We start from the raw sequence: 115,343 nt of genomic DNA on the forward strand, positions 1-115,343 counted from the left end.
ATATATGGGCTGATTCGGCCTTGAAGTTGATCGCTCTCAAACCGAATAAACGGCTCTATTTTCAACGGGGTTTTCTCGCTCTGTCCCTTATGGAACATGCTTTATAGCTACGCTGTCACCCTTTAAGGGCAAGTTCAGTCGAATCCCCAAACGTTGGTCCAAAATTAGAAACACTATAAACTCGATAGGGAGATGCCTGATCATACAGAACTTTGTTAAAGAGTTTAGTAATGTCTTCAGGTGTAACTCTGTAAGAGTCATTAGGTCCTTCAGGATTTCCTCCGTAGGAATTTCGTTGATAGTAAGTACGATCATTTACTTTTGCTGATAAAATCGCATCGTAATACAAAGAGTCGTCATTAGCTAAAGGTCGATAGCGATCACCATGTTCGCTTGACTCTGCTAATCTCCTATAAGCTTCTAAAATCACTCTAGACTCTTCGTTGACTTCCAACTGGACCTCAAAGTTGTCAATAGGCGTATCAACTACATCATTTTTCAGTAGCATTTCTGCAACAGCATTATGTATGGCTAGGAGGTAATCTTCTGGCTGTTTAGAATAACTGCGCAGGTCAATGAGTAATGCTCTGTTGTAATAGTTGAGAAATTGGATGGGATGAGCAATTTCCTCCTGTCTCAGTGCTTCTGTCAGCTTTGTATGATTTTCTTCAGAGAGAATCTCTGCAGCATTAAAGTTTTCAAGTTCGGGAGCTAGTATCTCAGCTGAGAGCTGTTCGTCTAGACTCATCCAGCTTGCCGCCTGTTGATGCAGGGCAAGTTCCGAAGCAATTTCTTCGGAATCAATCTGTGAGTGTAGCTGACGGTAAACTCTCTCGGTAAGTAAATCAGCTGTATTCAGCTGGTTTAACAAGTGGTATAGCCGCTCCTCTAAATCATTTACATGAGAGTTCTGCCTAGCAGTCAACTGTTCAAAGAAACTCTGTAATTGCTGCAAATCATCTTCACTAGGCCCCTCTGTAGCATTTAACCGATCCATTAAATGGCGTAGCTGCTCCACCTCATCCACTGACATCAGGATATCTGCATAACCAGACTCCACTCCTAGATCGAGTCTATATCCGCCTAAACTGCGTTGACTCAAGTCGTCAGCCATACGCTGTAAAATAGCAGCGCGTGATTTATCGTAGCCTTGTGCTAAAGCTGCTCTTAGCTCTTGATAGGTGGCTTCGTTCAAAAGACCCATCTGATTTAGAGTTTGGATACTATCTTGTGTCATTTGGAGCTTTCCCGATGGTAATGCTTCCACCACAAAAACTAGAGTCATCAACAGCATCGCGGCCCCTAGCAAGACCCTGAGCTTCATATCCTGACACCTCCAATAGAGCCTTACCTTATATTAATATATAGTACATTTGAATTGATTGAATTGCTGCTAATTCACATCCACAGTCCAATCAGATTATCTAAAATTGCAATTCACACCTAAACTGCAATCGCTTTTGCGTAACCGGATGAATAAACTGTAGCGATGTAGCATGCAAGTGCAAGCGCTTTGTCTGGTTTACCTCACCATATAACGAATCTCCTAAAATGGGCGAATTCAGGCCTTGAGGAGAGGCTGCATGAACCCGTAGCTGATGTGTTCGACCTGTTTGAGGCATAAACTTCACCCTGGGGTGGTTGCCTGTTTGCAACACTTCAAAGTGGGTCACGCTAGGTTTTCCGTATTCTATATTCACAGATTGTTTAGGTCGCTCATCAGGGTTACCCCAAAGCGGTAAATCAATCACACCAGCCGTCTTACCAATTGGACAACTGAGAATAGCCTCATAGGTTTTATGTACCTGATGTTTAGCAAACTGTCGGCCTAATTCTTTATGGGCACTGGGAGATTTTGCTAGGACTAAAATACCAGATGTGGCCTGATCCAGACGATGAACAACTTGCAAAAAGTCATAATCAGGCAACTGATAACGAAAACGACTCAGCACGCTGTCCTGGAGATCATGTCTGCGCCCCGGAACCGACAGCAAACCCGCAGGTTTGTCGACCACAATTATCGCATCATCTTGATAGAGAATAGGAAGAGGCACAGCCTCCGCTACTAATATCGGTTTCACCGGCATCCGCGCAATGCGCATCAGGATTTGGCAATCTTTAGGGGAAGCCCCATAAAATTGTCCTGTATAGAAATCTTCTTTTGGCTCTCCCCACCAAAACTCTGCCATGGCAAGAGGCTGTAAAGCATGGGTAACTGCGTAATGTAAAAGTTTGGCAGCAGCCCGTTGGCAGACTTGCTCCAGAGAAGAACTAAAAATACCGCTATCTATAGCTCTTTCCAACAAGACTTCGCCTTCTCCCAATCTTTCAGTTGCATAAGCAACTTGCATTTGGACCTGCCATTGCCGAGAAAGTGTACTGTACTGCTGTTTGAGTTTCTGTATTTGTTGATCGACTTGGGTAATTTCCTCAATAAGAGATGCGAGTGCCCGATCACGCTCCTGCTTCAAGCGACGGCGTTCAAGGCTATCTTGTTGACTCTCTCGCTTGAGTTCATTGAGGGCATTGGTAAGGGTATCTCCTTGTAAGGTGCTGTAATAGTGGGTGCGTTTGCGATCGCGCCCCAGTTTTCTCTTACGATGCCTTACTTTTAGCTGCTTTACTTGGACCTCATAGCCCTGTAACACTTGCTGATAAGTCATGCGTATGGGCAACTGGTCAAGGATAATCAGCTCACGTTTTAGCTGGTCAAGCGTCGCCAAAGTTTGATCTTCAATGAGCGCTATTCGAGCCTGATTAGATAATGGAGGCACCCAACCCGACACTTGACCTCGACCATCCATCACTCCGGAGAACCCCTTAAGCACCCCCTTATCACCGGTTGCTGTCTGTACCAGGAGCACACCGTATAAGTTACCTTCTGACAGATACTCAGGTGCGGTGACAAGACATTGCATTAGCCCCCTAGCGATTGACTCAATTTCACCCGTGCGAGGTACCTGCCAGACAACATCTGTTTCGGAACACTGAGCCGTGTATGTATAACGAGGTATAGAAGTCGCGGAATCACCTACCGTCAACTCTGATGGGGCATGCAGAAATAGTCCCATAGCTCAGTTAGGGCAATGCTAGCAAGCATAACATCCATCCAGTGCTGGCTAATAGCAACACAGGCACCAACCAAGTCCCCCACTGTACATATAGTGTCTGTGTATTACGTCGATAAATAGTTTCCACTTGGGTGTCAAAGGTCATCGGCTCTGACATCCATTGCGCTCGTCCATGGGGATCTACCACAGATGATAACCCCGTATTCGTACTCCGCGCTACCCAACGATCTGTCGAAATCGCTTGAATAACATCCTGCCCATGGTGTTGTGCCATCATGCGAGGCGGATAGGGATCGTTATTGGATACGGTGAGAATAAACTGGCCTCCCTGACGCACCTGATGACGAAAGATCCAACCATAGGCAGAGTCATAGCAAATGCCCACTGCCGCCTGCCCCAGGGATGTTTCAAATTGTTGGTCCAGCTGGCCTGGGAGCAAATTGGTGCCAATGGCCGAAAGCTGACGTACTAAATTGCCCAAAACAGATGCCAGCGGAATATATTCTCCCAGAGGAACTAATTTGATTTTGTTGTACTGAGTAGTTCCTCTAGGAGAAATTGCCAGCAGACTTTGGTGAAGATAGGTGGGTTTATCGGGTGCTTTGGTAAACGTGCCCAACCATAGGGGAATGCCTGTTTGGGCTACGGCTTCACCAAAGACACTTGTATCTGGGTTCCAGATGGTAGGGATGGCAGCCTCCGGCGTTAGGACAGCATCCACACCTGTAGCGACTAGCTGCCGATAGCTACTTAGGTAACGGTCATCAGCACGACGAAGACCTGACAGCGTTAGCTTTTCTCGACTCGGGATATTTCCCTGGATCACACCCACTTTGATGGCTTCTGCCGATTGGTCTTGCAAAGGTTGCTGATAAAGACCCCAGCCAATGAGGTGCGCGATCGCAAAAACCCCCAGCGCCATCACCAACCAGCGACGATAGTCAGCACTCCGTTGCCAGATTTTTGCCGCAGCTACTGCCAATATCCCATTCACCGCCACAATAGCCGCCGTAATTGTCAAATGCCCTGATAGCCGAGCTAAATGAACAATTACCAAATTGCCGGGGCTCTGGGTAATTGCTAAAGACGTCCAATATAGTGGGCCCATGCTCCACAGTGCCTCAACACCGCACCATAGAGCTGTACCCACAAAAATTCGACCAGCATTACCCAAAGTCGCGACTCGATTTAGGGCCGCCATCCCCATGGCCCAAGTAATGACGATCCCGGCTCCCCAAAGCGTGACAAACGTGTAGGCAAAGAGTGCGATCGCAACACTTCCTAACCACGGTATTCCCAACCACATCATAGGATGCAAGTGCAGCACCCACTCCAACATGGTGCCGTGATAACCCACACCCCAAATCAGCGCGCATAAAGCACTGTGGCGCAGTCCTATCCCTCGATGGATCATCAACCAAAGAGGTACTAGCGCCACCCAAGCCAAGGGCCAAGCAGGCCACACCCCCATTAAAATCCCTGCAATCAGCAGACCTATATACTTTGGCCTTTGATCAGGTTTAGATTTTAAGGTTAAAGGCTCAGCCCAGTGAGATATCGCCATCCTATACAGACGCTACATGCAACGTTTCGCCAATCCCTTAACCTACAACGAACTCGAATTTAAACTATCGGCTTCTCCCTGGGTTTGTGGTAAATGCAGATGCAAGCCACATTCCTGCTTCAATCCCTTGAAGCGGGTTGCCCGCTCATCGCCATCATCATCCGTCATCGGACGGCTTGAATGCCAATCCCCCACCGTCACATATCCTTGATCAAACAAAGGATGGTAAGGCAAATCGAACGTGGTCAAATACTTATACACATCCCGTGAATGCCAGGACAAAATTGGATGTAGCTTGTAAATATCATTCTGCTGAGCAATCCGGCCTAAGGTTTGGCGATGGGATGTTTGATTTGCTCGCAATCCTGCCAGCCAGGCCCTAGCCCCCAGATCTTTAAGCGCCCGCTGCATAGGCTCCACCTTGCGAATATAGTCGTATCGGTTCAGCGCCTCGACATTATCTTGATCCCACAGTCGTCCATGGAGAGCTTCCATGCGAGCCGGACTCATGGGCGACTGATAAACCTTAAGATTCAGGCCCAGACGCTGGGTTAGTTCCTCAGCAAAGCGGTAAGTTTCTACAGGTAGATAACCCGTATCAACCCAAATGACTGGAATATTGGGCATCACCTGAGTAACTAGATGCAACATGACAGCTGACTGAATGCCAAAGCTGGTGCTCATTACCAGGGATTCCCCAAAGGTTTCAGCTCCCCAAGAAACAAGCTCAGCAGCATCCATGCCATCTAAGGTTTTATTGAGTGCTTCAAGATCTAGCTCGCTTTCTAGCACTACATTTGCCATAGTTTCAGCCGCTCCGTGATGCCGATGTGAGGTGTCATAACTTCCATGGTAAACACGTTCTCGTTGCACGCAGGGTACAACATTATGAATTACGCTTAATACCATAGAGACCTGCCCCATCATCGCATCATAATGGAAAGGCTTTCTTAAATTTGTTCAGATAAACCAGTCCTAAGCAGGCTTGTGGGACTGTTTAACTGCAACCAGGCGCAGTCGACGATAATCTGCTATCCATTGGTTACCATCGTACATTTGCGATCGCAAAAGACTTTCCACATCTTGAATGACAGATTCTATGGTCATTTCATTCAAACCTACAAAAAGATTGCTACCAAACATTTTGAGCCAGTTGGCTAAGCCTTGAGTACCGTCATTTAAGGGCGTCGGTCGATCGATTAAGGCGGCAAACGTCACGTCTAAACCATGGCTTTCTAGCAAGTGAGCATATTCGCCAATACTCGGGAAATACCAGGGGCAGAGTTTTTTCTGCTGTCTGACGGTTTCCACCGCCCCCACAATAGCTTGTACGTTGCCCTTGCCACCAAATTCAACGACCAATTTTCCACCAGGTTTTAAGGCATTAGCCATAGCCTGAACAGCTTGCTCTGGTGGCTTAACCCAGTGCAGCGCCGCATTGGAAAAGATGCCATCCACCGGCTGTGCCACTACAAAATTACGAGCATCAGCGATGGCAAAGGATAGCTGTGGATATTGCTGCTGAGCCTTAGCAACCATGGCAGCATCTGAGTCAATCCCACTGACAACAGCCCCCGTTTCTGCCAGCGCATGGGTCAGTTCCCCCGTGCCACAACCCAGGTCAAGGATCTGTTGCCCCGACTGCGGACTGAGTAAATCAATCAGAGCTGCACCATATTCCCAAACAAAGCTGTGCTGATTTTGGTAGCGATCAGTATCCCAAACGTGATGGGCATAAACGGTATCGGAAGCCATAGCAACTGGATTTGAAACGATATCTCAAAACTATGGGCAAGCTATTGAGATGTCCAATATATTTTTTAGTATCTATTGATATCTAGAAAGTATTAGAAACCCATTATGGAATTACGGCATCTTCGTTACTTTTTGGCAGTGGCTGAAGAGCTACATTTTGGTCGAGCTGCAGGTCGTTTACAGATGGCTCAGCCTCCCCTAAGTCAACAGATTAAACAACTCGAAATTGAGCTAGGCGTACAACTCTTTGCACGAACGCGGCGCAAGGTATCCTTAACGGCGGCGGGACAAGTACTTCAGCAAGAAGCTCAACAACTTCTACAACAGTTAGAACAGGCTGTCAGCAAGACGCAACAAGCTAGCCGTGGAGAGTTGGGAAGACTTGCGATCGCATTTGTTAGCTCTGCCATGTACAGCCTCTTACCTGACTACCTAAAACAGTTTCGAGAACAATATCCCCATGTGGAAATTGTTCTCCATGAACTCTCCACCCAAGAACAGATTCAAGGATTGTTAGATAGCCGACTGGATATTGGCTTTATGCGTCCCCCTGTGGATCATCCAACTCTACAGGCAAAGCCAGTTTTACAAGAATCATTAGTGGTCGCCTTACCGTTGGGTCATCGACTTGCCTCACAACCAAATCTTTCTATCCAAGAGTTACAGGGAGAGTTATTTGTATTGTTCCCTAGGGCCATGGCTACCCGGCTGTACGATCAAATCATTAGCCTGTGCCACCAAGGGGGTTTTAGTCCCACCGTGGCCCAGCAAGCGGCTCAAATGCAAACAATTTTAAGCCTTGTCACCGCTGAAATCGGTGTGGCAATTGTGCCTGAGTCGTTACAGAATCTCCAGCGCCGAGGGGTATGTTTCATTCCCTTTCAAGAAACGACTCCCCAGTCTGAAGTATGTGTCGTTTGGCAACAAAACCAGATAGCTCAGACGACCCATACCTTTTTGCAAGGAATATGGACATGGGGTATTAAGCCTGGTGACGCACCTGCAGTTGCAAATTAAACTCCTGTTCAAAGCAAGCTTTTTTGTCATTAGCACTCCAGATTTCTAGCTCACAGGCATCGTTAGCATGGGTGGGGATAAAGCTTAGAGTTAAGGTATGAGCTTTTGAATCATAGGTGGTTTGAAAACTTGCGATCGCACCTAGCCGCCGCCGATCCAGACCAACCGCTACCCGCAACATAGCGCTGAGCTGACTGACAATCTTACGACTCTTCTTAGTCAAGTCTTTATAGGGATCATGCTTGATCTTGGGTGCGCTCTTGCGATGGTAACGAGCAATGTTAGCAATCAGCTCAATCTCAGTGCTGGTGAAACCCAGTAATTCACCATTCCGGATTAAGTAATAAGAATGCTTATGGTGGGCTCCATGACTGACAAAATGACCGCAATTATGGAGCATAGCTGCTGCCCACAGAATCTCACGTTCCAGAGGTCCCCACTGATGCAAAACACCACGGGTTTGATCAAATAAGGCTAATGCAAATTTGGCTACTAACTCACTGTGGGGTTTATCAACCCGATACTTATGGGCGGCTTTCATAACGCTCCGCTCCCGTACCGATTGTTGATACTGCATCCGGTCTTCAATAAGACCATGGGTGAGCATCCAGTCCACAACCAAGCCTTCTCGCAAGGCATGTTCACAGATGGTGATCCGATCCACACCTAGCATCCGCATTGCTTCCTGTAGAATCACGGCTCCAGGCACAATGATCTCAGCTCGTCGAGACGACATTTCTGGCAGCTTAAGCCGTTCACTAAAACTCATGCGGCGCAGCTTTTGGATACAGCGTTCTAGCTCATTCATGGCCATGGTATACCCATTCATGCGAACAGGAACTGAACCCAACTGATCAATGGCTGTCAAAATAGCCAGGGACTCAATCGTGCCAGATGTGCCCACCAATGACAGGGGTTCGCCATCCACCAGCTTAGCCTTCAGCGCATCGATATTGGGCTCAAGCCGCCCCCGCACATAGGCCTGCAACTGCAAAAACTCTTCGGTACTAATGGGATTGGTGGTCACCATTCGCGCATTCAGCCTAACGGCCCCCACCTTAGTACTGCTGAGAAATCGATGACGTTCCCCAGTACCCAAAATGATCTCAGTGGAACCACCACCAATATCGATAATGGCGTGGGGCTGACCATTGAGTTCCATGCCAGACAGCACACCCAAGTAAATGCGTCGGGCCTCTTCAAGGCCAGAAATTAGGTTGATATCCAAACCAACGTCTTGTTTTACCCGATCAATAAATACTTGACCGTTGTTCGCTTCACGGGTAGCACTGGTGGCTACCGTGACAATATCGTCAGCATGGTGACTATTGGCAATTTGTTTACACCGTTTCAAGGCAGCAATACCTCGCTCCATGGCTTCGTCTGACAAACAATTAGTGCCAGGACGAAAATTACCAAGGCGGACAGTATCTTTCTCACGACCAATAATAGTAAATGCGGGCAACTCTGGTTGAATTTTGACAACAACCATATGAACTGAGTTGGTTCCCACATCAATAGCGGCTAAGATTCGATCTTCCTGAAGCGATTGACGTAGTTCAATCGAGGTGTCTGAAAGACTAGGAACATAGACCATAGAGTCTAAGGGGGCAGTGGCTGAATCAACCATCGTGAGTATTGCACAGGGTGTTATTCATCATACATTTCCAGTACTTTTACCGAAATCAGCAATGCAAGAGCTTATTGTCAGCTTCATATCCTAAATTGGCATTTTTGTATCCTAAACTACATTACGATTAATATTTTCCTATGCATTACGTAGTGGCCAAACAGCTACTGTGCATGGAGAAGCTGTACATTGAGCAAGTATGTTAGCCTCTGAGAGAGGTATCGCTGATTGACAGTGCGCAGTTTGCATGCAATCAGACTAATTAACTTTTTGCCTACAGGAGGCATTTGTGCATGGTTATGGTGGCTCAGGCTCGCCCCAGTGAGCGAGCGGAATTTATTAAACGTACCTACACCCATCTTGCTGGGGCCGTTGGTGCGTTTGTAGTGGTTGAATTTTTATTTTTTCAGCTAGGTATTGCTCGTTTTCTCGCCAATGTATTCCTCGGAGGGGGTCGATTTGGTTGGCTGGCACTGCTGGGTGGTTTTGCGTTATTAGGCTATCTGGCTAGTAATATGGCCGCCAAAGCTGACGATGTTAATGCGCAGTATACGGGTTTGGGTCTTTACGTTGTAGGTGAGGCCATTATCTTCGCCCCCCTACTCTATATGGCGGTCGCCTTTTCAGATCCAACTGTCCTACCTACTGCAGGCATTATTACCCTGTTCCTATTCGGTGGGTTGACCGCAGTCGCATTCACCTCCGGCAAGGACTTCGCTTTTTTAGGCGGCATTCTTAAAGTCGGTGGCATGGTAGCTCTGGGCCTCATTGTTTGTAGCCTGCTGTTTGGCTTCTCCCTGGGGCTATTCTTCTCTTTCTTTATGGTGGCTTTTGCGGCCGCAGCGATTTTGTACAAAACATCCAATGTGATGCATCGCTATTCCACAAATCAACACGTGGCAGCATCCTTAGAATTATTTGCTGCGGTCATGCTCTTGTTCTGGTATGTGTTACGCATCTTGATGTCTTCCCGCCGCTAAGGAAGTATAACTATCCAATTTGCAATGCAAAAATACGGAGCCCTGGCCAGAAGGTCAGGGCTCTTGTCTATTAGTCGGCACCATAAATAGATTCAGATTCCTGTTGACCAAGCAGTGTCACCATTACCCTCTGTCTTTAAAAATTACAGCCCTTTCACCAAATTAAGAATCTCATTCCCAACTGCTTCATAATCTTGCCACCCTCGTTCAGACCGCTGATCTTTGACAGCATAAACTGGTATGCCTTGCATAGCGGCTTTTTGGAACGCAGCTAAACGAGCTATTCCCACATCAAAGGTCGGAATATCAGCTTCCTTAAGCAACTTTTTGACTTCGTCACCTGCACGGCTGGGTTTAGGGGGTATCGCAGTAATCAAAATCCGATACTGGTTAGTCTGAATGGATTTGAGATATTCAATGGTCAACACCAGAGCATCCAGGGACAAAATATCTGGCATGGTGGGTAGCACGAGTAAATCACAGGTATTGGCTAAGGCGGCTAAATCTTCAGTAGTCGGTCGAGCCTGCGTATCAATAATGACATGCCCATAAGATTCAGTTTGGGCTTCGGCCTGCCACTGATCCACCACTTCAAACGGTAATTCACCACGACTGGCCCACCCCAACGCTGAGCAGTTGGGGTCAGCATCAATGAGTAATGTTCTTCCTTTTCCTTGGAAAAATGCGGCCAAGTGAATGGCAGTGGTAGTTTTGCCAACGCCACCCTTGAAGCTGGCGACCGTGATAATCATGCAGTGTTGCCTATCCTGAACTCGGTGTGAACTCGCTATTAGATTAACGATACAGTTGGAGGGTTGCCCATCCAATGGCAGTTACCATACCTCAGTCCCGCTTAACCTTAGCAATGTCAACCGCTCTTTCAATTCAGTTACCAGACTTGAGAGCTACCCATCGGCTGGGATGGCTGATGGGTCAACACTTGCCAGTAGAAACAGTGCTCTTGTTATCAGGTCCTTTAGGTAGCGGCAAAACCACCTTTACTCAAGGCTTAGGGGCAGGTTTAGGTATTGAGCAAACCATTGACAGTCCCACATTCACGTTGATTAATGAGTACTTGACGGGTCGAGTCCCCCTGTACCATGTCGATTTGTATCGTTTGGACAGTATGGGAGTGGATGGTCTTTATCTAGAAACCTATTGGGATGGGGAAGAGGTAGCCCCCGGAATAGTAGTGATTGAGTGGGCCGAACGTCTACGGTATTTGCCGAATAAGCCAATTACGCTTAATTTAGCCTATGCAGGCGATGGGCGTTGCGCCGAAGTTAACTGGCCCCGTGGTTGGCACGATAGCGTATGGAATGACCTACAGGAGGTAGTAAAGCACGATGAAGTACTGGTTGATGAAGTCTGAACCAGATGTGTATAGCATTGATGACTTGGAGCGCGATCGCAACGAAGTTTGGGATGGTGTGCGTAACTATCAGGCTCGCAACTTTCTCAAGTCTATGAAAATGGACGACATCGCCTTCTTTTACCACTCCAATACAAAGCCCCCTGGTATTGCTGGTCTGATGAAAATCAGTGAAGAAATGGTGGTTGATCCCACCCAGTTTGATGAAACCAATAAATATTACGATCCCAAATCCACGCCCGCAGATCCTCGATGGCATACGGTTACCGTTAGTTACATTGAGACTTTCCAGCACTACATCAGCCTCGATGAGCTCAAAGGTAATTTTGAACCCGACGAACTGCAAGTGGTTAAACGAGGTAATCGGTTATCGGTCATGCCAGTCACCGACGATGTGGCAAAACGAATATTAGCACTCGCTAAGGGGTGACATCTCTTATGTATATGACGCAAAGTTGCCCTTAAGGACATTACGCTTCAGTAAAATCAACCGATTTATGCTGATTTTTTGATTAGAACTGCCCTCTACCTGAGAGAACAAAATCGCTCTGGGAAATATAGATCTATTACAACCTCGCCCTTAGCAATCGATAGACAATCACATCCACTAGGGTGAAATTGTCTCTTAATAGCTACTTAAGTGAGATTTTTAGATGTTTTCTCCATAATGAGACAATTTTACCAGAAGCGCATGGGGTGGCAGCCTACCCTATTACTAGTCATTGCAATTTGGCTAGTTTGGAATGGAGCCGTCCTGGCTGCGGATACTACGCCTGAGTCGCTGCCTGAATCTCTCCAGGTAACTGTAGATACCATTTGGGTTTTGTTATGCGCAATACTCGTATTCTTCATGAATGCTGGTTTCGCCATGCTGGAAACCGGTTTCTGTCAAAGCAAAAATGCTGTTAACATCCTCACCAAAAACGTCATTGTCTTTGGTGTTGTTTCTCTCTGTTTCTGGGCAGTGGGTTTTGCCCTAATGTTTGGAGATGGTAACGCGGTTATCGGTTATTCTGGATTCTTTTTACAAGGCCTAGATTTAAGTCCATTAACGGACGAGCACTATAGTGGGGTCTTTGACTCCCTTGCTTGGGCAGGTATACCCCTGGATGCTAAATTCTTTTTTCAATTAGTATTTGCAGGTACCGCAGCAACAATCGTATCTGGCGCGGTTGCAGAACGTATATCATTTTTAGCATTTTTTACATTTAGCGCTGTTCTCTCCCTCGTTATTTATCCAATGGTTGGCCATTGGATCTGGGGTGGGGGGTTTCTACAGACTATGGGGTTTTGGGACTTTTCCGGTTCAACAGTAGTCCATAGTGTCGGGGGTTGGGCTGCATTAACCGGTGCTTGGCTATTAGGGCCACGGGTTGGTCGGTATAGGCCGCATGGTGAAAACACCATACCAGGTCATAACCTTGCGATCTCAACACTAGGTGGATTAATTCTGTGGTTTGGCTGGTTTGGATTTAATGCGGGTTCAAGTATGACAGCAGACCCAGCCATCGCTAGCCGTATTATCCTGACCACAAACCTGTCGGCCTCCACTGGTGCCGTAGCGGCAGCTGTTATATCGTGGTTAATCACCAGCAAACCCAGCCTCAGCATGATTATTAATGGTGCCCTAGCTGGGTTGGTCTCTATCACCGCAGGGTGTGCATATGTCACCTCCATCGGTGCCATTATTATTGGTTTTATCGGGGGCATGTTTGCAGTCTTTGCAGCGGGCTTGTTTAACCAATTACGGATTGACGATCCCGTAGGTGCGCTCCCTGTCCACCTAGTAGGTGGAATCTGGGGAACAATTGCCGTTGGCTTATTTAGCGTTGGTCCTAATATTAATGATTGGCACTCGGAAACATCAGGTCCAGCCCTTGGTTTTTTGCTGGGCGGAGACATTAAACCTGTTCTAATTCAAATTACAGGAATTGTCATTGTGGCTGCGTTTGTAAGCATCAGTACTCTGTTTAGTTGGTTCATGCTCCGCATCATTTTTGGGCTGCGAGTATCTCATCAGGCTGAGTCAACGGGATTAGATCTGAGCGAACATGGGCTCGAAGCCTATCCAGAATTCTCTCAACGCTCTTTACCCCTTAATAATCTTTTCCATTCTGTCAAGGATAATGTCATGAAATCAAACACTTCAACCTTGAACCACTAAAGAATCATGGGGTGTCGCAACATGTTATGTAGCGACTCAAAACTTTGATTACCAGGGGGATAAAGCAATAATTTAAGTCTATTTACCCTGTCTACGCGATGACAATAACAATGACCAATAAACAGTCTGTCATCACCATTAGTGATTTTACGGCAGCAAAACAAAGTCGGCTTTTTGGGCTACTCAAGCAAAGTCAGTTTAACGGGCAGTTACAACTAACCGCCCATCACACTAAGTGGACATTTGAGTTTTATATGGGCCGATTGCTCTATGTCACGGGTGGCAAACAACCAATGCGTCGTTGGTATCGTCATGTCAAACACGCCTGCCCTGACCTTTATTTGGAACTCTCGACTCTCAAATCCGAGTTTAGAAAGTTATCTAAAACAGAGAATCAAAAAAAATTAACATGCTGGGAATATCAACTGTTAGGCTTTTGGTATAGCCAACAAAAAATATCTCGTAAACAAATCAATCAAATCATTGAAAACATTTTTTTAGAAGCCTTCTTCGATATTAATCAGGCCCGTGAAGTGGTCTATCAGGTGCAAACTGACAATCAACTATCACATCAGCTCTTACTGATAAATGCCGAAACTATCATTTACAAAGCCAAAGCCCTTTGGAAATCATGGCTTGAGGCAAAATTAGGTGATCGTTCTCCTGATTTAGCTCCCATAGTCCGTCATCCTCTAGAACTCAAAAAACAGGTTCCTGAACCTCTATACCGAAACCTGACAATGATGCTCACGGGTCAGCAGACCCTCAGAGATCTAAGCATTAAACTCAATCGTGATATTGTCTCCCTTTCAGCGTCTTTGCTACCGTATGTGCAACAGGGTGCAGTAGAGCTCATTGAAATTGATGATCTAGAATCACCAATTTCACCCTCTACAGTACAAGAGCCATCTCCTAGTGGCCCTTTGATTGCTTGTATAGATGACAGCCCCGCCATTTGCCGAGCATTAGAAAGAGTTTTAGGCACAGCAGATTATCAGACTCATTGTGTCCAAGATCCATTAAGAGCGATCGCCGTATTGTTATCCAAAAAACCTGCATTAATATTTCTAGACCTTGTGATGCCTGGAACCAACGGCTATGAGCTTTGTAGTAAGCTAAGAAAGATATCCTGTTTTAAAGAAACACCGGTTATAATTCTGACTGGGAACGATGGAGTAATTGATCGAATGCGTGCCAGGATGGTAGGTGCATCCGCATTCTTGAGCAAGCCAATTAATCCACATCAGGTATTATCAGTCGTTGAAAGACAACTTTCTAAACACGCTTCAGTTGAAATATAGATAGTTTTATTATCCAATTTTGGGAATAATTCTATTTCTTTAGATATAAACTATCACTCAGGTCTTAAAGCTGGGAACACTGCTAACAAGTTTGTTCTAGGCATTCATTACAGGGTTTGCTCAAGCTATTTTTTGTTTATTGAAATTGGATAAATCCATGGGAATTGCACTAGTTGTTGATGATTCTAAAACTATTTTAGAAATGCTGGCTAAATGTCTGTCACAAGATGGCTTAACCGTAATGACAGCAACCAATGGTGCCGATGCCTTGGCAAAACTGAGTACCCAGACACCTGACATTATCGTGTTAGATGTAGTCTTGCCCGATCGTAGTGGATTTGAAATTTGTCGCGATCTTAAAGCAGAAGCTACAACCAGTGCAATTCCCATCATTATCTGTTCTACAAAAGATACTGATATGGATAAATTTTGGGGAAAGAAACAGGGAGCTGATGCCTATCTCACAAAACCCATTGATCAAGCAGAGTTATCTAAAACAGTTAAGCAACTGATTGGCCACTAGGGAAAAGTTGTCAGTTTTACCATCAATTCTGTACCAGCTTCTTGATGGGACTAGACAAATGGAGAGTCATAAAAAACAACTATGCAACTGTCTACACAGACATCATCTCAAGCATCAGCTGTAGATCAGTACCTAAAATTTAGCCTACTGAATGATGTGACGGCACTGTTACCGATAAGTCAGTTAGCAGCAGCCTTAAAGATTGAAGTTTCTCAGATTACCGCAATCCCACATTTACCACCTTGGATCATGGGAGTTTATAACTGGCGCGGTGAGATTCTATGGCTAGTAGATATAGGTCATCTGCTTGGAGGAAATCCCTTACATCAACAACCCACACTAACTACACACTACAATACTCTACTCTTAGAAAAATCATCGATAGAGACACCCGAGCGATATCATCTCGGCTTAGTTGTTCATCAGATAAAGGGAATAGAACTATTCTCTCTCGATACCATTCAGTCTCCATCAGTTATATCTGAAACGCTTGTGCCATTTTTACGGGGTTATTGGTTAGGAGAAGCCGGTGAAATGCTTATTCTCTTGGAAGGCTTATCAATTTTTGACCACATGCCCGTTTAATTAATCACACTATTCAACCTATCACTTGAGTTCAAGAGTTTTCTATGACATTAAGCACACCCACACATTCTGACAGTGGTGATTTGCCTACTGAAGACACCACCAAGATGCAGTCTGATGAACTATTCGCTAGTTTAATCACAAAACCTCGCTCAGAAACAGTATCACGTTTACCTATACAAAGTCAGTCTATATCTCACCAAGGTAAACTCAGAGTCTGGTGGCATCGACTGGGGCTAAAGACAAAAGCATCACTATTAGCCATATTACTAGGTACGTTTCCTGTCATTAGCGTGGGTGCGATCGCCTATAACATTGCCAACCAGGGAACCTTTGAAAAACTCCAAGAGCTAGAAACAGTACGCGTCAATGATCTACAGTCAGCAGTAGCACTCTTCATGAAAGAACGCTACTCAGACATTCAGTTTTTAGCTAACTTAGAGATTTTCACTGATCCTCAGCTACGGAGCACCATCACTCCAAAACAAAAATCTGAGAGCCTCGACCAAATGATGAAGGCCTATGATGGGGTTTACAGCAGCATCGCGTTTTTTGATCTTGCTGGTAATCCCATTGCTCAAACCTCCCAAGGGAAAAAACTGTCCAACCACCTTAATCGTTCCTATATTCAAGCCGCTAAAGCCGCTAACGGCGCAATTTTGAGTCAGCCACTAATTTCCACCACCTCTGGTGAATTTAGTGTGTATTCAGCCTCTGTTGTCAAAGATAAGTTAAATGGGCAACCAATAGGATATATCCGTGCACGGATTCCCATTGAAAAATTAGGAGAAATTCTCAACAATTTTGGAGATAATGGCCATAAGTTTTATCTAGCTAGCGAATCAGGGGATGTCTTTTTATCTCCCCAGGCAGGTTACATCATACCAGTGAATTCCTCCGGTCAAGAAGTAGATCTCTCTGAATCCACTGACATTGAGATCTTAACTCTAGCAAAGATTTTTCCCGATATTGCGGGCATTGTCCAGGGTGAGCGTGGTAAAACTGTAAAAGCTAGCAATAGCCTAACTGAAGCTCCAGAAATCGTTGCTTTCTCGCCATTTATAGCGACAGAAAATCTATCTAACTTAAATTGGAGTGCAGTCACTTCAGTTGACTTAGCCGTCCTACAAGCCACTCAGCGGCGATTGTTTTTTGCGATCGCCCTAGGAACATTAGCCGCAGCAGGGGTGGCAACAGGTTTAGCAATTTGGATAACTCGACGCTTCACCCAACCTATTTTGCGGGCTGCCGACGTTGTCAATAAAATCGGAAAAGGGGATCTGCGTACGCGACTAGACGTTACTGGGCAAGATGAAATTGCTCAGCTTGGTAACAACATCAACCAAATGGCTACGCAGCTCAAGCAGTTTAACAATGAACAACAGACTACTGCACAGCAATCAAAGCTGTTGGCATCAGCTACGTCAATTACAGGCGATTTAGACAGTGACCACAATCAAGCCCAACTAAATCTATTTGTTGAACAAGTACGGACCTTCCTCCGCTCCGACCGTGTTGTCCTATACCGCACCAAAGATGCCCAAATATTAGGCCAGAATGAATCCGTTACAACTAGCCAGCTTAGTATTCTTGATGAAACAGTACCGTCCCTATTCATCTCACAAACAGAAATTGAGAACTATATCGATGGTCAACCGTTAATCGCAGATGATGTTACTATTGCCGATTTAACAGACAGCGTACGTCAGCGGTGGCACGTCCTCAATGTTAAATCTGCCTTGGTGATACCAGTTGTGAGTCAGGCTCGCCTGTTTGGCTTGTTGGCAATTCATCATGTGCAAGGGCTACACATTTGGACAGAGACAGAAATCCACTTCTGTAATCAGCTAGGTCGACAGTTGGGTGTCTTAATGACCGTTCAACAAGTTTCTTCCCTAGCAGCAGAGCAGAAATCCTTAAAAGAGAACTTACAAAAACGTGCTTTAGAGCTGATGCTGGAAGTTGATCCAGTCAGTCAAGGTGACCTGACCGTCAGGGCCCAAGTCACCGCCGATGAAATTGGTACTATTGCCGATTCGTATAACGCTACGATTACTAGCTTGAAGAAAATTGTCGGACAGGTGCAAATTGCTTCGCAGCAGGTATCAACCACAGCCAGTCAAAATGAAGCTTCTGTCCAAGATCTTTCTCAAGCCGCACAACAACAAACCCAAGAAATTACAGCCGCGCTTGAGCAATTAGATCAGATGGTTGCCTCTATTCGAGCCGTAGCCGCCAACGCAGACCAAGCTGAAGCTATTGTTCAACAAACAACTGCCACTGTAGAATCTAGTGATGTTGCCATGGATCGGGCAGTAGAAGGGATTCTAGCCATTCGAGAAACAGTAGCCGCCACCGCAAAAAAGGTTAAACGTCTGGGTGAGTCATCACAAAAAATCTCAGGTGTCGTTAACCTAATTAACGAATTTGCTGCCCAAACTAATCTATTAGCGCTGAATGCATCTATTGAAGCCGCTCGGGCTGGCGAAGAAGGACGAGGTTTTGCAGTTGTTGCAGATGAGGTACGTTCATTGGCACAACAATCCGCAGAAGCAACCACCGAGATCGAGAACCTGGTCGCCGAAATTCAAGCAGAAACCAATGAGGTGGTAGAGGCCATGGAAATGGGAACCGAGCAGGTAGTCGTAGGAACTCAGCTAGTAGACAAAACACGTGAAAGCTTAAACAGCATCGCCCAAGTCACTACTGAAATCAAAGACCTCGTCAATTCGATTAGTCAAGCCACATTCTCCCAATCTGAGAGTTCAGAAAATATGACTAAAGTGATGAAGGATGTAGCCAACATCGCCCAGAAAACATCAGCTGATGCCAACACTGTCTCTACATCTTTTAGAGAGCTACTAGAAATTTCTCAAGCTCTACAGGAAAGTGTGCGTCAGTTTAAGGTGAGCTAGCTCCAAACTATTGTTTCAATCTTGACCCCTCAATGCTCTGCAGGCTATGACCATCGATCCTGAGATTCGCGATCAGGCTTATCAATTTTTTATTGAAGAAGCGTCTGAACTGCTAGACATCATTGAAACTGGCCTGCTTAGCCTGCGCCAAGACACTAGTGTACAAAGGGTACATGAGCTGATGCGAGCAGCACACTCCATCAAAGGAGGAGCTGCCAGTGTCGAACTAGATACCATTAAAATCATTGCCCATCGGCTGGAAGACTCACTAAAAGCGTTGTACAGCGATACAGTAGTGGTGGACGCAGAGTTAGAAACTTTGTTTTTACGTGCCTATGATTGCTTACGCCATCCCCTGCAATCACAGATTGACACAGGCAAATTTAATGAAAAACAAACTCTAGTTGCATTTGAGAGTATTTTTAATGACTTGGAGGAATACCTTGGACCAGCATTACATGCTACAGATAGCTTTATGCCTAGCTCTGCCGAGCTAGGCATAGATATTGTCGCCTCACTTTTTGAGGTCGATGTGGCTGAAGTATTAACACAACTGCGCACCTTAATTACCGATCCTCAAAACTATGATTGTGGGCAAGAGCTACAGATTCAGCTTGAGATTCTAACTGGATTTGCCGAAATTATAGATATACCGAAATTTACAGAGATTACAACCCTTGCTCAAGCAGCTGCAAACAGATATCACGATCAGCCATTACCTGTAATTGAACAAGTTATAGACAATATAGAACATGCTCGCCAAGCTATCCTTGCTGGGGAGCGAATTGCAATTGGCGAACCTTCAAAGAAGTTATTGACATTAGCAGAAGGCAATATAATTGAGCTTGATGAACCAATTCATACTCATATCTCCGAACATATCGATGACCTGGATTTGTCTAATCTCAACCTTGATATGTTGGAACCTCCAAACAACTATGAAATAGAAAAAACAACCTCTGCTCCATCAGACAGCTCAGCCAACCAAATTTCGGCTTTAGAAGAAATCTGGTCCATAGAAGCTTTAGAATTCCCTTCGGTAGAAAAGATAGAAAAGGGCGACAATTCAAAGCTTATACAACCTGATGTCAATGCCTTAGCAGACATATGGGGCAATCCAGAATCAACAGACAATAACTTCGATGTAGAAATAACAGATTTTGAAGCTGTTATGGCAGATGCTCCAACGGAGTCAATCTTAGATTCTTGGTCAACTCCGTCTACTCCAGACCTTGAAATCTCTACAGATGCCACAGATAGCCCTGAGGTTTCTATGGCAAAAAGTGTTGGAGGTGCAGATATTATTTCTAATAATATTGAAACCACTGTAACCAACATCAGCGAAATCTATGATTTGCTACCAAGATTGCCCCAAGCGGTACAGCAAAAACCTTCCAAAAAGAAGAAAGCTCCAGTTAAATCAACTACACAATCTAGATTGTCAGCCAAAGTTGCCCTAGATCGTCTAGAGCGAATGAATAATTTAGTAGGTGAGTTAGCCATCAACCGTAACAGCTTGTCGTTGCAAAATGATCAATTTCAACGCACAGTTCATCGACTCGGCCAACGATTCTCTTCATTCCGAACCATTGTCCGACAGTTACAGAGTATCTCTGACCAAATCTTGGTTTCTCCTAATCAACACCGATCTAGCACGATTATTCGCACTGAAGATAGTACATTTGACTCTCTTGAAATGGATAGCTATAGCGAAATTAATTCGCTACTCGAAGGAGTGCTAGAAGAAGTATTTCAATTGGCAGAATCGGTTGATGATGTAGCCCTGTTTGCTGGCCAATCAAACCGATTGTTAGAACGACAGCGACGGACTCTCAATCAATTGCGGGATGAGCTGATGTGGTCACGCATGGTTCCCCTAGATCAAGTCTTAAAGCGATTCCCTCGGGTGATTCGAGAACTCTCAAATACATATCAGAAACCGGTTGAACTTAAACTAACAGGCACAGATGTTTTAGTCGATCGCGTCATGCTTGAAAAGCTCTACGATCCGCTACTACATCTGGTACGAAATGCGTTTGACCACGGCATTGAGCCCCCCGATAAGCGGCAAACATTGGGCAAACCTGACCAGGGTACTATTGAGGTTCGAGCATTCCATCAAGGTAACTATACCGTTATTGAAATTGACGATGATGGTCAAGGTTTAGACACTGACAAGATTGCTCAACGGGCAATTGAAGCGCAAATGATTGCTCCAGAGCAGGTAACAACAATGACAAAACAGCGCATCCAGCAGCTAATCTTTGAACCTGGTTTCTCCACCGCCAATCAAGTGAGTGAACTCTCAGGGCGTGGTGTAGGTCTAGATGTTGTAAGAGAGAGTTTACAAACGTTTAATGGTAAGGTGTCAGTAACCACCAATAAACATAAAGGTACCGTATTCTCCCTAAAAATCCCTCTCACCCTTACCCTTACAAAACTGGTAGTTGGCAGTGTTGGGACGACAGCCATCGCCATCGCTTCTGACAGTATTGAGGAAATTATTAGACCTGCTGCTGACCAACTTAAACAGTCTGGTGGTCAACGATTTCTCCATTGGAGATCGCAACTAATCCCCATATATCAATTAGCTGAGCTTCTCAACTATCAGTGCCAGGTTCCCAAGCAGCTACCCAAGGAACTGCAAACAGGCCAGACAGTCAGAGGACAACAGCAAACCATGCTAATCATTGAGCAGGGGCAAGGATTATTAGCCTTAGGCCTGGAACAGATCGTCACAGAGCAAGAACTAGTCATAAAACCGATGGGTAAAGCCATTGCCACCCCTAGCTACATTAACGGTTGTACTGTTTTAGCCGACGGTAGCCTAGTGCCTGTCATTGACGGAGCGGCTCTAGTGCAGTTTAGTACAAAACTCTCGCTCCCAATACAGCCCCAACCTCAGTATGAGCATCATTCCCAAACACTGATGATTATCGATGATTCATCAGCACTACGGCGCACTTTAGCGTTAACGCTACGTAAAGCAGGTTACCAGGTGCTACAGGCAAAGGATGGTCGTGATGCGCTGGACCAATTACAGAGAGGGGCGCTACCAGAATTAATTATCTGTGATGTGGAAATGCCTCGCTTAAATGGATTTGAATTTCTCAGTCATCGTCGGGCTAATTCCTCATGGACTCAGATCCCAACAGTGATGCTGACATCACGTGGTAACCATAAGCACCGAACGTTAGCCAAACATCTAGGTGCTAACGATTACTTTACTAAACCCTACATTGAGAAAGATTTTGTAGGTGCGATCGCAACTCTTCTCCAAAAGCCATGACACGCCAAACATCTACCGCCACCATCAACTCACTTAGACTCATTGTGATGAGTCTAGGAGAATTAACCCTCGCCTGTCGTATTGAATCTGTTTATAAAGTTGTTAGCCACTCCCAAGTTCACAGTAGCGGTTTAGGATACACAGGAGTAACCCATATCGATGATCATGCTGTTGTCGTAATTGATCTACATCACAAACTATTCAATATACCCACTGCCAATAAACATGGATATTTTGTCATCCTCAAACCTCAGGTGGGTGACCTATTGGCTATTCCTGTAACAACTTCACCCAATCTAATGGATATTCAACGAGACCACATCAGGATATTACCAGAGTCTTACCGACAATCTGACACGCTTGCAATTGCCAGCCATGTCGCTGTTGTTCCCCATGGAGAGGATACTCTCACCCTATTCGTAATAGACGAAAATACGTTGATCTAAAACACAATGTAAACCGGAAAATCTTTTTGCTCAAACGCTTATAGGTTTTGGGAGTGTAGCCAATCCAATAGCTGATCATGCCTATAGATGTGCACTTTGTTTTGTGAGCTTTCCTTGATCATATCGATTTATGCTCTGGTGCGATGGCCGCAGACTTGATCGTTCCAATAAAGTTGTTAGCCAAATAGTTTCCTCTGGAGGTAGAGGGGGAATTGGAGATCGCTCATAGTCAATTGAAAAATAACAAGGAGACCGCAAACACGCTTCATCAAGTGCCCGTTTGAGATCCACTGTGCAATATGCCTGAGCCCCTACATCGTCTTGGGGATAACTTAAAGGTAACTTCAGGGGGGGAATCGGCGCATTCACTTGCCAGGCATACAAATCTGCCTTTGGACGCTGATCGCTACGGCTCACCAACACTCGATAATCAACATTACCTGCTGCATAGGCAGAAATTGGCTCCCATCCTCGTAGCAAGTCTATCTCGACAAAGTGAGTATCACTGCCAAAGATAGCCTCACAGCGCTGCTCATAATTTTCACGACCACGGCCAGGACGTTTCTTTTGAGGCGTTAACACTTCGATGATGGTAACCGTCCTACCAATTTGACAATCGAGAATCTCAATATAGTCCTCTTGTATGGTTTGCGGCACCGCAATGTAGGTAGGAATTGGTTGCTGATGGGAAGCAGCGACATCATTGGTCGGTGGACTATTGGGAGAACAGTCATGGGCCAACTGCCCAACGACTAGACTATCTTCACCACTAACGCGATAGACCCGTTTGCGGATGAGGATACTGTATCGTTCAGAAACTTCTTTCTGTAAGAGGTTGGCCAGGGCAGTTACAAACTGTGGATGAATTTCAGGCCAAAGATCAGGGTGCTCTAGGTAAGGGTTCATGCCGGGGAACATATCAGGCATTAACTATCCTCTAAATTTCGATAGCGGAGCGTTATGACAAATCAGATAAAACGGCTGTTGGTCCTGTTGCTAACCAAACTGCATGGAATGAACCTCATAAAATTTTAGCAAGAAGCCATATTAGTATCCACCAAGCGTTCATAGTTATGTACTTTTTAGATCAAGGTTCACTTGGTGTATCTGTAGATACTTGACCATCATTAAAGATGAAGATTTTATAAAGTCAATGGAAATACAGTGTGGCAAAACTACTTTAAACAGTGAATCAGTTGTCTTAGCTGTAGGACTTCATAAAATCTTTTCAGGGGGCTCATCAGACAAACAGGATTTTAATAAGACTTTATTAGTAGTAATTTTTGCTGAAAAACAGGCTGAAGTCAGCTTTGTAAGGAATTATGGAAATCTCAACCAATGGATGGATAGTAATCGCTGTAATATTGGCGATTTTGGGAATTGGGGGCGGTGCGATCGCAACTACAATTCTCCAGCCCTTGGGCCCAAACATCCCCTTCACCACCCCGATCACTGATATCTCCACACCCATTGGTGGTGATGCACGTCATCAGTTTAACCAAGGCATCTGGGCCTATCGGGAAAAAGCATATGCTCGAGCCATTGACTGCTTTACTAAGGTCATCAAAGCTGAACCTAATTTAGCAGAAGCATTTCATAATCGAGCACGGGCTCAAGCAAATCTAGCAAAAACACAAGCTGCCGCTAGCGATTTTGTCACTGCTAGCGACATCTATAGCCGCCAAGGTAGTCGCTCAGGTATCAATTGGATTAAAACCGACCTTAATGTCTTGACTAACCTTTAGATAGAAGATCACAGACATCCTTCGTTCTTTTTGTTACAGCTTAGAATACCTAAAATCGGTCACTGGTATATTCAGTCAAATTTTGGGTATTCCTGTAAAAAGGATTTGAAGTTGTAGTGAATGCCTATTGCAGTCGATCGTTTAACCAGCAAACTTTGTTAAATTGCAGACATATTAGGGAAATTATGTAGGCATTCTGACTTAGGTAAGCTAGCGATAGCATCAAGGCCTCCTAAGGAATTGGCCGTACAACTTGTGATTTCTATTACAAGTTGCGTCTGCTCTGCTGTGCCCTCAACAAAGGTCTGGTCTTAAGGAAGCACGTAGTTTATAAACATTTCACATTGTGTTGGCGTCTTACTAGTTCAAAAGTATTATGCGAATTTTAGTTACCGGTGGAGCCGGTTTTATAGGTTCTCATCTCATTGATCGCCTAATGGCAGATGATCATGAGGTTATTTGTCTAGATAATTTCTATACTGGCCGGAAGCAAAACGTTTTGCAGTGGTTGAATAACCCCAAGTTTGAGCTCATTCGCCATGATGTTACTGAGCCTATTCGGCTAGAAGTCGACCAAATTTATCACTTAGCCTGCCCTGCTTCACCAGTGCACTATCAGTACAATCCGGTAAAAACCATCAAAACTAATGTGATGGGTACCCTCAATATGCTAGGTCTGGCCAAACGAGTCAAAGCTCGTTTTTTCCTAGCGTCTACCTCCGAAGTTTATGGTGATCCTGAAGTTCATCCTCAGCCAGAAGAATATCGAGGCAGTGTGAATACCATTGGGATTCGTAGCTGTTACGACGAAGGTAAGCGGGTCGCTGAAACTCTCGCCTTTGATTATCACCGTCAAAACGACGTTGATATTCGGGTAGTACGCATTTTTAACACTTACGGCCCACGTATGCTCGAAAACGATGGTCGGGTAGTTAGCAACTTTATTGTGCAAGCACTGCAAGGTAATCCTCTAACTGTATACGGTGATGGTTCTCAAACCCGCAGCTTCTGTTATGTGTCCGACTTAGTAGAGGGCTTTATTCGTCTTATGAATGGTGACTACATTGGTCCTATGAATTTAGGGAATCCAGGTGAATACACTATTTTGGAACTGGCTCAGTCTATTCAAAAAATGATTAACCCTGATGCTGAATTGAAATTTGAACCCCTGCCCCAGGACGATCCACGTCGTCGTCAGCCAGATATTACAAAAGCTAAAACCATGCTGAATTGGGAGCCAACAGTGCCCCTTCAAGCAGGTTTGAAGCTGACCATTGCGGACTTTCAAGCTCGCTTAGAAGCAGCGGGTAACCTGGCTATGCCGACAACGGCAACGTCATCTTCTTAGATGATTGGCCCAGGTTACGGTTAAAACGCCTTTCTGTATTCTCCTCGGGTTCCAGGAACCCGAGGACTAGAACAACAGATAGCGCTGATTACGGTTAATTTCATTGGATTTATCTTTTAAGTAAGGAGTATTTATATGCGTGTTTGCGTTATTGGTACAGGCTATGTCGGCTTAGTTACAGGTGTATGCCTTTCCCACATTGGTCACGACGTTATCTGCGTTGATAACAATGAGGAAAAGGTCAAATTGATGCAGTCTGGGCAATCGCCTATTTTTGAGCCGGGACTGTCTGAGCTGATGCAATCTTCCATGGAAGCTGACCGCTTAACGTTTACCACTGACCTGGCAGCAGGCGTTTCCCATGGCGATATTCTTTTCATTGCTGTTGGTACCCCCCCTCTACCGACCGGTGAAAGTGACACTCGCTATGTTGAGGCAGTTGCCCGGGGCATTGGAGAGCACCTGAATGGTGGTTATAAAGTAATTGTCAACAAGTCCACAGTGCCCATTGGCTCTGGTGACTGGGTCCGCATGATTGTGATGGACGGTATTGCTGAGCGTAAACAAGTGCCAGTGGGTGCCGGTGCTCCTGCTGGCAAGCCTGAGGCTCCCTTGTTTGATGTTGTTAGCAATCCTGAATTTTTACGTGAAGGGTCAGCAGTCTATGACACTTTCAATCCTGACCGGATTGTTTTAGGTGGCAGCAATCCTAAGGCAATTGCCATGATGAAGGAGCTTTACGAGCCTATCGTTGAGCGTAAATTTGCCGAAGAACAAGAAGCACCTCAAGTGCCTGTTTTGGTGACTGATCTCAGCTCAGCTGAAATGGTGAAGTATGCATCCAACGCATTTTTGGCCACTAAGATTAGCTTTATCAACGAAGTCGCTAACATTTGCGATCGCGTTGGTGCTGACGTAGTACAAGTTGCCCAAGGTATTGGTCTAGATTCTCGCATTGGTAGTAAGTTCCTCCAAGCTGGTATTGGCTGGGGTGGTTCTTGCTTCCCTAAAGATGTATCAGCCCTGCTGCATACCGCTGATGACTACGGCTATGAAGCCCAGCTATTGAGAGCCACCATTGATGTCAACACTCGACAGCGCCTACTCTCCCTTGAAAAATTACAGCAGATGCTGAAAATCTTAAAGGGTAAAACCGTCGGACTATTGGGTCTAACCTTTAAGCCCGACACCGATGACATGCGCGATGCACCTTCTTTAATTCTGATTGAACACCTCAATCGTTTGGGAGCCAAAGTCAAAGCCTACGACCCCATTGTTTCCCAAAGTGGCATGCGCAATGGTATGACCGGCGTGATTGTAGAAACTGACGTTGAGCGTCTAGCTGATGGCTGTGATGCGCTGGTGCTCGTAACGGATTGGCAACAGTTTAAGGACTTAGACTATGGCAAGATGGCTAGTCTAATGAGTACCCCTAACCTGATTGATGGCCGGAATTTCCTTGACCGTCAAACCTTGGAAGAGGCTGGCTTTACCTATTCTGGTGTTGGTCACTAATTTTTTCTTTAGGAGGAAATTACACTCCCTCTAATTAATTAATAATTTTCTAAAGGGGCGCTATCTAATAGATAACGCCCCTTTAGATTAGGCAATGTCTATTTATTTTTACTTGAACGCGGATATACGTTGACGCCCAGTGACTAATTTCTAGCATCAGGGGAAGCCCAGCGATCGAGCGCCCGCTTACCGCCCCAACGGGCAACAATTTCATCATCATAATCATCGGCAAGTCGCACTACGGTGGTCACCGAATGTTTGAGTTCAATGCGATCGCAAGTAGACCCCACTAAACTGTGCTCAAATACGATATCGTCTTCACTATCCAAAGCAAAACGTCCAAACAAGATATTGTCATTAGCCCGTAGTAGATAGTACGTAAGCTCTGAAGTAGCATCTACATCAGTAACTACATAAGATCGTGTAGTAATCAACGCTTCACTTTCTCCCCAGGGAACTACACGGGTAGAAGCTACCGCTGAGCCAATAGTAATAATAAAAAGAGGTTCATCTTCGAAAGCTACCGTCGCTTCCCCAAATAACTCATCCATCCAGGGGGCAATGCGTTCGTAGCAAGTTTTCTGAGCTGAACTTTGAAAATCCATGAAGCGGCAGCAAGATTGACGACTGGTGGAGATATCTCCCGATATCCAAGCAACATTCTCTCACCTATGTTTTACAGGTGCTCAAAAGTTTCTTGATGATGTTACGGCAATGAAGGCAGTATTAAACTTATAAAGCTTTCCACACTCACAAAAAGCATCCCGACATTGACTAATTTGTCTGATTCTTCGTTAGAGCCATCGCCAGATAACCTGCCAGAGTTTGATCAACTCGCAGCCGATCTCTACTACGGGCAGGCACAGGCCAGCTTAAAACAAGTCATTGACAGTCTAGATTTAACCCCTCGAGAACGCGAGGGTCTGCAGCCTGAAATCAATAACTTGCTTGGCTTGCAACACAAGTTAGAGCAAGGCTCTCTGCATATTGCAGCCTTTGGTATGGTGGGCAGGGGAAAATCCTCATTGCTCAACGCATTAATTGGGCAGTCTATTTTTATTACGGGACCACTGCACGGGGTAACCCAGGATGTAGCCAGTGTAGATTGGCAGTCGGTCTCTAAAGATAGCTCGATTCACCGGGTGTCTGTAGGTGACAAAGCAGGTAACACTGGAGCGTCCGTCGAACTCATTGATACACCAGGAATTGATGAAGTTGGCGGTGAACAACGTCAGCTACTAGCCGAGCGCGTAGCCCAGCAGAGCGATCTAATTCTATTTGTAATATCAGCCGATCTGACTCAAGTGGAATACGACGCGTTGGGATGGTTACGCCATGCAGGCAAACCAATTTTGCTAGTTTTCAATAAAGCTGATCAGTACTCGTTAGAGGAACAGACATTACTGCTCAAGAAAATTCAACAACGGGTTACCCCCTTAAGCATATTGACTGAAGACATTGTGTTGGCAGCTGCAGCCCCACTAACCACAACAGTAGTGCAAGACCCGAAAGGTGTGCGGCGGCGGCAGAACACCCGAGGCACCCCCGATATTCAGACTCTGAGGCTCAAAATATTAGATGTACTCGAACAAGAGGGCAAAGCCTTAATTGCTCTCAACACGCTCTTATATGCAGATGACGTACAGGCGAAGTTAGTTGCACGTAAGCTAGAAATTCGTCAGCGCCGAGCTAATGACCTGATCTGGCAAACCGCCCTGACTAAAGCCGTGGCAGTAGCCGTAAATCCAGTGTTACTCGCCGATATGGTTGGCGGCATCACAGTAGATGTAGGTCTTGTAGTGGGCTTATCTAAACTTTATGGGTTACCCATGACCCAACAAGAGTCTTTGAAACTTTTGCGGACAATTGCCCTATCCACCGGCAGTCTCTCCGCCAGCGAACTGCTGATTACCTTAGGGCTAAGCTCTCTGAAAAGTATTTTAGGAGCAGCCGGTTTAGCAACGGGAGGATTAAGCGTAGCCCCCTACTTCTCAGTAGCCCTAACCCAAGCAGCTATAGCAGGTGTTGCCACCTATGCCATCGGCCAAGTTACACGTACATATTTGATAAATGGCGCAAGTTGGGGCGAGCAAGGCCCTAAGGCAACCATTACCAAAATTGTGAATAACTTAGATGAAACATCCATAATGGCTCGCCTCAAACATGAACTCAAGCAAAAACTTAATCGGACGTAGTTTGCTTGAATCATATGTCGCTATCCTAACAATGAGAAGCTTCAAGGCTATAGATCTAGTCTAAAATTTATCGCTGCCCAAAGGACTTCGTTAGTTAGTTTTAGGAAACTACATGTTCTGAAAGGCTGGCTTGAGCTGTTGCTTCTCTGCCGATAGACTATATCGGTCGACTATCCATCAGTGAGTTCGTTGCTGACATTTAGTCGTCCCTAAACACGTGAATTCATTCGCTGTCTAATAGTATTCCTTTTTACAATTGCCCATGCATCGGTTTACCGTCGAAGTTATTTCCCAAACACCTAACCCACAGCAAACCATTTACGCTGCGATGCACCAAGACTATGCTGAGGGTTTTGTTTGGAACGATCGCCAAAACTGGCCTTCTGAAGAGAAATGTGGTGACCTAATCATTCGAAATTTACTAAGAGGCGGACGGGGACACTATGGCCCCCTAGAACACCCTCAAATCATCTTGAACTGTGGCTGGTTCCCGCATTCCACCATGCAACAAGTGCGCACCCATCGAGTCGGGGTTTCCTTCGATGTTCAGTCTTTTCGCTATACAGGCTCCCGCATTTTAGATGTTATAGCCGGGAAACAGGATGTGGAAGATGTTTTTTATTTGCGTCCTGTTGGCGACTATAGCGACCGACAAGGCAAACACTACGCCTATACTGAGGAGCTTCGTCAGCAGGATATCGCCTGGTGTTTAGAAGCCTGTGAGCGCTACAAAACTCGCATTGGGCAAGGTTTTTCTGAAGAGCATGCGAGAGGCCTGATTCCCTTTGACGTACGGCAGCATTGGGTGATGTCGGCTAATGTCCGATCGCTCATGCATTTGTTAGATCTCCGCTGGAAAGCAGATGCCCAACTAGAGGCACAAAAGCTTTGTGAAGTTATTTGGCCACACTTTCAGAGCTGGGTACCTGCGATCGCAACTTGGTACGAAACAACTCGACTTAAGAAAGCACGTCTTGCGCCTTAAGGATTATTGCCATTTTCACAGGTTAATCTTGCAATTCATTAACTTGAATGTACTAGTTCTCAACTTTGATAACCCACCCTAAGAAGCCTTTCGATACCTTTCATGGGGCTGTGTTTTTTAGACATTCCCCATAGACTTAGGGTGCTGAAATAGGCCTTATGGGTAATGGCATATGGACAGCTCTAGCGGTTACATCTTATTGCTGGACCAGTACTGTGGAACAGAACTGGTCGTCCAATCACTCTCAAACCAGGTTGAGGGCTCCGTATTTGTAGCCCATTCAGCCGATCAAGCTGTTGCCCGTATCGAAGAAAGCATTCCCTATTTAGTCATCCTCTCTGGCACTCAAAAGCACTGGTCATCAGCCTTTGTAGATCGACTAAGAGAAACTGTAAAACCCTTAGGAACAACTATCGTAGCCCTGACCAAATCCCATGAGCCAAGCTGGCCTGTGCAAGAAGAGCATCCAGGGGTTGATGGATTTCTAGTTGAACCAATTAGTAAAGATGTGCTGCATTTACTAGTGAAGTCAGCTGTAGCAAAAGCCATCTTATAGATATAGATATACAGATAGATTACAGCTTACTGTAGGCAACTACCCTGGTGTCAGGGTAGGCAAGCATATTTATGACCTCAGTGCCATAGGTAATATTAAGCGGCTTGTCCTGCTACAAGAGTTTCCTAATCTAGAGTTGAAAGACTAAAGCAGTTTAGCGGCTTAACAAGAAATATCCTGCGCCACTGTATATTCTGCGACACTGTATCTGTGACATCTAAATCATTTAAATCCCAGCAAATCAGACGATTCAAGTTTTGGCGCAACCAGCGCTTGCGGGATGGCATGCAATATCAATACGCTCTTTTCCAACGAATACATACAGCAGACTACAAACAGCGCCATCAGGTTTATCAACAGGCCAGCCAGCTAGCGCAACAAGGGGCTGACATACTGGTAACCTACGAAGATCAGGCATGTCACCTTTGGTTAAATCTTAAACACAAAGCATAAACCACATAGCCTTGATCCTGCACACCCTTAGCCCAAATTAATTCAAACAATTACGCCATCAAACTAGCTCTACAACCGCTCTATAAATCAAAAGCACAAAAGTTTTATATTTTATTTAGTTTTTGATAGGCAAAATTAATGTGTGCATTGATACAGTCTGAAACCCGTTGAAAATAAAGGGATTGAGTCCAGAGTTGTTCATGAAAAACCATGGATTGATGACAACTTGCTCAAATTCCTCTGGGCGTTTTGTTGAAAGCGTGTTACTACTGTAGAAACACGGACAGCTTCAGCAGTTGGTCCTGAGTTTTTACATTGGTAGTGAAATTTCAAGCTTTGCTGACTATGGAATCCCTATTCAAAGTGTTAGCGAATGTTTACCGTTGTAAACTATGGACCTTTATGCTAGGCAGCTCGTTCACCATATCAGATAAGTCTTTCACTAGTTAATAAACTTCAAGGGGTCCATCGAGTTGCCTTAGCACTTTTAATGTTGAGTCTCTAGTATGGACCTGCTAGGTTTGGTGATCTTCTGTTTTGATATTTTGATCTGTTGCATTTGAAGGAATACGAGGAAAGCGGCATGACCCAAGCTAATACTGTTCTTGAGGACTTGAGGCCCAGAAATGAACTGGATTCGCTAATCGATCCTGAGGCTGGGAAAACTTTTTCAAGTTCCGAGGAAGATATCCAGGGTGCTAAGGCTGCTAAAGGTACAACTCGGCGTCGTAGTTCATCATCATCATCAGCTCAGTCGAAGAAAAAACACTACACTGAAGACTCTATTCGACTTTACCTACAAGAAATTGGACGCATTCGTCTACTAAGGGCAGAAGAAGAGATTGAATTAGCTCGTAAGATTGCTGATTTGCTAGAACTTGAGCGAATTCGCGATGATTTGTCCGATGGAATGGATCACGAGCCCGATGATGCTGATTGGGCAGCGGCTGTTGATATGCCTTTACCGGCCTTTCGTCGTCGTCTTCACCTTGGACGCCGTGCCAAGGATAAGATGGTGCAGTCTAACTTACGATTGGTGGTTTCCATCGCCAAGAAGTACATGAACCGTGGTCTATCTTTTCAGGACCTGATTCAAGAGGGCAGCTTGGGTTTGATTCGTGCTGCTGAGAAATTCGACCACGAAAAAGGTTATAAGTTTTCAACTTACGCAACTTGGTGGATTCGTCAGGCTATTACCCGTGCGATTGCTGACCAATCCCGTACTATCCGGCTGCCTGTCCACCTGTACGAAACTATTTCTCGTATCAAGAAAACCACCAAACTTTTATCTCAAGAGCTAGGTCGTAAGCCTACCGAGGAAGAAATTGCTACTCGGATGGAAATGACCATCGAGAAACTACGTTTTATTGCTAAATCTGCTCAGTTGCCCATTTCTTTGGAAACGCCCATTGGTAAAGAGGAAGATTCACGTCTAGGTGACTTTATTGAATCAGACGGTGAAACTCCTGAGGACGAAGTATCCAAGAGCCTTTTACGCGAAGATTTGGAAGGCGTCTTAAGTACATTGAGTCCCCGCGAGCGCGATGTGCTGCGTCTACGTTACGGTTTGGATGATGGTCGTATGAAGACGTTGGAGGAAATCGGCCAAATCTTCAATGTGACTCGTGAGCGTATTCGTCAGATTGAGGCTAAGGCCCTTCGTAAGCTGCGTCATCCTAACCGCAACAGTGTTCTGAAAGAGTACATCCGCTAAGGGCTTACTGTAGCAAGCACATATTCATTAGTTCAGGCTTGAAGGAATCCTTCAGGCCTGTTTCTTATGCTTGGGTCGACAGACATTGAGCGTAGCCGCCGAGTCTCAGTATTATTTTTACCGTTGCTGAACCTCGGGGGATTTAATCTGGGAAATACTGATGTAGGACAATCCTGCCAGATCGATTCATCTCCTAAATCAGCAACGGCTTATTTTTATGGGGTGATTAGAGCATCCTGTTACCTGTTTCAAAACCAAGTGGACAAAAAGACAGTTTTGTTGGTACTGTTGTTCTTATAGGGGTACGCTTGTTCCCTTATGGTTCGTCCTGTGAGTAACCCATGGAACCTCTTACTAACGCTCAAGAGGAGCTGTATAACTGGTTGGCTGATTACATTCGTGAGCATCAGCATTCTCCCTCCATTCGTCAAATGATGAGGGCTATGGGGCTAAAGTCCCCAGCTCCTATTCAAAGCCGTCTCGATCACCTCAGAAAGAAAGGCTACATTGACTGGAATGAGGGTAAAGCTAGAACAATTCGGATCTTGCAGGGTGGGGGAGTCCCTGTGAAAGGCACCATTGCTGCGGGCTCTATGGTTGAAGTTTTTGCAGATGTTGCTGAAGAACACCTTGATCTCTCCTCATTACCTATTAAGTCGCGTGATTACGCTTTGCGCGTGCGAGGCGATAGCATGATCGACGCACTCATTGATAACGGCGATTTTGTCATCATGCGTCCAGTGGAAGATCCCAACAGCATTCGTGATGGCACCATTGTGGCTGCCCGGGTAGAAAGCGCTACCACCCTTAAGTATTTGTATCGTCAGGGTGATGATGTAGTGCTTAAACCTGCCAATTCTAACTATGAGCCTATGGTTTATCCAGCTCAAGAAGTTGATATTCAAGGTCGCTTATTAGCTGTTTGGCGTAGCCAAGATTTGATTTAATCTCAACTTTAGGGTCACTGATAGCTGGTTTATAGAAGCTACTGCCACGTTTCAATGCCTAAGCATTAAAACGTTAATTGTTCGCTCAGTTCCAGGGTCGTTGCTCTACTAAACTAGAGTCGCACAGGATTGAGCAAGACTATCTATGGTGAATTTGTCGGGGATACCTTGGCGGCGTTGGCAATTAATAGTAATTGCGATCGCACTATTATGCCTTAGCCTTGGTATCAACAGCTGCAGCCAGCTATCCTCAGATGCAAATCAACCGTCCCATCTTTCAAGCAGTGAAACTTTAGCGTTTGTTTCAAAGCATGCGCTGTTAACAGCGGTAGTGAGTACTGATGTTAAACCTGGCAAAGATTGGGAGAAATCTGACGTTTTCAAGGCTTTATCACAGGCTAGGGACCAACTAATAGCTTCCTTTGATTTTAATCTCGATGAAGATGTTCGTCCCTGGCTAGGGCAAGATATTGCCTTTGCGATCACGAATAAGGATCTTGATCAAGATAATAGTAATGGTCGCCAGGTTGGATACCTTTTGGTGGTTGATGCAGATGATGGTGATCGACTACGTGAATTCTTAGAGCTGTTTTGGCAGCGACAAACTATTGCGGGCACTAAACCTGTTTTCACCCAGGCCAGTGGAGTGCCCATCATTACTGGTCAGCTAGCCAAAACACAGCAGCAGATAGCCACCGCAGTTATCAGTGGGAGTAGGTTGCTGGTTGCCAATGATATAAAAGTTTTACAGCAGAGCCTGCGTGTTGCCCAGACGCCTACTTTGCAGCTCTCACAATCCGAATGCTGCACACCAGTCTGGCTAAGTTTACGCATTCCAGACCTTGTTGATTGGCTAGGGTTAGCCACGCCAACAGAGCCACGATTTATGTCGGCACTTCAATGGCAGCAGCTAACTGCAACAGCGACATTTCATCAACAGCAACTAGTAATCAGCAGTCAATTACAGACTCTGAATAATAGGGCATTTTTAGATAAATCAGCCGCTAAATCAACAGACCAGAGTTCTAAATTAAAGGCCACTACCAATATCTCCGAAAAGTATTTACCCGCATCACTGGCTTGGGGAGCAACAGGGCACGATCTACGACCTTTATGGCTGGCAGTACAAAGTGAACTGAGCCATTATCAGCAGCTACCGGCTCCACTCCAACTGGCACAGGAACAACTGTCCACCCAGTTAGCCCAGACACTCTTACAACCGCTTGCTCAGCTTCTAGCTAGCCACTATGCAATTGGTCAATTAAACGATGGCTCTTGGTTAATGGCTGTGGAGGATCCTGCCCCAAGGTTAATCAGTCAGCTGGATGCAATTGCGACAGACCAAGGGTTAACAGTCAGTCAGTTCACCCTAGGTAATCAAGCTGTCACAGCATGGAGTCGCTTAAAAACTCGGGTAGCAAACAGCCGTAATCGAGAAACTACGGTTGAAACCGACCTTTTAGCCCTTCATACTAATGTGGATGCACACACTATTTTTTCGACTTCCATTGATGGTTTAACTGCCGCTTTAGAAGCTCCAGACAACCGACTGTCAGATACCCAAAGGTTCCAACACACTATGCCATCAATGGCTATCCCTGACCAAGGATATTTATATGGAACTTGGAACGAACTGGAACGTCTTCTAGCTAGTAATCGTTGGTTTTCCTTGATAGAACCCATTTTACAGCCATGGAATCAGTCAATTGATGCGATCGCAATCACTGGCAATCAACCAACAGTTAATCAATCAGCCGGAAAAATCTCAATTCTGTTGAAGGATTAAGTGTTCTAAACTGCAACCATGGCTATCTAAAACTGACAGCCTAATGTACAAGGGGACGAACACTTCTCTATTGCTTCAGTTCAACAGCTCCCAATGGCGAACTGAGCAAAAGTGCAAGTTTTGAACATCTGTAAAGCTAAACTATAGTTTATTGATATTAAGCCATGACAATCTCTATGGACTTAGGTGTTCATGTAATTGAGCCGAGCGGTATCTTAGACGGAACTCAAACTTCGGCATTTCGCCAGCAAGTTGATGAAGCTCTAGAAAAAGGTGCCAAAGTATTGCTAATTGACCTGAAAGACATCACTTTTGTAGACAGTTCAGGTCTGGGCGTTTTAGTCGCCTGTTTGAAAAATGCACGTACAGCTGGGTGCAACATGTACGTTTGTTCTATCAACGATCAAATCCGCATGCTGTTTGAACTAACCAGCATGGATAGGGTCTTTGAAATTTTTGAGGACCGAGCAGCGTTTAAGGCAGGTGTTCTCAAATAGTCTTGAACAACATTCAGTTGCTTCAGTACTGGTAGCCCCTTGCTCTGTCAGGGGGCTATTGCTTTTATAAATGCGAAGTAAGTACTCACCACTCTGGGCTAGATTGAGTAGACTAAGACATAGGCGTTCTTAAATCTATTGCAAATCTATGGTGTTTTTTGGACTTGGTAGCTTAGGCAAAAAAGGCACAATGCCGTCTACTAATGAAGCATTGCCAGGTCGTTCTGATAAGATGCCTGTCCCTAAGCAGCATTACGTTAACCACAATCCTTTACAGCCACCGTTTCCCGATGGCATGCAGACAGCAATGTTTGGTCTGGGTTGTTTCTGGGGAGCTGAACGCCGCTTTTGGCAACAAGAAGGCGTATTTTCAACATCCGTAGGCTATAGCGCAGGTTACACCCCTAACCCCACCTATCGAGAAGTTTGTTCCGGGATGACCGGACATAACGAAGTTGTGTTGGTGGTGTTTGATGCCAACGTGATTAGCTACGAGCAACTGCTAAAAGTATTTTGGGAAAGCCATAACCCTACTCAAGGTATGCGCCAGGGTAACGATGTAGGAACCCAGTACCGGTCTGGAATTTATACCTACTCTCCTGAGCAAAAAGCCGCTGCTGAGAAGTCCTTAGCCATGTATCAAGAGGCACTGACCCAGGCTGGTCATGGCACCATCACAACCGAAATTTTGGATGCACCTGAATTCTACTATGCTGAAGATTATCATCAGCAGTATCTAGCGAAGAATCCTGGTGGTTACTGTGGTCTTGGTGGCACCAATGTGGCTTGCCCCATTGGTATTGGTGTGGCATCCGATAGTTAATCAACGGTTTCATCCACAACAGATAGCTAAAGTAATCCCCTCTGTCAAATGGATGTTCCATAGGGGGGTTAGCTTGTGACTAAAGCTGTCCCTGTTTCCCAACAAACAACGAACGGTCATCAAGCTTCACTCAAACCTAAAACTGCTTGAGAAAGCGTAGATCGCTGGCATACAACCGACGAATATCATCAATCTGGCTTTGTACCATCGCCAGGCGTTCAACCCCCAGGCCAGCTGCAAAGCCGCTGTAAACCTCAGGATCATAGCCAACAGCCTTAAGCACATTGGGGTCAATCATGCCGCACCCAAGCACTTCTAACCACTTGCCCTTCCATTTCACATCCACTTCGGCTGAGGGCTCAGTAAATGGGAAATAGCTGGGCCGTAATCTGACCTCAATCTCACCAAATAAAGCCTCTAAAAAGAGTTGGATAGTGCCACGTAAATCAGCAAATGTGATGTTTTTATCAACAGCAAAAAATTCTATTTGGTGGAACACTGCCGCATGAGTTGCATCAACTGTATCGCGACGATAGCAGCGCCCCATAGCCAAGGCCCGCAACGGCGGCTCATGATTTTCCATGTACCGGATTTGGGTATTGGACGTATGGGTACGCATCATCTTGCCGTTGGGCAAATAGAGGGTATCCTGCATATCCCGAGCAGGGTGATCAGGTAAGAAATTAAGGGCTTCAAAGTTGTAATAATCCTCTTCGATTTCAGGTCCACTGGCCACCGTATACCCAAGGCCCACAAAAATATCGGTAATCTGGTCAATAATGCTGTTGATAGGGTGAACCCTTCCCTGGGGTAAGTATGTTCCAGGCATTGACACGTCTAAGGTTTCAGCCTCTAGCTGCGCTTGGATTTTGGCATCTTGCAAAGCGGTTTTACGCTCGTCAATGCTAGTTTGCAGCACTGTCTTGACCTGATTAGCCAAGGCCCCTATGCGAGGGCGATCTTCGGCAGAGAGTTTGCCCATACCGCCTAAGATTTTGGAAAGCTTACCTTTTTTGCCCAAATAGCTCACCCGAAACTGGTCGAGTTCGTCGAGGTTACTTAAGGTTGCGATTGCATCGCTGGCTTCTTGCTGTAATGTACTCAGTTGCTGCTCTAGGTCGGTGGTCATACTGGCCAAAAAGTTGAAACGGGAGGGTCACAAAAGACAACCTTTAGTCTACACCTAAGCTTTGATTCCCTATGAAACTATTAATCAGCAACGATGACGGTATTTTCGCCACTGGCATTCGTACCCTCGCCAATACCCTGGCATCCAAAGGTCATGACGTGTCCGTAGTTTGTCCCGACCGTGAAAGATCCGCCACAGGTCACGGCATTACGATGCACCGCCCGATTCGAGCCGAACAGGTCCCCTCTGTTTACCATGAAAGCATTCAGGCATGGGCCTGTTCAGGTACCCCAGCCGATTGTGTAAAACTTGCCCTCGACGCCCTGTTAGACACAGCACCTGATTGCGTACTTTCAGGCATTAATCACGGAGCCAATTTAGGTAATGACGTCCTCTACTCAGGCACCGTATCAGCAGCCATGGAAGGCTTGCTAGAAGGCATCCCTAGTGTAGCCCTTAGCTTAGCCAGTTTTCATTATTCAGATTTTCAACCTGCAGCAGATTATGCCTGCCAGTTAGTGCAAACGCTGACACAGCTCGATCAGCCATTACTCCTCAACCTCAATATTCCACCGATAACGAAATCCAAAATACAGGGAATAACGGTAACCCGCCTAGGGATACGTCGGTACCGAGATCTTTTTGAGAAACGCATTGATCCCCGTGGAAAAACCTATTACTGGCTGGCAGGAGAAGTCTTAGAAGAAAGCGACAGCGAACTATCCCATGGCTTACCCAATAGTTTGAATCAGGCGCAGACTATTGACTTTATGAATCGGTTTACCACCGACGTAAAAGCGATTAAAGCTGGCTATATTACAGTCACACCTCTACACTACGACCTCACAGCTTATAGTGACTTAGCGAGCCTACAAAGCCATTTACCTCAGCTGCTGCCTTGCTAGCAAGAAGAGGCATGCCTTGCGCCTACTTTCGATAAAGCTTTGGGCAAACTGGCTGTAAGCAAGATGGCCTAACCTAAAAATGCTTATTCAAACGCCTAACCATGCGATGAAGTCAGCTCGGATGTAAAAATCTTAACGATGGCCAATGTGCGCACTATGGCTTGATCTATAAAGACAGTCTGGGTTTACAAGCAATTTGTATGGATCACTGGGTAAGATTACTCCTGATTACCATATATTTCTCTAGAAAAAAGGGGGATACGCTACGCTAATGGGTTTAACCACTCTCGTCAATAGCCATTCAGCAAGATTCGCGTCCCTCATTAACGTCATTATTAGCCACTGATGTCCGACTCGAATGCTCAATTTACGATTCACTTTTGGGGAGTACGAGGCAGTATCCCCTGTCCTGGTGCAGAAACAGTTCGCTACGGCGGCAATACTTCCTGTATCGAAATGCGAGTTAATGGTGAGCATTTGATTTTTGACGGCGGGACAGGCTTGCGCGAACTGGGACAGCATTTACTGAACGAAGGCACGCCCATACGGGCCAGTATGTTTTTCACCCATTCCCATTGGGATCACATCCAAGGATTTCCATTTTTTGTGCCTGCTTTTTTACCCAGCAATCAGTTTGAGGTATACGGCGTCATTTCCCCAAACGGAGCAACCATCGAACAGCGTCTTAACGATCAGATGCTGCATCCTAATTTCCCGGTACCATTGCAGATTATGCAGGCCCAGCTAAAGTTCTGTGACCTATCCGTTGGTGAAACAGTCGCCATTGGAGACATCAATGTAACCAATGCTTTACTCAATCATCCAGGTGAAGCAGTGGGTTATCGCGTGGAGTGGAATGGCCTCGCAGCCGCCTACGTGACTGATACGGAGCATTTTCCTGAAAGACTGGATGAAAACGTCTTATATCTAGCGCAAAATGCAGATGTGATGATTTATGACTGTACCTACACCGATGCAGAATATCACTCTGAAACTAGCAGTAAAGTTGGCTGGGGACATTCCACCTGGCAAGAAGCAGTGAAATTGGCAAAGGCTGCCAACGTGAAAAAACTAGTGGTCTTCCATCATGATCCACTTCATGATGATGACTTTATGGACGATATTGGTCGCAAGACTGCTGCTGCGTTTCCCAATAGCATTGTGGCTCGCGAGGGCATGATTCTAGATCTCGCCGAATTGAAAGCGCTCGAATTAGCTCAACGCTAAGCTGACGGACGACTCTAAACATGTAGACTGACGCAGCCACATTGACCAGATGCACTGTCAGTAGGTGCAAATTAAAAGCCTGGAAGTCTGATAATGCAGAGGCAAAAACGCTTAAACTATGCATCTGAAAAAATTTATTCAGATAGCCTAATCACCTAAATACACCTTGTCTAGACATAACCTTGATAGCAATCAAATCTGTAAAGCAGATTACAAAGCCGTCGACTAGACTCACCTATAGTCTATTTTGGAAGCGGGTGACGCGATTCGAACGCGCGACATTCACCTTGGCAAGGTGACGCTCTACCACTGAGCTACACCCGCATTTGCCTTGTTTTGACCTTATCAAGGATGCCACAGAAAGTTTTTCCTTGTCAAACAAATTCTAAAAAAACTTTCTGGAGTGGGTTTTAAGAACTTGAGAGTTCCGAATTCAAGGTACCCCCAAGTCGCCAACGCCCTAACCATCAGACCTCTGCAGATTTGGGCAATTGAGGCATCACACTGGACATCTCCAGAGCATTAACTGGTTTAGGCAACTGAGACATTAGACTAGCCATCTCTAAGGCACTCATGGCGTAATTCCAACCTAAGTTGCTTTTGATGCCTGCTCGTTCTAACGCCTGTTGCATAGAGTCGGTGGTTAAAATACCAAACACCACTGGAACGCCAGTTTGAAACCCTGCTGCTGCAATACCTTTAGAAACTTCAGCCGCAACATAGTCAAAGTGAGGGGTTTGACCACGAATGACAGCCCCTAAACAAATGATGGCATCGTATTGTCCACTGAGAGCCAGCTGTCGGGCCACTAAAGCCACTTCAAAGCTACCAGGGACCCAGGCGTAGTCTACTTGGTTACCATTGGGGTCTACATTTACACCATGGCGCTTTAAGCAATCCTGGCATCCCTCTAGCAATTTGTTAGTAACCAAATCATTGAATCGACCAATTACGATTGCAAATTTAGCAGCGCTGGCACGGTCGAAACTTCCTTCAAAAACAGCCATGGAGTTCTCTACTTTTTCAAAAAAATAAGGTGGTAGGTCTCAATGACCTTACCACCCGACAGCAAATATTTTTCACCAGTAAAACACTCAGCAATGACAGCTGCTTAAGTGCCCAAAACTAGGTTTCGAAATAATGGCTTACACCACAAAGTAATTCAGACTACCTACTACAATTACCAGGACTGCCCAGATAATAGAGCCAAGGAATATCAATCGCTTGGATTGATCCCAGTTTTGGGGTGAAGCATAGGCCACGGGAACCCCAATAACCATAACGAAAGACCAAACTACCAGAACAAACAGAAACAGTTGAAACAGGATAGACATAACGCGCCACTCTCAAGACAGCAAAAAATCTGATTCACCGTGCCCAGTCGGAAAACTGCCATATTAACCGAATAGAATTTCGCCTCTAAAGCTGGGCAAGCATCTTAATCTATCGATGGTGATACAGTATGGAGCACTGATTGCTCTGCTTAGTAAGCTATCAAATATTAGGTACTTAAAGAAAGCGTTTTATTTGAATCCCTTGGGATTAATTTTTCTGAACTAATATTTGCAGATTGCCATCAACAAGTCAGTTGCTTGGGCTGATGGATCTCCTATGGACTTAATTCTTTGCCATACCACTGCAGATTTTGACACGTTGGGAGCAGCGGTTGGCTTGGCTTGCCTGAATCCGGGCAGTCGGATTGTACTGACCGGTGGTGCTCATCCAGCCGTCAAATCCTTTTTAGCCCTGCATCGGGATGAGTATCCCCTGATTGAACGACGGGCGGTGACAACGTCTATGATTCGTTCAATTACGTTGGTAGACACTCACCAACGTCATCGGCTAGGAACCGCCGCCGCTTGGATTGAACATGCGATCGCAACCCAACTACCCATCACAATTTATGACCACCATACGGAGTCTTCTCCTGATATGCCTGGCAAAACCCATATTGAGGCGGTAGGAGCCACTACCACCCTTGTGGTGGAAGCCTTACAACAGTCTGACAGACAGATTTCCTCTACCCAAGCCACAGTCATGGCCCTCGGTATCCATGTCGACACGGGTTCATTGACATTTGCCCAGGCCACAGCTCGAGACGCCTATGCCCTGGCCTGGTTAATGGAACAAGGGGCAAATCAGCAAACCATTGCTGAAGCAGTGGAACCCGGTTTATCAACCACCCTCCAAAATTTGCTGAGCACAGCCCTGGACACCACAAAAATTCAGCAAATCGAAGGCTACACCATAGGCACTATCTATCTAAAAACAGACACTTTTGTACCTGGGCTCTCAGGGTTGGCCAGTCATTTAATAGCTCTATTAGGTTTGGATAGTTTACTGCTAGGGAGTGTTTACACATCTAAGGCCAAACCTCGGCTGACATTAATTGGCCGTACCCGCCCTCAAACCGGCATGAACTGTCGGGCATTACTCCAACCCCATGGTGGCGGAGGTCATGTCTGTGCGGCATCGGCGAATCTCACTTCCGATGAACCTGAAACCATCTTCCATCAGCTCTGTGATGCTGTTGTCCAATCCCACACCCAATCAGTCACAGCTCAGGATGTTATGTCTTCGCCAGTCCGGACCATCCGACCAGCAACTACGGTAGCAGATGCACAGCGAATTTTACTGCGCTATGGCCACGCCGGTCTGTGTGTGGCTGACGACATCGGGAAACTACAGGGAATTATTTCTCGGCGAGACATTGACTTAGCGCTACACCATGGTTTTAGTCATGCTCCAGTAAAAGGCTATATGACCCTCAACTTGAAGACCATCACACCTTATACCCCCCTGAGCGAGATTCAGGCCTTGATGGTCACCTATGACGTGGGTAGATTGCCCGTACTGGATGGAAATGAGCTGGTGGGTATTGTCACCCGCACTGACGTTTTACGACAGATGTACCCACCTCAAGCGGTGGATGACGATGCCCTCACACCGCTCAAAACCAATGTATATGAAAGATTACAAACGTCATTGCAAGCCTATCCCACAGCTTTAGAGTCCAAAGAGCTATGGACGTTGTTAACTCACATTGCCCTAGCGGCCCAGGAACAGGGGTGGCATCTCTATTTGGTGGGTGGAGCTGTACGGGATTTATTATTGGCTCCTATCGATCAAATGGTGCCCCTCAAAGACATTGACTTGGTGGTAGATAGCTTTCGATCTCCTGTTGTAGAAGGGGCCGGCATCGTTTTGGCCCAGCAGCTACAACAGCAGTACCCAGATGCTGAACTCCAGATCCATGGAGAGTTTCAAACTGCCGCTTTAATCTGGCGGACACGGGCTGGCCATGCTCCGTTGATGATTGATATTGCCACCGCCCGCACCGAGTTTTATCCCTATCCCGCTGCCAATCCAGAGGTTGAACCCAGCTCAATTCGCCAAGATCTCTATCGGCGTGACTTTACCATCAACGCCATGGCCATTCGTCTGACATCGCCTCAGCCAGGGTTGCTGCTAGACTTTTTTGGAGGCTATTTGGATATCCAGCAGCGCCAGGTGCGGGTACTCCATGCCAATAGCTTTATCGAGGACCCTACTCGCATTTTTCGAGCTGTACGTTTTGCCGTGCGTTTAGGCTTCGGCCTCGACTCTCAAACTGAAACTTTTATCCGTTATGCGGTAGATAGCGGCATCTATGCGGACCTGCAGGCACAGCAAACAAAGAAACGAATGCCAGCCCTGCAAACACGACTTAAAGCTGAGCTGACCTATATTTTCCAGGCCGATTACTGGGCTCAGTCCCTAGGATTATTGGATAAGCTCGGTGCTTTAAGCTGCCTGCATCCATCTTTGACCATTGATGCAGACCTATGGCGGCAAATGCATCGGGCCGGTCGTTGGCGACAGCGATTTATCGATGAAGTGGGCAAAGATATTGGTGTGGAAGCCTGGCTCATTAGGCTTGAGGTTTTGCTGGCAAGGGTGGAGGTGCGATCGCAAATAGCAACCAACTTACAGTTACCCCTCGGCTCAATTCAGCGATTACAACAGCTAGCACAGGTTGAAAATCAATTGTTAGAACAATTTCAGCACGCTGATCAGCCCCAGCCTAGCTTTATCTATCAGACCTTAGCCCCCCACGACCTGCCTAGCCTATTGCTGATTAGCGTACGCCATCCTCGATCAATTGGCACTTACATTTGGTATTACATCAGCCATCTGATTCACATCTGCCCTCCCATTAATGGACATCACCTTAAACAGTTGGGTTACATTCCTGGCCCTCTATATCGTCAAATATTGACTGCTCTAACCCATGCAACCCTAGATGGAGAGATCAATTCCATAGCTTCAGCTGAAACCTACCTGCATCATCACTATCCCCTTGAAGTTAAGTAGCAAACAGACGTTAAGTAGCAAACAGACGTTAAGTAGCAAACAATTTAAATTGGTCGAAATCCTCTAACACGAGTTCATATAGCCATAAAGGATAAAAGTTACTTAGCTAATACCATTGCCATTTCTCCACTGCTATCGATAAAGTTGGAAATTGAGGAAATATTAAATCCCATCCGCACTTAACTCACCTGGCAAGCGTCAAATGTTCTAGTGAAGCTTGCGGCCTATCAGACAGCATCGTTATTTCATCCTCTTATCCTCAAAACTTTCAGCGACTTCTTACTGAAGCTTTTTGTGTTCGTATGCAGATAATGCCGCCGCCAACTAGATCCACTGTGAAGACTTCAAGGCCAAAATCTGTCAGAGTTTCCAAACGGAAATTATTCTCTTTAGTTGCAACAGCAGCTTTAGCCAGTACCCTGGGTATTGCTATGGGCAGCACCTTACGTTTTCAAGTATTAGCTGTGAGTCCAGCACCACTGTTTAATCCCCAACAAAACTTTCCTCCGTTAGCAGAATGGCCCCCCCAGGTACCCTTAGTTAAAGAGCGTAATGCCTTTGATATTGATCAAGAAAATTCAATATCGCCCCCTCAGTTGGTTTACACCAATACTCCCGATACGGATGTCGAAAACTATAACGTCAGCGAAGACATCTACCGTGATGAAGAATTTCCTGCTGAGGAAGCTGTAATTCTAGACGATGCTTCTAGCCCAATTCCAGCTACCTTCAATGAAAAAGATGCTGTACGGGATATTACGAACGAAGTTTTCGAAGAAGAATCCTTACCTCCAGTAGTCTCAACCAATAGAGGAGAGCTCACCCCTGAGCCTGGCTTCATCGATGAGCCACCAGCTGACTACACAATCCCCTTAACTGAAACGCCTTCTTGGTTTAACAAACAGCCCGCGTCAGAATCTCAGTTTGAAGATGGGCCGATTATTATCGCTCCGGAAGAACCCATCCAGTCATCTGATTTACTGTCAGATTGACTTAACTACAGTAGATTAGAAAAGTTTCCATCTCTAGAAAATATTGGGTGGGTTTGGTTATTGGGCTCAGGTAGTCTTAAACCATGGGTATAATGTCGCTTAGATATCCGTAATTTTTTTTATGAGCAATCCAACGCTGCAAGCGTTCTTTCTGGGACGTGCCTTAGCAACGGCTATCGGTGAAAAAGTTGAGGAAGCTATTACTACTGGCATGAGTGGTGTTGGCCGCTTTGACGCTGAGCAGAGAGAATGGCTACATCGATTTGTTGAAGATGTTTTTGAACAGGCTCAATCCTCCCAAGCAGGGATGGACTCTGAGACTGATGATGGTGTAGGTGAAGATCTGCAGGCAACAATCGATAATCTGCGCGCTGAAATTGCTCAAGTGCGTGTTGCTCTACAGCAATATCGTTCTTCTTAATTGCTAGACGACGCTCCCACAGTTAGATGCTCACATCTAACTGTGGGAGCGTCGTTCCTTAACAGTTTCGCGTTCCGTTCATAGTTATAAGAATCCGCTGGCCATCTAGGAGACTGCGTGTCTACAGTTCCCAATACAACTGATCAGCCATCGTCCAGTGAGCGTTCTAGTGAGCACTCACTCAATGGGCATGGTGGCGATAATTCCCGACTAGCCCTAGTTGAAGTAGCGGATGCAGCCTTAGAAGCAAGACAGCTTGCCGACAAACCGCTTAATGTGACATCAGTCGAGACAAACTATCGCTGGAACCGACGTTATAGTCGTCCAGAGCGATTTGTTGATATCTGGTCATTTTTTCTATCCTTCTTGGGTAAACGCTGGCTGTATAACAAGTCTTGGAGTTATGCCGGAGGCATATCACCTGAAAAACAGGCGGCTCGAAGACGCGCCCAAGCTCGTTGGATTCGCTTGACTTTCTTAAACCTTGGGCCAACATTCATTAAATTAGGCCAACTATTTTCCACTCGTTCTGATTTATTTCCCACTGAATACGTTGAAGAGCTGTCTAAACTCCAGGATCAAGTTCCAGCCTTCAGCTATGAACAAGTCAAGGCAATTATTGAGGATGACTTGGGGAGACCCATTGGGGAACTATATCGAACCTTTGACCCAATACCGCTAGCAGCAGCTAGCCTAGGGCAGGTACATCGGGCTCAGCTCCATTCAGGTGAAGAAATCGTTGTTAAAGTTCAACGACCTGGCTTGCAACGTCTCTTTCAAATAGACCTTTCGATTTTGAAGGGCATTGCCCATTATTTTCAGAGTCATCCTGAGTGGGGTAGAGGGCGAGACTGGATCGGCATCTATGAAGAGTGCTGTCGTATTCTTTGGTTAGAAATCGACTTCCTCCACGAAGGTCGCAATGCAGATACCTTCCGGCGTAATTTCCGCGCTATTGATTGGGTAAAAGCCCCTCGTATTTATTGGCGCTACGCATCACGACGAGTATTAACCTTAGAGTATTTGCCAGGCATTAAGATAAGTCATTACGAGTCTCTAGAAGCTGCAGGCTTAGATCGTCAACAACTAGCCCAATTGGGAGCTCAAGCATACTTGCATCAGCTTCTAAATGATGGTTTTTTCCATGCCGATCCTCATCCTGGCAATATTGCTGTGAATCCAGATGGTGCTCTAATCTTTTATGATTTTGGCATGATGGGGCAGATCCAACCGCTTACCCGCGATGGTCTGATGCGGACCTTTATGGGAGTATCTCAGCGAAATGCCGATATGGTAATGGCGTCCCTAATTGACTTAGGTGCGTTAACAGAAACTGAGGACATGGGGCCTGTGCGTCGCTCGATTCAGTATATTCTGGATAACTTCATGGATAAGCCTTTTGAGGAACAGTCCATTACTGCTATCAGCGACGATTTGTATGCGGTTGCCTACGATCAACCCTTCCGGTTTCCAGCAACGTTTACATTCGTTATGCGAGCTTTTTCCACATTAGAAGGTGTCGGGAAAGGCCTAGATCCAGACTTTAACTTTATGGAAGCCGCAAAACCGTTTGCTAATCAGCTTATGACTAACGTTTCTAATTCTTCTACCAATGGACTGATCGGCGAAATAGGTCGTCAAGCCGCTCAAGTTGGAAGTTCAGCATTTGGCTTGCCACGGCGAATTGAGGACTCGCTTGACCGGTTGGATCGAGGCGATATTCGGGTAAGAGTACGCTCTATTGAAACAGATCGTGCTATACGTCGCCTTAGTAGTGTCAATTTAATGACAAACTACACTCTGCTGTTGGGCACGTTTACTCTGTCAGCTACCCTTTTGTTAATTAGTCAATTACCATGGGTTGCTTTGGGTATGATATTACCCGCCATTGCTTCGGGAATAGCGTTAGTCCGCGCCTTGATGCGTCTTGGTCGCACTGATCGTATGCCTTAGTTCCTCCCTTTATGCCTAGATGCTTTATGCAACGCTTTTTTGCCGGTTTAACTGATCCAGGATTGCTACGCACTAGTAATCAAGATGCTTATTACCTGGATGATTTAGGCCGTTTTTTTGTGGTTGCAGATGGCATGGGGGGACATGCTGGTGGTCAGGAGGCCAGTCGTTTAGCGACAGAAGCTATTTATCAGTATCTGGACAATCATTGGGAGAGTTCAGAGGCTCCCGATGTAATGCTACGCAAAGCGTTTATCGCAGCTAATGACGCTATATTAAAAGACCAATATCACCATCCTGAGCGGGCAGATATGGGGACAACTGCCGTAGCAGTGATGTTCCGAGATTGTGACAACCATCCCTGGTGCGCCCACGTCGGTGACTCTCGTCTTTATCGCTTACGAGGGGCTAAGCTAGACCAAATTACCACCGATCACACTTGGGTTGCTAAAGCTATCGAAGATGGTGAATTGACTCCCGATGAATCTAAGCATCATCCTTGGCGGCATGTGCTTTCCCAGTGTTTAGGCAGAGAAGATTTAAACCGCATCGACATTCAGTCACTGGATGTCGATGCGGGTGATCGACTATTGTTATGCAGCGATGGATTAACTGAGGAGTTGTCTGATCCCCTAATTGCTACCCATTTAAAGAGTATTCGTTCATGCCCAACTGCTGTTGAATCTCTGGTTGATGCAGCCAAACAGCGGGGTGGACGGGACAATATTACAGTAGTGGTAGTAGCCTTTCAAGATTAATTTTCCACTGTAGCACTGTTGCACATAAGGACTCTACAGCAGAAAATTAGGCGTGAATCTCAATGCTATGAGGGTAGAGTGAAGCCAGATGTTTAAAAGTGCACTAGTCTGTACTGATTTTGAGGATAGTCTCCAACGGCTGATCAAGTTTGTGCCTGATTTAGTTCAGTCTGGCTTAGATACAGTAGTTTTTTTCCATAATGTTTCGATTACAACTGAGCGCGAAATTCCTCAAGTGAACGATGACGCTGTTGAAGAAGCCAAATTGCAGCTCGCGGCAGCTAATGAAGCTGCACTACCTGATGGCAAGTCAGTTATCGTTGATGTTCGTTCGGGGCGTGTCATCAATAATATTGAGAAGGCAGTGCGCTGCTACGATACTGATGTACTGCTTCTGGGGACTCCCACGCGTTCGCTTTTAGCTGAAAAATTTTTTGGTAGCACAACCACGGGGATTACCAAGCAACTTAATATACCGCTTGTAATTTTAAGACCCCAGTTGGTAGCTACCTATCGTGAGCAAGAGCTGGCGTTGCGTTGCCAAACTCTATTTACCCATTTATTAATTCCCTACGATGGCAGCAACAGTGCTAAACATCTAGTCTCACGTATCCAAGCAGCAGCTAAAACCAATGGTTATCCTAAGCAGTGCACACTTTGTTGGGTCATTGATGAGTGTATTCGTGTGGAACTAAGGGAGTCTGAAGAGCAGGTTCAGACTTTACTGGCTGAGGTAAAAGCAGACTTAGAAGCGTTTGGAATAGAGGTATTTACTGAGATTCGTCAGGGTGATCCTCAGGGTGAAGTCTTGAAATCAGCAGAGGTAAATGATATATCTGCGATCGCAATTTGCTCAGGCAGCTCCAAAGGGATTTTAAAATGGTCGGTCCCAAGCTTTACAAGTGCCATCTTACGTTCTAGTTGGCATCCAGTCATACATTTTCCCGGCATCAGTTAAATGTAAGGGGTGGCTTTGTAGTTAAGTATCAGATTGCATCGCTTCAAAACTCAAAAGCATCCGAGGTTTTAAGCTATCGTTTAGCTCCTTTCTAAGGATCTTTTTACTATCTCGAGGACTACCGATTGGAACAATCGTGCGGGCCATCAGGACCCATTCTTTCAGAAGTTTCTGCTGAGGTAGAGCAATGTGTAAACGACGAAAGTTTAGACACTGGTTAGGCGCTTCCTTTGAGAAAAAGAGAATGCGGTAGGCCCCCGCCGCACCCAAATGCCATACAAACTTTTGGTTACCAGGATTTTTGAGATCTAGGTAACTAGATAACCATCGTGCTCCATGGGTCTTGCTGTAGAACGCTGTAACCCAAAGAACCATGGGATGGGGATTACGAACACACAGAAAATTATTAGAACTCGTATTACCAATTCGTTGGTTAATTTCTTGCGCAGCCAGCATTGCCCAGAGTGTAGGCAACTGACGATTGCTCATGTTGAGCAGTTGAGGAAAAACGATTTCGGCAACAGGCGTAGTTTCGGGCCACATCTGTAGTCGACAAAAACGATCTTCTTCCGAATCGTTGGGTGGGTCCGATTTAGGAACCACCGGCAGCTCTCGCAACGTCCCCCTGATCTGCTTACCCAGATCAATTGAGCGACCAAAACGATTTTCTAAAGGCGCTAGACTATCCAAAAGATGGCTAACGCTATTAGGCCGTTGCGCCCGATCTTTCGCTAGACAGCGGAGAATCGTATCTTTTAGCACCTTAGGTAATACACCATAGGGTGATAACCCATCCAACGGTATGGGGTCTTGGGAAAGATGGACTTTATACCAACCACCGAACGTATTATTACGAGGGCGCAACGGCAATGTACCTGTCAGCATCTGGTACATCATTACCCCAAGACTATAAATGTCGGAACGCCGATCAAGCTCTTGTCCCTCCATCTGCTCTGGAGATGCATAGGCCAACGTTCCCATAAAACTGCTGGTTTGCTCGCTGTTATCAACTTGAATTAATTTCGCGATACCAAAATCCAAAATCTTGACCAGCTCACCCACACTGGCACTTTGAGTAACCAAGATATTGCTGGGTTTAATATCACGATGAATAATAGGAATAATTTGACCGTTCAGAACGATGCCTTTATGGGCTGTCTCCAGCCCTAAACAAATCTGGCGAATAAAGTCGAGAAAACGTGGAATAGGCAAAGGAGTTGGGTGAATGACCTGGCCTAAATTTTTTCCCTTCAAATATTCCATAACGTAGAAGGGAATCTCGTCATCCGTAACACCATAATCGGTAACCCTGACGACATGCATACTATTGTTTCCTAGCTGAGCACAGGTCATGGCCTCACGCATAAACCGCTGGGCCATATGCTCATTAAGCAGGGTTTGAGAAAGGAATTTAACAGCAACAGGAACACCTCCGAGGAGCATATCTTCAGCCAAATAGACTTTACCCATGGAGCCTTGACCTATTGAGTCCATGAGCTCATAGCGATTGGCAAGTCTGCGACCGAAATTACTGTCTGTCATGTAACGCTGTTTTTCTAAGCAAATAATACATAGCGTTGGTCCTATTGCTGAGAATAGCGAAAAACCTAAAACACTCAGCTACAGCCACAAATCAACGCATCAAGACCTATGACATCAAGGTTGCTACTCGTCGTAAACTAGGTTGCCCCGCCCCTTTTCGCTGTAATGCCCCAGAGACACAACTGGTAGCTTAGCAATAAAAGTATTTTAGAAAATAGGTGATGGCAGTGTAGCGATTTTGCCCCATCTAAAGGGCAATCAGCATGTTAAATCGCAACAAACCAGAATTCCTCCCGATTCGAACTTCACTAGCTTTAAGAACGTTTTAACTGTTCTTAAAATACCCGTTTTGTCTAACACACCCCCATTCTATAGAGAGCAACAGTGCCAGATCTACCAGAGCATCTGAGGCTTTAGATTGGTATTCAGCTCTTTTCTCAGCATACTTTTACTGTCCTGGGAACTACCTACTGAGATAGTCGTACGTGCCCTCAGCACCCATTCCTTAAGGAGTTTTCGCTGAGGGGGAGCAATATGTAAACGGCGAGAATCAACAAATTGGTTAGGAAAGTCTTTAGCGAAAAACAGCACACGATAACTACCGTTTCCCCCTAAATGCCAAATGATTTTTCCATGGTAAGGGTTTTTAAGATCTAGATAGCTAGATAGCCATCGAGGCCCTTGAACTTTACTGTGAAACGCCGTCACCCATAGAACCATGGGATGAGGGTTAAGGGTACATAAAAAATTGTTGTAGCCGGTGTTACTAACGCGTTGCTCTATTTCTTGCGCAGATAGCATAACCCACAGTGTAGGCAATTGGCGTTCGCCCATAGTCAAGAGTTTTGGAAAAACAATCTCAGCAATCGGCTTATCCTTCGGCCATACTTGCTGCCGGTAAAACCGCTCTTCCTCAGACTCTTGTGGCAGCTCTTCGGGATCTTTCGCTGACCTTAGAAAGGCTGACATGGGACTGTCAACAGCCCCTTCAAGATGTGCCAGCAAATGGCTAACGCTAGTCGGTCGCCGGGACCGTTCCTTGGCTAAACACCCCATTACTGCTTCTTTGAGCCGTTGCGGCAATGTGCCATAGGGCGATAACCCATCTAAGGGTGTTGGTTCTTGAGAACGGTGGGCTTTATACCAGCCTCCAAATGTATTAACCTTCGGACATAATGGCAGCGTACCTGTCAACATCTGGTACATCATGACACCCAAGCTGTAGATGTCAGAACGACTATCCAGCTCTTGACCTTCCATCTGCTCTGGTGACGCGTAGGCTAAGGTTCCCAAAAAGCTGCTGGTTTGCTCACTGATACCGGCTTGCGTCAACTTCGCAATACCAAAATCTAAAACCTTGACCAGCTCCCCTACACTGGCACTTTGAGTGACCAGAATATTGCTAGGTTTGATATCTCGATGAATAATAGGCACAAGCTGACCATCGAGAATAATGCCTTTATGAGCTGTCTGAAGGCCTAAACAAATTTGTCTAGTAAAATCGAGAAATCGTTTGACTGGTAGGGGATGAGACTGAATCACTTGGCCCAGATTTTTGCCCTTCAGATATTCCATGACGTAGAACGGCACACCATCATCAGCCACACCATAATCGGTAACTCTGACGACATGGATACTGTTATTTCCCAGCTGGGCACAGGTCATGGCCTCATGCATAAATCGCTGGGTCATTTGCTCATTTAGCAGGGTTTGAGCCAAAAATTTAACAGCAACCGGCACACCACCAAGCAGCGTGTCTTTGGCCAAATAGACTTTTCCCATGGAGCCTTGGCCTATGGAGTCCATGAGCTCATAGCGATTGGCAAGTCTACGACCGAAGTTATTGTCTGTCATTGAACGCTGCGCTTCTAAACCAACAATATAGCCACTGCGATTTTTGCAAGGTTGACAGTGCGAGCTTATAAAGCAAGCTCATTCAGCCTTAATTCCCAGTCTAGAGAATTAAGTAGCCAATTTTACCGTTGCTGATTTCAGGGATGAATCGATCTGACAAAATTGCCCCACATCAGCATTGTCAGATTAAATCCTCCTGGGGATCAGCAACGCCCAAATTTTATTAGCCTTGGTGTCTAAAAACACAATTTGAGAGTTCGACTATCTATCAATACATAGGACTAAACAAACTCCCAGGGCGAATTGATAGCAACTTGAAGAATAGTTTCATCAGCCTAACTCTGATGACGTTCAACGACAGCTTCCATGGTGCTGGTCAGATGATGACCTGCCATAATGCCTCCGGAGAAATGATATCGCTTTGGACTTAGGCGGTAGAGGGTTTCAAACCCGGTACGCATTTGTCTATCCTGCAGTGCCCAGTATTGTTGAACAATTGAACTAGGGGCGATCCAACCTTCACCTTCTACTCGCCCAAGGACACTGTGCTGCAATACAAATGTGTATTGACGATCGCCTCTGACAATCCGCCCTTTATACTGCAAGGAAATATCGTCTAATTCTCCATTAGGAAAAATGAGCTTGGTAACCATTGTGAACCAATCATTGCTATTCCAAGCAACCAGGATTTTGCCTTTGACAGTTATAGGGAGTAAATCCCTGGCTAACCAACTCCCTTGAAGGGTCCAGCGTCCTGGCTCAATCAGAAAACTGTGACTCACGTGTTCTCCCTAGTGGTTTGATGAAAATGCGCAATCGAACAATCAACAGTTTATGGATTTGAGACGTTAAACCTTAAAGCTCTGAGTGCATGTGTTCTTAACCTTAACAGGTATACCCTTACGGAAGAGATGAAAACGATAGCTATGGCTATCGTCACACCGTACCCTGTGGTTCAGTTGTTAGTTGTTAACGCTATCACCAACTGTATAAATGTTGCCAAGCAGGCAAGGTTGACGAGCACCGGTAACAGCAAGGATATTACCTGGATGTTGATGCCAACGCCAATATCCTAGGACAGTGAAAGCAATAGCTTCCTTATGACTGCTGCTGATACCAGCATCATCAGTAGTCATAAGGTTGACGCTAGGCAATCTAAGCTGAAGCTGCGATCGCAAATATCCATTTTGACTACCTCCGCCACACAACAAGACCTCATCTGGAAGACAGGGTAGCTGTTGGTAACTGTCAGCAATAGTTGCAGCCGTAAAGGCTGTCAAAGTCGATAGAAAATCGGCTTGACTCAGATCAAGTGCCTGAGCCTCTTGCCAACACCGCTGACCATAGTCAGCACCAAATAGTTCCCGTCCTGTCGATTTTGGAGGAGGCTGCCGAAAAAATGACTGAGCAAGCCACTGATCAATTAAGCGCTGACAAGGGTGCCCTTGGGCTGCCCAGTCACCGTTGTGATCATAGGTTAGGTTGCCATCGCTAAACAGGCTCACAGCCCAGTCGATCAGGGCATTACCAGGCCCCGTATCCCAGCCAACAATAGCTGCTGGTGGTGGACCCGCTCGATCCCAAGGCGGCAGGTAAGTGAGGTTGCCAATACCGCCAATATTTTGTACACAGCGATGGTGCTGAGCATGACTGAGAAGACTAGCATCTACCGGTGGCACCAGGGGAGCCCCCTGGCCACCAGCTGCAATATCAGCAGCACGAAAGTTACTGATGGTAGGTGTTTGGGTGAGCTCCGCAATTAGCTCTCCACGTCCCATTTGCCAGCTATAGCCCATCTGCTGGGCGGTTGGGGGCCGATGATAAACCGTTTGGCCATGGGAAGCAATTAATTCAGCTGTACCTAAATGGTTGGCAGCGTTAGCAAAGGCGATCGCAATATCGTCATCCATGCCAGCAATATCGGCCATCGCTAAAGGTTTATTAGCGCATACGGCCAGGATGCGATCTCGCAGAGACGGTGAATAGTCAGCAGTATGAGCCGCCAACAGTTCAACCTTCACCCCATATCCTTTACCTGTTACCTCCACCAAAGCTGCATCAATGCCATCGACAGAGGTACCACTCATCAGGCCAATGACTTTCATACCCCTACTTACCTAGCTCTACATAGGTAGCTTATCAATGCCTTTGTTAGAACCCACCACTACCATCAAGGTTCCAGCTCTCAATCGAGTCACTGGACTGGGATTGATCTCAAACTTGTCCATAGCATTGGCTTTGCTGATAGCCATCAAGGTTAACCCATAGTGATTTCGTAGATCGAGTTCCACAATGGTTTTACCGTCAAATTCTTGAGGAACGACCACCTCTACAATGCTGTGATCTGGATCAAGCTCAAACCGATCGAGCACGCCTGGACGCGTTAGCGAGCGAGCGAGTTCACAGCCCATTTCAAACTCTGGAAAGACAACATGATCCGCCCCTACTCGCTGGAGCAACTTACCATGAATCTCTGTAGACGCTTTGGCAACTACATTAGCAACGCCTGCCTCTTTAACATTGAGAGTCGTAATAATGCTCTCCTGGATGTAATTACCAATGGCAACAATCACCGTATCAAAGTCAGGAATGCCTGCCTCTTGCAAAGCGGACGGCTGGGTAGAATCCATCTGCACAGCATGGGCTGCAATTTGATCAGTTAGGACTTGAGCAACCCGATTTTCATCAGAATCAATCCCCAAAACCTCATACCCCATACCATGGAGCGTAAGACAGACAGCTCGCCCAAAACGCCCCAATCCGATAACCGCAAACTGACGATTATTAGCACGCAGATTCCTAAAAAACTTTAGTGACGATAAATTCACGTTGATTGCCAATAAATCAATAATGGAGTCTAAGTTGCATCTGATTCTGTAGCCTAAAGGTTTCTAAGATTAAACCTCCGATTCCGGAACAGATGACACCTATTTTGCCCAAAGGTCAAGCGGCTTAGCCATCCCCCATTGCTGAAGAATATCTCGCTACCCCATCAACATTAGTGTGTTAAAGCACCAATAGGGTGTAGGGTGTTTTTACTCTAATGAGAGTTTATCTTGAAAAATGGCTCTACCTTGCCATGCTCAAGCCTTAAACGACAATCACTCGTTCAGTATAAAGACGCCTTGAGCCAAATTCCTAAGTGACCCGCCAACAAACAATTGAGTATCGATTTCTTTCTTTGCTAGGCTTACCTAATGATCTTGGGAAGGAGATATCAGTGAACATTCAACTTGGTCGTGGCAAAACAGCAAGACGTGCCTATGGCATTGATGAAATCGCATTGGTGCCCGGCCCGAAAACCCTAGATCCAGAACTAGCCGACACGCGTTGGACCCTTGGTAACGTAGAACGTGAAGTTCCGATTATTGCCAGTGCGATGGACGGTGTTGTTGACGTCCGCATGGCAGTTGACCTGTCAAAGCTTGGTGCTCTCGGCGTCTTAAACTTAGAAGGTATTCAAACTCGTTACGCCGACCCCAACCCTGTGTTGGACCGCATTGTCTCTGTCGGCAAAGCAGAGTTTGTCCCTCTCATGCAAGAAATCTATGCTCAGCCAGTTCAGCCAGAGCTAATTAAGCAGCGCATTTCAGAGATCAAGACTCAAGGTGGGATCGCAGCCGTTAGCCTGACTCCAATGGGGGCAGCCAAGTATGGCACAACAGTAGCCGCAGCCGAGGCTGATCTAGTCTTTATTCAAGCAACGGTAGTATCTACCAACCATCTCTCTCCTGAATCTATCACTCCGTTAGATCTGGCAGAATTTTGTGCCGACATGCCTATGCCAGTGATTTTAGGCAACTGCGTTACCTATGAAGTCACCCTAGAGCTAATGAAAGCAGGCGCAGCAGGTGTTCTGGTTGGTATCGGTCCCGGCGCAGCCTGTACCTCACGAGGTGTATTAGGTGTGGGTGTTCCCCAAGCAACCGCTGTCTCCGACTGTGCAGCCGCTCGAGATGACTATCAACGTGAAACAGGACGTTATGTACCGGTAATCGCAGATGGAGGTTTAGTCACAGGGGGGGATATCTGCAAATCGATTGCTTCCGGTGCCGATGCAGTCATGATTGGGTCACCGTTTGCCCGAGCAGCCGAAGCTCCTGGTCGTGGATTTCACTGGGGTATGGCAACTCCCAGCCCAGTACTCCCCCGAGGGACACGTATCCAAGTAGGCACAACCGGTAGTCTGAAGCAGATTTTGCGGGGTCCAGCCCAGCTCGATGACGGTACCCATAATTTGTTAGGAGCCATCAAAACCAGCATGGGCACCCTGGGAGCTAAAGACTTAAAGGATATGCAACAGGTAGAGGTTGTCATTGCTCCCTCATTGCTGACGGAAGGGAAAGTGTACCAAAAAGCTCAGCAGTTGGGCATGGGTAAGTAGGCCATATTAAGATATATTCAGAGCATCAGCTTTTTAGATCACAAGGCAGCATGTTCTGAGTATGTTTTTTAATTAAAAGGTGATTTTCAAAAAAATTGTGGAGTGTTATTCATGATTTTCTCAAGATGATGATTGTTATCACACCTTGAGGATGACCAGCGTCACTAACACTACGTTTTCTTACAGACACAAGAAAACAAAACTTATAATCCGCGTCAGACCTCAAGTGTAGGGGATGGCAAAAGCTGAGACTTGACCTACAATAGGACTGAAAGCGGAGACGGAAGTTTCCGTTCACTCCTCACACCACACTCCGCCTAAACCTGTTTGGTTTAGGCGGTTCCTATATGAACCAAATTTGATAATTATTGATAATTCCTCAAGTTTGAATAAGACCTATGACACTAGTCAGGTTGGGCACAAAAAACCTGCAATAAAACTTTTGCAGTCCATGGAAGCGGTCATAAAGGAGTATTCTTAAGGTTGATTTTTCCACTGCTGAGATGAGTCACAAGCCAAAATCAGCTATGGTAAGAATCTGATATTTGTCGACAAGGAATATAGGGATGTCAGCCGCACAAGTCACAGATTCGACATTCGAACAAGAAGTTCTCAAAAGTGAACTACCGGTACTTGTAGACTTTTGGGCCCCTTGGTGTGGTCCTTGCCGGATGGTTGCTCCCGTTGTGGATGAGATTTCTGAACAGTACGATGGCAAAGTCAAGGTTGTTAAGGTCAACACGGATGATAACCCAAAAGTTGCTAGCCAGTACGGTATCAGAAGTATTCCAACATTGATGATTTTTAAAGATGGGCAACGGGTTGATATGGTAGTGGGTGCTGTCCCCAAAACCACCTTGGCAAATACTCTTGAGAAGTATCTATAGGCGTTTGATTTGGTTTTATGGATTTATTATTGGCTAAATGACTTAGCTGTAACCCAATATACTGAGACAGATATAGGGTGCAGATAGATCGGGTAAGTTCAAATTTTCAGAAATAAACGGTTTCAACAGTTTCTGTTGGAGCCGTTCATTTTTAGAGGCTGAAGCAACTGAAAGAGCAGTCTGTGCACAACAGGCACAGACTGCTAAACTGCAATCACGCTCTAATACTGCAAGAATACCGATTGCGTTGACTCAATGAGTTGACTCAATTACTAGAGATAACAAGGAGCGTTAGGTACATAGAGAGTGCTGTAGCAATTAGGAGAGACCAGCATCCTATTGAATCAATCCATTGCTATACAATTGGGGAGCTAGATGCTCTGATTCAACGCTTAAGAATCTTCACTAACTGCGTGTTTTATGGTGACCTCTACAACAAAATTGCCCACTCACTTACAAGAGAAGATTTCTGAAATTGTCACCCAGTTGCCCTCCATGGAACATGGGATTGTAATTCAACAGATTTTAGAAACCCTAGTAAGAATGATTGGGCGAGAGGCTGATCGGCTGGATTGGAAGATTTTAAGCAATACATTACAGGATATGGAACTGGGTTTTCAGGGTTTCTATCCTTACCGCCATACCCGAAAAATAGCCATTTTTGGGTCAGCACGTACTCCATCAGAGCATCCTGATTACCAGTTAGCAAAGACCTTTGCCCAACGAGCAGCACAACAGGGATTCATGATTATGACTGGTGCCGGACCAGGCATCATGGAAGCTGGTAATGAAGGAGCTGGCGTCGAGCATTCCTTTGGTCTGAATATTCAGTTACCGTTTGAGCAGGGCTCTAACCCAATTATGGAGAATGATCCAAAACTGCTCACATTCAAATATTTTTTTACACGCAAGCTATTTTTTTTGAGGGAATGTGATGCCTTAGCAGTATTTCCAGGTGGTTTTGGGACTCAAGATGAGGCGTTTGAGTCGTTAACACTCGTCCAAACTGGGAAAGCCGAACCAATACCTATTGTGTTGATTGATCACCCTGGTGGCAACTATTGGCAAGGTTGGGATACCTATATACGCGATCACTTAATGGCCAATCGACTGATCAGTGACGACGATCCTAGCCTTTATGTTATGACCGATAACATCAATGACGCATGGCAGGAAATAACAAACTATTATCGAGTGTTTCATTCCAGCCGATATGTTGGTGATCATTTGGTGATAAGGCTCAATTCTTGCCTGCGGTCTGGAGCGTTAGAGGAGCTCAATCAATCATTTAGCGATATTGTTGCTGCTGGCAAAATAGAAATGTCAAATGCGCTACCAGAAGAGCAAGATGATGAAACAGCAGAGCTGTCTCGCCTGGTATTCCAATTTAATCACCGTGACTTTGGTCGCCTACAACAGCTAATTCGTAAGATTAACACTCTTGGCGAGCCCTGTGAGGCTACTGAACACCCGGAACATAAATAATCAACACTCTTTTTCCAGATACACCTTTTATAGCAAGCTAATGATGCAATTAGCTTGCTTTCTAGAATTCGCGCTGGATGTGGGTTAAAATTCCGCGTGCGATCGCATTAGCCATCTCACTGCGCCACTCTGGATCACGCAGATTGTGAATATCTTCCGCACCTGTGACAAATCCTACTTCAATTAAGATTGCTGGCATTGAGGTACGGCGTAGCACATAGAAACGAGCCTGTCTTACACGCCGATCGGACATCCCCATCATGCGCAGCACTACATCATGCACTGTGCGCGCAAACCGAGCTCCTGCACCAGAATAATAGTAGGTTTCTAAACCGTTAACATCGGGCCGACTCAAGTTAATAGCATTGGCATGAATGCTGACAAATAGGTCTGCATCTGCACGTTCAGCAATCTGAACGCGGGGGTCAAGATCGAGCTCGATGTCACTATTGCGGGTCATAACCACATCTACCCCTTGCTCCCGTAGAATAGCGGCAACCTGTTGAGAAATTGGAAAAATCACCTGCTTCTCCTGCAGACCGCCAATTCCGACAGCACCCGGATCACGTCCTCCATGCCCAGGGTCAATGGCAACAACAATGCGCCCTTGGGGTACCCGAGGCAGATCGCTCGAAGCTGAAGAAGGCTCAGTTGGGTTAACCCTAGCTCTGTCAGAGGGACTAGAAGGTCGCTCTGAAGGACGTCTCGTCACCGCTGTAGAGGGTACTGGAACAGTGCTACTAGGCGCACTATCAGGAATATCTCGAATCGCTACTCCATCAGGAAGTACAGAAATTCCCCGGAGACTACTACCAATTTCAGTCGTAATGGTCTGCCAGTCAGGGCTGTCATCCCCCAGAGTCATAGTGATAAACACCGTTGAGTCGCTCTGAGATATCTCCCAATTTTCAATACTGTAACGATTGTCTGGCAGTGACGCTGGCGTTAATCTGGGCGAAACAGAGCTGTTGGGTAGTTCTAAGGTGATTTTTCGTTCTGGATCCCGTCGCCGGGAGCGGCTAAGGCGCACCTCCGGTGTATCACCCGATAAGCGAATAAAAAAGCCATCAGCCGTTGCCACAATACTTTGCACCTGAGTGCTTTGACTCTGGGCTGACGCGTTAGCATCCGCTGTCACCTGGTTTGTTGTCCGCCCAGATGCGCGCTCGGCTTGATCCGACGACTGATTAACTCGAGCAGATGATGATGAGCGTCTTGGGCGGTCCTCATCATCGGTAGCCACTAGTTCAGGCAGCTGCACAAACCAACGACGATTGGTTTCGCCCCGAACTTCCACTTGTTGTGGATCAAGGCTATAACCAGGGGCTACTTCAATCACAATGCGGGCTGTTTGGTCATCTAATTGACCCACGCGGACTTCACGCAACCCTTCTTGTAGTCGCTGTCGAGAAGTCGCACTCGTCACCTGAGTACCTGGTAAATCAATGACTAAACGGGTCGGATTAAAAATCAACTTGGCTGTTGGCTGGACCCGAGTGTCCGTTGTAAATGTCAGACGATTTTGCTGCTGGTCAAAACGCCAAAACTGAAGATTGGCAGCATCGGCTGGCAAGGCAATCAGCACAGCCCCCAAAATACCAATCACGCCAGACGTCAAGCTAGACATTCTGGAGGCTACCGCCTTACTAGAAAGTAAAGGATTCCAATGCACAGCTTCAGTTCCTTCTAACAGTGATGATCCCACAGCCATTAACTGGCTCAAGTAAACCCGAGATCAATATTGCAAGACAAGAGTAACCGCATTTGTGCAATGTTTAAGATATCGAACATCAAAATTGTGCGGTTTTCAGGATACTCCTTTCTTTGATTCATCTGACTTTTGTAGTTTCAGACAAGAATCGTTAGGGAAACCTGCCACCAGCGACGAGCTAGATTAACTCCAGTTCATCGTTAAAGTGCCCTTATCAAAAGAAATTAATACAAGAAAACTATTTATACAGTTCCCTAGTGACTAAGCATACTCAGCATGCGATTCCATCGCAGCAATGCTTTTAGGCACAGCTGCTGTCAGAATTTCATGGCCAGTTTGGGTGACCAGAACGTCATCCTCAATACGGATACCTATACCACGCCAACGCTGTTCCACATCGGGCTGTCCCTCTTCAGGTTCATAGTCTGGAGCAATATAGATACCTGGCTCAACCGTGACTACATTGCCAGGCGCAAAGGGTTTCCAGGTTTTATCCGAATTCCGTAGAGTACCACTATCGTGTACATCCAGCCCTAAAAAGTGACCGGTACCATGCATGAAGAAGGCTTTATGTTTTTTCTCTTCGATTAATGTGTCTACGCTGCCCTTAAGCAGACCTAACTCGACTAATCCTTCGGTAATTGTGCGAGTAGCCGCATCATGAAAGTCATTAAAGGGACGCCCTGGTTGAACGGCATCAATCGCCTTGAGCTGAGCTTCTAAGACTAATTCATAGAGAATGCGCTGCTCAGACGTGAAGCGTTCTCCCACGGGAAAGGTGCGGGTAATGTCGGCATTGTAGTAGTTGTAGGCGCAGCCTGCATCAATGAGCAGCAGATCGTTCGTCTGCATTTGGCGATCGTTTTCGATGTAATGCAAAATGCAGGCATTGGCACCAGAGGCCACAATCGATGGATAAGCCGGCCCTAGAGCCCCTTCTAAGCGAAATATATGTTCCATTTCAGCCTGGATTTCATATTCATAGCGACCAGGCTGGGTAATAGCCATGGCATGATTATGGGCTTTGGCTGAAATAGCAATGGCTTTACGCATCTGTTCCAGTTCGCTGGCGCTTTTGACTCGGCGAAACTGCTGCATTAACAGCCGCCCATCTTCAATGGCTACCGGGCCTCGTCCACGTTTTGGGTACTTGGCTAATAGTCTTCGCCATAGGGCCAGGATGTGCTGGTCTAAACGACCATCATCACCAAAATGGTAATGAAGCCGATCAGCATTTTCCACATATTGAGGTAGCTTTTCAGCTAATTCTTCAATGGGATAAGCTTCCTGGGCTCCATACTTTTGCTTGGCTAGCTCTATACCTGTGCGATAACCGGACCAGGTTTCTTTTTCCTTATCCTTGGGTCTGACAAACAGCACAAACTGATGCTCTTCGTGATGGGGAGCTAGGACTGCGATCGCATCCGGCTCATTAAACCCCGTCAGATAGAAAAAATCACTGTTCTGACGAAATGGGTGTTCCACATCGTTGTGCATGACAGCTGTTGGAGCACTACCAAAAATAGCAGTACCTTGACCAATAGCGGCCATCACAGCCTGTCGTCGCTGTTGATATTCTGAATTCATGGACATGTGAGCAGTTTTGCTACGTTAAGAGAGAACCTTAATTCGCATACCACTGGCTGGCAAGCTACCACTCTGAAGTGTCAGCGTACTACCAACTCGGTCAACAGGTGTACCCGCCATTGCTCCTAGGAACTCATCGACACCTTGCAGTTCACAGCTGTCGTTGGCAGCACTGGTGCGATATTGAGTCGGGATAACCAATTTGGGCTGCAAGCTCTGCACAGCCGCCGCCGCTTCCGTGGCATTGTAAGCCTTGGAGCCACCCCCTACTGGTAGCAGTAATACATCAGGGCGACCAATCAAAATTTTATCTTCTAAATCAATGGGTGCTGCAGCCCCGCCAAGGTGAACAACCTTGACCCCAGCTTGAGTCCATAGCCAAGCCGTATTCGTACCAAATCTTCTCCCCCCCTCTCGATCGTGGGGCATACCAACACCTTGAACACTGAGACCATTGATCTCATAGGCACCTGGTTCATCTAGATAGTTGACGGTTGTGCCTTCAGGAATAAATCCTTCGTCAAATAATCGGCTACTAATCAATACCAGGTCTGAACCAGCCAAATTTGGAGCTGTATAACCTTCAGTACAGCCCAAAGGTCTGAACGGGTTGGTCAAAATGGTCTTACCACCACCGGAAAACTGGAAACACATATGCCCCAGTGCTGTGATGCTTAAGGTGCCCGTTTGCGCTTGGTAGGCTTGCCAATGAGAAGCAATGCCCAATCCAAGAGTACTGACGAAGGCTGCACTGGCATTTTGAAGCAATTGCCGCCGTTTCATAGTGTCCTCACATCCCATTGAGATCAACTGTCCATGACTTGTTATAGTGCCACAGGCTTGGAATACTCGCTAAGAAAGACAGCCAGTTTTCTGGGTCATACCGCCCTGTCAAAAGCCCCAAACCCCTTAGACGGTGGCCGGTACCTTCATCGGAATAGGACTCAAAAAGTTATGCAGGAGCCGTTTACCTGATTTAGTCAACACACTTTCAGGATGAAACTGCACTCCTTGAATATGAGGGTACTCGCGATGACGAACCCCCATAATCGTGCCGTCATCAACCCAAGCAGTGATTTCTAAACACTCAGGACAGCTCGCTCGCTCCACGACTAAGCTGTGGTAACGAGTTGCCGTCAATGGATTTTCAAGACCTGCAAAAACCCCCTGATTTGTATGGGTCACGGGGGATGTTTTGCCATGCATCAGTTCAGCGGCGGCTGTGACGATACCACCAAATACCTGACCAATGCTTTGGTGTCCCAGACATACCCCCAAAATCGGAATAGTTGGACCCAATTTTCGAATTATTTCCAAAGAAATGCCGGCATCGTCAGGAGTGCCAGGCCCCGGAGAGATTAGGATTCCATCCGGTGACAAATCACGAACCTGCGCCAATGTAATTTGGTCATTACGAAAGACACGAATGTCAGATGCAACAGGAAGCGTTTGTCCCAACTCTCCTAGATACTGAACCAAGTTGTAGGTAAAACTATCGTAATTATCAATGACTAAGATCATTGTTTGCCTAAAGCTCAATGAGCCTAGCTTAAGCGATCCCAGTATTCAACAGCACAAGTAGCGGTGGCAAGTATATAAATCCAGCCACAAGCAAGGCAGCCATAGCAGAGATCAGAACAGCCCCAGCAGCACAATCCTTTGCAATCTTAGCCAGCTCATGGTAGGTCTGGCCAACCGTTAGATCCACCACAGACTCTAAAGCTGTATTCATCAGCTCCATCACCAGAACAGCACTGATGGTAATAGCAACCACAGCGGCTTCAATTGCTTTGATGTGCAGCATTACTCCTAGAAACAACGCTACTAGACCAATGCCTAAATGAATACGAAAGTTTCGCTGGGTTCTGACGGCATAGATAATCCCTGCCCATGCATAGCGAAAACTAGTGAATAAATTCGGGGCAACCTGCCAAGCAGTTTTGCTTTCTTTCTTACTCTTAGGAGCAGTTTGAAGGTTAGAGGAAATAGACATGCACAAACCTTAAGAGGTGATGTATATTCAGTCAGCACAAAAAGCGCAAGACCGCTTAATTTAGCTAGCAGCCACCGCAAACTAAATGCCGGAGCTACTGCTTAGTCCATCAATAAGACTTATATAATCTTCGGACCTAATTAATCGAAGCCTGAAACTACTAAATAGGTTCCCGAAAGAATTATCATTTTGTCGATTATATTAACCTTTATCAAAATCTGTAATCGTATATTACCTATCCAGATTCAGGAAATATCACCTATCTTGCTAAAACGTCAAATCAATACACTTCAGAAGACTATGTTGCTTCTCTAGCATATTTTGAAGAGCCGCATCATCAGGATGATCCCATCCCAATAAGTGCAGAAGACCGTGGGCTGCCAGCCAAGCCAACTCCTGAATCAGGGAGTAATTATCATTGTGACGCTGCCGCTGAGCAGTTTCCACAGAAATAATCAGATCACCCAAGGGAATAGGCGATGTTTGATAAATGGTTTGAGCTCCAGGGATTTCCGTTTCTTGAGCCGCAAAGGCTAGGACATCCGTGGGCTTATCCTGGTGACGATATGTAGCGTTTAACTCTTGAATGGTAACGTCATTCGTAAGCAGAAGGTTAATCTCGTATCGACCTATGGGGGATGCCGTTGGAGCTAGTTCCCTAAGCCAAATATTAAACCAGGTTTGCCAAGCCGACGTAGGGGGTAAGTCCGGCTGCTTGGGTAAAAGCTCTGTCGCCTCTACCCAAAGCTCTACCTCGGGCACTAAAGTTTGAGTCAATGGAATCACCGGGTAAGGTAAGCCAAACCAATCAACACTCCTAGTAAGCCCATAGCGGTCAGAAAAAAGTGAAATAACGATTTACTACCTTTTTTGACCATATTGCGCATGGCTAGTTTGACGTAGCTGGGGGCAGGCTCCATGGGTTGTGGGTCTACAGAAGGCGGAGGCGATTGGGACATAGCTCTTAAGTAATAAATAAAAATGGTCGTTGTTGATCTTCGGGAGGATTTAATCTAAAAAATACTGATTTAAAGCAATCTTGTCAGATCGATTCATCCCTGAAATCAGCAACGGCTACAAACGCCTAGGCCATTAGGCTAAATATTGACGCAACAGGCTAGAACTAGAATTCTTTCAAACATTAAGTAATGTATCAGGTCTCACTATACCCCGGTCGACTACACGGTTGATTCTTGAGTAATTTGATTTTCTTGCTGAAGTAATGCCTGAATAAATGGATCAAGCTCGCCATTCATAACATCGTCAACTGCTGTAGTTTCAACATTTGTTCGTAGATCTTTCACCATTTGATAAGGGTGAAAGACGTAGTTACGAATCTGATTTCCCCAAGCAGCTTCTACCATGTCACCCCGAATATCAGCAATCGCCTGGGCTTGCTGTTCTTGAGCAATGACTAACAGCTTCGCTTTTAGTAAAGCCATGGCTTTTTCACGATTTTGCAGTTGCGATCGCTCCTGGGTACACCGCACAGACAGGCCTGTCGGCAGGTGAGTAATCCGCACAGCCGTTTCCACCTTATTCACGTTCTGACCACCTGCTCCCCCAGAACGGGATGTTTTAATTTCCAGGTCTTTATCGGGAATATCTAGCTCGATGGTGTCATCTAAAACCGGCATCACCTCAATGCCCGCAAAACTAGTCTGCCGCTTGCCGTTGGCGTTAAACGGAGAAATGCGCACCAGTCGGTGCGTCCCCTTTTCTGCCTTCAAATAGCCATAGGCATAGCGCCCATCAATTTCTAGGGTGGCCGACTTTAGCCCCGCTTCATCTCCTTTAGATTCTTCCACCAGCCTGATGTTGTAACCGTGCTGCTCACACCAGCGGGTATACATCCGTAGTAGCATTTCAGCCCAGTCCTGAGCGTCGGTCCCCCCTGCCCCAGCATTAATGGTAACGACAGCACTGTTCTTATCATAGGGACCCGAAAGCAGCTGTTGTAGCTCCCACTGGTCAAGGGCCTTGGCTAGATTTTGAGCTGTTTCTTGCGCTTCAGATAAAAGGGCTGGATCTGACTCTACTTCCAGTAATTCTGCAATGGTCTGAATATCATCAAGTTGAATATTCCAAGTATTGAGCTGTTCCAAATAAGACTTATATTCGTTCAGCGTTTGTAGTGTCTTCTGAGCTTGTTCTTGGTTATCCCAAAAGTCTGGTTGGGCAGCTACCTGCTCTAGGTCATCAATTTTTGCCTGAATAGCAGGCAGGTCAAAGATACTCCTGAGCTTTGCCCAGGCGATTAGTGAGCAGATCGCTTTCGCGTTTGAGGTCGGACAGGTCTAACATTAGGCAATGGGCTTAGACGATGAAAACCAATGGGGTCGTAGCCTATTAATTCTATAATGTCACCCGCAGTTCGACCGCTGATCCCTATCCTATGGTCCTTTCTTCCAAGCTTTGGCAAGACCACCTAGACCTGGCCAATGAAAGCCTTGCCCATCCATTTGTTCAAGGTATTGCAGACGGTACACTTCCCCAAAAGACCTTTGCCTACTATGTGGGTCAGGACGCATTCTTTCTAGAAGCCTTTGCCCGAGCTTATAGCATTGCAGCGGCCAAAGCTCCCACCTGGCAGAGCTTTAATGTATTTCATGATTTGGCGGCTGGGGTGTTATCAGAACTCAAGCTACACCAGAGCTATGCTCAAACTTGGCATGTAGACCTGACCCAGGTGAGCCCCGGAAAAGCTACACGGCAATATACGGATTTTTTATTGGCAACGGCCTGGGGTCAGTCTATTGGGGTCACAGCTGTCGCCATGTCGCCATGCATGCGTCTGTACGCCTATTTAGGTCAACAGCTCGCCCAGGGTGGCATTCCAGAGCATACCTATGGGGATTGGATTGCCACATATAGCAGCGACGAGTTTGAACCCTTAGCAGCTCAGCTAGAAGCCATTGTGGATGAATATGCAGCAGACAGTGCGTTGATTCGATCTACGTATCGCTATGCCATGGTCTGTGAGCGGGATTTTTTCCAGGCGGCATGGCGATATCAGAGTGAAGTTGAGAGTGAATAATTTTGATGAATTTGCCAACGGTGACCGTCATGACGCAGTAGCGTCAATTGTTGGGCTATGAAGTCAAACGCTAATGTTTTTTGTTGAAATTTTGGCCAAGCTTGGTGAAATGCCGTTTTGGTGAGATCTCTAAAGGCAACGGTAATGTGGGGACAGAAGTTACGATAACGGCGATCGACAACACCATATCTAGTTTCCATAAATATGGCTAAATCTTTTTGTAGGCTCATTAAATCTGGAACATGAACGACATCCACGTAAATGACGTTGGGAGGAAAGGCTCCGAAATTACGCAGTGCGATCGCAACCTCCTCCCTTCCCACAGCAAACCCCTTCAATCCCTCAGTCAACTCATCCATATCCCGCTCTTTAGGCCACTCAAACGGAGCCTGCAACGTAATGTGAGGCGGTGAATTAAATGCCTTACAAGAGTCATACTGTTGCTCAAAGTAGCCCTTAATCTCATTGACAGACGCTTGAATCTCCGATGGTGGCACCAGAGCAATGAAGAATCGCTGCGAATTCATAGGTTAGCCATTAATCTTTCTACAATGTATTTTGTAAGGCCTTAGTCCAAAACCAAGGCCACTATCTCCGAAGGTTGCTTATGGCCTGGTTTGTCAAAATTGAGCGTGGGATTGTCAATAAATCCACGTTTGACCAGTTTGTGCCTGCCCATGTTGACTACGTCAACGATTTAATTGCAAAAGGACACCAAGCCAAAACCGGGTATTGGGCTGAGCATGGCGGTGGCATGTTGCTTTTCCAAGCATCGTCTCTAGCCGAAGCCGAAGCCATTGTCAAAGCCGATCCGCTGATTGAAAATGGCTGCGTCGACTACGAACTTCATGAATGGTGTGTAGTGGTGGAATAGCCCGCTACAATAACAGACCCGAGGACTTCAGTATTTTTCATAGTTACCACAACGTTAAGTCAACATGGCGAAAACCAATAAAAAATCCCAGCCCAGTGACGGCTTCAAAGTCATGGCTGACAATCGCCAGGCCAGATTTACCTACGAAATCTTAGACAGCTATGAAGCGGGTATTGAATTAAAGGGCACTGAAGTCAAGTCTATCCGCGCTGGCAAGGTCAACCTGCGAGATGGCTATGCCCAGGTCAAAAACGGTGAAGTGTGGCTACTGAATGTCCATATTTCCCCCCACAACATGACTAACCAGGCGTATAACCACGAACCGCGCCGTCCACGTCGACTATTGCTGCACAAGGCTGAAATTCGTAAGTTGATTGGCAAAGTAGAAGAAAAGGGTCTAACTCTAGTCCCCTTAAAGCTCTATCTCAAAAAAGGACGCGTCAAGGTCAACATTGCCATTGGGCGTGGTAAAAAACTCCACGATAAGCGCGAGTCCTTGAAGCAAAAACAAGAAAAACGCGATATTGCCCGCATGATGAAAAATCGCTAGATCGTTTCTTTGTCTAGGGCAGCCACTACTTGCTTATAAATCTGCTCAGCTTCTTGGGGGGTATTTCCAATGCAGGTGAGGCCCAGCTTGCCATACTCCGAGAGGCAACCCATCAGGTGAAATGCAGCCCCAGTGCCAGCAATAGAATTAAAGTGCAACTGTTCAATCATGATGATATCCATCAGATCATTGGGCAACAGACCTTTGTACTGCTCCTTTTGTAAGTTATCAGACGCTCGATAATATTTGGGTTGCCCCTGGGGAGTGTAAAACTGGCCATCCTCCAGGTTATAGCTACCGTTGGTTAATAGCTGCAAAGCCATAAATGGGTGGGTAGTGCCCCCTTTACGCAAGTTAATTTCAATGGCATTTAAATCCCAAGTTTGATCCGCGTTCTGCACCGCAATAAAATCAACACTATACCTTTCAAGGGCTCCCTGTTTCGCCAAGCTTTCTCCGACGCGACGGCCCATTTCCTGCAATTCCAGCCGATAGGCTCCGTCTGCAGGAAAACGACAACCTAAAAAGATTTGGCCATCAGGGCCTCCTAAAATCTGGTCATGGGTGGATAGAATTTCGACTTCGCCAAAAGGGGTGATGTGACCTTGGACACTAGGAGAACGCTTAATGTCACCCTCAATGAACGCTTCTGCGATCGCACCTAGCTCTTCAATCTTGCGACTAAAGTGGTCCCAGGTTTCATACACATACTGAAAACGCATATGTTTCAGTGCTTCGTGAATCTTGACAACCCTTTGGCTGTGAGATGCATGGCCTGGAGCAACATCTTGCAACTCATCCAACAACAGCAAAGCATTTCCTTCCCCTGAAAATCCCTCATTCAGCTTGATCACAATACGTTTCAAGGTTGGCTGTTGCTCCCATAAATCAGCTGTGGCCACAGCCAGATCTTTGACACAATATGTAAGCTGACTACCTTGCGGATGGGGTACACCACAGACACCAAAAATTTCACGACTCCCAGCCTTAGTACCCAAATCCAACAGCGCTGGAGATAACGCCATTAGTGGAATATTCAATGTCAGCGCCAACTGCTGTTCCCAAGACGTAGAGTTAAAACAAACCATGTAGGCTTCCTCGGGAGAAAGACAATGGCGAATACGCTCCACCAAGCGTGGACGTTTCAAAATCTTTTCAGTCAAGGGCCGTTGTGACCCATCATAGGTAGAAAATAAATTCAGCCGGCTCTGAGCATGGGAGCTAGGAATACCTGGTAATAGCTCCAAATAGTAATCGACAATGCTAGGATGCAGCGGCTGCGAAGTGACATAGATCAGAGACGTATTAGGATTCCGCAGGTGCAGGAGTGAAAACAGCAGTCTCTCTTCATAGTGATGCACACCTTCCACCTTTCTCAATTCCTCTTGATCAAGGCTAAGGGAAGGCACCACCAAAATTTGCCTGGGAGCACGGTCAAAGCAATCTACAGGTTGCCAGCATGTCGTCAATTGAGCCTGGAGCTGACGAAATTTGAAATCATCTTTAATTTCAGAGTTGGCTAACTTAAATATCACGACTGCTCCTTAACCAACACAACTGGCTACTGAATCTGATTAACACCCCAACCATAGACTTACTATTTTCTTAATACAAAAGTAGCGGTGTGAAACAACCCTTCACACCGCTACTTTTTATCTATATCAAAACCGGATCCAAGAGAGGCAAAATTTTTGACACTCTTACAGGTTTAAACAACCTAAACGCAACCCAAACCCTAGGGATCTGTCTGCAATGTCTGGGGTTGCAAATAATTAATCATTTGATCAACTCCCCGTTGAATGCGACGAGTCACTGTCATCGGACTCACACCAATGCGTTCAGCCACCTCTTTACGGGAAAGTCCCTTAAAAAAGACAAATTCAATAGCTGAGCGGGTTTTATCCTCTAACTGACTGAGCGCCCGCTGCACTTGCTGACGATCTTCTTCTAGCGCTTGCAGAAGCTGATAATGCATATCCGGCAGGGTATCTCCCAGAGTAATTGTTGAATCAGTTTGATGACAAACAGTAGCGTCTAAACTCAGTGGCATACGATTCTTATTAGCCATTTTCACCTGACGCCACTCTTTAACCGAAATACAAAGGGCTTGAGCCATTTCATGATCAGACGGCTGGCGACCATATTGTCGAAGTAGATCAGCTTGTAGCTTCTGACTAGCCTTTTGCAAATCTTGCCAACGACGAGGAATTTTAACCGTAGATCCGCGATCCCTCAGAAAGTGAAGCATCTCACCTCGAATATAGGGAACCGCAAAAGAACTAAACGCACACCCTTGACTTGGATCAAACCGTTCAATTGCTCGAATCAAACCAAGATAGCCAATCTGCTCAAGGTCTTCATAAGGTTCAGCACACTGATGACTTACACGGTGCGCTATTTTTCGCACTAAACCTGCATTTAAGCGAACTAAATCATTACGCAACTTAATTGATGGCTGTTGTTTATATGCCATCAGCATCTCCATCCCGCGAGATCGAAGCGATGAGGTTTGAGTAGCCATAGTGTACTAAATATCCTGTGTTAGGGCGTTAAATCGTGATTTAAGTACATTGTCGGGATGTTGACTTAAGCCCACCATCGTTGGATTACGGGACTCGGACTATAAATTTCCCGAGAGACTCCGTATATTCACTCTGGCTGTTTAAAGTATTACTTCGAGATAGATATCCCCAACACACCCAGTAGAGTGCACTGATGATATCTAAGTCAGTAGATACTCTTAGGAATTATTTATTCATCAAAAATTATCGCCATGTAATTTTTCTTGCCTGATCGCAGCGACATTAATGCACTACAGCCAAACTTTAGACTTATACATATAGTTCTTGGAAAGAACCTAGAACGTTACCTAATCGTTACCTGAAATAATTAACTTTAGAAACTATGTGAGATATAAGCATCATAGACAGTCATATATGCCTATATTCAGCATTCCCATCAAGCTTTGTGTATGTAACTTTTTCTTTAAAAGAAATAATGAATTTAGACCATCCTCGTTACTCACTGAAATTTTGTTGCTCAAAGTTTTGAAGCACACTACAAATTTTTCAGCAGTATCTAGCCATTAATCAAGAAATGCTTTGACCACCGACAAATAGGTTGAAGCATCCTCCAACATGGGAAAATGAGCAGTACCCGGCACTTCTACATACTTAATATGCTTGCTCAAGGACGCCGCCTGACGCCCGAGCTGAGCAGGGGTAATCTTGTCATATTCCCCAGATATCATCAGCGTGGGTACGCTAATAGCTGAAAAGGCCCGAGGCATTGTTTCTGTAGCATGCTTACTGACAGAGGCCTTTAAGGTACCTAAGGCAGTTGCCATATCAGCTTGCAAAAAATCGTTAAGAAATATTTTTTTGTCAGGATAAGAAATATTTTTTTTCAGAAATCGTGCCATAAACATCTGAGGTGCAAAAGGAATATTCGCTAACCATGATGGGCGAAACATCACGACGTAGCTACCAAACCGATGAAAAGCTTGAAAGGCAAGCTCATCATATTCAAAAGCCCCATTGCACGTAAGAATTGCCTTATTCACGCGTTGAGAAAAACGAGTAAGAAAGTAAAGTGCTACTGAAGCCCCCATAGAGTGAGCATTTATAAAGACACGTTCCAGCTCCAAAGCTGTTAATAAACAATTAAGATCATCTGCAAAACTTTCCAGAGTTCCTAAATCAACTGTTGTCTTGACTGCAGCTGCGGATCTACCAAATCCACGCAGATCATATAGCAAACAGTCAAAATCATATTTCATTGCCTGAGCTGTACTTTCCCAATAACGGGCAGATCCTCCCCAGCCATGCAAAAACACTAGAGTTGGGCGACTTCCGGGTGAACCATCGCAAATCCATTCATAGTAATGGTTGACCCCATTAAGCTTTATATAAGCCATATAACCCTCAACACTCAGCTTTATACAGAGTGACATTCAGGCAGACATAAGTCAGGTATTCTCTGGTTTTAATTAATTAAGCAGATTCTGGTTTAGGTAATGAAGAGGGATGCATAAGCAACTCTGCGGTAGAGCGTTTTTCAACCATTTCTCGGGTAATTTGAAAACGCTTCATATCCTTCCTTGAAGGCAGCTCATACATCACATCCAGCATAATTTCTTCAATAATGCTACGCAGTGCTCGTGCACCGGTCTTACGCCGATACCCCTCTTGGGCAATCGCACGAATAGCGTCCGGCTTAAACTCCAAGCTCACATTGTCCATAAGCATGAGCTTCTGAAATTGTTTGACAAGGGCATTTTTAGGCTCTGTCAAAATTGCCATCAATGCTTCTTCATCAAGTGGATTAAGTACGGATATGGCTGGAATTCGGCCAATAAATTCAGGAATCATCCCAAATTTAACAATATCGTCAGCTTCTAAATTTTTGAGGACATCAGCAGCTCTCTTATCACGATTGAACTGTGTTTGAGGTTCTCCTGACCCTTGTACAAAGCCCATAGACTTTTTGCCAATACGCTGCTCAATAATTTTCTCTAAACCAACAAACGCACCACCACAGATAAATAGGATATTACTTGTATCAATCTGAATACAATCTTGGTAGGGATGTTTCCGTCCCCCTTGAGGTGGCACATTGGCAACAGTTCCCTCCAGCATCTTCAAAAGTGCCTGCTGCACACCTTCACCAGACACATCCCTTGTTATTGATGGATTTTCACTTTTACGAGCAATCTTATCAATCTCATCGATATAGATAATGCCGCGCTGAGCTTCTTCTACATCTAAATCTGCGACCTGTAATAACCGCAGCAAAATATTTTCAACATCCTCACCTACGTATCCCGCTTCGGTAAGCGTAGTTGCATCAGCTACAGCAAAGGGAACATCCAAAATTTTTGCTAATGTCTGAGCCAACAAAGTCTTACCTGAACCAGTAGGTCCAATCAAGAGAATATTAGACTTTTGCAGCTCGACATTCTCTTCACCAGGCCCACCCCCCGACTGCACATAACTTAGTCGCTTGTAGTGGTTATAAACTGCAACAGAAAGGACCTTTTTAGCCTCGTGCTGACCAATAACATGCTCATCCAAATAAGCTTTGATATCACGAGGCTTAGGAATTTGGTTTAGGGAAATATGTGACGGCGACTTTCGACTACGCTCAGGTTGCTGCTCTCGTCGAGGTGTCGGAGGAGTCACTGCAGAACTGGAGTCAAACAGTTCCTCATCTAAAATTTCATTACAAAGATCAACGCACTCGTCACAGATATACACACCTGGACCTGCTATTAACTTGCGCACCTGTTCCTGAGACTTCCCGCAAAAGGAACATTTGAGATGGGAGTCATATTTAGACATATCAGCCCTAACCTAGTGCGTTGACATCAAATCGGCGGTTGTATCGCGAGAAATCACGGTATCAATTAAGCCATAGTCAGCAGCCTCAGCAGCAGACATAAAGAAATCACGTTCAGTATCTTCTGCGATTCTGTCCAAAGGCTGCCCAGTGTGACCAGCCAATAGCTCATTTAACCGCTGCTTCAAGTACAAAATTTCCCGAGCCTGAATTTCAATATCAACTGCTTGGCCCTGAGCACCGCCCAGGGGCTGATGAATCATTATGCGGGAACTTGGCAAGGCCATGCGTTTCCCTTTAGCCCCACCAGAAAGCAAAAACGCCCCCATACTAGCAGCTAATCCAAAACAGATGGTCACCACATCCGGACGAATCTGCTGCATAGTATCGTAGATAGCCATCCCTGCGGTAATCGATCCTCCAGGGGAATTGATATATATTTGGACGTCTTTCTCGGGATCTTCGGAATCCAAATATAGCAACTGAGCCACAATTGAATCAGCCAGCGTATCGTCTACACCACTGCCAAGAAATACGATGCGCTCCCTCAGCAGGCGTGAGTAAATATCAAACGCCCGTTCACCTCGACCAGATTGCTCAAGCACTACTGGAAGCATACTTTTTGCTCCGTCAGTGCCACTGGACAACATGTGCCCAGACAAATCTGGTACTGTTGTACTCTGGCAGAGATGAAACATTGATGAATACATATATTGATTAATAGGCTCCCTATACATTATGCCTTATCCCTCAGTTGAGATGTGTGTAGGGAAGGCCCCCATACTCTAGCGAAAACCGACCAATTTCAACAGCCACCTGGCAGGATTTTTTGCAATCCTTTAATTGATTCCAACATTATTGGCAATGCAATCCCTTTCTGGGTAGTAACGCCCGCACCCGGCAACCTTATTATCTCTAAAAGAATTTGATCGGCTTAAGCCATGAGTAAACTCTATGATTGAGAAGGCTAACCTCAATCAATGGTTCTTAAACCAGACGACTATTCTTCCTCCAAAGTAGCCGCTGTTTCAGTGTCAGCTTCTTCATTGGGAGCCAGAGTACCTTCAGGCACAAGCTCAACACTTGCGTTCTCTGAAAGCCAAGTCAAAATCTTTTCCTTAAGAAGATCCTCATTTACCACTTGCTTCAAACGATCTTGATCAATTTTTGTCGGATCGTCTACTTCAGACATCATTTCTTTCATGCGAGTAGTCACAGCATCCTCATCAACGCTGATGGATTCCTGCTTTGCAACTTCTCCCAAAGCAAGCGTGCGACGTAAACGTTCGGTTGCTTCAGGCTTTGCATTTTCACGCATATTTTCGACCAGCTCCTTGGTCAAAAATTTATTGATATCAATACCTTGATTAGACAGCTGCATCACTGTCTGGGTAACGATATGATCTACTTCCCGCTGCAATAAGGTTCTGGGAATTTCTACCTGTAGGTGAGTAACCAGCTCATCTAGAAGGGCTGTTTCTGTATTGGCCTTAGTCGCATCCTCCGCCTCTTTCTTAAAACGCTCTTCCAAGGACTGCTTTAATTCTGCCAGAGTTTCAAATTCACTGACCTCTTGCGCAAGATCATCATCAAGATCAGGGAGTTCGCGCTCCTTCAAGTCATTTAAGGTGATGCTGAAAACAGCAGGTTTACCAGCAAGATCCGCCTGAGGATATTCATCTGGGAATGAAACTTCGACATCTTTAGTTTGGCCCAACTCCATGCCAACAATGCCTTCAACAAATCCTGGAATAAAGCGGCCTTCTTTAATTTCAACCTGAAATTCGCTGGCAGAGCCTCCTTCAAATTCTTCAGGTTCTTTACCGTCTTCAACAATTTTGCCGACGAAATCAACTACAGCGACATCCCCTTCCTGCGCTGTTCGATCTTCGACAGGGACCAGGCTGGCTAGATTTTGCTGATAGCTCTCTAAAGTTTCAGTGATTCGATCCGCACTGTAAGCAATTTCCTCAGCTTTAACCGATAGACCTTGATATTTATCAAGTTCAGCCTGAGGAGGAACATCTACTGATGCGGAAATAGTTAAAACTTTACCTGGCTCAAATTGCTCAATTAAGGATTCGAAACCAGAGCGCAGTTGATAATTGCCTAATGCTTCAATTTTTTCTTGAGAAATCGCCTTATCAATAGCAGTTTGGACTAACTCTTCAAGAGCAGCAGCTTTGAGCCTATTTGCTCCCAACTGCTGTACCAGGATCTGACGAGGCACTTTGCCTTTACGAAACCCAGGGATATTAGCCGTCTTCATATACTTACGTAGCGTCTGCTCATAAGTCTGCTTAGAGATATCTGCAGGAACTTCTATTTCTAAGCCAACCTGGCTATCGGGCAGTTTTTCCTGGGTAACTTTCATTTCGGCTTTTTGTTCTTATTGATTGGGTTGCGCAGCAGGTTTTACCACAAACTGACTTTGTAAAGTTTTGCTCCATTAGAGGGACAGCACTTTTACATCTCAGTCGAGTGCTGTCTTGTGACTCAAGATGCAGCACCATCTTTATTTGGCTAAAGTATCGTGGCTGTGTGAAGAACACCTAAAAAATTCAACGCTCAAAGCATGAGCTGCGAGCGCAGTTAGCTATATTACCTGATTATTCCTATATCGAAGCGTTGACTCTTAGATGCCTTGTTAAGAAGTTTAGCCTTTTTGCTTAATTTCTTACCTGCCCACACCAGCAAGCCGCACTGAATATTAACTATTGGCCAACATTAAGGCAGGGCTAAATGGGTGTAGTATCATAGGCGAGTATTCATGATTGCTATTTGTAAAGCACCCAAGCTTTATTACATGGTGCCTTTAGCTTGGGTGCTTGTAGGCCGGTTGACTTCAACCGGATACAGCCATGGCAAATTGATTTGGGGACATGGGAGCAATTTGTAGGGAGAAGTAAGCTGAACCGCTAATTGTTTTAGGAGTACTAGTGTTTCCCTTTTGGACTGTGTTTGAGTTAGGCTCGAAAACTAACCCATTACTTTTACTGAGTAAGACACAAGGCTGAATAAGACACAAGGGATTATTTGGCAATCTGGCCATTCTAGAGATTCCTGTTTTAGCTTTGGTATCTTTGTATAAATGGAACTCTACTGTATGGTTCAGCGGTGGGCTTAGGGATCTGAAAAGAATTTAGAATTTATTTGTAGGCATTGTCTCGTTCGTTAAAAGTTAAATCAGGCTTATTTTCTATTTTAATGATTATTGTTTGTGCGCAAGTTTTATTAATAAATGAGGAGGTTAGATCTTTTGCCTGAAGCGTATCATGTAGCGATTATGGGGGCTACAGGTGCCGTTGGCACCGAACTGCTAGAGCTTTTGGAAGAGCGTAACTTCCCTGTTCAGGAGTTGACTCTTTTAGCTTCTCAGCGCTCGGCTGGGAAGGAGCTATTCTTTAAAGGGAAACCTATTAAGGTTAAAGCTATTAGCGATGTAGATTTTGCTGATATTGACCTAGTCCTTGCCTCTGCCGGGGGTTCTGTTTCTAAAGAATGGGCACCTAAAGCGGCTACAGCAGGTGCTGTTGTTATAGATAACTCTAGTGCGTTTCGCATGGACCCAGATGTCCCTCTTGTGGTACCTGAGGTGAATCCTGAATCTGCGCTCAATCACAAGGGAATCATCGCCAATCCCAATTGCACCACCATATTGATGAGTGTGGCCCTTTGGCCATTACATCAGCATCAACCGATGGAACGCATTGTAGTTGCAACTTATCAATCTGCCAGTGGAGCGGGAGCTCGGGCAATGGAAGAGGTTAAGCAGCAAGCTCAGGCAATATTACAGGGTGAAGAGCCTCCAACTGAGTCATTTCCATATCCACTGGCATTTAACTTGTTCCCTCATAATTCACCACTCAATGACCAGGGATACTGCCAAGAAGAAATGAAGATGGTGAATGAAACTCGTAAGATCTTTGGGGTTCCTGGTTTGCGTGTGAGTGCAACCTGCATAAGGGTCCCGGTTTTACGAGCTCATTCAGAAGCCATAAATATTGAATTCACACAGCCGCTCACAGTGAGTAAGGCATTAGACCTGTTGCAAACAGCACCTGGTGTAAAGGTAGTTGAAGATTGGCAGACTAATTATTTTCCAATGCCTATGGAAGCTAGCGGTCAGGATGATGTGTTAGTTGGTCGAGTTCGTCGTGATCTTTCTCATGATCATGGCTTAGAGCTTTGGCTCAGTGGTGATCAAATACGAAAGGGGGCAGCTCTCAATGCCGTTCAAATCGCTGAACTCTTAGTGGATAAGCAAGCTCTGAAACCAAAGGCCCTAGCCTAGAATAAGGCTGTCATCTGAATTGGTTGTTAGTCTTCGGAAAGTTAAAAGCTTTGTAGTCAAGCCTTATGGGGAGCTTGAGCAGGTAATAGTTTATAGATTCTGTAATAGGAGGTTCCAAACGGCCATGCCAATTGGCAGGGTTGTCAATTAATCCTTTGAAGATAGGATTTTATTAAGTTTTCTGTATGATGTGATGTAGTGAGGATAGATAGGACGTGACATATTTTGGGCGAGTACTCACGGCAATGATTACCCCTTTTGATCAGGCAGGAGCCGTCGATTATGAGTCTGCGCAGCGGCTAGCATCCCATCTGGTCAGTCACGGTACAGATACTATCGTTGTATGTGGTACCACAGGAGAATCTCCCACACTTACGTGGGAAGAGGAATACAAGCTTTTTCAAGTCATTAAAGCTGCTATCCAGGGTCACGGCAAAATTATTGCTGGCACTGGCTCGAATAGTACGACAGAGGCTATTGAAGCAACCAAAAAGGCAGCTGAGCTAGAGTTAGATGGGACACTTCAGGTAGTTCCGTACTATAACAAGCCTCCTCAGGCTGGATTACAGAAACACTTTAGTGCGATCGCAAACGCAGTCCCCGACTTACCTGTGATGCTTTACAACATCCCAGGACGCACCGGGCAAAATTTGGCAGCGTCTACCATTGCCAACTTGGCAAAAGTGCCAAATGTCGTCGCGGTCAAAGAAGCTAGTGGTGACTTAGACCAAGTAAGCGAAATTCGTCGGCTGACCGCATCTGATTTTGACATTTATTCCGGGGATGACTCCTTAACGCTACCCATGCTGTCAGTAGGAGCCACAGGTGTTGTCAGTGTTGCCAGCCACCTCGTGGGAGAATCTCTACAGCAAATGATTCAAGCCTATGAGCAGGGTCAAGTGGTGGCAGCGCGGGATATGCATCTTAAATTACTGCCCTTGTTTAAAGCCCTATTCGCAACCACCAATCCCATTTTGATTAAAGCTGCCATGCATCTTCAGGGATGGTCTGTAGGTACCTGCCGTTTACCTCTAGGTGAAGCTCCGGCTGAACTCAGCAATGAACTTAAAGGTTTAATGGCTGAATTAGATTTACTACCCGTAGCCGCTGCATAGACCTAGCACTGCTTCAAATATCTGAAAGCCACAAAACTCAACTTTTTAGATATCTATTCCCCTGTAGTTAACGCTTCAGACTTTACAGCACATCTTTACTAAACGTTTTCAGACAATTTTTTTGACCTTTCATTAAGGAACTCATGCGCCAACGATCTAGAACAAGCCAACGATCTAGAACTACTGCAAAAAGTAGCAACCAGTCTGATACTCCTAGAATTAAGGGCACTTCCCCTGTGCCATCTCCCAGTAATACCAAAACAATAGAGAAAGACACTCTTAAAATCATTCCCCTAGGCGGATTACATGAAATTGGTAAAAATACCTGTGTCTTTGAAATTAATGATGAAATCATCCTGGTAGATGCAGGCCTAGCATTTCCATCCGATGAAATGCATGGCGTGAATATCGTGCTACCTGACGTTACCTACCTCAGGGAAAATCATCATAAAATTAAAGGCATGATTGTCACCCACGGTCATGAGGACCATATTGGTGGCATTGCCTTTCATCTGAAGCAGTTTGACATTCCCATTATCTACGGCCCACGGCTGGCTATGGCGCTGCTGGCTGACAAGCTAGAAGAAGCCGGGGTAGCTGATCGCACCGAATTACAAACAGTCCAACCCCGTGACACCGTTAGGCTAGGTCAATCCTTTGTAGTGGAATATATCCGTAATACCCACTCAATGGCCGACAGCTTTACAGTAGCCATTCGCACACCAGCAGGCACTGTTATTCATACAGGTGATTTTAAGATCGACCATACTCCTGTAGATGGTGAATATTTTGATTTCGCCCGATTAGCTGCCTATGGAGAAGAAGGTATTCTGTGCTTAATCAGCGACTCTACAAACGCTGAGGTTCCAGGTCATACCCCTTCTGAACGGTCAGTATTTCCAAACCTAGATCGTGCCTTTAGTGAAGCCAAAGGTCGTCTCATGGTGACGACCTTTGCGTCCTCAGTGCACCGAGTCAACATGCTACTAGAGCTCGCACAAAAGCATAAGCGCTCGGTGTTCGTGGTCGGACGGTCCATGCTCAATGTGATAGCTCATGCCCGCAGCTTGGGTTATATCAAGTGTCCAGACAATTTATTTAAGCCCTTAAACGCCCTGAATGGCTGCCCTGATGAACAGGCAATGATTCTGACAACAGGCTCCCAGGGAGAGCCTATGGCCGCACTTACGCGTATTTCTAATGGTTCCCACCGCCAAATCAGGGTACGTAGCGGAGATACGATTATCTTTTCAGCCAACCCTATCCCTGGCAATACCATAGCAGTCGTCAATACTATTGATAGACTGATGGCTCAGGGTGCTAATGTTATTTACGGCAAGAGACGAGGACTACATGTATCTGGCCATGGTGCTCAAGAAGACCAAAAGTTGATGCTGGCCCTGACTCGCCCGAAATACTTCTTACCTGTCCATGGTGAGCATCGTATGCTAGTTAAGCATGCGGCTACTGCTCAAAGCATGGGGATACCTGCAGAGAACATGGTCGTCATCCAAAACGGCGATATCGTGGCTGTTGATAAAAAGCAAGGTATCCGGATTGCTGGCAAAGTTTCTTCAGGTATTGAATTAGTGGACTCATCCCGCAATGGAATTGTCGGACGGACAGTATTGAAGGAACGTCAGCAGCTAGCAGAAGACGGCATCATTACGATATCGACTACTGTAGACAGTAATGGCAAGTTATTGACCCCTCCTGCAGTACATCTACGCGGTGTGGTTACCAAGCACTCACAGGCCGATTGGGATGCCAAAGTTTACCAAGTAGTCACGGCTGGACTACGGGGTCGTTGGAACGAAGTCATTGATACCTCTGGGAATCAGCGGGTTATTCGATGGGATGGATTACGTTCACGCTTAGAGGAGGAGGTTCGTCATTTTGTCCGGCGTGAGCTCCCCAAACGTTACCCCTTAATTGTTTTCCTCATGCAGCCCATTGATACGACAACGCCTTTGGAACCAGCACAGCCAATAAAAAAACGAGTTGTCGCTGTTTAGTATTAGCTATCTAGTATTAGTAGCAACGTAACTCCAAGTCTTTGAGGTGGATATTGCCATCCACCTCAAAGACTTATTTTTATGGGCTTTAGATATAGCTTGGCGCACATAGTTCACAACATCAGTCATGACTGGAAGCTATGAATAGCAAAAGCTTGACACTCAGCAAACAGCTGAACGCATTCAGCTGTTTGCTATAAATCTGCATAACGGCAACTATATTTTCTCTGAAAAAATTTAAATAAAAAGTCCAAAATCCTGGCCATATGGGCAGGCTCAAGCTATAATCCATTGCAACTGAAGCTGTCATAGGATAACTACAGAGCTTGTTAGCTGCAGCTCAACCAACGGCGAGTACTGACCAGTTCCGCTTCTGTCAGAACACTTGCGATTGCAACGTACCAGCGACGCTTACGGTCTGTCTGAGGCCCCAGTACTCTAATCGGATTTATCTAAACGTTACTTCTAGCTGCTAAGCAGTGAAGTTTTTGGATTCCTGCGGTTTGCTCTGTAGCCTGCCCATGGCCTCACCAGAGCCCGGTTGACTTTAACTGAGGTGCCAGAGGGTTTAGGTTAGGGCGGCTGTCTTAGATTTGAAGGATTAATCGTTGAGCTTACGTAAGCCGACCCCGGTGAATATGGGTTGGCTACATGGGTTTTTGAGGAAATTGGATGCCTAAGCAGATCATTATTGCGGAGCAGCATCGTACTGCCGCCGTTTTTTCGGAAGATCAAATTCAAGAGTTAATTGTGGCTACCGGTAGCCACCAGGTTGGAGATATCTATGTAGGTACGGTTGAAAACGTACTGTCAGGCATTGATGCCGCTTTCATTAATATTGGTGATAGTGAGCGCAATGGCTTTATGCATGTGTCCGACCTTGGGCCACTAAAACTAAAGAGAGCTCCGGGGCCTATTACTGAGTTAGTTGCACCTAAGCAGAAAGTGCTGGTGCAAATTATGAAGGAGCCTACAGGAAATAAAGGTCCTCGACTGACTGGGAAAATCACTCTCCCAGGACGATATCTGGTGTTAATGCCCTATGGCAGAGGGGTTAACCTATCTAGACGAATTCGTAATGAGGCTGAGCGCCATAGGCTACGGGCTTTAGGTATCTTGACAAAGCCACCAGGTATGGGGCTACTGGTACGTACTGAAGCTGAGGGCGTATCTGAAGAAGCTATTATTGAAGATTTGGAAGCGTTGCAAAAACGCTGGGAGATGATTCAGCAAGAAGCCATGGCCACCAGACCACCAGCCTTGCTGAATCGGGACGATGATTTTATTCAGCGGGTTTTACGGGATGTTTACAATGCAGACGTCAATCGCATTGTAACTGACTCAGATATCGGTATGCAGCGGGTGAAACAACACCTATCAAGCTGGAGTGATGGTCGCTTACCAGCTGGAGTATTGGTCGATCATCACCGAACTGAGTCTCCGCCGATTCTAGAATACTTCCGCGTTAATGCAGCAATTCGTGAAGCGTTAAAGCCACGAGTCGATCTGCCATCTGGTGGATATATCATTATTGAGCCCACTGAAGCTTTAACCGTCATTGACGTTAACTCTGGATCATTTACTCGATCAGCAACTGCACGGGAAACCGTTCTTTGGACTAATTGTGAAGCGGCTGTGGAAATTGCCCGACAGCTACGTCTGCGGAATGTGGCAGGCGTTATTGTGATCGATTTTATCGACATGGAATCCCGGCGTGATCAAATGCAAGTCCTAGAGCATTTTGGTAAGGCACTACAGGCTGATAAGGCCCGTCCTCAAATTTCCCAGCTATCTGAACTAGGACTGGTAGAGCTGACTCGAAAACGTCAAGGCCAGAATATTTACGAGTTATTTAGCTGCCCTTGTACCGCCTGTGGTGGACTGGGTCATCTTGCTCAGTTACCGGGCGAAGCTCCTGTAGAAGTGCAACAATCAGCAGTAGCGAGTCGTGTTGTACCGATGCCAAGTGTTCGTATGGCACGCCAAGAACGTTCGGATAGCTTGGAGCCCGAGCAAAATCTGAAGTCTCTCGATTTGGTCAATCATCCTGACTATCACGATAAAGGTAACGGTCGCAGCAGCCGCCGCCGCCGTCGTCGTGGCAATGATAGCCCCAGCAGCACTCGCAGCGGTCGGTCAATCACAACTCCACCTAAATTAGTCAATAACGGCAGCAACGTCAGCTCTATTGTTGGTTCTGCTCCTATTTTGGCCACTAATGGAGACAGTTCCCGAGACGAGCTATCGACAACAGAGACAACCTCAACTCGTGGTAAACGTTCTCGTGGACGTGGACGTAAACCCGAAGTGCCCCCTCAGGTGGTAACCGTCGCCCTGACCCCTAATGAACAAAGAATCTATGCAGAAATGGGGATTTCTCCTTTGGTGTTAAGCCAGGAGGAAATCCAAGATACAAAAAACGTAGTGGTATCTGTCGTACTTCCTGGAGAGACTTCTACATCAGTGGATTCCAGTCAACTTCAGCCTGAACACTTTGATACTATGCTGGTTAAGAGTTTAGGGTCTGAGGAGACTCAAACTGATATGACTAGCGTGTCTGCTGAGGTTACTGATTCAATCAGTACAGATGCTCCGCTAAGTACACCAGACCAGTCTGATGTTGTCCCTGAGGATATTACTGAAGCTTCTCAAAATTCACCAGAATCAGAAGAACCTGAAACACCTCCCACTCGTCGCCGTCGCCGTCGCCGCTCGTCTGCCACGGTGGGCTAGGGTTCCACATGGCAACGGCTGGTGTAGATGAGGTTGGGCGTGGAGCTCTTTTTGGTCCTGTAGTGGCTGCGGCCGTTATACTACGACCTGATTTGGAATTATGGCTGCAGGAGCAAGGGGTAACAGATAGTAAGGCCCTCACGCCCAAAAAACGTCAACACCTAGTGCCTAGGATTCAATCAGCTTCTGTGGATAGTCAAATTGGCTGGGTTTCAGTTCACCGCATTGATCAGATAAATATCCTACAGGCCTCATTGCAAGCCATGCGGCAAGCAATTGGGCGATTATCACCTCAACCAACACAATGCCTGGTGGATGGGAACCAGATGATTCCCGAACTAAGGATAGAACAAAAAACAGTGGTTAAAGGAGACCAATCAGTGGTTGCGATCGCAGCTGCTAGTATCATTGCCAAGGTTTGGCGAGATACACTGATCATCCGCTTATCACACCGTTATCCAGGATACGATCTTGCATCTAATAAAGGTTATGGCAGCCCTAAACATCTAGCTGGTTTACAAAAACTAGGGCCTACGCGATACCATCGCCGCTCTTTCAAAAGTTGCCAACAACTATCACTACTAGAGTGACTAATATGCGCTCTAGCTCAAGTTAGGGGATTAAGTGCGGTTATCGTAGCTGATGAGACGACGCCAGTACACCTGTAGACCACCCGCGGTATTCATGGATTAAACGCCGCTGCAACCGCTGTTTAATCGTACTTAAAATACTATTAGCAATAGTATTTCCCGTCGACTCTAGCAAAGGTTTTGGAGTCAACTGGAAGGCAGCAGGTAAATCAATGCTGATATCTAGCTCAGCATTGCCCGAAACACCAGAATTATCTGGACGTGCGGCCAGCCAGCCTTGCAGTTTGAACGAAAACCTTCGATTGAGTGCAGCTTGCTGTCGGAGCCGACAGGAGTCTGAATAAATCACTACTTCACCAGCATCATTGGGATAAATCTGAACATCTGCCACGGGTTCCAACGTCAGCATCAAAAATTTGATGGAGCGCATACTAAATTGGAAAGTATGACGTCCCAAGACTTTAATTTGGCTAGGATCTGCAAGGGCATACACCAATCGATCAGTATTTCTTAAATACTGATCGATTGGCACAGGAGCTGGGGATATAGCGATTTCTACAGACTGCGACGCACGCAAATGAACCATTAGCCAATTTCACCCCAAGGTCGCATCGTACAAATAAAATGTCCGTAGCATGAACAGCATCGCAGGCCATCACCCCTTGCCGTCATACCCCTCAACAATCATTTTGCTTAAAAGTTATTAAGCTAACTCTAACACCTTTATTTCAGCGGTCGCTGACGCCCTCTATATATTTTCTAGATGACTTCTATTGCGCACTTAGGACCAGCAGGGAGCTACTCTGAATTGGCGGCTACTAACTATGCACATTGGCTCAAGACACACCGTAATGAGGTACCGCCGACCCTAAAGCCCTACAGTACCATTTCTAAAGCTATTCAAGCCGCTGCAGCTGGTGAAACTGATACCGCTGTAGTTCCCATTGAAAATTCTATTGGTGGAAGTGTACGCGATACCCTAGACATGTTATGGGAATTAGACAGTTTAAAGATTCAAAATAACCTGGTAATTCCTATTCACCACGCTCTATTGTCTCAGGCCACAAGTCTAGACTTGATTAAAACAGTCTATTCTCATCCGCAGGCCCTGACTCAATGCCAAAAATGGCTTGCCACTAATGTGCCAAATGCTCTACAGATAGCAACAAGTTCAACAACTGAAGCTTTGCCTAAACTATCTGAAAATAAGACGTTTGCAGCAATCTCTCCCCTATGGGCAGCTAAGCTATATAACATCCCAACATTAGCAGATCCCATTAATGACACCCCCGATAATGCAACCCGATTTTGGGTTCTAGGTCAGAACCTGATAAACCATGGCAGTCACACATCCCTAGCATTTAGACTGCCAGACAATACCCCAGGCGCTCTACTTAAACCACTCCAGCTATTTGCCACTCAAGGAATCAACATGAGTCGTATCGAATCACGTCCTACCAAGCTAGCTTTAGGAGACTACCGATTTTTTATTGATATTGAAGCTAGCTTGGATGATCCAAACACCCAAGCAGCTTTACAACTACTCAAAAACTGCACTAAAAGCTTAAAAGTTTTTGGTAGCTACAAAGAAATTAAAGCCCAAATTTTATGAGTAAATTAATACCTATACCGACATCAAAGCTTACGAAGGACTATCCTCAGGAAGAACATCTTTCAAGGCAGTACGAGCAGCTAGATGATTACGCGTAGACGTTAAGATATCAGCCTCACGCTCCAAACGTTGAGCTGTATTCTGCATTTCTAGGAGTTGTTGTTGCTCTCTGGCTACACCATGTAGCGTACTGGCAATCCAGTAGGACAAATCTAAGGGCAATTCCGGTACACTCTCAGGAAACTCAATCTCTTGACTTGTAAGCTTGGATGAAAGATGAACAACATCTCGAAGCAGTTGATCTACCTCAGATGCTAACGGTGATAAATCTTTATCCGCAGCTTCATCCTCAACCCACTCAACCAGACCTACTCGATAAGGTTTTTCACGAACATAATCTAAAACACGGAACCTCTGATGCCCCATGGTTAATATTTTCATTCGATCATCAGGCAGACGCTGAAAGTGAATCACCTCAGCACAGCAACCAACTTTCGAAATTTCACCACTATCAGGATCAATCATCAATACACCAAAACGACGATCCGACTGTAGGATCGTATTCATCATGATGCGATAGCGAAACTCAAATATATGGAGAGGTAAATGCCTACCAGGAAAGAGAACCAACTCAGGCAATGGGAACAAGGGTAGCTCTCGGACAGCGACTGATGAAGCAGAATCCATTATGGCAGGTAGGAGATACTTTGCAGCAAACACCCCATAGGACAACCAAATAATGGCATGTCTACCAGATGCAGCATGCTTATTCTAACCTATCCACCCATTTCAAACAGCCCTAGACACAGGATATGCAGAAGTAATACCTGAGCATCTCAAAAACTCATGCCCAGGCATATACTCTTAGATCCACCATCAAGTTATTACACAAAAACCAGCGCAATAACTAACTACAGAACTAATATTAGAAGACTAAAGCTTAACTTCAATATCTACACCAGCAGGTAAATCCAACTTCATCAAAGCATCAATGGTCTTTGAAGTTGGCTGATATATATCAATAATGCGTCGATGGGTGCGGGTTTCAAAGTGCTCGCGCGAATCTTTATTTACGTGGGGAGAGCGGAGTACACAATAAATTTTGCGCTTAGTAGGTAAAGGGATTGGACCAATCGCTGTTGCATTAGTGCGGTTTGCCGTGTCTACAATCTTTTCGCACGAAGTGTCCAGGAGACGACGATCGAAAGCTTTTAAACGAATGCGAATTTTTTGCTGCTGAATAGTAGCCATTACGACTAAAGTATCCTTTAATTATCAAGGTTCACAGGCCTTACGACCAAGGGAACGAAGAAGGCATTGAGAATGCCCTCTTCGTATTAATCTAAAACAGATTACTCAGTAATAATTACTCAGTGATCTTAGAAACTACGCCGGCACCAACAGTACGTCCACCCTCACGAATAGCGAAACGCATACCTTCTTCAACCGCTACAGGGTTAATTAGCTCCACGTTCATCTTGATGCGGTCACCAGGCATAACCATTTCAGCAGCACTGCCATCGTCAGCAGTGAAGCTAGCAATAGAACCAGTTACATCAGTGGTACGCACGTAGAACTGAGGCTTATAACCGGGGAAGAAGGGAGTATGACGGCCACCCTCTTCCTTATTTAGAACGTAAACCTCAGCCTCAAACTTAGTGTGAGGAGTGATACTGCCAGGCTTCGCTAACACCATACCGCGTAGAATGTCTTCTTTTTGAATACCACGCAATAAAACACCAACGTTGTCACCAGCCATACCTTCATCTAAGGTCTTCTGGAACATCTCAACGCCTGTAACTGTGCTCTGAGTAGTGTCACGGATACCAACAATCTCAATTGTTTCACCGACTTTAACCTTACCACGCTCGATTCGGCCAGTAGCTACAGTACCACGACCAGTAATAGAGAAAACGTCCTCAACAGCCATCAAGAAAGGCTTGTCAACATCACGCTCGGGAGCAGGAATGTATTCATCCACCTGATTCATCAGGTCATGAATTTTATCTACCCATTCATCCTCGCCCTTGCCAATACTACTATTCGCCTGCAATGCCTCAACAGCCTTCAACGCAGAGCCTGCAACGATAGGAATATCATCACCAGGGAAATCATAGGAACTGAGCAACTCACGAACTTCTAGCTCAACCAGCTCAAGTAGTTCCTCATCATCTACCTGGTCTTGCTTATTTAAGAAAACGACGATGTGAGGTACGCCAACCTGCTTGGAAAGCAGAATATGCTCACGGGTCTGAGGCATAGGGCCATCAGCTGCAGAGCAAACCAAGATAGCACCATCCATCTGGGCTGCACCTGTAATCATATTTTTCACATAGTCTGCGTGTCCGGGGCAGTCTACGTGGGCATAGTGACGGTTTTCGGTTTCGTACTCTACGTGAGCAGTATTGATCGTAATACCCCGCGCCTTTTCCTCAGGAGCAGCATCAATATCCTCGTAGTTACGAGCTTTAGCACTACCAGCTGCTGCCAAGGTCATAGTGATCGCAGCTGTCAGCGTGGTTTTACCGTGGTCAACGTGGCCAATGGTGCCGATGTTAACGTGGGGTTTGCTTCTTTCAAACTTTTCGCGTGCCATGTATTTTACTGTGTCCCTAAACTAACTTATGCGTTCCCTTTGTTTCTAGCGATAACCGCATCAGCCACGTTGCGCGGAACTTCCGCATAGTGGCTAAACTCCATAGAGAATATGCCTCGACCCTGAGTCTTTGAACGAATGTCAGTGGCATAGCCAAACATTTCAGCCAAAGGTACGTTTGCACTTACCTTGGCAAGTCCGCTCTCAGACCCCATACCCTCAATCTGGCCTCGACGAGAGTTAAGGTCTCCCATAATGTCACCGAGAAACTCATCAGGAGCTTCAACTTCGATTTTCATCATAGGTTCCAGTAATACTGGAGAAGCCTTCGTGACTGCATCCTGAATAGCCATCGATCCAGCGATCTTAAAGGCCATTTCAGACGAGTCCACATCGTGGTAAGAACCATCAACCAGTGTGACTTTAAGGTCGATCACGGGATACCCAGCTAGAATACCAGATTCGCACTTTTCTTTCATGCCAGCTTCAGCAGGGCCAATGTATTCCTTGGGCACCGTACCACCAACAATCTTAGATTCGAACTTGAATCCGGAGCCTTCTTCCCCTGGTTCAACATCAATCACTACATGACCAAACTGGCCCTTACCTCCACTTTGACGCACAAACTTACCTTCAGTGGTAACCGCCTTGCGAATAGTTTCACGATAGGCAACCTGGGGTGCGCCAATGTTTGCTTCTACCTTGAATTCTCGCTTCATACGATCCACGAGAATATCCAGGTGAAGCTCCCCCATTCCTGCAATCACTGTCTGATTCGTCTCAGGGTCTGTAAACACCCTGAATGTGGGATCTTCCTCAGACAGCGACTGTAAAGCTTTAGCCAGCTTTTCCATATCTTGCTTGGTTTTAGGTTCCACAGCAACGGATATGACGGGTTCCGGCACGAATAAGGACTCTAACACAATCGGGTTATCAGTGGTACAGATTGTGTCACCGGTAGTGGTGTCCTTGAGGCCTAATACAGCACCAAGATCGCCAGCTCGTAGTTCCCCAACTTCGATACGTTCGTCCGCCTTGAGGACAATTAAGCGAGAAACTCGCTCTTTTTTATCCTTAGTGGCGTTATAAACGTAGCTACCTTTAGTCAAAACACCAGAGTACATTCGAATAAATGTCAGTCGCCCATAGGGATCTGACATAATTTTGAATGCTAAAGCAGAGAGTGGACCATCATCCTCAGGTGGTCTTTCACCCATTTCCCCATTAGGCAATGTTCCTTGGATAGGCGGTATATCCAAAGGAGAGGGTAAATAGTTAACCACTGCATCTAACAGAAGCTGAACACCCTTATTTTTAAATGCTGAACCACAGAGCATGGGGACCAAGCCACCACTAGTCACCCCTGTACGCACCGCATTAGTAATTTCTTGAGCGGTTAATGCCTCCCCCTCAAGATATCTTTCCATAAGAGCATCATCAGTTTCAGCGATCGCCTCAATGAGTAGTGTCCGGTACTCCTCTGCCTGTTCCCGAAGCTCTTCAGGAATATCAACCTCCTCAATGTCTGTACCTAAATCATTGGCATAGATGTGAGCCCGCATCTTTACCAAATCCACGACGCCGCGAAATTTATCCTCAGCACCGATGGGAATCTGAATAGGAACTGCATTAGCCTTAAGACGTTCGCAAACTTGTTCGTAAACTCGAAAAAAATCAGCCCCGGTACGGTCCATCTTGTTGACAAACGCAATTCGAGGAACGTTATAACGATCAGCTTGACGCCAAACAGTTTCTGACTGAGGCTGCACCCCACCTACTGAATCAAAAACAACGATGACACCATCAAGAACACGCATTGAGCGCTCTACTTCAATAGTGAAATCCACGTGACCGGGTGTATCAATGATGTTTATCTGGTGGTCGCGCCAGCTAGTACTAATAGCAGCAGCAGTAATCGTGATACCCCGTTCCTGCTCTTGCTCCATCCAGTCAGTAACAGCATTACCGTCGTGAACCTCTCCAATCTTATGGACAACACCAGAGTAAAAGAGGATACGTTCAGTTGTCGTGGTTTTACCCGCATCAACGTGAGCGGCAATCCCAATATTTCTAACTTTTTCTAAGGGAGAGGTGCGTGCCATGGCAATAACCTTCAAACAACATAGCTGAAGAAAGTCGTATCGTTACGCTTAGGCCAAGTAGGCCAAGCTTGACTCAAAAATCAATAACGATAGTGGGCAAAAGCTTTATTGGCTTCTGCCATTCGATGAGTCTCTTCACGCTTACGAACAGCACCACCTGTTTCATTGGCCGCATCCATAAGTTCATTCGCAAGCTTAATAGCCATACTCTTACCAGCGCGCTGACGAGCAAACTGAGAAATCCAACGCAAAGATAGAGCAGTGCCTCGATCGGCGCGCACTTCCATAGGAACTTGGTAAGTAGCACCACCTACACGTCGCGCCTTCACCTCGACCAAGGGAGTGGTGTTACGTACGGCCTGCTCGAAAACCTCTAAAGGTTCATTTCCAGTACGTTCTTCAATGATTTTAAAGGCTCCGTAAACAATACGGAGTGCCAGGGATTTCTTACCGCTCACCATGATGCGTCGAACCATCATGCTGACCAGTCGGCTGCTATATACAGAATCAGGTGGAACAACGCGCTTCTGAGCGCTCGAACGACGAGACATATTAATCCTTTAATAGACTATGAGTTGAGTGCTAAGAGTTGAACAGCTTCAACAATAGCTAGCTAGAGAGTCTGTGGCGGATACACTAGCAAACGCACTGCAACTACACGAAAGCCTAGGGCCACACCTGCCCACCTCCCGTAGTGCGCTGCCGCAGAACCGTTACTCCTTAGGACGCTTAGCGCCATATTTGGAACGACCTTGACGGCGATCCTTCACCCCAGCAGTATCCAGGGTGCCGCGGATAATGTGGTAACGAACACCAGGAAGATCCTTAACACGCCCGCCGCGAATCATGACAACGGAGTGCTCCTGCAAATTGTGTCCAATACCTGGAATGTAGGCAGTCACTTCAAAACCAGACGTTAGTCGAACTCTAGCTACCTTACGCAACGCAGAATTAGGCTTCTTAGGCGTTGTGGTGTAGACACGAGTACAAACTCCACGACGCTGAGGGCAACTCTTCAGCGCTGGGGATTTGGTCTTTTTCTGAGCGTTACTGCGCTCACTCCGAATGAGCTGTTGAATAGTTGGCATACTGAGAAAGGCAAATGCCTATTGCTTCCAAGTTTTCACAAGACCCCATCGTATCGATTTCGAGGCTTTATTGTCAATCTTTATTCTGATTACTTTTGAGGGAAAGCTGAGTCGAATCTGGACTTGTTTGGACGCAGCTCTGAATATTGAGCAGATAGAGTGAAGGGCAGTCCAAACCGATACAGCAAGCCCAGGTAGGATTTGTCTGCCTGGGCCTGCTGTATAAGGATTAGATATCTGTGTTGTCAGCTGCCATTAATGGCTCAAACTGAATTTACTTGCTGTCTGTGCGAGCATAGTCATCCTGAAAACGGATGATGTCATCTTCGCCCAAGTACTCACCATTCTGTACTTCAATAAGTACAAGAGGGATAACGCCTGAATTCTCTAATCGGTGGGCGGTACAAGCAGGTACATAGGTGGACTGATTTGTGCAAAGAAGAATCTCCTGATCGCCACACGTTACTTTGGCGGTACCGGACACCACAATCCAGTGCTCACTACGGTGGTGGTGCATCTGTAAACTCAGACGATGACCAGGCTGAACCTCAATACGTTTGATTTTGTAGCCCTTACCCTCTTCAAGGACGGTGAAAGACCCCCAAGGACGGGTGTCACTGATGGGAGTATCTCTGATAGTGGTCAAGCTCTCTTTATTTTCCTGAGTAGATGATTTAGGACGATCTTGAGTTTGGACCATGGTTATAGTTCCTGTTTGGGAAAGTACAGATACGGATAGTGGCTACGATTTTTAATGGCGGACCCTGTAGAAATTGCCAAGGCCAAAGAAAACTTAGCCTGCCAGTAGCTGAGCAGTAGCAGTAGGCGTAATAACTTCGCTGATACAATCAGCACAAGGTTTGAATACCGGTTTAGTTACCGTAGGTATTAAGGAGCTACAGGGATTTTTTAATGCATCGCTTCCCTAGAGAAATTGGGTTTAGTAAAAAACGCCGCGATCTGTAGTAGCGATTTTGAATAACGTTTTCAATTCAGGTCTCATCATAACAGCGGAAATTGGATAGGCGTCACGAGTGAGGCCACCGAAGCAATTAACTAAACGGAGTCTTCAAGTTACGGAAAATACTTTAAAGGTTGCTTCAATCAGGGGCACTTTTACAGACGATTTTCCACAGGGGAACTAGCAAACACTCCTAAAGCATTATTGATGCGCGCGGCTGTGCGGGGATGTCGATTGAGCAACATCCCGCCTAGATAAAGGCTAGATGAGCTACCACCATCTAAATTAAGTGCATCAGTACATCCCAATTTCTGAACAATCTGAGCAGTTTCTGGCAGCGTAGGACCACGGCCACCCACCCGATCTTGAATAGCGATTAGCTTGATTTGACCAGTCGGAGTAAGGCCAATAATACTGCGGGGGGCTCTACCTTCGATGAAGTTACGGCTAAACGATTCCTGCTGGGCGTTCAAGACAATTTGCCCTCTGGTTATCAGCAAAGGACCCGCCCCTAAAGTGTGGGGCAACTGCTCAAAACTAGAGGGTTGCATTTGTTGTGTTAAGGCGACGGTTGCTCCAGGCGCAAAAGCGGATGCAGCGGAATTAAAAGACCGTAAAACGAGCAGATAACCACCTGGAGGAATGGGCACAGTCTCTTGACCTGCAGATCCCAACGTACGTTGCTGCAGCACTCGCTCATTTTGCACCGTGACAACCACTTCATTATCAACCAGGGTGGTGTATTGAGGCCCCCAATGTTCTGTGTAGCGAGCAATGCCAGCTTTGACATAGCCGCTGTTGAGGTGATCAATAGGATAGGTTTGATTGTTAGCGGTGACGGTGGCCGCTAGAGTTAGGCGACTCATGATGACATTACCTTGGTCATCCCAACCCATGGCCCCACGCCCAAGAATTGGGCCAGAAATCCAGCTGTTATTAAACCGTAATGCCCCTAGTGGCAATTGATTATTTCGATTAAAAAAGCCGCCATTGATTAAGGCTATAGGCTGCCACTGCTCGGCTAAATCTGATGGCGGTTTAATGCCAGCCGCTTGGTCAGGAAACGCCCACAGAGGCAGCAAAGAAAAGTCAGGATGATTGGCGTCTAGACTTAAGGTATACACAGGGAAGCGCTGACTGCCTAAGCTAACGTAACGCTGTTGAAATTGCACGCCATCGGCCCAGAGGATTTCTTTAGATCTGAGAGCATCAGGGCGAATATCAATCACCAGGCGGTTAGGCTCAGCTAAACTCCAGACATGGGGCTTCAGATGGTTGGCCACGGTCAAGGTGAGGGTGGTGCGTTGAGCACTGGAAGTGATGTTGGCACCTTTGAGGCTGTTGGTGGGCGTTAGTTTAAAGGCTGAGATAGCCCCTGTATCCATTGCGGCATCAACGGTCACCGTAATGCTATTAGTTGCCGGGCTTACCTGCCACGAAGCTTCTTTACTTAAATCCAATACCAGACGATCACCCCAGGATTGACGCCCCTGGCGAACCGCCATGATCTGACTCGTTGGCAGGGTTAAGTCTAGAACTGAGCCCTGGGCAGTGACTTGCCACTCATGTTGACGACCCAAGGGGGAAATATCCACATAGCGATGATGTTCGTATCGCCATGCAGGCAAGGTCAGCATGCCTTGATTAGCGCCATTAAACCAAGATACAGGCTGCTCAGATGGGTCGCCTGTACTGCCTAAATCAACACCTAAATGGGTTGCGATCGCACCATCTGCAATGCCAATCAAATCACGTCGCTTTTGCCATGCACCATTCACCAGGCGGCCATTGAGTCGCAACTGTCGACCACTAGCGGTTGGCTCTGTAGCCTTCACCAGTGCCAGTCGCCCTAAGGATGCTGTAACAACATTAGTTACAGCTGGTTGTGAATCTATTTGCGCACCGCCTAGCACAAAGCTACAGACACAAAGCATTAAAACAAGATACTTTAGTGACGATCTGACATGGGGCGACCAAGGACCTTGCACCGACATAGGCAACCAATTCAACGAGGTGAAGCGAATTAATTAGCAGCAGGGCTTTTAAATTACCGACCGCTTTCCAGGCGTTATCAATCCTGAAACTACCCCAAGGGTACTACCTAGAAAGAAGTGGCTATGGACAGTGAAGTCACTTTAAATAACCTTCACATACCAGCACAATTAAAATAGGCTGAGCCAAGACAACTGTAGCTTTCACGGCTCAATCTGGACTTTGGCATACCCATAGCCAGGCACCAAGACCCCACAAATCCCACAAGCACCTCATCTTTCAAAGCCCTTAAAGATTCTTGACGAATCCAAGTGAGGCACTTGATAATAGCGATCCTCAAGAATTTTGAGGACATTTCCCAACGCAGTTCGTCAAGTTCAGTGAAGGATCGCTAAATTTGATTTACTTTTACTATGTAAAGGTAGTGTGATCATTGTCACACCGAACGCCCGCTATGAGCGTTTGCAGGCAATGGTCGGCTCATGGGAGATTTCCCACGTGGTGCTGTTCGGAGTATCAGTTTATACACATCGATCCTGTTCAGCGATGTTGACTGGTGTCAATAGCTCGTTTCCTTAGGTGGATTTATTACGGTCTACCAATTTTGTAGAGCGATATATCTTAATCGCCCTTAGTTGCGTATCTGGGAGATTACTTTTCAATCGCTATTAGTAATAACTGCGAGGGATTCTCTAGCAGTTAGATAACCAATCGTTTTTCTATTTTCTTCTTGTGACTGGCCCATGGGTAATAAGCGTGTAGATAATGTGCAAACAAATCAGCAATGTCAAGGCCTGGAGCCTTTGGGGCCTAAATCACTAGTGGAGGAACGAGACGCTTGTGGTGTGGGTTTTATTGCTGATCAGCAAGGCCGTGCTAGTCACCGCTTAGTTACTGATGCGTTGCATGCCCTTAGCTGCATGGAACATCGGGGAGGTTGCTGCGCCGACCATGACTCTGGGGATGGGGCAGGTATTATGACCGCCATCCCTTGGAAAATTTTGCAGTGCTGGGCCGCTGGCCAATCATTAAGGCAGGGCCATGTTGGCGTGGGTATGACATTCTTACCCCGTCATGGTGATGCCGCTGAAATTGCTAAACAAAAGTTTGCTCAGGTAACTAAGGCCGCTGGTATGACCCTGATTGGTTGGCGGCCTGTTCCCGTAGCATCTGAGACATTAGGTGCACTAGCTCGGGAATTTGAGCCTCAGATTGAGCAGGTGGTTGTTGAATCAGAAGCAACTGGTGATGAACTAGAACGCCAGCTTTTTCTATTGCGCCGTGCCTGGCTAAGAGCAATGGAAGCGGTTCAGGGCAGTGACGAGCTGGCAGCGGCCCTCAAAGAAGCCTACATGTGCTCCTTCTCTGGTCGAACTTTGGTCTATAAGGGCATGGTCCGCAGTGATGTGCTTGGACAGTTCTACTTGGATTTGCAAGATAGTGATTATGAAAGCGCATTTGCTGTCTATCACCGTCGCTTTAGCACCAACACCATGCCAAAGTGGCCCTTAGCCCACCCCATGCGTCTATTGGGTCATAACGGTGAAATTAATACGCTGATCGGTAACATCAACTGGATGATGGCCCGAGAGGCTGATTTGGCAAGTTCTGTATGGGGAGACAGCATCCAGCAGTTGAAGCCCATTGTGAATGCTGATAACAGTGACTCGGCCAACTTAGACAACGTCATGGAGCTGCTGGTTCGCTCAGGACGTACGCCAGCCCAAGCCTTGATGATGATGGTGCCTGAAGCCTATCTAAATCAGCCTGAGCTACTGAATTATCCTGAAATCACTGACTTTTATGAATACTACAGTGGTGTGCAGGAGCCCTGGGACGGTCCAGCACTTGTGGTGTTTAGCGATGGCAAGCAAGTGGGTGCCACACTGGACCGCAATGGACTGCGTCCTGCTCGCTACGCCATTACCCGCAGCGGTTACCTGGTTGTCTCGTCCGAAGCAGGCGTCGTTGAGCTACCTACAGAGGAGATCGTTGAAAAGGGACGTTTAGGCCCTGGTCAAATGATCGCCATTGACTTTGAGACCCATGAAATCCTGAAAAACTGGGATATCAAACAGCGGGTGGCTCAAACTCAACCCTATGGAGCATGGCTCCGCAACCATCGTCAAGACATCTCTCCTCAGCTTTTCAGTGAACAGCCATACCTGGAAGGAAAGTCTCTACTGACACAGCAAACCGCCTTCGGCTATACGGCTGAAGACCTGGATATGGTTATTCAGGATATGGCGGCTCAGGGGAAAGAGCCCACTTACTGCATGGGGAACGATGCCCCTTTAGCGGTGCTATCTGAGAAGCCTCATCTGCTGTTCAACTACTTCAAGCAGCGATTTGCCCAGGTGACCAACCCCCCCATCGATCCTCTGCGGGAGCGACTGGTGATGTCGTTACAAATGCAGTTGGGGCAGCGCCATAATCTATTGGATGAACAACCGAGTCAGTTGATGAAGCTGGAATCACCGGTGGTTAACGACAATGAGCTGGCGCTAATTCGCCAGGGTAGTTTGAAAACAGCTAGCATTTCTACGCTTTACACCATTGAAAACGGCCCCCATAGCTTGAGCCAAGCGCTGGAGGCTCTTTGTAATCAAGCCGATACAGCCGTTAAGGCAGGGTCTGAGATTTTAATCCTTAGCGATCGCATCGATGCCCATGGCAACCCAGCCACACTATCCGCCACTCAAACCTACATTCCACCTCTATTAGCCGTAGGTGCCGTACACCACCATCTGATCGGTAACGGCTTGCGGATGAAAGCTTCACTGATAGTGGATACCGCTCAGTGCTGGACCACCCACCACTTTGCTTGCCTAGTGGGCTACGGTGCCAGCGCAGTCTGCCCATACCTGGCACTAGAAAGTGTTCGTCACTGGTGGGCCAACAGCAAAACCCAAAAACTGATGGAAACCGGCAAGCTGCCTGGCACTACATTGAATGGAGCCCAGGCCAACTACCGTAAGGCCGTGGAATCTGGATTGCTGAAGATTCTATCCAAAATGGGCATTTCTTTACTTTCCAGCTATCAAGGTGCGCAAATTTTCGAAGCAATTGGTATTGGCCCTGAATTATTGACAGCAGGCTTTAAGGGCAGTATTTCTCGCCTGGGCGGTCTAACCGTGGCTGAGCTAGCCGAGGAAACCATGCGTTTCCACAGCAAAGCATTCCCCGAGCTCACTGGCAAACGTCTAGAGCACATGGGCTTTGTGCAAGCAAGGCCTAAGGGGGAATATCACAGCAACAGCCCACAGCTCACTAAACTGCTGCACAAGGCAGTGAAGTCTAATCAATATGACCACTATGCCTTGTACCAGGAGCAGCTGAAGGGGAGTCCTGTAGCAGCGCTGAGAGATCTCCTGGACTTCAAGAGTGACCGTGGGTCTATCTCGATGGAGGAGGTGGAACCAGTGGAAGCCATTATGCGCCGCTTCTGCACCGGGGGGATGTCCTTGGGGGCACTGTCTCGGGAAGCCCATGAGACACTTGCGATCGCAATGAACCGCATCGGGGGCAAGTCTAACTCTGGAGAAGGCGGCGAAGACACCGTCCGTTTCCAGCCCATCAACGATGTGGACGATAACGGGCTGTCAGCCACGCTGCCCCACCTGAAGGGCTTAAAGCCGGGTGACACCGCCTGCTCCGCCATCAAACAGGTAGCCTCAGGCCGCTTTGGCGTCACACCTGAGTACCTCATGAGCGCCAAGCAAATCGAAATCAAGATGGCCCAGGGTGCCAAGCCGGGTGAAGGGGGTCAGCTACCCGGTCGTAAGGTGAGCGACTACATTGCTTCACTACGCCGTTCCAAGCCTGGCGTAACGTTGATTTCACCACCACCTCACCACGATATCTACTCGATTGAGGACCTGGCTCAGCTGATCTTCGACCTGCACCAAATCAATCCAACTGCAGGTGTTTCAGTCAAGCTGGTGTCTGAAATTGGCATTGGTACCATTGCAGCCGGTGTGGCCAAGGCCAACGCCGACATTATTCAGGTCTCTGGCCATGATGGAGGTACGGGGGCATCTCCCCTCAGCTCTATTAAGCATGCAGGTGTGCCTTGGGAACTGGGTCTGACCGAAGTCCACCGCGTGTTAATGGAAAACCAGCTGCGTGACCGCGTGCTACTGCGTGTTGACGGGGGCCTTAAAACTGGTTGGGACGTTGTCATGGGTGCCCTGATGGGTGCAGAAGAATATGGCTTTGGCACCATCGCCATGATTGCTGAGGGCTGCATCATGGCCCGAGTTTGCCACACCAATAGCTGCCCCGTTGGAGTCACTACCCAGCGCGAAGAACTGCGTAAGCGCTTTACCGGTGTGCCTGAGCATGTGGTTAACTTTTTCCACTTTGTCGCTGAGGAAGTTCGTTCACTATTGGCGCATTTGGGCTATCGCTCATTGAATGAAATTATTGGTCGGGCAGATCTGCTGACCACTCGCGCTGATGCTAGCCTCACCAAAACCCAGGGCTTGACGCTGAATATCATTACCCAATTGCCGGATACCCGTAGCGATCGCACCTGGCTTGACCATGGTGATGTTCATAGCAATGGTCCCGTATTGGATGACACTCTCCTGGCAAATGCCGAGATTCAGCAAGCCATTACTAACCAGACTGAACTCCACAAAACCTCTGATGTCATCAACACTGATCGCTCTGTCGGTGCCCGCATATCTGGAGCCATTGCCAAAAAATACGGCAATACTGGCTTTGCTGGCACATTGAACCTCACATTCAAAGGCAGCATCGGTCAAAGCTTTGGAGCCTTTAACCTACCGGGGATGAATCTCCGTCTCATCGGCGAAGCCAATGATTATGTCGGCAAAGGGATGCACGGTGGCGAACTGATCATTACGCCCTTCGAAGGCGTCCAGTACGATCCATCGAAAAACGTCATTGTCGGCAACACCTGTCTCTACGGAGCCACTGGCGGTACACTTTATGCCTTTGGTAAGGCTGGTGAGCGATTTGCCGTACGTAACTCTAAAGGTCAGGCTGTGATTGAAGGAGCCGGTGACCACTGCTGTGAATACATGACCGGTGGCGTTGTGGTTTGCCTCGGTAGCGTAGGACGTAATGTCGGTGCCGGTATGACCGGTGGTCTAGGCTACTTTCTCGATGAACAAGGTGATTTCCCCACCAGAGTTAACCCTGAGATTGTCAAGGTACAGCGGGTGATCACCACAGCCGGTGCTCAACAGCTTAAAGAGATGATTACCAATCACGCAGAACGCACTGGCAGTACTAAAGCGGCCCAGATTTTAGCGAATTGGGACAACTATCTACCCAGGTTCTGGCAGGTGGTGCCTCCATCAGAAGCTGATCGTCCTGAAACGCTAGATAGCACAGCAACCGTTGTCACCACAGTTGGTTAAATTAACCGAAATGCTGACATTTACTTGACTTGTCATTATCTCCTCAGCCATCTCCATTCAGTGGGAGATGGCTATGTTTTTGACAGACATCCAGCTAGTCTAGGATGTTACGATTTCAAGCGATTTCGGAGGTGCCCAAAATTGCTTCAACATGCTCTGAAGGAATGGTCTGTAGCAGTGGATGCCCTTGTCCAAGGCCAAACAATTCTGCTGCTGCGCAAGGGAGGCATTCGTGAGGTAGGCAACCATTTTCAAGTACCCCATCAGCGAGTCTGGCTATACCCCACCTATGAACACCAAAAAACGAACTTATTAAAACCCCAATGGGCTACACAAGTAACACCTGTGGCAGCTGGCTGGCATCCAACCCAAGTGACTATTCAAGCTTGGGCCAATATTACCCAGGTGTGGACCGTTAGAAATGAGCAGTCTGTTAACTCGTTGCTGCCATTTCACATTTGGAACGAGCAGTTTGTAACGGAACGTTTTCGCTGGAAACCCAGCCAGCCCCTGCACCTGCTGTTAATGCGTGTATATCGATTAACAACACCAGTACAGCTTGACTGGCAGGCTGCCTACGGTGGCTGTCGATCTTGGCTAAACCTAGAAACCCCTAGAGATACCAAACAATCTGTCCCCGTTTTAGATGAGCAGACATGGACGGTAGCCGGACAAAAGATATACCATCAAATCCAGCAATTTGAGACCATCGGGTCCTGGCAAGGCAATGAAATATTTTGAGATGTTTCATTGCAAATGATCTTACTTACGTCATATTTACCTACGTTTTGAAACCATAATTTATATGGAAGTCGATAACTATAAAGGAAAACCGACGATCCCCAGCTTCCTTAGCTAATCAGCCATACAAAGTACAAGCTGCTCGCTTATTGAGGCAGTGATTTTGTACACCATCTATGAGCAATAGGGTTTGTTATGACCGTGCTAAAAGTTGGCATCAATGGGTTTGGCCGTATTGGTCGTTTAATACTGCGAGCCGCTGTCAATAACTCTAATATTGAGTTTGTTGGTATTAACGATTTAGTCTCCCCTGAGAATCTGGCCTATTTACTTAAATATGATTCCACCCATGGTCAGTTCCCAGGCCATGTGGAAGCAAGAGATAACGGCATTGTTGTCAGTGGTAAATTTATCCCCTGTTTTTCCATCGCTAACCCAGCTGAACTGCCCTGGGGCAGCTTGGGTACCGATTATGTGGTTGAAGCGACAGGACGATTTTCAACCTATGACAAAGCCGCCAATCATCTAAAAGCTGGGGCAAAGCGAGTTGTCATTTCAGCTCCCACTAAGAGCCCAGAACAGGTTCCCACGCTATTGGTAGGGGTAAACCATAAGACCTTTAATCCCGAAACCGATCAAATTGTCTCCAATGCTAGCTGCACCACAAACTGTCTAGCGCCTGTAGCCAAAGTGATCCACGAGCATTTTGGCTTCGCTGAAGGTCTGATGACTACAGTGCATGCATCTACAGCGACTCAATCCACCGTGGATAGCCCGAACAAGAAGAGTTTGCGCAGTGGTCGTGGTGCAGCTCAGAACATTATTCCCGCATCCACAGGTGCCGCGAAGGCGGTTACCCTGGTGCTCCCAGAGCTAACAGGTAAACTAACAGGTATGGCGTTACGGGTACCCACGCCTGATGTATCGGTGGTTGATTTGACCGTTCGAACTGAAAAGGCCACTAACTATCGTGAAATCTGCGATGCCATGAAAGCGGCATCTAACAACGGGTTACGTGGGGTCTTAGGCTATACAGAAGATCCCGTTGTTTCAACTGATTTTGTGGGTGATCCGCGCTCTAGCATTTTTGATGCAGGCGCTGGTATTGAACTTAACCCCAATTTCTTCAAGCTGATCACTTGGTACGACAATGAGTGGGGCTACTCCAACCGTGTAGTTGATTTGATGCTGCACATGGCCATCACTGAAGGCCTCCTTCAGGGGGTTACTAGCGATGCTTTAGAAGCAGTTTATGCATAGTTTGAGATAAGAAAAAGCGACCCAATTTTGGGTCGCTTTTTCTTATAAACACTTATTAGCCAGAGGCCACTAAACATTAGCGCAGACTTATCCACCCATAGACTGATACCAGTAATAAGTGGCCATAGGAATGACCGTAGCCAAGATCAGTAGAACCACAACGATCCAAGTTGAGCTGGTGCGATTTTCCTCAGTTTCCTCAGCAGTGGCAAAGGTACCTTCCACATTGATGGTTTCTTCGATCACGGGAGGGCCAGGGTCAGGATCGCCCGTTAATATAGCAGCTAAGCGTACGGTGGCATCACCAAATGCTCGGTTGTAACTGTTGCTTTTAATTAACGGTGCTTTCATTGTTTCCTTCGTGATGCTTTCGGAAATCTCTTCAGGAAGTAAAGCAGCTGTTTCTTCACCGGATTTAATGCCAATGGTATTGGTGACATCATCCAGAACAATCACAGTTTGATTTGCACCTGCTTCTGGAGAAGGAAACCAACGAGCAAAAATTTGCTCAGCAAAACTTTGAGCCGTTTCACCATAGTCCAAACGATGAATGGTGACATAGCGAACCTCTTGACCGGTTTCAGTTGCTAGTTTCTTCAGGTCTTTGTTCAGATTACTTTCGTTAAGCCGAGTGATTTGCTTGGCGTCATCTAAGACCCAGTTGTCGGCATTAGGACTAATGGGCATGTCATAGATCCCGGTAGCACTGGCTGGTGCCGCAATTGATAGATTAATAGCTAACGCGATCGCAACCACAACTATCCAGCGGCAGCGATGAAATATCGAACTCAAGCGCATGATGTTTCAAGAAGCAGCAGTCGAGCAGCCATATAGCGGCCCTAATCACTACTATAGATGACCACATGCCTCTGAGAAAGCTAGTACAGTCTTGGGACTAGCGTTTAGCTGATTGTACTTGTACAGCTACAACACAACCATCTGAGATCGCACTGTCCAAAATTTGTAATTGTCGTTGTTCTACCACTGTCAGACTGGATTTTGAGCGATAACGCTCAACCGCTAAGGCAATACCAGGGGCCAATTCACCATGGGTAAGTGCTGTGCGCACCAAAACTTCTAGATCCTTGCCAACAAATTGAGAGGTGTTGAACATCGTAAAAGCTGGGTGAGTGGGTAACTGTTTATACATTCGCCCTTCTCAGCTCAACTTCCGGATCAAAGGTTATCTAGATCACATGGATTTTCGATTAAAGAGCCACTTAAACAACTGGTTGTCGCACTGCTCAACCTCACTCAACTAGTTTTTGTGAAATGAGCATGGGCTGCTAAGGCTATGGCAGCTGGATAAATCCGATGCTCTTGTACCTGAATACGAGATTGGAGACTTGCTTCAGTGTCACCAGCCAGCACGGGCACAGCTGCTTGCATAATTATGGGACCGCTGTCGACTGCTAGCTCTACATAATGTACTGTACAGCCCGCCAGCTGAACCCCTGCATCTAAGGCCTGCTGTACCGCATGGAGACCCGGAAAACTGGGCAATAAACTGGGATGAATATTGAGCAAACGTCCACTAAAAGCATCAATTAGGTGTTGCGTTACCCGCCGCATCCAGCCTGCCATAATCACCCAGCCGACATCATGTTGGACAAGGGTATCGACAATGGCCTGATCCAGCACTTCGCGAGACGCAAACTCACGATGATTTAGAAGAACCGTAGGGATCGACCATTTAGCCGCTCGCTCCAGAACGTTCGCACCGGGGTTGTTACAAACGACAACATTAACCTTGGCATTGAGCCGTGAGTCCTCAATGGCGTCCATAATGGCCTCAAAATTGCTGCCGTTACCAGATGCTAAAATCCCCAGCTTGAGAGTGGGGTAGCTGAGCGTTTGCCAATCAATGTTAGGACTTAACAAACCAGTGATGGAATAGTCAGTGGGAACAGAACCCATAGCATCAAACAAGAAACAAACTCTAGAATTCTACAGGGGCATAGGCAACGTTCATTTCATTCGCCATAACCTACGTATAATCACTGATTTAACGGAAAAGGGCTGACTTAGCGATACACCGTTAGCTCTTTTCTGAAAAATCGGGGCATAGTTAGGGAACACATCACGTTCACTCATTGCATTGGTGAAATGAGTTTATCTGTCGCTTCAAATGTTGATACCCCAAATTTGCTCGGCGTAGTAACCAGCGCCTTAAATGCTGTTGCCGCACCTATCTACGTCAAAAGCCAAGATCATCGATGGTTGTTTGCAAATACGGCCTGTTGCCAGTTGCTGAATGTATCCCTAGAGAGCATTAAAGGTTGCCTGGACCATGACGTGACAGCAGTAGTTGATGCAGATTTGTTGCGATCGCAAGACGCCAGCTTCTTCACCACAGGCACAGTTGCTGAGCAAACGATTTACCTGAATACCTGCCATGGCAAGCACCAGTTTTCAGGGGAGCGTGCCCTCTTACAAACCCCAAATGGTCTAGTCCTTATAAATACCCTCCAAGACATCAGTGAGTTGGTTCAGCTTCGCCACCTTAACACTGACTTACAGCAACAACTCGAAGAACGTGACAGCGCTCTAGATCAACTAACAGAATTTGAGGCCACCTTAAAACGGATTACTGACCGGGTACGGGACAGCCTGGACGAGAAACAAATTTTACAAACAGCCGTACAAGAAATCACGGAAGCCCTCAACGTTAGAGGTTCCAATACCTCTCTGTATGATCTAGAGCAGGGCACCTCCACCATTTATTACGAGTACACCACCCTGCCATCCGACCGGGGGCGCGTCTCCCAAATGGAAGCCTTTCCGGAGGTTTATCATCAGCTGCTCGAAGGCCAATACTTTCAGTTTTGCTCCATTGCCCCTAACCCAGTACGGGGCCTGGTGTCGATGTTAGCCTGCTCAATTTTTGATGACCGGGGTGTCCTCGGCGATCTATGGCTGATTAACGATAAAGAACACGGCTTTAGCGAATATGAAATTCGCCTCGTGCAACAGGTGGCTAACCAATGTGCCATTGCCATTCGCCAGGCACGGCTTTATCAAGAATCCCAATCCCAGGTACGTGAACTAGAGCAAGTCAATAACCTCAAGGATGACTTTCTCAGCACCGTTTCCCACGAGCTGCGCACACCCGTCACCAGTATGCGTGTGGCTCTACAGCTGCTCGGAGTCACCCTCACCCAAGAACTAGGGTTGGAGCATGAACTGACCAACCCCGATGCAAAGCAAGGTCGCATTGCCCGCTACTATCGCATTCTCAAAGAAGAGTGTGAACGGGAAATTAGTTTGATCAACGATTTACTAGACCTACAGCGTTTGGACGTGGGCAACCACGATTTAGCACTACAAACGATCCAAATCAACGAATGGCTCCCTGCTTTGGTCAGTAGTTTTCAAGAACGTGCTGCCAGTCGTCAGCAACAGCTGCAAGTGACCATTGCGGAGAATATTCCCCTATTGAAGTCAGACTTGTCGAGCCTCGATCGCATTTGGGCCGAACTTCTAAACAACGCGTGCAAATATACCCCTCCCGGGGGTGAAATCACACTTTCCGTAGTGCAGATGAAGGACGACATCTTAAAACTTGCCCTCGTAAATACAGGGGTGGAAATTCCCCAGGATGCACTGCCACGTATTTTTGACAAGTTTTATCGGGTGCCTAGCGCCGACCCCTGGAAACAGGGAGGAACCGGATTGGGCCTAGCATTAGTCCAAAAGCTGGTGGAACACATTAACGGAGTTATTACAGTTAGGAGTGAAGATGATCAGACGTGTTTTACGATTGAGTTACCGCTCTCCTTCACACCTTGATGAGAGATAGCACTCACATGGATTAAATCCATATCAGGAGGTAGTTATGGTAACTGCACCGTCAGACACGAGTCTAGAAACCTATGAGGGTCAATTTGGCCCGTTTGTCATCACTGCGGACGATCGACGCGAGGTCGTGATTTACCGCTGTGGTTTAGCCATAGCCGCTTTCAGTTTTGCCTTGGGGGTTATGTTGCTGCGCCTAGGCAATGGTAGCACCGGGCTACTTTGGACTATTTCTGGATGTTACTTAACCATGTGGTTAGGTCTGGGCATTAGTCTTTGGTTCATTCATATTTATCTAAAACCGCTACATCAGGCATTACAGGGGTTGTGGTTAGCAGGAGGCCTAGCCAGCCTGGGCATTGCCATAGGTGTACCGGGACCATTAGCCCTGACAGCGTATGAACAGCCTTTGTCGATTTTGGGCATAGGGTTTACCTTTGCAGCCATGACCGGCATCTTTATCAAAGAAGCCTTTTGTTTTAATCGACTTGAAACAAAATTTCTGGTGCCCCTAGTTCCTAGCTTGCTGTTGACCCACATGGCACAGGCTATGCCCAGTCATATAGGTCAGGGGTTACTGATCGCTTGGGCAGTGTTGTTTGTCATCTTTGCCCTACGTAAACTAATGCAGCCAATCCCACCTGACATTGGCGACAAAAGTGTCTTTGAGCACCTCAAACAGAAGCGTCAGGCAAACATCTAGGGGCATTGCCCATACAGGTAAGGGCGTTCCATGGAACGCCTCTATGATTTTGCTCCTATATTAGGGTTATTCATGGGCATCCTAGAACCGTTGAAACAACGGGGATGCTAGGTTGGAACGAGCATATTGGCTGGCTTGGTCACGGGTTAAGGATGTCGGGCCAGTGTTGATAAAGCGGCTGCATGAGCAGTTTGGGTCACTGGAATTAGCCTGGCAGGCTGACCCAGTTGACCTGCTTGCTGTGGCAGGCATTGGTTTGATCACAGCGGATCGGATTAGGGAGATGCGATCGCATCTCAACCCCCAAGAACTATTAGACAAGCACGAATCACAATACCCCGACTTTTGGACACCAGCTGACTCTGACTATCCCAGTCTACTGTGGGAAATTCCAGACCCACCTCCCGTGCTTTACTATCGCGGTCCTCTCAGGCCTAATGCTTGCACAAATCCTATCACCATAAGCATTGTCGGAACTCGCCACCCTAGTCCCTACGGACGTCGTTGGACCCAACGCTTAAGTCGTCGCTTGAGTCAACGGCAAATCACCATTGTTTCTGGCATGGCCACTGGCATTGACACCCATGCCCATCAAAGCTGTCTAAATAACGACGGCCAAACCATAGCCGTACTTGGCACTGGTGTAGATGTCATCTATCCCCGTAGCAACGCTCAAATTTACCAACGCATCTTAGAAACCGGCTTGATCGTGAGCGAATACCCCAACGGAACGCCGCCTGATCGTAGTCACTTTCCACGACGCAACCGCATCATTGCTGGCCTTAGTCATGCCACCTTGGTTACCGAAGCCCCAGAACGCTCAGGTGCACTGATTACAGCTTATTTAGCCAATGACTATGGTCGTCATGTCTACGCATTACCTGACGGTCTAGATAATCCCACCTGTCGAGGTTGCTTAGTCCTCATCAATACTGGAGCAGCCATCATCATGGGTGAAGACCAGCTGATCAAAGATCTGCTCAATATTGGCGTTCCCAATTCAGATATGGCTCATAAAAATATGACCCATCAAAACGACCGTAACAACCAGGGTGGCAATGAAAACAGGCATTTTATAAACACTCAGCCAGATACATCAGCACCTGAACCGGCAAAGTCTGCACCGGAGGTAACACTGGATAAAAACCTACAGCATATTTTGCAGATGATTCCTGAGGAACCGGTCAGCCTGGATAACCTAGTAGAAACCACCCAGCTAGACACAAGTGCCCTGCTGGGTGGCTTACTACAGTTAGAACTCGCTGGTGTTATCGTCCAATTACCTGGTGGCCAATATCAGCGCACATAGTCATGGCTACACCTTTTAGTTTTGCCCCATATCAGTTTCCTGGATATGTTTCCATACCGGTGTAGGTTACCTCAAACCCTGTGTAGGTGATTTCGTGGCCATCTAGCGGATCTTCTATGCAATCAAAATTATCGACAAAGAATTCTACCACCAGGTCTCCCAACTCAATCATGTCGCCGTCCCTAAGGGCCTGACGTTTTTGAGGAACAAGACGACGACAATTTAAACGGGTCCCTGATTGACTACCAACATCAGCAATGAAAAAACCAGACTCAGGGGTATGGCGAATCACTGCATGACATGGAGCAACAGTTGCATTGCCGACTGGCAATGCGCAGGTTACGGATTTTCCTAATAGCCAACATGCACCCACATGGGTGAGATTTAAAGTTTCAGAACTGCCCGTATTAGAGACTAAAAATACAGAAGAATTAGCGATGATCGCCTGAACGTAAAAAGGTGTATTTTGACAGCGTTCTTTAACTGTCAAGATAGAGTCGGCAATTACATTAGCCGTTTCAAAATCATTTTTAACATTATTAAACAGCGCATCCCAAGGAAGTGATAAAACATTTTTGCTGATAAGATCACCAGCTGTTTCTTTAACTGCCTGGTTATCGGATAGGAAAGCTCTAAGCGTGGACATGGACAATGACTAAACAACTTAACAGCAAGAGGCTATAAGTGCGGTCGATTGTCACCCTAATTCAGTAGATTCACATATGAATTTCCCAAAGAATTGAGAAATCATTAATGAGGTAGAAAAATAGATTTTAAAGTCAGCTAATGAAAAATTGCTGCTCACCTGTAGCAATACCCTCATTGTCTAAGATTGAGAAAATCTCTAAAAAAATCTAGCTACAACGGTGGTGGGACATACATAAAGTCCTAAATATACTTAAGTATAGTTTTAGAACTTTCTCTACAGGTGCTCAGCAATTCTATGTATAGGATATGAACCTATCAAAGGTATTGCCTTCTTTATATCTTTTGTTTATTAAAGCCTGTGCTTTCAAAATAAGTAATTTGGCGGATACCGTTTTATGGAAGCTTTAAAAGCCACAAGTAAATATTAAAATCCCCCAAGATTGGTATATGCAGTCCTGAATCCGTAAAGCTGTACTCATAGGGGTTTCAGCGTCTTGAAAGTAGACAGTGTAGAAACCATCACATCCCCTTAATATCGTCATGACACAGCTTAAATTAACTGTACCTATTAAGTAATTATTAAGCAGCTTTATTTTCCCTGCTATTTTCTGGAGAGTTCCTGCTGTGATCAGTGCCATCATCCGTGCTCAACCCCCCCTAGATTTTATTCCCGAACGCTTTAATCCATGGGTGCGACGTTTTGTGCGAGTAGCCTTGCCAGGCTGGATGCGTTGGCAAACTGATCTCGTAAACATCAAGGTCAATAATGCCGGGGTTCTCGCCAAGCACTACGCAGAATTTCAGGCAGGGCATAGCAGATTGATTCTGGCTTTCCGGCATCCTGCTCCTGAAGATGCCTATGGCATGGCACATTTGCTGTGGAAAGCAGTGCCACAATCGGCTGTCCAAATGGGAAAAAAACTGCAGCCTGTGCACAGCCACTTTATCTATGACCGGGGCATTCCCCTATGGGCAGGGAAGTGGGTTGGCTGGCTATGTTCTCACTTGGGGGGGGTGTCCATTCAACGCGGTAAGTTAGATTTAGTCGCCCTAAAAGCCGCACGGAAGCTTTTGGTAAATGGGAAATTTCCCTTAGCAGCCGCTCCAGAAGGGGGCAATAATGGCCATAACGAAATTGTCAGCCCTCTAGAACCGGGGGTACCCCAACTGGCTTTTTGGTGTGTGGAGGATCTGGCAAAATCCCAGCGGTCTGAACCGGTTTATATCGTGCCATTGGGAATCCAGTATCGATACATCAATCCGCCGTGGGATGCTATTGACGAGCTGTTAAGCCAATTAGAACTTTACAGTGGCTTATCGAGTACTGATGAAAAATTTGTCCCACCTGTGGAACTACCCACAGCTCAAATTACCAATCTCTATGGCCGTCTCTACCGCTTAGCTGAACATTTACTCAGCTTGATGGAGAGCTACTATTACCAAATCTATGGCCTAGAACAACTCGATACTCCAGAAGCTAAAGATGCCAATGCACAGCTGGCTTTACGGTTAGAACACTTGCTCAATGGTGCATTAGCAGTAGCAGAAAAGTATTTTAATTTGCGGCCCAAAGGCTCTGTGATTGATCGTTGTCGCCGTTTGGAACAAGCTGGCTGGGAACGTATTTTTCGCGAAGACTTACGTAATGAAGCGGCGTTGTCTTCAGTGGAACGAGGACTAGCCGATCGGATTGCGGAAGAGGCGGACTTACGTATGTGGCATATGCGTCTTGTGGAAAGTTTTGTGGCAGTAACAGGCCGCTATGTCTTAGAAAAACCCACAGCCGATCGCTTTGCCGAAACTGTTTTATTGATGACTGATATGGTCACTCGACTCCAGGGGAAAACACCCTTTCCGAGGCCTTCTTTAGGTAAGCGAGAAGCTCAGGTAATAGTTGGAGAACCCATTTGTGTCAGTGAGCGCTGGGATGATTACAAACAAAGCCGACGTAAGGCAGTGTCAGCATTGACCAAGGATCTCCAAACAGCTCTTGAAAGCTTAATTGTGGATTCGTTTGAAGACCAGAATCGTTGATGAGATTTTGAGATCACAGTCAGGGAGCAAACATCACTATAGTTGACTCTTTTTTGTAGCTTTGATTAGGGCAATATTGATCTGCCAAGAAATCGAAGACTGAGATTGCAGCTGTCTTGTAAATGCCTGTCTCACGATCTCCAAGTTTTGTTCGCTCAAAGCCTTAGCTAAATGGGTCATATAATGGGACTCAGTATTAAACCATCGAGCTTTTATTTGAGAGGTAATGGGTAACTCAGTTTGGAGTTCTATTAGCTCAACAGTCGGCATCAGCGGCGTGTTCTCAAACCATGTAGTCACCGCATCTATATCCCAATATTTCTGACAATCACTAGTGTAGAGATCGTCTTCAGCCTGTTGTAGCCTTTGGAATAATTTAGGCGATATGCTCTGATGAGTCAGTAGGGAATACAGCCGTAACGTGCGGAAGGGAATCGTTTCAGCCAGCACCATATACCCGTTAGGAGCAAGGTAATCAGCCAATTGATTGAGCACTTGCTGTTGGTTGGGCAAGGATTTCAAGGCATTACGCCCCACAATGCCATCAAACAAAATACCTGATGCTTGAGTCGCTAGGGTTTTAGCTAATGTATGCAGCGGTGTCGATAGAAATGTAGGTCGAGCTAACGCTGTCAGTGCCTCAGCTTGTTCGCTCAGAGCAGCATAGGTTTCAGGAGTAGAGGTACAGGCATACACTCCACCTTCGGGCACCTGGCGTAGAGCCTCCCAGGTTAAAAGGCCGGCATTGAGGTCCAGCAAAACGTGGTGGCGTTGAGGCTTTAGTGTGGAGTAGATGCGATCGCACACCGCCCTCAACTGCTCCCCTGCATTGCCCAAAGTCCTTTGCAACCATTGCTCTTGCCCCTGATCCGTCGGCCCAAATGTCAGCACTTCGGGCAAATCCGCCTCCATCACCGCTGCTAGCTGAGCCTCTCGTTTACGGGCAACCTCTAGACGAATAGTATCTTCATAACCCTGATTCGACGGTTGGAAAAACACTTTGCCCTGGAGACCTGTGGGTAAATATTGCTGCTCCACCCAATGATCGCGATACGCATGGGGATACAGATATCCCTGACCATGACCAAATTCTTTCTTATCCCGATTTGCATCTCGCAAGGGATTGGGCACATCGGCTTCCCGTTCCTTTTCCACCGTGGCTAAGGCATCAAAAAAGCCCATGACACTGTTGGACTTGGGACAGGTAGCTAGATAAAGCGCCGCTTGAGCCAGCGGATAGCGCCCTTCTGGCATACCCACTCGGTCAAACGCCTGGGCACAGCTATTGGCCACCACCATTGCATTAGGATCTGCCAGACCTATATCTTCTCCAGCAAAAATCACCATACGACGAAAAATGTAGCGGGGATCTTCACCGGCATAAACCATGCGGGCCAACCAATAGAGGGTGGCATCGGGGTCAGAGCCGCGCATGCTTTTGATAAAGGCACTAATGGTATCGAAGTGCGCATCCCCCTCTTTGTCATAGAGGACGGCTCGTCGCTGAATTGATTCTTCGGCAACAGCTAAAGAGATGCTTACCTCAGGCGTAGTTTCGACCGCTAGTTCTAGGGCATTGAGCAGGGCACGGGCATCGCCATTGGCGACATTAACCAGGTGATCTAAGGCATCTTCGTCGATTTGGATGGTGCGATCTCCATAGCCCCGTTCTTTATCAGTCAGCGTTTGGTGAACAATCTGCCGTAAATCATCGGGTTCCAGAGACTTTAGCTGAAACACCCGCGACCGACTGACTAAAGCTTTATTCACCTCAAAGTAGGGGTTCTCAGTAGTCGCCCCAATTAGAATAACGGTGCCGTTTTCTACCCAGGGTAAGAGGGCATCTTGTTGGGATTTGTTGAATCGGTGAACTTCGTCGACAAAGAGGATGGTGCGCTGACCGTGCTGGCCGCGAAGGTCTTGGGCAGTTGAGATCGCACTCCGAATATCTTTCACCCCAGCCAACACGGCATTAATGGCAATAAAGTGGGCTTTGGTGGTGTTGGCAATCACCTGAGCCAGGGTCGTCTTGCCTGTCCCCGGTGGCCCATAAAACAACAACGACGATAGCTGATCCGCCTGGATAGCCCGACGCAGCAGACGACCTGGCCCCACAATGGCACCCTGCCCCACGTATTCATCCAAATTACGAGGACGCATCCGGGCAGCCAATGGTGCTTCCGCTTCGATTAGTGTCTGGCGATGTTGCTCAAAGAGATCCATGGAAATGGAGAATTTTGAGTGTTGAGTCTTGTAGAGCTTTGCTCTTCTCAGCTAGCTGAGTATTTTAAATTGACTGTTTATGCTTTAAACATTGAGATTCAAATAATTTGGCTCCAAGAAAGCCGTTGCTCTAGAAAGCAAAAGCGCCCCCATAACATGGAAGCGCTTTCAACGTTATCTAATCTAGTTCAGCAAGCTTCAGAATCTGATATCTTACTCAACTCAAAACTAAAGTTATGAGGACCAGATACCACCAGCAATTTCCTGCAAAGGTAGCAGGTGAGGAGTTTGGCAAAGTAGATAAGCGAAGAATGCACCGCTGCAACCGCCTACTAAGAAGCCGCTAGCAAAGTTGCTCCAGCCTTCGCGATTAGAAAACGCCTCAGGAGGATTAGGAGTAGTCAATGTACCCTCGGGACCATCGGGGCTAGTAGCGCTGTAAATAGAAATAGCTACAGTCAAAATAAAGACGAAGCTAATTGCTGCAATCACACCAGCCACAGCGCTGTAGTCACTGGCACGTAGTGGGCCAAGAACAGCAAAGGGACCGTAGAACCAGTAGCCGTGAGCAACGCCCACTTCTAAGCCGCGGCTAAACGGAGACAAACCTGCGCGGTAGGCAGGCAAATTATTAATGTAAGTACGTGCAACCGCAGAGGAGTTAATCGGAGTCGCAACGTCACCCACTTCGGGAGCTCCAGTTGCGCTTGCAAAACTAGTTGCCATAAGAACGTCTTCCTATGTAATGGACAGTCGTAAGACGGGAAATTCGAATTTATAACGCCAGCCAAATCGCCAAGGATAACAATCCTTCACAGCCACCATTTTTAGAGAGGCAGCCACAACGACATGACCCACTAGCCCCTTTAACAGGAACTAGCTGCATCTGAGCCCAATACTCTCATAGAAGCTAACCAAACATGGTGAATGCAACAGTTTTGTTAAGTACAAACAAGCAGAACGTTAACTTACTTAACAATCGACAGCTTCGGCAGGGGGTAACACGCCATAGCTAATGGGTCTGAAGAA

97 protein-coding genes and 1 tRNA gene are annotated in these 115,343 nt (G+C 46.3%); 50 read left to right on the forward strand and 48 right to left on the reverse strand.

Annotation, left to right across the window (positions count from 1 at the left end):
• Positions 1 to 115: 115 nt before the first annotated feature.
• The 5 genes from QGP82_RS11775 to QGP82_RS11795 all read right to left on the reverse strand — a co-directional run bounded on the left by QGP82_RS11775 (position 116) and on the right by QGP82_RS11795 (position 6,390).
• Positions 116 to 1,324, reverse strand: a complete 1,209-nt coding sequence (locus tag QGP82_RS11775; protein ID WP_499059282.1) for a hypothetical protein — start codon at positions 1,322 to 1,324, stop codon at positions 116 to 118.
• A 100-nt stretch (positions 1,325 to 1,424) separates the two neighbouring features.
• Entirely contained in the window at positions 1,425 to 3,071 is a 1,647-nt protein-coding gene (locus QGP82_RS11780) for an RluA family pseudouridine synthase (RefSeq protein WP_499059284.1), read from the reverse strand.
• Positions 3,072 to 3,078: 7 nt separating this feature from the next.
• The gene (gene lnt / locus QGP82_RS11785; RefSeq protein WP_499059285.1) at positions 3,079 to 4,635 is read right to left on the reverse strand and encodes an apolipoprotein N-acyltransferase; all 1,557 of its coding nucleotides are present in this window, start codon (positions 4,633 to 4,635) and stop codon (positions 3,079 to 3,081) included.
• Positions 4,636 to 4,677: 42 nt separating this feature from the next.
• A complete protein-coding gene (locus QGP82_RS11790; protein WP_163661755.1) occupies positions 4,678 to 5,439 on the reverse strand; it encodes a phosphoadenylyl-sulfate reductase in 762 nt (253 codons plus the stop codon).
• Between the two features lie 171 nt (positions 5,440 to 5,610).
• Positions 5,611 to 6,390 (reverse strand): class I SAM-dependent methyltransferase, encoded by a 780-nt coding sequence (locus tag QGP82_RS11795; protein WP_499059287.1) that lies wholly within the window; start codon positions 6,388 to 6,390, stop codon positions 5,611 to 5,613.
• A 105-nt stretch (positions 6,391 to 6,495) separates the two neighbouring features.
• Between QGP82_RS11795 and QGP82_RS11800 the strand changes: the two genes are divergently transcribed.
• Positions 6,496 to 7,407 carry a LysR family transcriptional regulator gene (locus QGP82_RS11800; protein ID WP_163661457.1) on the forward strand — a complete coding sequence of 304 codons (912 nt, stop codon included), beginning with the start codon at positions 6,496 to 6,498 and terminating at the stop codon, positions 7,405 to 7,407.
• Here the strand turns inward: QGP82_RS11800 and QGP82_RS11805 are convergent.
• The gene (locus QGP82_RS11805) at positions 7,373 to 9,037 is read right to left on the reverse strand and encodes a Ppx/GppA phosphatase family protein (RefSeq protein WP_163661459.1); all 1,665 of its coding nucleotides are present in this window, start codon (positions 9,035 to 9,037) and stop codon (positions 7,373 to 7,375) included. The two genes, QGP82_RS11800 and QGP82_RS11805, sit on opposite strands and share 35 nt — an antisense overlap.
• 293 nt (positions 9,038 to 9,330) lie before the next feature.
• On the opposite strand from QGP82_RS11805, the gene QGP82_RS11810 reads away from it, so the two are divergent.
• Complete coding sequence (locus tag QGP82_RS11810) at positions 9,331 to 10,017, forward strand: Bax inhibitor-1/YccA family protein (RefSeq protein WP_163661460.1); 687 nt, start codon at positions 9,331 to 9,333, stop codon at positions 10,015 to 10,017.
• Between the two features lie 143 nt (positions 10,018 to 10,160).
• Here the strand turns inward: QGP82_RS11810 and QGP82_RS11815 are convergent, their stop codons facing one another.
• Entirely contained in the window at positions 10,161 to 10,769 is a 609-nt protein-coding gene (locus QGP82_RS11815) for a nucleotide-binding protein (protein WP_163661462.1), read from the reverse strand.
• 74 nt (positions 10,770 to 10,843) lie between these two features.
• Here QGP82_RS11815 and tsaE point away from each other — a divergent pair, with 74 nt between their 5' ends.
• The 9 genes from tsaE to QGP82_RS11860 all read left to right on the forward strand — a co-directional run bounded on the left by tsaE (position 10,844) and on the right by QGP82_RS11860 (position 22,612).
• A complete protein-coding gene (gene tsaE / locus QGP82_RS11820) occupies positions 10,844 to 11,389 on the forward strand; it encodes a tRNA (adenosine(37)-N6)-threonylcarbamoyltransferase complex ATPase subunit type 1 TsaE (RefSeq protein ID WP_499059291.1) in 546 nt (181 codons plus the stop codon).
• The gene (locus QGP82_RS11825; RefSeq protein ID WP_163661464.1) at positions 11,364 to 11,819 is read left to right on the forward strand and encodes an EVE domain-containing protein; all 456 of its coding nucleotides are present in this window, start codon (positions 11,364 to 11,366) and stop codon (positions 11,817 to 11,819) included. The genes tsaE and QGP82_RS11825 overlap by 26 nt, the downstream gene beginning before the upstream one ends.
• A gap of 237 nt (positions 11,820 to 12,056) precedes the next feature.
• A complete protein-coding gene (locus QGP82_RS11830; RefSeq protein ID WP_250565877.1) occupies positions 12,057 to 13,553 on the forward strand; it encodes an ammonium transporter in 1,497 nt (498 codons plus the stop codon).
• A gap of 110 nt (positions 13,554 to 13,663) precedes the next feature.
• Entirely contained in the window at positions 13,664 to 14,854 is a 1,191-nt protein-coding gene (locus QGP82_RS11835; protein WP_163661466.1) for a response regulator, read from the forward strand.
• A gap of 157 nt (positions 14,855 to 15,011) precedes the next feature.
• Positions 15,012 to 15,377 (forward strand): response regulator transcription factor, encoded by a 366-nt coding sequence (locus QGP82_RS11840; RefSeq protein WP_163661468.1) that lies wholly within the window; start codon positions 15,012 to 15,014, stop codon positions 15,375 to 15,377.
• Between the two features lie 81 nt (positions 15,378 to 15,458).
• The gene (locus QGP82_RS11845; RefSeq protein WP_163661470.1) at positions 15,459 to 15,962 is read left to right on the forward strand and encodes a CheW domain-containing protein; all 504 of its coding nucleotides are present in this window, start codon (positions 15,459 to 15,461) and stop codon (positions 15,960 to 15,962) included.
• Positions 15,963 to 16,006: 44 nt separating this feature from the next.
• The gene (locus QGP82_RS11850) at positions 16,007 to 18,877 is read left to right on the forward strand and encodes a methyl-accepting chemotaxis protein (RefSeq protein ID WP_499059298.1); all 2,871 of its coding nucleotides are present in this window, start codon (positions 16,007 to 16,009) and stop codon (positions 18,875 to 18,877) included.
• A 46-nt stretch (positions 18,878 to 18,923) separates the two neighbouring features.
• Positions 18,924 to 22,166: a hybrid sensor histidine kinase/response regulator gene (locus QGP82_RS11855; RefSeq protein ID WP_163700726.1), complete on the forward strand. Its 3,243-nt coding sequence runs from the start codon at positions 18,924 to 18,926 to the stop codon at positions 22,164 to 22,166.
• On the forward strand, positions 22,163 to 22,612 hold the full coding sequence (locus QGP82_RS11860) for a chemotaxis protein CheW (RefSeq protein ID WP_163661475.1): 450 nt from the start codon (positions 22,163 to 22,165) through the stop codon (positions 22,610 to 22,612). The genes QGP82_RS11855 and QGP82_RS11860 overlap by 4 nt, the downstream gene beginning before the upstream one ends.
• Positions 22,613 to 22,693: 81 nt before the next feature.
• Here QGP82_RS11860 and QGP82_RS11865 read toward each other — a convergent pair whose 3' ends face one another.
• A complete protein-coding gene (locus tag QGP82_RS11865; protein WP_163661477.1) occupies positions 22,694 to 23,539 on the reverse strand; it encodes a DUF4058 family protein in 846 nt (281 codons plus the stop codon).
• A gap of 395 nt (positions 23,540 to 23,934) precedes the next feature.
• On the opposite strand from QGP82_RS11865, the gene QGP82_RS11870 reads away from it, so the two are divergent.
• The 3 genes from QGP82_RS11870 to QGP82_RS11880 all read left to right on the forward strand — a co-directional run bounded on the left by QGP82_RS11870 (position 23,935) and on the right by QGP82_RS11880 (position 27,220).
• The gene (locus tag QGP82_RS11870) at positions 23,935 to 24,357 is read left to right on the forward strand and encodes a tetratricopeptide repeat protein (protein WP_163661479.1); all 423 of its coding nucleotides are present in this window, start codon (positions 23,935 to 23,937) and stop codon (positions 24,355 to 24,357) included.
• Positions 24,358 to 24,733: 376 nt separating this feature from the next.
• Positions 24,734 to 25,705, forward strand: a complete 972-nt coding sequence (locus QGP82_RS11875; protein WP_163661481.1) for a UDP-glucuronic acid decarboxylase family protein — start codon at positions 24,734 to 24,736, stop codon at positions 25,703 to 25,705.
• Positions 25,706 to 25,840: 135 nt separating this feature from the next.
• Entirely contained in the window at positions 25,841 to 27,220 is a 1,380-nt protein-coding gene (locus tag QGP82_RS11880) for a UDP-glucose dehydrogenase family protein (protein ID WP_163661483.1), read from the forward strand.
• A 143-nt stretch (positions 27,221 to 27,363) separates the two neighbouring features.
• On the opposite strand, the gene QGP82_RS11885 is transcribed toward QGP82_RS11880, so the two are convergent.
• Positions 27,364 to 27,825 (reverse strand): T3SS (YopN, CesT) and YbjN peptide-binding chaperone 1, encoded by a 462-nt coding sequence (locus tag QGP82_RS11885; RefSeq protein ID WP_163661485.1) that lies wholly within the window; start codon positions 27,823 to 27,825, stop codon positions 27,364 to 27,366.
• A 165-nt stretch (positions 27,826 to 27,990) separates the two neighbouring features.
• Between QGP82_RS11885 and QGP82_RS11890 the strand changes: the two genes are divergently transcribed.
• From QGP82_RS11890 to msrA, 9 genes are all read left to right on the forward strand, one after another.
• Positions 27,991 to 29,415 carry a DUF697 domain-containing protein gene (locus tag QGP82_RS11890; protein ID WP_499059302.1) on the forward strand — a complete coding sequence of 475 codons (1,425 nt, stop codon included), beginning with the start codon at positions 27,991 to 27,993 and terminating at the stop codon, positions 29,413 to 29,415.
• Between the two features lie 262 nt (positions 29,416 to 29,677).
• The gene (gene thyX, locus QGP82_RS11895; protein ID WP_163661489.1) at positions 29,678 to 30,400 is read left to right on the forward strand and encodes an FAD-dependent thymidylate synthase; all 723 of its coding nucleotides are present in this window, start codon (positions 29,678 to 29,680) and stop codon (positions 30,398 to 30,400) included.
• A 172-nt stretch (positions 30,401 to 30,572) separates the two neighbouring features.
• On the forward strand, positions 30,573 to 30,956 hold the full coding sequence (locus tag QGP82_RS11900; RefSeq protein WP_163661491.1) for a response regulator: 384 nt from the start codon (positions 30,573 to 30,575) through the stop codon (positions 30,954 to 30,956).
• Positions 30,957 to 31,166: 210 nt separating this feature from the next.
• Positions 31,167 to 31,409 carry a hypothetical protein gene (locus QGP82_RS11905; RefSeq protein ID WP_163661493.1) on the forward strand — a complete coding sequence of 81 codons (243 nt, stop codon included), beginning with the start codon at positions 31,167 to 31,169 and terminating at the stop codon, positions 31,407 to 31,409.
• A gap of 583 nt (positions 31,410 to 31,992) precedes the next feature.
• The gene (gene rpoD, locus QGP82_RS11910) at positions 31,993 to 33,123 is read left to right on the forward strand and encodes an RNA polymerase sigma factor RpoD (RefSeq protein WP_006515781.1); all 1,131 of its coding nucleotides are present in this window, start codon (positions 31,993 to 31,995) and stop codon (positions 33,121 to 33,123) included.
• A 341-nt stretch (positions 33,124 to 33,464) separates the two neighbouring features.
• Entirely contained in the window at positions 33,465 to 34,070 is a 606-nt protein-coding gene (gene lexA / locus QGP82_RS11915; protein WP_006515782.1) for a transcriptional repressor LexA, read from the forward strand.
• A 145-nt stretch (positions 34,071 to 34,215) separates the two neighbouring features.
• A complete protein-coding gene (locus tag QGP82_RS11920) occupies positions 34,216 to 35,856 on the forward strand; it encodes a DUF3352 domain-containing protein (RefSeq protein WP_499059306.1) in 1,641 nt (546 codons plus the stop codon).
• 176 nt (positions 35,857 to 36,032) lie between these two features.
• Positions 36,033 to 36,353, forward strand: a complete 321-nt coding sequence (locus QGP82_RS11925) for an STAS domain-containing protein (RefSeq protein WP_006515784.1) — start codon at positions 36,033 to 36,035, stop codon at positions 36,351 to 36,353.
• Positions 36,354 to 36,501: 148 nt separating this feature from the next.
• Positions 36,502 to 37,176 (forward strand): peptide-methionine (S)-S-oxide reductase MsrA, encoded by a 675-nt coding sequence (gene msrA / locus QGP82_RS11930; protein WP_163661501.1) that lies wholly within the window; start codon positions 36,502 to 36,504, stop codon positions 37,174 to 37,176.
• 136 nt (positions 37,177 to 37,312) lie between these two features.
• Here msrA and pheS read toward each other — a convergent pair whose 3' ends face one another.
• On the reverse strand, positions 37,313 to 38,305 hold the full coding sequence (gene pheS, locus QGP82_RS11935) for a phenylalanine--tRNA ligase subunit alpha (protein ID WP_163661502.1): 993 nt from the start codon (positions 38,303 to 38,305) through the stop codon (positions 37,313 to 37,315).
• A gap of 71 nt (positions 38,306 to 38,376) precedes the next feature.
• On the opposite strand from pheS, the gene surE reads away from it, so the two are divergent.
• Both surE and QGP82_RS11945 read left to right on the forward strand, forming a co-directional pair.
• Positions 38,377 to 39,210, forward strand: coding sequence for a 5'/3'-nucleotidase SurE (gene surE / locus QGP82_RS11940; protein ID WP_163661504.1), 834 nt, complete (start codon positions 38,377 to 38,379; stop codon positions 39,208 to 39,210).
• Positions 39,211 to 39,555: 345 nt separating this feature from the next.
• On the forward strand, positions 39,556 to 40,437 hold the full coding sequence (locus tag QGP82_RS11945) for an MBL fold metallo-hydrolase (protein ID WP_163661506.1): 882 nt from the start codon (positions 39,556 to 39,558) through the stop codon (positions 40,435 to 40,437).
• A 252-nt stretch (positions 40,438 to 40,689) separates the two neighbouring features.
• Here the strand turns inward: QGP82_RS11945 and QGP82_RS11950 are convergent.
• From QGP82_RS11950 to psbZ, 3 genes are all read right to left on the reverse strand, one after another.
• A tRNA-Gly gene (locus QGP82_RS11950) sits at positions 40,690 to 40,761 on the reverse strand.
• Between the two features lie 143 nt (positions 40,762 to 40,904).
• The gene (ribH, locus tag QGP82_RS11955; RefSeq protein ID WP_163661508.1) at positions 40,905 to 41,444 is read right to left on the reverse strand and encodes a 6,7-dimethyl-8-ribityllumazine synthase; all 540 of its coding nucleotides are present in this window, start codon (positions 41,442 to 41,444) and stop codon (positions 40,905 to 40,907) included.
• A gap of 138 nt (positions 41,445 to 41,582) precedes the next feature.
• A complete protein-coding gene (gene psbZ, locus QGP82_RS11960; protein ID WP_006515790.1) occupies positions 41,583 to 41,771 on the reverse strand; it encodes a photosystem II reaction center protein PsbZ in 189 nt (62 codons plus the stop codon).
• A gap of 277 nt (positions 41,772 to 42,048) precedes the next feature.
• Here psbZ and QGP82_RS11965 point away from each other — a divergent pair, with 277 nt between their 5' ends.
• The 6 genes from QGP82_RS11965 to QGP82_RS11990 all read left to right on the forward strand — a co-directional run bounded on the left by QGP82_RS11965 (position 42,049) and on the right by QGP82_RS11990 (position 49,872).
• The gene (locus QGP82_RS11965; protein WP_163661510.1) at positions 42,049 to 44,790 is read left to right on the forward strand and encodes a CBS domain-containing protein; all 2,742 of its coding nucleotides are present in this window, start codon (positions 42,049 to 42,051) and stop codon (positions 44,788 to 44,790) included.
• Positions 44,791 to 45,221: 431 nt separating this feature from the next.
• The gene (locus QGP82_RS11970) at positions 45,222 to 45,782 is read left to right on the forward strand and encodes a hypothetical protein (RefSeq protein ID WP_163661512.1); all 561 of its coding nucleotides are present in this window, start codon (positions 45,222 to 45,224) and stop codon (positions 45,780 to 45,782) included.
• Between the two features lie 121 nt (positions 45,783 to 45,903).
• Positions 45,904 to 46,203 carry a DUF6825 family protein gene (locus QGP82_RS11975; protein ID WP_006515793.1) on the forward strand — a complete coding sequence of 100 codons (300 nt, stop codon included), beginning with the start codon at positions 45,904 to 45,906 and terminating at the stop codon, positions 46,201 to 46,203.
• A gap of 276 nt (positions 46,204 to 46,479) precedes the next feature.
• Positions 46,480 to 48,156, forward strand: coding sequence for an ABC1 kinase family protein (locus QGP82_RS11980; protein ID WP_348917900.1), 1,677 nt, complete (start codon positions 46,480 to 46,482; stop codon positions 48,154 to 48,156).
• 26 nt (positions 48,157 to 48,182) lie between these two features.
• Positions 48,183 to 48,914, forward strand: a complete 732-nt coding sequence (locus tag QGP82_RS11985; protein WP_163661516.1) for a PP2C family protein-serine/threonine phosphatase — start codon at positions 48,183 to 48,185, stop codon at positions 48,912 to 48,914.
• Between the two features lie 88 nt (positions 48,915 to 49,002).
• On the forward strand, positions 49,003 to 49,872 hold the full coding sequence (locus tag QGP82_RS11990) for a universal stress protein (RefSeq protein WP_163661518.1): 870 nt from the start codon (positions 49,003 to 49,005) through the stop codon (positions 49,870 to 49,872).
• 21 nt (positions 49,873 to 49,893) lie between these two features.
• Here the strand turns inward: QGP82_RS11990 and QGP82_RS11995 are convergent, their stop codons facing one another.
• The 5 genes from QGP82_RS11995 to QGP82_RS12015 form a co-directional block, all read right to left on the reverse strand.
• Positions 49,894 to 51,414 (reverse strand): serine/threonine protein kinase, encoded by a 1,521-nt coding sequence (locus QGP82_RS11995; protein WP_163661520.1) that lies wholly within the window; start codon positions 51,412 to 51,414, stop codon positions 49,894 to 49,896.
• Positions 51,415 to 51,807: 393 nt separating this feature from the next.
• The gene (locus tag QGP82_RS12000; protein WP_163661522.1) at positions 51,808 to 53,268 is read right to left on the reverse strand and encodes a serine/threonine protein kinase; all 1,461 of its coding nucleotides are present in this window, start codon (positions 53,266 to 53,268) and stop codon (positions 51,808 to 51,810) included.
• Positions 53,269 to 53,603: 335 nt separating this feature from the next.
• Complete coding sequence (locus QGP82_RS12005) at positions 53,604 to 54,050, reverse strand: hypothetical protein (RefSeq protein WP_163661524.1); 447 nt, start codon at positions 54,048 to 54,050, stop codon at positions 53,604 to 53,606.
• A gap of 180 nt (positions 54,051 to 54,230) precedes the next feature.
• A complete protein-coding gene (locus QGP82_RS12010) occupies positions 54,231 to 55,373 on the reverse strand; it encodes an anhydro-N-acetylmuramic acid kinase (RefSeq protein WP_163661525.1) in 1,143 nt (380 codons plus the stop codon).
• A gap of 18 nt (positions 55,374 to 55,391) precedes the next feature.
• On the reverse strand, positions 55,392 to 56,096 hold the full coding sequence (locus QGP82_RS12015) for a potassium channel family protein (protein WP_006515801.1): 705 nt from the start codon (positions 56,094 to 56,096) through the stop codon (positions 55,392 to 55,394).
• 392 nt (positions 56,097 to 56,488) lie between these two features.
• Here QGP82_RS12015 and QGP82_RS12020 point away from each other — a divergent pair, with 392 nt between their 5' ends.
• The 3 genes from QGP82_RS12020 to QGP82_RS12030 all read left to right on the forward strand — a co-directional run bounded on the left by QGP82_RS12020 (position 56,489) and on the right by QGP82_RS12030 (position 60,024).
• A complete protein-coding gene (locus QGP82_RS12020) occupies positions 56,489 to 57,652 on the forward strand; it encodes a GuaB3 family IMP dehydrogenase-related protein (protein ID WP_163661527.1) in 1,164 nt (387 codons plus the stop codon).
• A gap of 566 nt (positions 57,653 to 58,218) precedes the next feature.
• Positions 58,219 to 58,539: a thioredoxin gene (gene trxA, locus QGP82_RS12025; protein ID WP_006515803.1), complete on the forward strand. Its 321-nt coding sequence runs from the start codon at positions 58,219 to 58,221 to the stop codon at positions 58,537 to 58,539.
• A gap of 420 nt (positions 58,540 to 58,959) precedes the next feature.
• Positions 58,960 to 60,024, forward strand: coding sequence for an LOG family protein (locus QGP82_RS12030; protein ID WP_499059314.1), 1,065 nt, complete (start codon positions 58,960 to 58,962; stop codon positions 60,022 to 60,024).
• A gap of 61 nt (positions 60,025 to 60,085) precedes the next feature.
• Here QGP82_RS12030 and QGP82_RS12035 read toward each other — a convergent pair whose 3' ends face one another.
• The 8 genes from QGP82_RS12035 to prfB form a co-directional block, all read right to left on the reverse strand.
• Positions 60,086 to 61,735, reverse strand: a complete 1,650-nt coding sequence (locus QGP82_RS12035; RefSeq protein WP_499059316.1) for an N-acetylmuramoyl-L-alanine amidase — start codon at positions 61,733 to 61,735, stop codon at positions 60,086 to 60,088.
• Between the two features lie 261 nt (positions 61,736 to 61,996).
• Complete coding sequence (locus QGP82_RS12040; protein ID WP_499059317.1) at positions 61,997 to 63,322, reverse strand: aminopeptidase P N-terminal domain-containing protein; 1,326 nt, start codon at positions 63,320 to 63,322, stop codon at positions 61,997 to 61,999.
• A gap of 24 nt (positions 63,323 to 63,346) precedes the next feature.
• The gene (locus QGP82_RS12045; RefSeq protein WP_163661533.1) at positions 63,347 to 64,105 is read right to left on the reverse strand and encodes an MBL fold metallo-hydrolase; all 759 of its coding nucleotides are present in this window, start codon (positions 64,103 to 64,105) and stop codon (positions 63,347 to 63,349) included.
• A 126-nt stretch (positions 64,106 to 64,231) separates the two neighbouring features.
• Positions 64,232 to 64,843, reverse strand: a complete 612-nt coding sequence (locus tag QGP82_RS12050; protein WP_163661535.1) for an anthranilate synthase component II — start codon at positions 64,841 to 64,843, stop codon at positions 64,232 to 64,234.
• Positions 64,844 to 64,871: 28 nt separating this feature from the next.
• The gene (locus QGP82_RS12055; RefSeq protein ID WP_163661537.1) at positions 64,872 to 65,315 is read right to left on the reverse strand and encodes a diacylglycerol kinase family protein; all 444 of its coding nucleotides are present in this window, start codon (positions 65,313 to 65,315) and stop codon (positions 64,872 to 64,874) included.
• 267 nt (positions 65,316 to 65,582) lie between these two features.
• Positions 65,583 to 66,101, reverse strand: coding sequence for an rRNA maturation RNase YbeY (ybeY, locus tag QGP82_RS12060; protein WP_163661539.1), 519 nt, complete (start codon positions 66,099 to 66,101; stop codon positions 65,583 to 65,585).
• Complete coding sequence (locus QGP82_RS12065) at positions 66,098 to 66,274, reverse strand: DUF3285 domain-containing protein (protein WP_006515811.1); 177 nt, start codon at positions 66,272 to 66,274, stop codon at positions 66,098 to 66,100. The genes ybeY and QGP82_RS12065 overlap by 4 nt, the downstream gene beginning before the upstream one ends.
• 219 nt (positions 66,275 to 66,493) lie before the next feature.
• Positions 66,494 to 67,619, reverse strand: a protein-coding gene (gene prfB, locus QGP82_RS12070) for a peptide chain release factor 2 (RefSeq protein WP_163696543.1) whose coding sequence is annotated in 2 segments (ribosomal slippage) — positions 66,494 to 67,543 and positions 67,545 to 67,619 — 1,125 coding nt in all. Because the reading frame shifts where the segments join, the coding sequence is not laid out codon by codon here.
• 91 nt (positions 67,620 to 67,710) lie between these two features.
• Here prfB and QGP82_RS12075 point away from each other — a divergent pair.
• Positions 67,711 to 68,352 (forward strand): TenA family protein, encoded by a 642-nt coding sequence (locus QGP82_RS12075; protein ID WP_163661543.1) that lies wholly within the window; start codon positions 67,711 to 67,713, stop codon positions 68,350 to 68,352.
• Here the strand turns inward: QGP82_RS12075 and QGP82_RS12080 are convergent.
• Positions 68,328 to 68,879, reverse strand: a complete 552-nt coding sequence (locus tag QGP82_RS12080) for a 2'-5' RNA ligase family protein (RefSeq protein WP_163661545.1) — start codon at positions 68,877 to 68,879, stop codon at positions 68,328 to 68,330. The two genes, QGP82_RS12075 and QGP82_RS12080, sit on opposite strands and share 25 nt — an antisense overlap.
• Before the next feature lie 80 nt (positions 68,880 to 68,959).
• Between QGP82_RS12080 and QGP82_RS12085 the strand changes: the two genes are divergently transcribed.
• Positions 68,960 to 69,226, forward strand: coding sequence for a YciI family protein (locus QGP82_RS12085; RefSeq protein WP_163661547.1), 267 nt, complete (start codon positions 68,960 to 68,962; stop codon positions 69,224 to 69,226).
• 64 nt (positions 69,227 to 69,290) lie between these two features.
• Positions 69,291 to 69,776 (forward strand): SsrA-binding protein SmpB, encoded by a 486-nt coding sequence (smpB, locus tag QGP82_RS12090; RefSeq protein WP_163661549.1) that lies wholly within the window; start codon positions 69,291 to 69,293, stop codon positions 69,774 to 69,776.
• Here the strand turns inward: smpB and QGP82_RS12095 are convergent.
• From QGP82_RS12095 to tig, 6 genes are all read right to left on the reverse strand, one after another.
• A complete protein-coding gene (locus QGP82_RS12095; RefSeq protein WP_499059324.1) occupies positions 69,773 to 71,311 on the reverse strand; it encodes a peptide ligase PGM1-related protein in 1,539 nt (512 codons plus the stop codon). The two genes, smpB and QGP82_RS12095, sit on opposite strands and share 4 nt — an antisense overlap.
• A gap of 200 nt (positions 71,312 to 71,511) precedes the next feature.
• Entirely contained in the window at positions 71,512 to 72,297 is a 786-nt protein-coding gene (locus QGP82_RS12100; RefSeq protein ID WP_006515817.1) for an RNA polymerase sigma factor SigF, read from the reverse strand.
• Positions 72,298 to 72,861: 564 nt separating this feature from the next.
• Positions 72,862 to 73,692 (reverse strand): alpha/beta fold hydrolase, encoded by an 831-nt coding sequence (locus QGP82_RS12105; RefSeq protein ID WP_499059326.1) that lies wholly within the window; start codon positions 73,690 to 73,692, stop codon positions 72,862 to 72,864.
• A 76-nt stretch (positions 73,693 to 73,768) separates the two neighbouring features.
• Positions 73,769 to 75,115, reverse strand: a complete 1,347-nt coding sequence (gene clpX / locus QGP82_RS12110; protein ID WP_163661555.1) for an ATP-dependent protease ATP-binding subunit ClpX — start codon at positions 75,113 to 75,115, stop codon at positions 73,769 to 73,771.
• A gap of 12 nt (positions 75,116 to 75,127) precedes the next feature.
• The gene (clpP, locus tag QGP82_RS12115; RefSeq protein ID WP_036018558.1) at positions 75,128 to 75,763 is read right to left on the reverse strand and encodes an ATP-dependent Clp endopeptidase proteolytic subunit ClpP; all 636 of its coding nucleotides are present in this window, start codon (positions 75,761 to 75,763) and stop codon (positions 75,128 to 75,130) included.
• A 350-nt stretch (positions 75,764 to 76,113) separates the two neighbouring features.
• A complete protein-coding gene (tig, locus tag QGP82_RS12120; protein ID WP_163661557.1) occupies positions 76,114 to 77,487 on the reverse strand; it encodes a trigger factor in 1,374 nt (457 codons plus the stop codon).
• A gap of 885 nt (positions 77,488 to 78,372) precedes the next feature.
• On the opposite strand from tig, the gene QGP82_RS12125 reads away from it, so the two are divergent.
• The 5 genes from QGP82_RS12125 to QGP82_RS12145 all read left to right on the forward strand — a co-directional run bounded on the left by QGP82_RS12125 (position 78,373) and on the right by QGP82_RS12145 (position 85,860).
• Positions 78,373 to 79,407, forward strand: a complete 1,035-nt coding sequence (locus tag QGP82_RS12125; RefSeq protein WP_163661559.1) for an aspartate-semialdehyde dehydrogenase — start codon at positions 78,373 to 78,375, stop codon at positions 79,405 to 79,407.
• Between the two features lie 215 nt (positions 79,408 to 79,622).
• Positions 79,623 to 80,522 (forward strand): 4-hydroxy-tetrahydrodipicolinate synthase, encoded by a 900-nt coding sequence (dapA, locus tag QGP82_RS12130; RefSeq protein ID WP_163661561.1) that lies wholly within the window; start codon positions 79,623 to 79,625, stop codon positions 80,520 to 80,522.
• Between the two features lie 143 nt (positions 80,523 to 80,665).
• Entirely contained in the window at positions 80,666 to 82,537 is a 1,872-nt protein-coding gene (locus tag QGP82_RS12135; protein WP_499059329.1) for a ribonuclease J, read from the forward strand.
• A 672-nt stretch (positions 82,538 to 83,209) separates the two neighbouring features.
• On the forward strand, positions 83,210 to 85,270 hold the full coding sequence (gene rne / locus QGP82_RS12140; protein WP_163661802.1) for a ribonuclease E: 2,061 nt from the start codon (positions 83,210 to 83,212) through the stop codon (positions 85,268 to 85,270).
• Positions 85,271 to 85,278: 8 nt separating this feature from the next.
• Positions 85,279 to 85,860: a ribonuclease HII gene (locus QGP82_RS12145; RefSeq protein ID WP_163696644.1), complete on the forward strand. Its 582-nt coding sequence runs from the start codon at positions 85,279 to 85,281 to the stop codon at positions 85,858 to 85,860.
• Positions 85,861 to 85,900: 40 nt separating this feature from the next.
• On the opposite strand, the gene QGP82_RS12150 is transcribed toward QGP82_RS12145, so the two are convergent.
• Positions 85,901 to 86,446 (reverse strand): DUF1997 domain-containing protein, encoded by a 546-nt coding sequence (locus QGP82_RS12150; protein ID WP_163661806.1) that lies wholly within the window; start codon positions 86,444 to 86,446, stop codon positions 85,901 to 85,903.
• Positions 86,447 to 86,623: 177 nt separating this feature from the next.
• Between QGP82_RS12150 and pheA the strand changes: the two genes are divergently transcribed.
• On the forward strand, positions 86,624 to 87,472 hold the full coding sequence (gene pheA, locus QGP82_RS12155) for a prephenate dehydratase (RefSeq protein WP_163661808.1): 849 nt from the start codon (positions 86,624 to 86,626) through the stop codon (positions 87,470 to 87,472).
• Positions 87,473 to 87,502: 30 nt separating this feature from the next.
• On the opposite strand, the gene QGP82_RS12160 is transcribed toward pheA, so the two are convergent.
• The 8 genes from QGP82_RS12160 to QGP82_RS12195 all read right to left on the reverse strand — a co-directional run bounded on the left by QGP82_RS12160 (position 87,503) and on the right by QGP82_RS12195 (position 96,213).
• Positions 87,503 to 88,159, reverse strand: a complete 657-nt coding sequence (locus tag QGP82_RS12160) for an LON peptidase substrate-binding domain-containing protein (RefSeq protein WP_163661810.1) — start codon at positions 88,157 to 88,159, stop codon at positions 87,503 to 87,505.
• Between the two features lie 246 nt (positions 88,160 to 88,405).
• Positions 88,406 to 88,723, reverse strand: a complete 318-nt coding sequence (rpsJ, locus tag QGP82_RS12165) for a 30S ribosomal protein S10 (RefSeq protein WP_006515830.1) — start codon at positions 88,721 to 88,723, stop codon at positions 88,406 to 88,408.
• Between the two features lie 115 nt (positions 88,724 to 88,838).
• Entirely contained in the window at positions 88,839 to 90,068 is a 1,230-nt protein-coding gene (gene tuf / locus QGP82_RS12170) for an elongation factor Tu (protein WP_163661812.1), read from the reverse strand.
• Between the two features lie 26 nt (positions 90,069 to 90,094).
• Positions 90,095 to 92,170, reverse strand: a complete 2,076-nt coding sequence (fusA, locus tag QGP82_RS12175) for an elongation factor G (protein WP_163661815.1) — start codon at positions 92,168 to 92,170, stop codon at positions 90,095 to 90,097.
• An 80-nt stretch (positions 92,171 to 92,250) separates the two neighbouring features.
• Complete coding sequence (gene rpsG / locus QGP82_RS12180) at positions 92,251 to 92,721, reverse strand: 30S ribosomal protein S7 (protein WP_163661816.1); 471 nt, start codon at positions 92,719 to 92,721, stop codon at positions 92,251 to 92,253.
• 162 nt (positions 92,722 to 92,883) lie between these two features.
• Entirely contained in the window at positions 92,884 to 93,258 is a 375-nt protein-coding gene (gene rpsL / locus QGP82_RS12185; protein WP_006515834.1) for a 30S ribosomal protein S12, read from the reverse strand.
• A gap of 274 nt (positions 93,259 to 93,532) precedes the next feature.
• A complete protein-coding gene (locus tag QGP82_RS12190; protein WP_163661818.1) occupies positions 93,533 to 93,958 on the reverse strand; it encodes a phosphomannose isomerase type II C-terminal cupin domain in 426 nt (141 codons plus the stop codon).
• A gap of 416 nt (positions 93,959 to 94,374) precedes the next feature.
• Entirely contained in the window at positions 94,375 to 96,213 is a 1,839-nt protein-coding gene (locus QGP82_RS12195) for a phosphodiester glycosidase family protein (protein WP_499059339.1), read from the reverse strand.
• Positions 96,214 to 96,954: 741 nt separating this feature from the next.
• On the opposite strand from QGP82_RS12195, the gene gltB reads away from it, so the two are divergent.
• The 3 genes from gltB to gap all read left to right on the forward strand — a co-directional run bounded on the left by gltB (position 96,955) and on the right by gap (position 103,602).
• Positions 96,955 to 101,601, forward strand: coding sequence for a glutamate synthase large subunit (gltB, locus tag QGP82_RS12200; protein ID WP_499059343.1), 4,647 nt, complete (start codon positions 96,955 to 96,957; stop codon positions 101,599 to 101,601).
• Between the two features lie 141 nt (positions 101,602 to 101,742).
• On the forward strand, positions 101,743 to 102,342 hold the full coding sequence (locus tag QGP82_RS12205) for a DUF1802 family protein (protein WP_499059344.1): 600 nt from the start codon (positions 101,743 to 101,745) through the stop codon (positions 102,340 to 102,342).
• A 195-nt stretch (positions 102,343 to 102,537) separates the two neighbouring features.
• Entirely contained in the window at positions 102,538 to 103,602 is a 1,065-nt protein-coding gene (gene gap / locus QGP82_RS12210; RefSeq protein WP_163661826.1) for a type I glyceraldehyde-3-phosphate dehydrogenase, read from the forward strand.
• Between the two features lie 87 nt (positions 103,603 to 103,689).
• Here gap and psb32 read toward each other — a convergent pair whose 3' ends face one another.
• The 3 genes from psb32 to purN all read right to left on the reverse strand — a co-directional run bounded on the left by psb32 (position 103,690) and on the right by purN (position 105,519).
• Positions 103,690 to 104,400 carry a photosystem II repair protein Psb32 gene (gene psb32, locus QGP82_RS12215; protein WP_499059347.1) on the reverse strand — a complete coding sequence of 237 codons (711 nt, stop codon included), beginning with the start codon at positions 104,398 to 104,400 and terminating at the stop codon, positions 103,690 to 103,692.
• Positions 104,401 to 104,497: 97 nt separating this feature from the next.
• Positions 104,498 to 104,716: a hypothetical protein gene (locus tag QGP82_RS12220; RefSeq protein ID WP_163661828.1), complete on the reverse strand. Its 219-nt coding sequence runs from the start codon at positions 104,714 to 104,716 to the stop codon at positions 104,498 to 104,500.
• A 140-nt stretch (positions 104,717 to 104,856) separates the two neighbouring features.
• Complete coding sequence (purN, locus tag QGP82_RS12225; protein WP_163661830.1) at positions 104,857 to 105,519, reverse strand: phosphoribosylglycinamide formyltransferase; 663 nt, start codon at positions 105,517 to 105,519, stop codon at positions 104,857 to 104,859.
• 189 nt (positions 105,520 to 105,708) lie between these two features.
• Between purN and QGP82_RS12230 the strand changes: the two genes are divergently transcribed.
• The 3 genes from QGP82_RS12230 to dprA all read left to right on the forward strand — a co-directional run bounded on the left by QGP82_RS12230 (position 105,709) and on the right by dprA (position 109,409).
• Complete coding sequence (locus QGP82_RS12230) at positions 105,709 to 107,391, forward strand: ATP-binding protein (RefSeq protein ID WP_163661832.1); 1,683 nt, start codon at positions 105,709 to 105,711, stop codon at positions 107,389 to 107,391.
• Between the two features lie 46 nt (positions 107,392 to 107,437).
• Entirely contained in the window at positions 107,438 to 108,100 is a 663-nt protein-coding gene (locus QGP82_RS12235) for a DUF2301 domain-containing membrane protein (protein WP_163696652.1), read from the forward strand.
• A 112-nt stretch (positions 108,101 to 108,212) separates the two neighbouring features.
• Positions 108,213 to 109,409, forward strand: coding sequence for a DNA-processing protein DprA (dprA, locus tag QGP82_RS12240; protein WP_499059351.1), 1,197 nt, complete (start codon positions 108,213 to 108,215; stop codon positions 109,407 to 109,409).
• A 31-nt stretch (positions 109,410 to 109,440) separates the two neighbouring features.
• Here the strand turns inward: dprA and QGP82_RS12245 are convergent, their stop codons facing one another.
• The gene (locus QGP82_RS12245; RefSeq protein ID WP_163661838.1) at positions 109,441 to 110,055 is read right to left on the reverse strand and encodes an FHA domain-containing protein; all 615 of its coding nucleotides are present in this window, start codon (positions 110,053 to 110,055) and stop codon (positions 109,441 to 109,443) included.
• Between the two features lie 626 nt (positions 110,056 to 110,681).
• Here QGP82_RS12245 and QGP82_RS12250 point away from each other — a divergent pair.
• Entirely contained in the window at positions 110,682 to 112,091 is a 1,410-nt protein-coding gene (locus tag QGP82_RS12250) for a 1-acyl-sn-glycerol-3-phosphate acyltransferase (RefSeq protein ID WP_163696656.1), read from the forward strand.
• 36 nt (positions 112,092 to 112,127) lie between these two features.
• Here the strand turns inward: QGP82_RS12250 and QGP82_RS12255 are convergent, their stop codons facing one another.
• Together QGP82_RS12255 and QGP82_RS12260 are read right to left on the reverse strand one after the other, a co-directional pair.
• Entirely contained in the window at positions 112,128 to 114,314 is a 2,187-nt protein-coding gene (locus tag QGP82_RS12255) for an AAA family ATPase (RefSeq protein WP_499059353.1), read from the reverse strand.
• A gap of 234 nt (positions 114,315 to 114,548) precedes the next feature.
• Entirely contained in the window at positions 114,549 to 115,040 is a 492-nt protein-coding gene (locus QGP82_RS12260; protein WP_163661855.1) for a photosystem I reaction center subunit XI, read from the reverse strand.
• Positions 115,041 to 115,343 lie beyond the last annotated feature (303 nt).

This window comes from Leptothoe sp. LEGE 181152, from assembly GCF_032906605.1.
GTDB classification, from domain to species: domain Bacteria; phylum Cyanobacteriota; class Cyanobacteriia; order Phormidesmidales; family Phormidesmidaceae; genus Leptothoe; species Leptothoe turfae.

Coding starts and splice junctions, on each gene's coding strand:
- tsaE (WP_499059291.1), top strand. CDS start 10,844: ATGGCAGTTACCATACCTCAGTCCCGCTTAACCTTAGCAATGTCAACC.
- thyX (WP_163661489.1), top strand. CDS start 29,678: ATGCATCGGTTTACCGTCGAAGTTATTTCCCAAACACCTAACCCACAG.
- QGP82_RS12145 (WP_163696644.1), top strand. CDS start 85,279: ATGGCAACGGCTGGTGTAGATGAGGTTGGGCGTGGAGCTCTTTTTGGT.
- QGP82_RS12255 (WP_499059353.1), bottom strand. CDS start 114,314: ATGGATCTCTTTGAGCAACATCGCCAGACACTAATCGAAGCGGAAGCA.
- QGP82_RS11800 (WP_163661457.1), top strand. CDS start 6,496: ATGGAATTACGGCATCTTCGTTACTTTTTGGCAGTGGCTGAAGAGCTA.
- pheA (WP_163661808.1), top strand. CDS start 86,624: ATGACTTCTATTGCGCACTTAGGACCAGCAGGGAGCTACTCTGAATTG.
- QGP82_RS12035 (WP_499059316.1), bottom strand. CDS start 61,735: ATGGCTGTGGGATCATCACTGTTAGAAGGAACTGAAGCTGTGCATTGG.
- trxA (WP_006515803.1), top strand. CDS start 58,219: ATGTCAGCCGCACAAGTCACAGATTCGACATTCGAACAAGAAGTTCTC.
- fusA (WP_163661815.1), bottom strand. CDS start 92,170: ATGGCACGCACCTCTCCCTTAGAAAAAGTTAGAAATATTGGGATTGCC.
- QGP82_RS12000 (WP_163661522.1), bottom strand. CDS start 53,268: ATGACAGACAATAACTTCGGTCGTAGACTTGCCAATCGCTATGAGCTC.
- QGP82_RS11795 (WP_499059287.1), bottom strand. CDS start 6,390: ATGGCTTCCGATACCGTTTATGCCCATCACGTTTGGGATACTGATCGC.
- QGP82_RS11880 (WP_163661483.1), top strand. CDS start 25,841: ATGCGTGTTTGCGTTATTGGTACAGGCTATGTCGGCTTAGTTACAGGT.
- QGP82_RS12190 (WP_163661818.1), bottom strand. CDS start 93,958: ATGGTCCAAACTCAAGATCGTCCTAAATCATCTACTCAGGAAAATAAA.
- QGP82_RS12160 (WP_163661810.1), bottom strand. CDS start 88,159: ATGGATTCTGCTTCATCAGTCGCTGTCCGAGAGCTACCCTTGTTCCCA.
- clpP (WP_036018558.1), bottom strand. CDS start 75,763: ATGTTGTCCAGTGGCACTGACGGAGCAAAAAGTATGCTTCCAGTAGTG.
- tig (WP_163661557.1), bottom strand. CDS start 77,487: ATGAAAGTTACCCAGGAAAAACTGCCCGATAGCCAGGTTGGCTTAGAA.
- QGP82_RS12040 (WP_499059317.1), bottom strand. CDS start 63,322: ATGAATTCAGAATATCAACAGCGACGACAGGCTGTGATGGCCGCTATT.
- gap (WP_163661826.1), top strand. CDS start 102,538: ATGACCGTGCTAAAAGTTGGCATCAATGGGTTTGGCCGTATTGGTCGT.
- rpsL (WP_006515834.1), bottom strand. CDS start 93,258: ATGCCAACTATTCAACAGCTCATTCGGAGTGAGCGCAGTAACGCTCAG.
- QGP82_RS11995 (WP_163661520.1), bottom strand. CDS start 51,414: ATGACAGACAGTAATTTCGGTCGCAGACTTGCCAATCGCTATGAGCTC.
- purN (WP_163661830.1), bottom strand. CDS start 105,519: ATGGGTTCTGTTCCCACTGACTATTCCATCACTGGTTTGTTAAGTCCT.
- QGP82_RS12150 (WP_163661806.1), bottom strand. CDS start 86,446: ATGGTTCATTTGCGTGCGTCGCAGTCTGTAGAAATCGCTATATCCCCA.
- QGP82_RS11870 (WP_163661479.1), top strand. CDS start 23,935: ATGGAAATCTCAACCAATGGATGGATAGTAATCGCTGTAATATTGGCG.
- QGP82_RS12050 (WP_163661535.1), bottom strand. CDS start 64,843: ATGATCTTAGTCATTGATAATTACGATAGTTTTACCTACAACTTGGTT.
- QGP82_RS11990 (WP_163661518.1), top strand. CDS start 49,003: ATGTTTAAAAGTGCACTAGTCTGTACTGATTTTGAGGATAGTCTCCAA.
- QGP82_RS11885 (WP_163661485.1), bottom strand. CDS start 27,825: ATGGATTTTCAAAGTTCAGCTCAGAAAACTTGCTACGAACGCATTGCC.
- QGP82_RS11840 (WP_163661468.1), top strand. CDS start 15,012: ATGGGAATTGCACTAGTTGTTGATGATTCTAAAACTATTTTAGAAATG.
- QGP82_RS12220 (WP_163661828.1), bottom strand. CDS start 104,716: ATGTTCAACACCTCTCAATTTGTTGGCAAGGATCTAGAAGTTTTGGTG.
- QGP82_RS12245 (WP_163661838.1), bottom strand. CDS start 110,055: ATGTCCACGCTTAGAGCTTTCCTATCCGATAACCAGGCAGTTAAAGAA.
- QGP82_RS11925 (WP_006515784.1), top strand. CDS start 36,033: ATGGACTTAGGTGTTCATGTAATTGAGCCGAGCGGTATCTTAGACGGA.
- QGP82_RS11920 (WP_499059306.1), top strand. CDS start 34,216: ATGGTGAATTTGTCGGGGATACCTTGGCGGCGTTGGCAATTAATAGTA.
- QGP82_RS12075 (WP_163661543.1), top strand. CDS start 67,711: ATGGTCCTTTCTTCCAAGCTTTGGCAAGACCACCTAGACCTGGCCAAT.
- QGP82_RS11780 (WP_499059284.1), bottom strand. CDS start 3,071: ATGGGACTATTTCTGCATGCCCCATCAGAGTTGACGGTAGGTGATTCC.
- surE (WP_163661504.1), top strand. CDS start 38,377: ATGAAACTATTAATCAGCAACGATGACGGTATTTTCGCCACTGGCATT.
- QGP82_RS12135 (WP_499059329.1), top strand. CDS start 80,666: ATGCGCCAACGATCTAGAACAAGCCAACGATCTAGAACTACTGCAAAA.
- QGP82_RS11970 (WP_163661512.1), top strand. CDS start 45,222: ATGGGCAGCACCTTACGTTTTCAAGTATTAGCTGTGAGTCCAGCACCA.
- QGP82_RS12105 (WP_499059326.1), bottom strand. CDS start 73,692: ATGGCTTATATAAAGCTTAATGGGGTCAACCATTACTATGAATGGATT.
- ribH (WP_163661508.1), bottom strand. CDS start 41,444: ATGGCTGTTTTTGAAGGAAGTTTCGACCGTGCCAGCGCTGCTAAATTT.
- rpsJ (WP_006515830.1), bottom strand. CDS start 88,723: ATGGCTACTATTCAGCAGCAAAAAATTCGCATTCGTTTAAAAGCTTTC.
- QGP82_RS11900 (WP_163661491.1), top strand. CDS start 30,573: ATGGACAGCTCTAGCGGTTACATCTTATTGCTGGACCAGTACTGTGGA.
- psbZ (WP_006515790.1), bottom strand. CDS start 41,771: ATGTCTATCCTGTTTCAACTGTTTCTGTTTGTTCTGGTAGTTTGGTCT.
- QGP82_RS11875 (WP_163661481.1), top strand. CDS start 24,734: ATGCGAATTTTAGTTACCGGTGGAGCCGGTTTTATAGGTTCTCATCTC.
- tuf (WP_163661812.1), bottom strand. CDS start 90,068: ATGGCACGCGAAAAGTTTGAAAGAAGCAAACCCCACGTTAACATCGGC.
- clpX (WP_163661555.1), bottom strand. CDS start 75,115: ATGTCTAAATATGACTCCCATCTCAAATGTTCCTTTTGCGGGAAGTCT.
- QGP82_RS11810 (WP_163661460.1), top strand. CDS start 9,331: ATGGTTATGGTGGCTCAGGCTCGCCCCAGTGAGCGAGCGGAATTTATT.
- QGP82_RS12065 (WP_006515811.1), bottom strand. CDS start 66,274: ATGTCCCAATCGCCTCCGCCTTCTGTAGACCCACAACCCATGGAGCCT.
- QGP82_RS12010 (WP_163661525.1), bottom strand. CDS start 55,373: ATGAAAGTCATTGGCCTGATGAGTGGTACCTCTGTCGATGGCATTGAT.
- QGP82_RS11830 (WP_250565877.1), top strand. CDS start 12,057: ATGAGACAATTTTACCAGAAGCGCATGGGGTGGCAGCCTACCCTATTA.
- QGP82_RS11985 (WP_163661516.1), top strand. CDS start 48,183: ATGCAACGCTTTTTTGCCGGTTTAACTGATCCAGGATTGCTACGCACT.
- QGP82_RS12230 (WP_163661832.1), top strand. CDS start 105,709: ATGAGTTTATCTGTCGCTTCAAATGTTGATACCCCAAATTTGCTCGGC.
- QGP82_RS12195 (WP_499059339.1), bottom strand. CDS start 96,213: ATGTCGGTGCAAGGTCCTTGGTCGCCCCATGTCAGATCGTCACTAAAG.
- rpoD (WP_006515781.1), top strand. CDS start 31,993: ATGACCCAAGCTAATACTGTTCTTGAGGACTTGAGGCCCAGAAATGAA.
- QGP82_RS12260 (WP_163661855.1), bottom strand. CDS start 115,040: ATGGCAACTAGTTTTGCAAGCGCAACTGGAGCTCCCGAAGTGGGTGAC.
- QGP82_RS11945 (WP_163661506.1), top strand. CDS start 39,556: ATGTCCGACTCGAATGCTCAATTTACGATTCACTTTTGGGGAGTACGA.
- QGP82_RS11775 (WP_499059282.1), bottom strand. CDS start 1,324: ATGAAGCTCAGGGTCTTGCTAGGGGCCGCGATGCTGTTGATGACTCTA.
- QGP82_RS11855 (WP_163700726.1), top strand. CDS start 18,924: ATGACCATCGATCCTGAGATTCGCGATCAGGCTTATCAATTTTTTATT.
- QGP82_RS11865 (WP_163661477.1), bottom strand. CDS start 23,539: ATGCCTGATATGTTCCCCGGCATGAACCCTTACCTAGAGCACCCTGAT.
- QGP82_RS11805 (WP_163661459.1), bottom strand. CDS start 9,037: ATGGTTGATTCAGCCACTGCCCCCTTAGACTCTATGGTCTATGTTCCT.
- QGP82_RS12080 (WP_163661545.1), bottom strand. CDS start 68,879: ATGAATTCGCAGCGATTCTTCATTGCTCTGGTGCCACCATCGGAGATT.
- pheS (WP_163661502.1), bottom strand. CDS start 38,305: ATGACCACCGACCTAGAGCAGCAACTGAGTACATTACAGCAAGAAGCC.
- QGP82_RS11975 (WP_006515793.1), top strand. CDS start 45,904: ATGAGCAATCCAACGCTGCAAGCGTTCTTTCTGGGACGTGCCTTAGCA.
- QGP82_RS12100 (WP_006515817.1), bottom strand. CDS start 72,297: ATGGCTACTCAAACCTCATCGCTTCGATCTCGCGGGATGGAGATGCTG.
- msrA (WP_163661501.1), top strand. CDS start 36,502: ATGGTGTTTTTTGGACTTGGTAGCTTAGGCAAAAAAGGCACAATGCCG.
- rpsG (WP_163661816.1), bottom strand. CDS start 92,721: ATGTCTCGTCGTTCGAGCGCTCAGAAGCGCGTTGTTCCACCTGATTCT.
- gltB (WP_499059343.1), top strand. CDS start 96,955: ATGGGTAATAAGCGTGTAGATAATGTGCAAACAAATCAGCAATGTCAA.
- lexA (WP_006515782.1), top strand. CDS start 33,465: ATGGAACCTCTTACTAACGCTCAAGAGGAGCTGTATAACTGGTTGGCT.
- lnt (WP_499059285.1), bottom strand. CDS start 4,635: ATGGCGATATCTCACTGGGCTGAGCCTTTAACCTTAAAATCTAAACCT.
- QGP82_RS11860 (WP_163661475.1), top strand. CDS start 22,163: ATGACACGCCAAACATCTACCGCCACCATCAACTCACTTAGACTCATT.
- QGP82_RS11965 (WP_163661510.1), top strand. CDS start 42,049: ATGGACTTAATTCTTTGCCATACCACTGCAGATTTTGACACGTTGGGA.
- QGP82_RS12055 (WP_163661537.1), bottom strand. CDS start 65,315: ATGTCTATTTCCTCTAACCTTCAAACTGCTCCTAAGAGTAAGAAAGAA.
- QGP82_RS12235 (WP_163696652.1), top strand. CDS start 107,438: ATGGTAACTGCACCGTCAGACACGAGTCTAGAAACCTATGAGGGTCAA.
- QGP82_RS11850 (WP_499059298.1), top strand. CDS start 16,007: ATGACATTAAGCACACCCACACATTCTGACAGTGGTGATTTGCCTACT.
- QGP82_RS11790 (WP_163661755.1), bottom strand. CDS start 5,439: ATGGCAAATGTAGTGCTAGAAAGCGAGCTAGATCTTGAAGCACTCAAT.
- QGP82_RS11845 (WP_163661470.1), top strand. CDS start 15,459: ATGCAACTGTCTACACAGACATCATCTCAAGCATCAGCTGTAGATCAG.
- smpB (WP_163661549.1), top strand. CDS start 69,291: ATGGCGAAAACCAATAAAAAATCCCAGCCCAGTGACGGCTTCAAAGTC.
- psb32 (WP_499059347.1), bottom strand. CDS start 104,400: ATGCGCTTGAGTTCGATATTTCATCGCTGCCGCTGGATAGTTGTGGTT.
- QGP82_RS11825 (WP_163661464.1), top strand. CDS start 11,364: ATGAAGTACTGGTTGATGAAGTCTGAACCAGATGTGTATAGCATTGAT.
- QGP82_RS11835 (WP_163661466.1), top strand. CDS start 13,664: ATGACCAATAAACAGTCTGTCATCACCATTAGTGATTTTACGGCAGCA.
- QGP82_RS12030 (WP_499059314.1), top strand. CDS start 58,960: ATGGTGACCTCTACAACAAAATTGCCCACTCACTTACAAGAGAAGATT.
- rne (WP_163661802.1), top strand. CDS start 83,210: ATGCCTAAGCAGATCATTATTGCGGAGCAGCATCGTACTGCCGCCGTT.
- QGP82_RS12085 (WP_163661547.1), top strand. CDS start 68,960: ATGGCCTGGTTTGTCAAAATTGAGCGTGGGATTGTCAATAAATCCACG.
- QGP82_RS11815 (WP_163661462.1), bottom strand. CDS start 10,769: ATGATTATCACGGTCGCCAGCTTCAAGGGTGGCGTTGGCAAAACTACC.
- QGP82_RS12045 (WP_163661533.1), bottom strand. CDS start 64,105: ATGAAACGGCGGCAATTGCTTCAAAATGCCAGTGCAGCCTTCGTCAGT.